The following is a 115,343-nucleotide window of genomic DNA, read 5'->3' as shown; positions in this document are numbered from 1 at the left end:
CGCCACCGGGCCGTCGAACCATTCGCGGATTTCCTGCACCAGGGCAAACGCGCTGGTCGTGCCCGCATGGCCACCGGCGCCCGCCGCCACCGCGATCAGGCCGTCGGCGCCCTTCTCGATGGCCTTGCGCGCGAACTTGTTGTTGATGATGTCGTGCATGACCACGCCACCGTAGCTATGCACGGTCTGGTTCACATCCTCACGCGCACCCAGCGAGGTGATGATCAACGGCACCTTGTACTTGACGCACATCTCCAGATCGTGGTCGAGGCGGTCGTTGCTCTTGTGCACGATCTGGTTGATGGCGAAGGGTGCTGCCGGGTTGTCCGGGTTGGCGCGGTTGTGGGCGTCCAGCGACTCGGTGATCTCGGCCAGCCACTCGTCGAGCTGGGCCGCGGGGCGGGCGTTCAGCGCGGGCATGGAGCCCACCACGCCGGCCTTGCACTGGGCGATCACCAGCTTGGGCGTGCTGATGATGAACATCGGCGAAGCGATGACGGGGAACGGGACGCGCTTGAGCACTTCGGGCAGGGCCATGGGGTCTCCTCGGTGGGGGTTCTCGGAACTCAAAAGAAAAAGGACACCCCCGCTGGCGCGCGCCAGCATGGGGTGTCCTTGCGGTCAGATGCCATCCTGACAGGTCAGGGCGTGGCGATCAGGTCCGGCTTCGCGGTCAAATGCCCGCGCTCAGAAAGCGTCCAGCGGCATGGCCGAGACGCTGTCGCCGCCGTCCAGGATGGTGTCGCGCAGCGAAGCGATGCGGGCCAGGATGTGGTCGCCGTAGAAGCGCGCGGTGGCGATCTTGGCGGCCATGAACTGGGCGTCTTCGCCGGCGGCCAGCTTGTCCTCGGCCACCATCAGGGCACGGGCCATCTGCCAGCCGGAGACCAGGTTGCCAGCCAGCATCAGGTAAGGCACCGAGCCGGCGAACACGGCGTTCGGGTTCGACTTGACGTTGTTGACGACGAAATCGACAACCTGCAGGAAGGACTCGCGTGCAGCCTTCAGTTGCAGCGCCAGCTTCTTGCCAGCGGCGCTCGGGCGAGCGGCCAGTTGGCCTTCCGTGTCGGCGATCTGAGCCGCGATGGCCTTGGCCAGGGCACCGCCGTCGCGCGAGGTCTTGCGGCCGACCAGGTCGTTGGCCTGGATGGCCGTCGTGCCTTCGTAGATCGGCAGGATGCGCGAATCGCGGTAGTACTGCGCCGCACCGGTTTCTTCGATGAAGCCCATGCCACCGTGCACCTGCACGCCCAGCGAGGTCACCTCCACCGAGTTCTCGGTGCTGAAACCCTTGATCAGCGGCACCAGGAATTCATAAAAAGCCTGGGCCTGCTTGGCCACGGCCGCGTCGGGGTGGTTGTGGGCGGTGTCGTAAGCGGCAGCGCCGACCAGGGCCATGGCGCGTTCACCTTCGATCAGGGCACGCATCGTCAGCAGCATGCGCTTGACGTCCGGGTGGTGGATGATCGCCACCGACTCCTTGGCCGAGCCGTCCACCGGGCGCGACTGCACGCGGTCGCGGGCATAGCCAACGGCGTGCTGATAGGCGCGCTCGGAGACGCCCAGGCCTTGCAGGCCCACGTCGTAGCGCGCGGCGTTCATCATGATGAACATGTACTCGAGGCCGCGGTTCTCTTCGCCGACCAGGTAGCCGATGGCGCCCGGGCCCACTTCGCCCTTGTCGTCACCGTAAACCAGCACGGCCGTCGGCGAGGCCTTGATGCCCAGCTTTTCCTCGATGGAGGCGCAGTACACGTCGTTGCGCTGGCCAAGCGAACCGTCGGCATTGACCAGGAACTTCGGCACCACGAACAGCGAGATGCCCTTGACGCCTTCGGGGGCGTCCGGGGTGCGCGCCAGCACGAGGTGAACGATGTTCTCCGTCATGTCGTGCTCACCGTAGGTGATGTAGATCTTCTGGCCCGACACGCGGTAGGTGCCATCGTCTTGCGGAACCGCCTTGGAGCGCACCAGGGCCAGGTCGGAGCCGGCTTGCGGCTCGGTCAGGTTCATGGTGCCGGTCCACTTGCCCGACACCATGTTCGGGATGTAGCGGGTCTTGAGCTCGTCGCTGCCTGCGGTCAGCAGGGCCTCGATGGCGCCACCGGTCAGGATGGAGCACAGCGAAAAGCTCAAGTTCGCGGCCATGGTCTGTTCGACGCAGGCCGCACCGATGATCTTGGGCAGGCCCTGACCACCGTACTCGGCGGGCTGACCCAGGCCTTGCCAACCGCCTTCGGCCAGCGCGGCATAGGCTTCCTTGAAACCCTTGGAGGCACGCACCACGCCGTTGTCCCACGAACCGTGGTCCTGGTCACCGGACCAGTTCAAAGGCGCGACCACGCCCTCGTTGAACTTGGCCGACTCTTCCAGCACGGCCTGCGCGGTTTCATAACCGGCGTCCTCGAAACCGGGGATCTGGGCGATCTTGTCGATACCTGCCAGCTCCTTCATGCAGAACAGCTGGTCCTTGACGGGTGCTTTGAATGCCATGGTGTCTCTCCAGGTGTCTCCGTTTTAAACGCCGGAGACTTCAAACGGAAAAAAGGGGCGCCTCGCAAGACGCCCCGTTCGAGGTGTTCAGTCAGACACGTTGATCTGCCTGCGCCACCGGATCGATGTGATCAAAGGGCCTTGACCAGCTCCGGCACAGCCGTGAACAGGTCGCCTTCCAGACCGAAGTCTGCCACCTGGAAGATCGGGGCTTCCGGATCCTTGTTGATGGCGACGATGACCTTGGAGTCCTTCATGCCGGCCAAGTGCTGGATGGCGCCCGAGATACCGACGGCCACGTACAGCTGGGGCGCGACGATCTTGCCCGTCTGGCCCACTTGCCAGTCGTTGGGGGCGTAACCAGCGTCCACCGCTGCGCGCGACGCGCCCATGGCGGCGCCGAGCTTGTCAGCCAGCGGCGACATGACTTCGTTGAACTTGTCAGCGGAGCCCAGGGCACGGCCACCGGACACGACGATCTTGGCGCCAGCCAGTTCCGGACGCTCAGACTTGGTCACTTCGCGACCCACGAACGCCGACTTGCCGGAATCGGTCACAGCGGCCAGGGTTTCGACCGAAGCCGAGCCACCGGTGGCAGCAGCGCCGTCGAAAGCGGTGCCGCGAACCGTCAACACCTTGGTGGCGTCGGCCGATTGCACGGTGGCGATGGCGTTGCCAGCGTAGATCGGGCGCTCGAACGTGTCAGGCGAGATCACCTTGGTGATTTCCGACACTTGGGCGACGTCCAGCTTGGCAGCGACGCGGGGGGCCACGTTTTTGCCGGAGGCTGTGGCAGGGAACAGCAGGTGGCTGTAGCCAGAGGCCACGGCGAGAACCTGAGCGGCCACGTTTTCGGCCAGGCTGTCGGCGAAAGCGGCCGAATCAGCGTGCAGCACTTTGGTCACGCCGGCGATTTGCGCGGCAGCAGCGGCGGCAGCGCCAGCATTGGCGCCAGCGACCAGCACGTGCACATCGCCACCGATGGCCTTGGCGGCCGTGACGACGTTCAGGGTCGCGCCCTTGATGCTGTGGTTGTCGTGTTCAGCAATGACGAGAACGGTCATGGGTTATCTCCTCAGATCACTTTGGCGACGTTCTTGAGCTTGTCCACCAGGGTGGCCACGTCGGCCACCTTGATGCCAGCCGAGCGCTTGGCAGGCTCGGCGACGCTCAGCGTCTTGATGCGCGGGGCCACATCCACACCCAGGTCGGCCGGCTTGACCGTGTCCAGGGGCTTCTTCTTGGCCTTCATGATGTTGGGCAGCGTGACATAGCGCGGCTCGTTGAGGCGCAGGTCGGTCGTGATCACGGCCGGCAGGCTCAGCGAGACGGTTTCCAGGCCGCCGTCCACTTCACGGGTCACGTGGACCTTGCCGTCAGCGACTTCGACTTTGGAGGCGAAGGTGCCCTGGGGCAGGTCGGCCAGGGCCGCCAGCATCTGGCCGGTCTGGTTGCTGTCGTCGTCGATGGCTTGCTTGCCCAGGATGATCAACTGGGGTTGTTCCTTGTCGATCAGCGCCTTCAGCACCTTGGCCACGGCCAGGGGCTGGATGTCGGCATCGGTCTCGACCAGGATGCCGCGGTCGGCACCGATGGCCATGGCCGTGCGCAGGGTTTCCTGGCATTGGGCCGGGCCAATGGAGACGGCGATGATCTCGGTGACAACGCCCTTTTCCTTCAGACGGGTGGCCTCCTCGACGGCGATTTCGTCGAAGGGGTTCATGGACATCTTGACGTTGGCGATGTCGACACCAGAGCCGTCGGACTTCACGCGAACTTTCACGTTGTAGTCCACAACCCGCTTGACCGGAACGAGAGCCTTCATGCGTTGTTCTCCTGCGTCATGAGGAAGGTGATAGAAAGGGCCGCGCCTTAAAAAGCACGATCGTTCGATTCTAACGCGAACTTCTGTGATTTTGGAACCTGCGGCGTGCGCGAACGCGGGACAATTGTGCGTCGGCGGGGCACACATTCCGCCAGCCGTCGGCCAGTCTTTCATCACACATCCGACCGATTCTTATCTTGCGCATGCCCGCCGCCTTCGAAACCGATCCCACCAGCGCCCTGGCATCCCTCCCGGGGGGCGCCACAGCCACGACCGGCACCACGGGAGAAGGCCTGCGCATCGGTGTGTTCGACTCCGGTCTCGGCGGGCTGTCCGTGTTGCGTGCCTTGCGCGCACAGATGCCTTCCGCCGCCCTGCTTTACGTGGCCGACTCCGGCCATGCGCCTTACGGCGAGCGCGACGACGCCTTCATCCAGGCGCGGTCCGAGCACATCAGCGACTTCCTCGTCCACCAGAGCGCAGACGCCATCGTCGTGGCCTGCAACACGGCCACGGCCGCGGCCATCCACAGGCTGCGCCTGCGTTGCGGCGACCTGCCCGTGATCGGTGTGGAGCCTGGCGTCAAACCGGCCGTCGCCCTGTCGGCATCCAAGCGGGTCGGCGTGCTGGCCACGCCGGGCACGCTGAGCAGCCTCAAATTCCGACGCTTGGTGGAGCAGCATGGCCAGGGCGCTCACCTGGTGCTGCAAGCCTGCCCGGGCCTGGCACGCGAGATCGAGGCCGGCGTGCTGGACACACCCGCGCTGCGGGACATGGTCGGACGCTTTTGCGCCCCCTTGCGCGAAGCGCAGGTGGACACGGTGGTGCTGGGATGCACCCACTACCCCTTCGTGACGCCGCTGATCCAGGCAGAACTGGGGCCCCACGTGCACATCGTGGACACAGCGCAGGCCGTGGCGCAGCACACGCAGCGGGTGTCAGCAAGGCACCCGGGCACGCCCCACACTGCGCTCGCATCGGCATCGGCATCGGCATCGGCATCGGCATCGGGCGAGACCCGCTTGTGGAGCAGCGCCGACCCGCAGCACCTGCAGCGCGTGGCCCTGGCCTGGCTGGGCCTGGAAGCGGTGGCATCCGCCCTGCCCTGAGCAGAAGCGGTTGGGGTCCATCGATGGTGGCCACGTTGGGCCTGCCATGATCGGTCAAGAAAAAAGCCCCTCGCGGTGACGCGAAGGGCTTTTTCTTGGAGGCGCGGTCCGGAGTCGAACCGGACTAACCGGATTTGCAATCCGGGGCATAACCGCTTTGCTACCGCGCCAATCGGTTGCCGCAGGCATTCGCCTGCTCGAAACAGGCCATGGCCTGCTTGAAAAAAGGGAAGCCTGGTCAACCGGGCTTCCCTTCTGCATCTGGAGCGGGATAAGAGACTCGAACTCTCGACCTATACCTTGGCAAGGTATCGCTCTACCAACTGAGCTAATCCCGCGTTTGCTAACGCATGTGTTGCCGCATTCAAAGAACACTCGAAAACAACTGCAACGATTCGCCTGACTTGCGTCTTGCTCCCGTCTGGTGTCGTGAACAGCGAAGACCAATAATGTACACCGATTTTGCGCACTTCGCAAGGTGTTGCGCATTTTCGTCACCTGCTGCGCCGTGACAACACCCGCCACGGCAGGTCGCTCGTCAGGCCATGGCAGCCGAGCACGCTCCAGAACACCAGACCTTGGCGCGCTTACACTCCCGCCAGGCCCCGATGGTGAAATCGGTAGACACAGCGGACTTAAAATCCGCCGCCACCAACATGGCGTGCCGGTTCAAGTCCGGCTCGGGGCACCAGCTCAACCGGCGCAGAGCCGACAACGAGATCACCAGGGGCGCGACACGACCGCCTGACCATGCGAGTGAGAATGCGAGTCACCATGCGGACCCACCATGCAAAAAGGGAAGCCTTTTCAGGCTTCCCTTTGCAATTTGGAGCGGGATAAGAGACTCGAACTCTCGACCTATACCTTGGCAAGGTATCGCTCTACCAACTGAGCTAATCCCGCATTGTCTTCACCGTTGTTTCGCACCGCTTGGTTCAGTGCTCAGCGAAGACTTGAACTGTACATCGTTTTTGAGCTTCAGGTCAAGTGACCGCCAATTTTTTTGGCGGTGTGGTCCGAACGCATCATGCTGGCAACGTCCGAACCACATCCCCCAACAGCCGAAGCTGCCTTGCCTCAGTGCTTGAGCAACTCCGCAGGGCCCGTGGCAGCCGCAGGTGTGGCCGCTGCGGCTTCTGGCTTGGCCTCGACTTTGGGCTCCTCATCGGGCAGAGCCTGTGGCTGACGCTCCAGCGCCACTTCGAGCACCTTGTCGATCCACTTGACCGGCACGATCTCGATCTGGCCCTTCACGTTCTCGGGGATCTCGGCGAGGTCCTTGACGTTCTCCTCCGGGATCAGCACCGTCTTGATGCCGCCACGGTGAGCCGCCAACAGCTTCTCCTTCAACCCCCCGATGGCCGTGACCTCGCCGCGCAGCGTGATCTCGCCCGTCATGGCCACGTCCGCACGCACCGGGATGCCCGTGAGCGCCGACACGAAGGCCGTCGTCATGGCCGCGCCCGCGCTCGGGCCGTCCTTGGGCGTGGCACCGTCGGGCACGTGGATGTGGATGTCGCGCTTCTCGAACATGTCATCGGTGATGCCCAGGCGGCGTGCGCGTGAACGCACCACCGAACGGGCGGCCTCGACCGACTCCTTCATCACGTCGCCCAGCTGGCCGGTGCGGATGATGTTGCCCTTGCCCGGCATGACCGCGGCTTCGATGGTCAGCAAATCGCCGCCCACTTCCGTCCACGCCAGACCCACGACCTGACCGACCTGGTTTTCCTTGGTGGCTTCGCCGTAGCTGTACTTGCGCACGCCCAGGAAGTCATTGAGGTTCTCGTCGGTCACCACGACCTTGTCGGTGAACTGCTTGAGCGCGATGCCCTTGATCGTCTTGCGGCAGATCTTGGAGACTTCGCGTTCCAGCGAGCGCACGCCGGCCTCGCGGGTGTAGTAACGGATGATGCCGCGGATGGCGCTTTCAGCGATTTCCAGCTCACCGTCCTTCACGCCGTTGTTCTTGATCTGCTTGGGCAGCAGGTAGGTTTGAACGATGTGCACCTTCTCGTCTTCGGTGTAGCCGGCCAGGCGGATCACTTCCATCCGGTCCAGCAGCGCCGGCGGGATGTTCAGCGAGTTCGACGTGGCCACGAACATCACATCGGACAGGTCGAAATCGACCTCGATGTAGTGGTCACCGAAGGTGTGGTTCTGCTCGGGGTCAAGCACCTCCAGCAGCGCCGAAGACGGGTCGCCGCGGAAGTCCATGCCGAGTTTGTCGATCTCGTCCAGCAGGAACAGCGGGTTGCGCACGCCGACCTTGGACAGGCTCTGCAGCACCTTGCCCGGCATGGAGCCGATGTAGGTGCGGCGGTGACCGCGGATCTCGGCTTCGTCGCGCACACCGCCCAAGGCCATGCGCACGAACTTGCGTCCGGTGGCACGGGCGATGGACTGGCCCAGCGAGGTCTTGCCGACGCCAGGGGGGCCGACCAGGCACAGGATGGGCGCCTTGACCTTGTCCACGCGTTGCTGGACAGCAAGGTACTCAAGGATGCGTTCCTTGACCTTGTCGAGGCCGTAGTGCTCTTCGTTGAGCACTTCCTCGGCCAGGGCCAGGTCGTGCTTGACCTTGGACTTCTTGCTCCAGGGCAGGTTGACCAGGGTCTCGATGTAGTTGCGCACCACCGTGGCTTCGGCCGACATCGGTGACATCAGCTTGAGCTTCTTGAACTCGGCATCGACCTTCTTGCGCGCCTCTTTGGGCATGCGGGCCGACTCGATCTTCTTGGCGATTTCTTCGAGGTCAGCGCCCTCCTCGCCTTCGCCGAGCTCCTTCTGGATGGCCTTGACCTGCTCGTTGAGGTAGTACTCGCGCTGGGACTTCTCCATCTGGCGCTTGACGCGGCCACGGATGCGCTTCTCGACCTGCAGGATGTCAACTTCGTGCTCCAGCAGTTCGAGCAGCTTTTCCAGGCGGGCCGAGACCGAGAACAGGTCCAGCACAGCCTGCTTGGCTTCGAGCTTGAGCGGCAGGTGGGCGGCGATGGTGTCGGCCAGGCGGCCCGCATCGTCGATGCCGGAGATCGAGGTGAGGATCTCGGGCGGGATCTTCTTGTTGAGCTTGACGTACTGGTCGAACTGCTGCGTCACGGCGCGGCGCAGGGCCTCGACCTCGGGCGTGACGTCGCCTTCAGGCTGGACGGGCACGGACACCGAGGTGAAGAACTCACCGCTGTCGTCGATGGATTGCGTGTTGGCGCGCTGCACGCCTTCGACCAGCACTTTCACGGTGCCGTCGGGCAGCTTCAGCATCTGCAGGATGCTGGAGACGCAGCCGATGTCGAACATGTCCTCCGCCTTGGGCTCGTCCTTGCCGGCGGCCTTCTGGGCCACGAGCATGATCTGGCGACCGGACTCCATGGCGGATTCCAGGGCCTTGATGGACTTGGGGCGCCCCACGAACAGCGGGATCACCATGTGCGGGAAGACCACGACATCACGCAGCGGCAGCAGCGGCAGGGTGATGGGATGGGAAGGAAGAATGGGGTGTCCAGACATTTTGGGCTCACTTTCTCTGAAGACCACGTGGGGCCTCAGGGGAGAAACACAAGGGCACCGTGATACCTCTCAGCGGTGCCCCACAGAGCGCGTCAACAGCGCTCAGGCACTGGCCTTGGCCTGTTCCCGGTACACCAGCAATGGCTTGGCGTTTTCTTCGATGGTGGATTCGTCCAGCACGACTTTCTGCACGCCCTCCTGAGTGGGAAGTTCAAACATGGTGTCCAGCAGCGATTGCTCCAGGATGGAGCGCAGGCCACGGGCACCGGTCTTGCGCGCCAGCGCCTTGCGGGCGATGGCACCCAGGGCGGCCGGCCGGATTTCCAGCTCGACGCCGTCCATGTTCAGCAGCTGACCGTATTGCTTGATCAGCGCGTTCTTGGGCTCGGTCAGGATGCGCACGAGGGCGTCTTCCGTCAGCTCGCCCAGCGTGGCCACGACCGGCAGGCGGCCCACCAGTTCGGGGATGAGGCCGAACTTGATGATGTCCTCGGGCTCGACCTCGCGGAAGACCTCGCCGACCTTGCGATCTTCCTTGCTCTGCACCTCGGCACCGAAGCCGATGCCGGATTTGACCGAGCGGTTCTGGATGACCTTTTCCAGGCCATCGAAAGCACCGCCGCAAATGAACAGGATGTTGGTCGTGTCGATCTGCAGGAAGTCCTGGTTCGGGTGCTTGCGGCCGCCTTGCGGGGGCACCGAGGCCATCGTGCCTTCGATGAGCTTGAGCAGGGCCTGCTGCACGCCCTCGCCCGACACGTCGCGCGTGATGGACGGGTTGTCGGACTTGCGCGAGATCTTGTCGATTTCGTCGATGTAGACGATGCCTCGCTGGGCCTTCTCGACCTCGTAATTGCAGTTCTGCAGCAGCTTCTGGATGATGTTTTCGACGTCTTCGCCCACGTAGCCGGCTTCGGTCAGCGTGGTGGCATCGGCGATCACGAAAGGCACGTTCAGCAGGCGGGCCAGGGTCTGCGCGAGCAGCGTCTTGCCGGAGCCCGTGGGGCCGATCAGCAGGATGTTGGACTTGGAGAGCTCGACTTCGCCCTTCTTGCCTTCGCCAGCGCCCATGTGCTTGAGGCGCTTGTAGTGGTTGTAGACCGCCACCGACAGCGTGCGCTTGGCCGTGTCCTGGCCGATGACGTACTGGTCCAGGCTGGACTTGATCTCAGCCGGGGTGGGCAGGTCGCCGCGCGAGGGCTTGGCCTGCTCCGACTCGGCCGCGACCTCGTCACGGATGATGTCGTTGCACAGCTCGATGCACTCGTCGCAAATGAAAACGGACGGGCCGGCGATGAGTTTCTTGACCTCATGCTGGCTCTTTCCACAGAAAGAGCAGTAGAGGATTTTTTCGCTGGAAGAGCCTTTTTTCTCGGGCATGGTGCGGCCTGTCAGGGTGTCGGCAAGGTGTGGAAAGATCATAGCGCCGGCGGCGCCACGCTCGCCGTCAGGCGCGCTTTTCCAGCACCTTGTCGATGAGTCCGTAGGTGGCGGCCTCTTCGGCCGTCATGTAGTAGTCGCGCTCGGTGTCGTTCTGGATCTTGTCCAGCGGCTGGCCAGAGCGTTCGGCCAGGATTTTGTTGAGCTGTTCGCGGGTTTTCAGGATCTCGCGGGCATGGATTTCGATGTCCGTGGCCTGGCCCTGTGTGCCGCCCAGCGGCTGGTGGATCATGATCTTGCTGTTGGGCAGCGCGAAACGCTTGCCCTTGGCACCGGCCGACAGCAGGAAGGCGCCCATGGAGGCGGCCATGCCCATGCACAGCGTGGAGACGTCGGGCTTGATGAAGTTCATCGTGTCGAAGATCGACATGCCCGCGCTGACGCTGCCGCCCGGCGAGTTGATGTAGAACGAGATGTCCTTGTCGGGGTTCTCGCTCTCCAGGAAGAGCATCTGGGCAACCACGAGGTTGGCCGTGGCGTCGTTCACCGGGCCGACCAGGAAGATCACGCGCTCGCGCAGCAGGCGGCTGTAGATGTCGTAGGCGCGCTCACCGCGACCCGATTGTTCGATGACCATGGGCACCATGCCCAGGTTTTGGATGTCCAGTGCGCTCATGTGCGTCCTTGTGGCGAAATCGAATGGATCAGGATGAATTCATTATGACGTGCGATCCGGCCACGTCGAAGGCTGGAAAAAGCGGCAGTCCACGGACGTCGTCTTTCCGTTGTTTGCGCGCACAGCGGTAGAACCCACCATGGCGCACGCTCTCAGCATCTGGGGACGGTTGCACAAAACAAAAGGCACCGGCATCCACTCGGGAATGCAGGTGCCTCGGGGCTGCCGTCGATTTTGCCGCCAGGCGCCGATCAAATCGGCGTCAAAGTGGAGGCAAGAAATCGAGACAAGCTCAGATCAAGCAGCGGCTTGTTGGCCCATCAGCTCTTCAAAACCCATCACCTTGTCGGTGACCTTGGCCTTGGACAGCACGAAATCGGCGACGTTGCCTTCGATGACCACGGCTTCGACTTCGGCCATGCGCTGGCGGTCGCTCATGTACCAGGCCACCACTTGGGCGGGCTGTTCGTAGCTCTGGGCCAGTTCCTGGATGTGGGCTTGCAGCTGCTCGGGCTTGGCCTGCAGGTTGTTGGCCTTGACCAGCTCGGCCACGGTCAGGCCCAGGCGCACGCGGCGCTCGGCCTGGGGCTTGAACATCTCGGCGGGGATCGGGGCCTTGTCGGCGTCGGGGATGCCACGGGCCTTCAGGTCGGCACGGGCGCCTTCCAGCAGGCGGTCGCCTTCGGCGGCCACGAGCGACTGGGGCAGGTCGAAATCGACCAGCTTCAGCAGGGCTTCCATGGCGGCAGCCTTGTTGCGGGCGGCCACGCGGAACTTGACCTCGCGCTCCAGGTTGCGCTTGACGTCGGCACGCAGGGATTCGACGGCGCCGTCGGCCAGACCCAGGGACTTGACGAAGTCCTCGGTCAGCTCGGGCAGGTTCTGCTGCTCGACCTTCTTGACGGTGACCAGGAAGTCGGCTTCCTTGCCGGCCACGTCCTTGCCGTGGTAGTCCTCGGGGAAGGCCAGCGGGAAGGTCTTGGAGTCGCCGGTCTTCATGCCGCGCACGGCCTTCTCGAAGGCTTCGAGCATCTGGCCTTCGCCGACCAGGAACTGGAAGCCTTCGGCCTTGCCGCCCTCGAAGGGCACGCCGTCGATCTTGCCTTCGAAGTCGATGGTGACGCGGTCGCCGTCGACAGCGCCTTCGGCAGCAGGACGCTGGGCGAAGGTGCGGCGCTGCTTGCGCAGGATGTCGATGGTGCGGTCGATGGCCGCGTCGTTGACTTCGGCGGTGACGCGCTCGATTTCGGCGCCCGACAGGTCAGCGATGCTGACTTCGGGATAGACCTCGAACACGGCGTCGAACTGCAGTTGGCCGTCGGTGGGCTCGCCTTCCTTTTCGGAAATGCGGGGCTGACCGGCAACGCGCAGTTGCGCTTGCTGGGCGGCTTCGGCAAATGCCTGGCCGACCTTGTCGTTGATGACTTCGTACTGGACGGAATAGCCGTAACGCTGGGCGACGACGTTCAAGGGCACCTTGCCGGGGCGGAAGCCGTCGGCCTTGGTGGTGCGGGCCAGCTTCTTGAGGCGGGCATCGACTTCGTTCTTGAGGACGTCAGCTGCCAGCGACAGCGTGATGCGGCGCTCCAGCTTGTCGAGGGTCTCCACGGTGATCGCCATGATGTGAACTCTCAGAAATGGTGATAACAAAAACGCGTCTGTGGTGCGCGGGGGGGGACTCGAACCCCCACACCATCGCTGGCGTCAGGACCTAAACCTGGTGCGTCTACCAATTTCGCCACCCGCGCAGCAGACTGAAAAAAGCCCGGCGACCTGATGGGCGGTGTTTGCCCGTCCATGGCCGCCGAACTGGCTGATTCGGTCGTAACCCGAGATTCTACCGCGGCAAAGTCGCCAAACCGCCGCGGCAGCGCCAACTCAGGGCCGGCGGACGCGGAACCAGGCCGCGTACATCGCCGGCAGCGCCAGCAGGGTCAGCGCCGTGGCGACGACCAGACCGCCCATGATGGCCACGGCCATCGGGCCCCAGAACACGCTGCGGCTCAGCGGGATCATGGCCAGCACGGCAGCGGCGGCTGTCAGCACGATGGGACGGAACCGCCGCACGGCCGCGCCGATGACGGCATCCCACGCGGGCACGCCGCGGGTGCGGTCCTGCTCGATCTGGTCGATCAGGATGACCGAATTGCGCATGATCATGCCCATCAGGGCGATCACGCCGAGCAGGGCCACGAAGCCGAAGGGGCGGTCCAGGGCCAGCAGCGCCATCGCCACGCCCGCGATGCCCATGGGACCGGTCAGGAAGACCAGCATGGCGCGCGAGAAGCTCTGCAGCTGCAACATCAGCAAGGTGAAGATGATGAAGAGCATCACCGGCACGTTGGCGAAAATGGAGCCCTGGCCTTTGGTGCTTTCCTCGGCGGTGCCCGCCAGCTGGATGCGGTAGCCCGACGGCAGCTTGGCCTGCAGCGCCTGCATCTGCGGCCACAGCGCCTGGCTGACGGTGGGACCTTGCACGCCTTCGCGCACATCGCCTTGCACAGTGACCGCAAAGTGGCGCCCCTCGCGCCACAGCACGCCCGGCTCCCAGACCAGCTTGGGCTTGGCCACCTGCAGCACCGGGATCATCTTGCCCGAGGCCGTGGGCACATAGGCGTTGTCCAGGGCCTCCAGGGTCTGGCGCTCGGACTGGGGCGTGCGGAAGTCGATGTCGATGAGGCGGTCGGCCTCGCGGTACTGCGCCACGGTCGCCCCGGAGGTCAGGATGCGGCTGGCCTGCGCGATGGACTGCGAGCTCACGCCCAGGGCGCGGGCCTTGTCCTGGTCCACCGACAGGCGGATGGCGCGGATGTACTCGTTCCAGTTGTCGTTGACGCCCAGCATGTCGGGGTTGGTGCGCATCAGCGCCTTGGCCTCGGACGCGATCTTGCGCAGCGTTTCGACGTCATCGCCCACGATGCGGAACTGCACCGGGTAGGGCACGGGCGGCCCGTTGGGCAGCAGCTTGACGCGGGCCCGCACTTCCGGGAACTCGGCGGCCATCAGCGCGGGCAAGGCCTTGCGCAGGCGCTCGCGGGCCTCGGTGCTGTCGGGCAGCAGCACGACCTGGCTGACGTTGCTCTGCGGGAAGATCTGGTCCATCGGCAGGTAGAAACGCGGCAGGCCGGTGCCCACCCAGGTGCTCACGGTCTTGACGCCGGGCTCCTTCATCATGCGGGCCTCGAAGCGCTTGGCCACGTCTTCCGTGGCGTAGAAGCTGGTGCCCTCGGGCTGCCAGAGGTCCACGATGATTTCAGGGCGGCTGGAGTCCGGGAAGAACTGCTGCTGCACCTTGCCCATGCCGACCACGCCGAGCACCAAGGCCAGCAGGGTCAGGCCGATGGTGGCCCAGCGGTGGGCCACGCACCAGCCCACCAGGGCCTTGAAGCGGTTGTAGAAGGGCGTGTCGTAGATGTCCGTCGCATGCGCTGCACCGCCATGAGGCGCGTCTTTGCTCACCTTGGGGCGCGTGCGCAACAGCAGCAAGCCAAGGTAAGGCACGAAATAGACGGACACCAGCCAGGAGATCAGCAAGGCCGCGGCCGTGACGGCGAAGATGGCGTAGGTGTACTCGCCGGTGGCCGAACGCGCCATGCCGATGGGCAGGAAGCCCGCCGCGGTGATGAGCGTACCCGTGAGCATGGGCATGGCCGTGAGGTCGTAGGCGGCGGTGGCCGCGCTGACCTTGTCGTAGCCCTCTTCCAGCTTGTGGACCATCATTTCGACGGCGATGATGGCGTCGTCCACCAGCAGGCCGAGCGCGATGATCAGCGCGCCGAGCGAGATTTTGTGCAGGCCCACATCGGCGTAGTACATGACCAGGAAGGTCACTGCCAGCACCAGCGGGATGGTGATGGCCACGACCAGGCCGGGCCACACGTCCAGGCGCAGCGGCTTGGTGTGCAGGCCCAGGCTGACGAAGCTCACGGCGAGCACCACGACCACGGCTTCGAGCAGCACTTTCACGAACTCACCCACCGAGCGAGACACCGCCTCGGGCTGGTTCTGGATCTGATCCAGTTCGATGCCCGCGGGCAGCTCGGCACGGATGGCGTCCGAAGCCTGGGTGAGGTTCTTGCCCAGCTGGATGATGTCGCCGCCCTTGGCCATGGAAATGCCCATCGCGATCACCTGCTTGCCCTGGTGGCGCACCTTGGTGGTGGGCGGGTCCTGGTAGGCGCGGCGGATGGTGGCGATGTCGCCCAGCTTGAGGCTGCGGGCCTGGCCATTGGCCGGGTTGACCGTGCGGATGGGCAGCGCGCGCAGTTGCTCGACCGCATTGAAGGCCCCGTTGACGCGCATCTGGACGGTGCTGCGTTCGTTGCTGAACACGCCGGCGCCCTCCACGGCGTTCTGCGCGTTCAGCTGCGCCACCACCTGCGGCATGTCGATGCCGAGCTGGGCCAGGCGACGCTGGGGGATCTCCACGTACACCTTCTCTGGCTGGACGCCGAAGAGCTCGACCTTGGCCACACCGGGCACGCGCAGCATGTCGGAGCGGGTCCTCTCGGCGAACTGGCGCAGTTCTTCTTCGCTGAAGCCATCGGCCGACAAGGCGTAGATGGAGCCATAGACATCGCCGAACTCGTCGTTGAAGAAAGGCCCGATCACGCCCTGGGGCAAGGTGGCGCGCATGTCACCGATCTTCTTGCGCACCTGGTACCAGAGGTTGGGGATCTCCTTGGGCGTGGAGTAGTCTTTCACCACCATCAGAGAGAAGGACTCGCCCGGCTTGGTGTAGGACTGGATGCGGTCGGCATTGGGCACCTCCTGCAAGGTGCGCTCGATCTTGTCGGTGACCTGCTCGGCCATCTCCTGCGCCGTGGTGCCGGGCCAGTAGGCACGCACCACCATCACGCGGAAGGCGAAGGGAGGGTCCTCGTCCTGCCCCAGCTGGAAATAAGAGGCCACGCCCAGCAGCATCAGCACCACCATCAGGTAGCGCGTCAGCGCGGGGTGCTCAAGGGCCCAGCGGGAGATGTTGAAGTGCTTCGCGCGAGGCGATGCGGCCTCATCGGATGGCGAATGGGGGTCGGGGTTGTGCACCGCCTGCTCCTGACGTGATCGGGTGGGGATCCGCGAACGGGATCAGGAACGGGGGGCGGACGCCGCAGCGGCGGCTTCCTGGAAGCGGCGGACTTTCTGTCCTGGCTGCAGCACGTGGGCCCCGGCCGTGACCACTTCCTGGCCGGCCTTCAGCCCGCGGGCGATCTGCACGACGTTGCCCAGCACATCGGTCGTGACAACCGGTTGCGGCTGAACGGTCATGCTGGCGGGGTCGAGCACCCAGACCACGGACTTGCCATCGCGCTCCACCACCGCGGGCAGCGGCAGCTGCAGGCCCACGGCCACGCGGGTGGGCACGCGCATCTGCACGGACGCCGTCTGGCCGAGCTCGAAAGTGGCGAAGGCCGTGCCGGACACATCGGCCTTGGCCAGGTAAGTGCGGGTGACCGGGTCGGTGGCCGCGGCGACTTCGCGCACGGCGGCGTTCAGCCAATCGGCAGCGCCCCAGCGGCGCACCTGCACAGCCCCCGGCTTGCCGGCCAGCGGTCGCACCACGGCGCCGAGGTCTTCGGGCACGGCAAACACAACGTCGCGGGCGCCATCGTGGGCCAGGGTGAGCACGGGCAGGCCCGCGGCCACGACCTGGCCAGGTTCGACATCGACCGAGGTGATGACGCCAGCGGCGGTGGCCGTCAGCACGGCATAGCTGGCCTGGTTGGCCTGCACGCCGGTTTGCGCGCGGGCCTGGCGCAGGGCGGCCTGGGCGGCGCGCTCGTTGGTGCTGTGACGCTCCAGTTCGGCCTCGCTGATGAAGCCCTGGGCGCGCAATTCCTTGAAACGGCGCAAGTCGGCCGCCGCCTGGGCGGCCTGCGCTTCGGCTGTGGCGAGACCGGCGCGGGCGACGTCTTCGCCGAGCTTGAGGTCTTGCGGGTCGAGCTGCACCAGGGCCTGGCCGGCCTGCACGTGCTGGCCCAGCTCCACCAGACGGCGCGTCACCTTGCCGCCGACGCGGAAACCGAGGCGGGACTCCGTGCGGGCACGCACCTCGGCGGCGAATTCGCGGCTGAGGGCGCCAGCGGATTCGGCCAGCACCAGCGTGCGCACCGAGCGCACCACAGGCGGAGCCTCGGCAGGCTTGCTGCAAGCCACCAGCATCGAGGCAGCGACCAAGGAGAAAATCAGGGCAACCGGGGGCCAGCGCAGTGTGTTCATTGTTGTCGGCGGATGGGTGAGGGCCTTGTTCACTGACCCGCGGGTCAGTAATGTAGGCAGGCTGTCGCCGATCTGTCAATTCGTCTGTTGAGACAATGTCGCCTTGGCGCCCTGCTCGCCGTCTCTTGCTCGCCTGTGAACCCAACGCCCGCCATGCCCACCTCGCCCCCGTCCGCGCCAACGTCAACCGGCGCCCCGTCTGGCGTCCCACCAGCAACTGCAGGCCAGCCCGATCACCCGGAACACCCTGCGAAAGCCCGGGGCCACGTCCCAGTGGCCGGCAGCAGCCTGGCCCTGGCCCTGGCCTTGGTGCCTGCGCCGCGCCGCCCTGCCCTCGCGCTGTGGCTGCGCTGGTGGCACGAAGTCAGCCGCATCCCCTTGAGCGTGCAAGACCCCGGCGTGGCCGAAACCAAGCTCGGCTGGTGGCGACAGGAACTGGCCGAAGTGGCCCAAGGCCGCGCTCGCCACCCGCTGATGCGCGAGTGGCTGGCCCTGCCCACCGACGACACGGCCACCCTGCCCTGGGCCTGGTGGCAGCAACAGCTGGACGGCCTGACGCAGTTGACGCAGCAAACGCGCTGGATGGACGAGGCCAGCCTGCAACGCCACGCGCTGCAGACCACCGGCAACGCCTGCTCCGTGGCGGCCCACCTGCTCGGCGCGCACAGCGATGCGGCGATCATAGCGGCGCGCACCCTGGGCCAGGGCCTGCGGCAGGCCCACATGCTGGCCCGGCTGGGTCAGGACGCCCGTGCGGGCTGGGTGATGGTGGGCATCGACTGGTTGCAGGCACACGACGTGCGCGCCCACCAGCTCAGCCGCCCCGAGAAGCCGATGCCGGCGGGTTGGGCCGCGCTGCTGGCCGCGCTGCACCAGCGTGCGCGCGCCACCCTGACCCAGGCGCTGGCAGAGGTCCACGCCCTGCCCTCGGCCGATCGCCGCGCCCTTCGGCCTCTGGTGTACCTGGCGCACGCGTCGCTGGCGCTGGCCGATGCCGTGCACGCATCGGGGGAGACGGTGCTGCACCAGCGCATCCTGCTGACGCCGCTGCGCAAGGGATGGATGGCGCAGCAGCTGCGCTGGGGCTGGCTGCGCTGAAACTCACTTCATCGACATGCCGCGCAGGATCTCGCTGCGCGCCAACTCGGCGGGCACATCTTTGGGGGGCTCTTTGAGCGGGTCTTTTGGCGCATCTTTGGCCGGCTCTTTCGGCACCTCGCGGGGCGCGTCGGCAGGCGGCTCTCGCACAGGCTCACGCGTCTCACGTGGATCACGGGCGAAAGGCGCCGCCAACGGCTCCCCCACGAACACGCCCTGGGCCGGCCACAGCACGCTCTTCCAGTAGGCCTCCAACGCGGTGGCGCCCTGGGCGTAGAACAACAGCAGCGCCTGCGGGTGGGGGAACTTCTGCCAATGCGCGCAGGGCTCGCTCACGGTGCCGTAACTGGCCGTCGCACCCGCGTGGATCCAGGCCAGGGCGGTCATCTGCCCATGCGGCTTGTCGAAGATGCCGCCGAACGAGGTCAGGTGATCGGCCAGGGCGCCTGGCACGAAATTCACCGTGTCCAGCCAGTCGATGTTGGCCTTGCCGGTCATGTAGAGCAGCACCCGGTCGACATTCTTGAGCGCGTCGGTGCGGTCGATCTGCACGTCCACGCCCAGGCGGGCGACCTGTGTGGGCGGCGGGTAGAAGAGTTGCCGCACGCTGCGCACGCTGTCTGAGGTGATGACGAAGTGGGCCGTGACGGGCAAGGCGCCGCGCAAACCCAGGCTGCCGTCGGACTTCACACCGCGGTCGATCAGGGCCTTGGCGGCTTCGAAATCCCGTGCGGCCAGCAACATGCCCAGGCGCATGCCGTGGTCCTTGAGCGGGCGCGACGAGGCGCTGCCAAAGTAGGTCGAAGGCCGCGCGGGGCCGCAATTGGCCGCGCACAACTTGGAGTCGTAACCCATGGCCAGCGCACCGGTGATGCTCTGGCAATCCACCCCGTACGGCATGCGCCAGGCCAAGGCCAGGCCTTGCACCCGGTCGCCATAGAAAGCCTGGATGCGCTTGTTGAAGTCCTCGAACTCCGAAGGGGTCAGCGCCGACTTGATGGGCAGGCTGACGCGCAGGATGTGCTGCTCGGGAATGCGGCGGGCACGCGCGTAGTACTCGCCCACCTGGACAGAATACGGGTCGTCCGTGTTGATGATCAGCCCCAAGTCTTGGGATGTGATGCGCCCGATCACCCGCGGCACCGCCACCCAACGGCGTGGCGCAGGCCCCGCCTGAGGTGTTGCGGGCGTGGCAGGTGCGGCCGCTGAGGCCCTCGGGCCTGCTGCCCCTGAGGCACCCGTCGTCGCCTGAGGCTGCTGACCGCCCCGATCCACCTCGGCCGCCTGAGAAACAGACCAGGGGCTGGCGGTCGCCAACACCAGCCAAACCACGGCCATGAGCGCTCGACCCAGGTCACGGCCGCCCGGCAAAGATTCAAAAATGTGCATTGCGGTATCAGATGCCAAAAAAGACACGGCCGAAGGGGGGATCAACGCTCAAGCGGCCGATTATTTCGCCGATTGCTCAGGAATCCCACTTTCCAAAACGTGATTCCGCGGAGAAAAACCCATGAGCGACCCCAAACCAGACAGCACCTCCATCCAGGTGATCGGCCGCATGTTCTCTCTGCTGGAGACACTCGCCCACGAAGGCGATGCCATCTCGCTGAAGTCCATCAGCGAGCAGACGGGCCTGCACCCCTCGACCGCGCACCGCATCCTCAACGACCTCGCCGTCGGTGGCCTGGTGGAGCGATCGGGCCCGGGCGCCTACCGCCTGGGCATCCGCCTGCTGACGCTGGGCAACCTCGTGAAATCGCGCCTGGACGTGCGCGAACTGGCCGTGCGCCCCATGCAGGAACTGCACCGCATGACCGGGCACCCGGTGTCGCTGTTCGTGCGGCACGAGGACGAGGCCCTGTGCGTGGAGCGCACCGTGACCGAGCGCTCTGGCGTCCAAGTGACCCGCGTGATGGGCCTGCGCCTGCCGCTGACCGGCTGTGCCGCGGGCAAGGTGCTGCTGCTCAATGAATCTGCCGTGGTGTTGCGCGCCCTGTGTGCGGCCCAGGGCACGCGCTACGAGCTGGTGCAGACCGAGCTGGGCCTGGTGCGCCAGAGCGGCCTCGCCATGGACAGCGAAAGCGCCGACCCGCAACTGCAGGTGATCGTCACCCCGGTGCACGACGACCTGGGCGGCGTGGTGGCCAGCCTGGCGCTGAACGTGTCCCACCTGAGCAGCGTGCCGCCCGAGTGGCAGGACGCCCTCAAGGCCAGCGCACAGCGCGTGTCTGCCCTGCTGGGCTGGCAACACGCGGCATCGGCCTGAAGTCCGGTCTGAAGCCAGAAACCCAGGCGTCGTTCAGGAGGTGATCTCGACGGCGTCTGGCACCACCGTTGTGGTGATCGAAGACGTCTTTTGCGGCGCACGCTCCAGCCAGCGACGCACGCGCTCGGCATCGGCCTGACGCGAGTACTTCCCGGTGGAATCCAGGAAGATCATGATGTACTTGCGACCCACCATGCTGGCCTGCATGACCAGGCAGCGGCCGGCTTCCACGATGTAGCCGGTCTTTTGCAAACCGATGTCCCAGGCCGGGCTGCGCACCAGGCTGTTGGTGTTGCGGAACTGGACCTGGCGGTTGCCCAGGCGCACAGCGTGCTCGGGCGAGGTGGACAACTCGCGGATGAGCGGCTGTTGGTACGCCGCCTTCACCAGCACGGCCAGGTCACGCGCGCTGGACTGGTTGTTGCTGTTCAGACCGGTGGGGTCCACGTAGCGGGTGTCCTGCATGCCCAGGGCCTTGGCCTTGGCGTTCATCACCGACACGAAAGCCTGCAAGCCACCGGGATAAGTGCGGCCCAGCGCATGGGCGGCGCGGTTCTCCGACGACATCAGCGCCAGGTGCAGCAATTCGCCGCGGGTCAGCGTGGCGCCCACGGCCAGGCGCGAGCTGCTGTTTTTCTCGGTGTCCACGTCGTCGCTGGTGACGGTGATGTCCTCGTCCATGGGCAGGCGCGCATCGACGATGACGGCAGCGGTCATCAGTTTGGTCAAGGAAGCAATCGGCAGCACCGCCTCGGAATTCTTGGCCAGCACGACCTCGTTGGTCTCCTGGTCCATGACGAGGGCCACGCTGGATTTCAGGTCCAGCGGGTCGGACGTGTGGTGCAGTCCATAGATCTGGCCAAACGAAGCGCCGGTGGCACCTGATGCCGCAGCCACGGTGGCCGACGGCTTCAGCGGCACGCCGGCCGGGGTCTTCACCGAAATTGGCATCAGGGGCGCCTGTGCCTGCGCAGGTGCTTCCGCCCTTGCCAGGGCCAACGGTCTGGCGACCGCACCCAACTGACGCACACGGCCTTTGCGATGAACGGCTGCGCTTGACAAAGCCCGGGCCGAGGAGGCCACGGCCTTGCCAGAAGGTTTGGCTGCGGCTCTGACCGATGTTTTGGCGGAGGATTTGGCGGAGGATTTGGTGATGCGGCCCGCAGGCGCCTTGGCAGCCTGGACCGTCTTGGACGTGGTCACTTTGGCCTGGCGCGTGGCCTTGGCCTGCACCGGCGCAGACCAACCGAGTGCCAGCAACAGTGCCATCACCCCTGCCAGAAGGCAGAGATCCTTGCGGAAATTCATCTTGCGCTTGTTGCCAACCACGATACAGCCCTTTCGTCCTCACCGAAGTGTAATGAAAAAACGCGCAAGATCAAAGACTTACGCGTCATTCATGAAGTGACCCGGCAAAAACCGGTCACCGAGGGGCTGGTCAACCCTGGGCGGCCACCCGCTCTGCCTTGCTGTGAAGCTTGTTCAACGCAGACAGATACGCCTTGGCCGACGCCACAACGATGTCCGGATCAGACCCGACCCCGTTGACGACCCGGCCACCGTGCTGCAGCCGAACCGTCACCTCTCCCTGGGATTCTGTGCTCCCCGAGGTGATGGCATTGACCGAGTACAGCACCATTTCCGCGCCACTTTTCACGACAGCCTCGATCGCCTTGACAGACGCATCGACCGGGCCATTGCCGTCGGACTCGCTGCGGTGCTCCACGCCACCGGCGCCGAACACCACACTGGCGTGCGGACGCTCGCCCATTTCGGAGCGCTGCGACAGGGCCACCAGGCGGTAGTGCTCCTGCTCGCTGGTGACGCTTTCGTCGCCGACCAGCGCGATGATGTCCTCGTCGAAGATCTCGCTCTTGCGGTCGGCCAGCTCCTTGAACTTGGCGAACGCGGCGTTGACCTCGGCTTCGGAGTCCAGGTCGATGCCCAGCTCCTGCAGGCGCTGCTTGAAGGCGTTGCGGCCCGACAGCTTGCCCAGCACGATCTTGTTGGCCGACAGACCAACGTCTTCGGCGCGCATGATTTCGTAGGTGTCACGCGCCTTGAGCACGCCATCCTGGTGGATGCCGGAAGCGTGGGCGAAGGCGTTGGCACCGACCACGGCCTTGTTGGGCTGCACCACGAAGCCGGTGGTCTGCGAGACCAGGCGCGAGGCGGACATGATCTGCTGGGTGTCGATGCCCACGTCCAGGCCGAAGTGGTCACGGCGCGTCTTCACGGCCATCACCACCTCTTCCAGCGCGCAATTGCCGGCGCGCTCGCCCAGGCCATTGATGGTGCATTCCACCTGGCGCGCCCCGCCGATCTTCACGCCGGCCAGGGAGTTCGCCACGGCCATGCCCAGGTCGTTGTGACAGTGCACCGACCAGATCGCCTTGTCCGAGTTCGGCACCTTCTGGCGCAGTTCGCGGATGAAGTTGCCATACAGCTCGGGGATGGCGTAGCCGACCGTGTCGGGGATGTTGATCGTGGTCGCGCCCTCGGCGATCACGGCTTCGCAGACGCGCGCCAGGAAGTCGAGGTCCGAGCGGTAGCCGTCTTCGGCCGAGAACTCGACATCGGCCGTCAGGTTGCGCGCAAATCGCACCGACTGCTTGGCCTGCTCCAGCACCTGCTCAGGGCTCATGCGCAGCTTCTTCTCCATGTGCAGGGCACTCGTGGCGATGAAGGTGTGGATGCGCCAGGCGTTCGCGCCCTTCAGGGCCTCGGCGGCGCGGGCGATGTCGCGGTCGTTGGCGCGGGCCAGCGAGCAGACGATGGAATCCTTGATGGCGTCGGCGATGCCCTTGATGGCTTCGAAATCGCCATTCGACGAGGCGGCAAAACCGGCTTCGATCACGTCCACCTTGAGGCGCTCGAGCTGGCGTGCGATGCGCAGCTTTTCTTCGCGGGTCATGGAGGCGCCAGGCGATTGCTCGCCGTCGCGCAGGGTGGTGTCGAAAATGATGAGCTTGTCGGTCATGGGGGTCTCAGCGGTGCAGGCCTTCTTCGTCGGGCTCGTCGGTGGAGGTGGAGATCACGCTCACAGGACGGCCGCGGCGCCATTTGACGATGAACACGCCGTAGCCCGACAGGCCATAGAACATGAAGATGGCGAACAGGACGATGGGCGGGTGGATGGTGATGACGGCGATGCCCAGGGCGATGGCCACGATCACGATGAAGGGCACCGTGCGCTTGAAGCTGACGTCCTTGAAGCTGTAGAACGGGATGTTCGTGACCATGGTCAGGCCCGCGTACAGCGTCAGCGCACAGGCCAGCCAGATCAACCAGGGCGTGGTCTGCGGGCTGTAGCCGGCGTCGGTTACCACCCAGATGAAGCCCACCACCAGGGCGGCAGCGGCCGGGCTGGGCAGGCCCTGAAAGAAGCGGCGGTCCACCACGGCGATGTTGGTGTTGAAGCGGGCCAAGCGCAGTGCGGCGCCCGAGCAGTACACGAAGGCAGCGATCCAGCCGAGCTTGCCCATGCCCTTGAGCGCCCACTCATAGACAATCAGCGCGGGTGCAGCACCGAACGAGACCATGTCGGAGAGGCTGTCCATCTGCTCGCCGAAGGCGCTCTGGGTGTTCGTCATGCGCGCGACGCGGCCATCCAGGCTGTCGAGCACCATGGCGCAGAAGATGCCGACCGCGGCCTGCTCGAACTGGCCGTTCATGGCCATGACGATGGCGTAGAAGCCGCCAAACAGCGCGGCCAGCGTGAACAGGTTGGGCAGGATGTAGATGCCCTTGCGGCGCGGGCGGTGCAGCTCGGGCGCGTCCTCGGGCAGGGGGGCTTGGGCGTCGGTTGAGCTCATGCGTGGTTCATGCATTCTTCATGCAGCCGCGAGGGTGGCCAGGATGGTCGTGGTGGCCGACACGCGCTCGCCGGGTGCCACCTTGGGCACGGCGTGGGGCGGCAGGTAGATGTCCACGCGCGAACCGAAACGGATCAGGCCGTAGCGCTGGCCGCGGGTCAGCGTGTCGCCGGGCTTGACGGTGCACAGGATGCGCCGTGCGATCAGGCCGGCCACCTGCACCAGCGTGACGAGTTCGCCGTTGGACTCGATGACCACGGCGTTGCGTTCGTGGCGGGTCGAGGCCGTGTCGAGGTCGGCGCTGATGGCCGCACCCGGGAAATACTGCACTTGGCGGATGACGCCATCGACGCTGGCACGGTTGGCGTGGGTGTCGAAGAAGTTCATGAACACGCTGATGCGCAGCGCGTCGCGGTTGGCATAGGGGTCACGTGCTTTCTCGATGCGCACCACGCGGCCATCGGCGGGCGACAGCACCGCGCCGCTCTGGGTGGGCACGGCACGGGGGGCATCGCGCCACAGCAGGGCGGCGAACGCGGCCATCAGACCGGCGAACAACAGGCCCCAGCCATCGCCCAACAGCCAGGCCAGGGCCAGCGTGAACAGCACGACGGCGGCCGTCAGGAGGCGGTGGCCGCGCGCAAACAGGTACAAAGATGACATCATGATGTCGTTGAGGATACCTCAACGGGCACGGACGGCGACACCTGCGGCGGCACCATGGGCGCAAGTTGGTGCACCACCCGCTGCGGGAAGGGGATGTCCACGCCCAGGCGGTTGAGGGTGTCGAGCAGCGCCAGGTTGACGGCCGAACGCGCACCGAGTTGGCCCGCTTCTGGGTCGGCGATCCAGAACGCAACGGTCAGCTCCAGGCCATCGGCGGCGAAATTCGACAGCAGCACCGAGGGCGCCGGGTCCTGCAGCACCCGCGCAACGGCCTGCACCGCGGTCTGCAAAGCGGGCATCACCACGTTCAGATCTGTGCCGTAGGCCACCTGCACCACGGTGGTCAGCAGCACGCGCCGGTCGGCCAACGACGCATTCTCCACACGCTGGGTGATGAGCACCTCGTTGGGCACGATGGACTCCCGCCCCGAGGAGGAGCGCAGCACCGTGAAACGCGTGTTGATGTCGGTGATGACGCCCTCGAAGTTGTCCACGCGCACCAGGTCGCCGATGCGCAAGGAGCGCTCGGCCAGGATGACGAAGCCGCTGACGTAATTCGCCGCGAGCTTTTGCAGGCCCATGCCGACGCCCACGCCGAGCGCCCCGCCGAACACCGACAGTGCGGTCAGGTCGATGCCCACGGCGGACAGCGCCAGCATCAAGCCGGTGACCAGCAACAGGGCCCGCAGGATGTTGGCCGCCATCTTGCGCATGGAGAGGTTGTCGGTGGCGCCTTTGAGCAGCTTGGATTCGATGGCCGACGACAGCGACAGCGACAGGATCATCACCAGGATGGCGCTCAGCGTGCCCTCGATGACCTTGCGCAGGCTGACTTCGCCAGAACCGATCTTCCAGGTGATTTGATCGAGCTCATCGAGCAACAAGGGCATCACGCCTGTGATCCACAGCACCGTGGCCAGCCAGGCCAGCCAGGACACGGTGCGCTCCACCACCCGCACCGCGTGCGAGCTGGGGAAGGCCGCCCCCAACACCTTGACCGTCAGGCGGATGACCGCCAGCGAGGACAGCACGGGAATGGCCAGCCGGAACACCGGCAACGGCATCACTTCCATCAGGGCGCGGCGCGCGGCCAGGGCCAGCATCAGGGCGACGATCGGGAACAGGATGCCGTCCACCACCTTGCGGCCGAACCAGATGGCCGTGGGCTCGGACTGCTGCCCCCGCCACAAACGCACCAGCAACCATGCCAGGCCCAGGCAGCCGGCCAGCGCGGCCACCTCGGCCAAGACGGAGGGTTGCTGCAACTGGGTCAGGAGCTGGCCGAGCTCTTCGGCGCTGATCGGGTGGGAGGCGTGCGGGGTGCTCACACTCATGGGCATCGACAACAGGGAGGCGAACAAGGACACAGAGGCTCGGGTGTTTGGCTGTGCGGAGAACGCTCAGTTTTCGATCAGGGTGCGCACGTGCGCGGCCACGCTGCGGGCCAGCGCGCTGAGGTTGTAGCCGCCTTCCAGGCAGGAGACGATGCGGCCCTGGGCATGGGTGTCGGCGACCTGCATGATTTTCGCGGTGATCCAGGCGTAGTCGGCCTCGACCAGCCCCAGGCCACCCAGGTCGTCTTCGCGGTGGCCGTCGAAGCCAGCGGAGATGAAGATCATTTCGGGCTTGAATTCTTCCAGGCGGTACATCCAGTAGCTGTCCACCACGTCGCGCACCAACCGGCCGTCGCTGCGCGCAGGCACCGGCACGTTGACCATGTTGCCAGCGCGGCTCTCGGCACCGCTGTAGGGGTAGAAGGGGTGCTGGAACAGGCCGACCATCAGCACGCGGTCGTCGTTGGCCAGGATGTCCTCGGTGCCATTGCCGTGGTGCACGTCGAAATCGACCACGGCCACGCGCTTCAAGCCGCGCACGTCCAACGCATGGCGCGCGGCCACGGCGACGTTGTTGAAGAAGCAAAAGCCCATGGTCTGGTCGTGCGTGGCGTGGTGGCCAGGCGGGCGCACCGCGCAAAAGGCGTTGCTCAACTTACCGTCGATGACCGCGTCTGTGGCCGCCACCGCTGCACCCGCCGCCCGCCAGGCCGCCGAGCGCGTGCCCGGACAGGCCCAGGTGTCGGGGTCGAGGGCGCGGGTCTCGCCGGTGGCTTCGAGCTGCTGCAGGAAGTCGTCCAGCGTCAGCACGTAGTTGAGGTCATGGGCGTACGCCAGGTCCTGGTTGGACGCCATGGGCACGTCCTGCGGCAGCATCAGCATGTCCAGCCCGACGGCCCGCAGGTGGTCTTCGATGGCGTGGATGCGCGCGGGGCACTCCGGGTGGCCTGCGCCCATGTCGTGCGACAGGCAGTCCGGGTGTGAAAAATAGCCGGTGGTCATGGGTCAGAAGTGCGCCGCACACCGTGCGGGATTGGGTTAAGGTGCTGCCATGCTCCGCAATGACATGAACCCGCCAGGCGCATCGGCCGGACCCGCCTCACCGAACGTCCGACAGCTCACCTCGCTCATTGATCAGGTTAGCACGATCATCGTGGGCAAACGCGAGCAGGTCACGCTCAGCGTCATCTGCCTGCTGGCGTCCGGCCACTTGTTGATCGAAGACATCCCGGGTGTCGGCAAGACCACGCTGTCGCAGGCGCTGGCCCGCTCGCTGGGCCTGAGCTTTTCGCGGGTGCAGTTCACCGCCGATTTGCTGCCCTCCGACCTGATCGGGGTGAGCGTCTATGAGCGCCAGAAGGAAGCTTTCGTCTTCCACCCGGGGCCGGTGTTTGCCCAGGTGCTGCTGGCCGATGAAATCAACCGGGCCGGCCCGCGCACGCAGAGCGCCTTGTTGGAGGCCATGGAAGAGCGCCAGGTCACGGCCGAGGGCGAAACCCGCCCCCTGCCCTCGCCATTTTTCGTCATCGCCACACAGAACCCGGTGGAGCAACTGGGCACGCACCCGCTGCCCGAATCGCAATTGGACCGCTTCGCCATGCGCCTGTCGCTGGGCTACCCCGATGCCGCCGCCGAGCGCGCCCTGCTGACGGGTGCCGACCGCCGACAGTCCCTGCACGACATCCGTCCCGTGATGGGCGCCAGCGAGTGGCAGCAATGGCAGGCCTGCCTCGCGCAAGTGCACGTCTCGGAGGCCCTGCTGGACTACCTGCAGGCCCTGCTGCAAGCCACACGCGATGGCCGCTGGTTCGCCCAAGGCCTGAGCCCGCGCGCGGGATTGTCGCTGCTGCGTCTGGCCCGGGCACGCGCCCTGGTGATGGGACGCGGGCACGTGTCGCCCGAAGATCTCCAGGTGCTGTGGGTGCCCGGTGTGGCCCACCGCCTGCAGGTGCTGAGCCAGTCCGGCCGCAGCGCCGCCGCCCAGGCGCGCGCGCTGCTGGAGGCCACCCCGGTGCCATGAAGGCGCGCCCACCGAACATGGTGAACGCCCTGCGCCAGCGCTGGACGGACTGGTGGGAGGCCCGGCTGCCCCGACAGGACCAGATCCGCCTGACGCAGCGCAACCTCTACATCCTGCCGTCGCGCGCGGGCCTGAGCTTCGCGGTGGTGGTGATGGTGCTGTTGCTGGCCTCCATCAACGAGCAGGTGAACCTGGGCTATGCGCTGGCCTTCCTGCTGGGCGGTGCCGGCATGGCAGCGCTCTACCAGACCCACGGCAACCTGCAGGGTGTGAGCCTGCGCCTGCAAAGCCTGCACAGCGTGCACGCAGGCCAGGTGCTGCGCCTGCCGCTGACCCTGAACAACCAGCACCGCCGGCTGGGCCGCTACGGCCTGCTGATCAGCGTGGACACGCGCAGCCTGCCACGCGAGCTGGCTGCCAGCAGCACGCCGCAGCACCTCGATCTGCCACCGGGCAGCGAGGGCAGCGTCGAGGTGGATGTGCCCACCCTGCACCGCGGTTGGCTGGAGCTGCCCCGACTGACCATCGAAACCCGCTACCCGCTGGGCCTGTTCCGGGCCTGGGCCTTCTGGCGGCCGCAGTCGCGGGTGCTGGTCTGGCCTGCGCTGGAGGCCCACGCCCCACCCCTGCCAGATCTGCCAGGCAGAGACAGCCGCGAGCCCCAGCCCACCGCCCAGGCACGCGATGCCGACATGCCCGAAGGCCTGCGCGACCACCGCCGCGGTGACCCGCTGCGCTGGGTGGCCTGGAAGAAATCCACCCGCGCTCTGGCAACCGGCGGCAACCTGGTCAGCCGAGAACCTGCCGGTGGCCGCACGCCCGACCTCTGGCTGGACTACGCGCAAAGCCCCGGCCTGCAGAGCCTGGCGGCAGAGGCGCGCCTGTCCCGGCTGGCCAGCTGGCTGTTGCAGGCCGAGCAAGATGCCACAGGCAACGGCCCGGCCTATGGCCTGCGCCTGCCCGGCGTGTCGTTGCCCTGCGCCAAAGGCCCGCATCACCTGCGCCAGTGCCTGGACACGCTGGCCACCTGGACACCCGCCGGCACGGCATCAGGCGCTGAACGGAAGCCAGCATGAGCGCCATCCTGAGGGCCCCTCACCTGAGCCGCGATGGCCGCGACACCCTGTGGCTGCTGGCGGTGCTCGCCCTGTGCATCGCCCCGCACCTGGAACGCCTGCCTCTGTGGTGCTCGCTGGGCACAGCCGCCGCCATCGCCTGGCGCGGCCGCCTGGCCTGGCGCGACGCCCCGCTGCCGCCCCGCTGGGTGCTGATGGTCAGCCTGATCGCCTGCGTGGGCCTGACGCTCATGAGCTACCAGTCCCTGTTCGGGCGGCAGGCGGGTGTCACCCTGGTCACCATCCTGGCGGCCTTGAAAACGCTGGAACTGCGCGCCCGGCGCGACGCTTTCGTCGTCACCTCGCTGGGCTTTTTCCTCATCCTCACGCAGTTCCTGTTCTCCCAGGCCATCGGCATGGCCCTGTTGATGCTGCTGGCGCTGCTCGGCCTGCTGAGCGCCCTGGTGCTGGCGCAGCGCACGGTGGGACGCCCCAGCCTGGGGGCCGCCATGGCCGCAGCCGGACGCTGCCTGGTGATGGGCGTGCCGGTGATGGTGGCGCTCTACATCTTCTTCCCGCGCTTCGGGCCGCTGTGGAGCGTGCCGGCCGATTCCGGCACACGCACCGGGCTGTCCGAGCAGATGCGCATGGGCGGTGTGGCCGAACTCGCCCAGGACGACAGCGTGGCCCTGCGCGTGCGCTTCCTCGACACACCACCCACCCCCAGCGACCTCTACTTCCGCGGCCCCGTGCTGGACCTCTTCGACGGCCAGAGCTGGACCTCCTCCCTGCCCGGCCTGCGCAAACACCCGCGCAAAAGCCCGAACGGTGATGTGTCGCTGCAGCCCAGGCAAGCCCCACACGCGGGCAGCGACGCCGCCACGACCGTGTCCGCCGAGGGGCGCGCCGTGCGCTACCAGATGACGCTGGAGCCCAACCAGCTCCGCTCGGTGCCCCTGCTGGATGGCACCCTGGAAGCCTCCCCCTCCCCGCCCCTGACCGAACCCGTGCTGCAGCGCGCTGGCCTGAGCTGGGTGGCCGAGCGACCCGTCACCGAGCGCAGCCAGATCGATGGCCTCGCACGGCTGATGGCCCGGGAGGCCCCGACACACCCCGACGCCCTGGCCCTGCGCCAATGGGTCCAGCTGCCGCGGGGCTACAACCCACGCACCCTGGCCTGGGCCGCCGACATGCGCAGCAGCCCAGCGCTCCGGGACGCCGATGGCAGCGCCCTGGCCATCGCGCTGATGCGCCACATCCGCCAAGCTGGCTTTCGCTACACCCTGAGCCCGGGCGATGACGCACCCGATGACCAGGGGCAACCGGTGCTCCACCAGGTGGACCGCTTCTGGCTCGACCGGCGCAGCGGTTTCTGCGAACACTTCGCCGCAGCCTTCGTCGTCGTCATGCGGGCGATGGACGTGCCAGCACGCGTCGTCACGGGCTTCCAGGGTGCCGAGCTCAACCCCGTCGATGGCCTCTACGTCGTGCGCAACAGCGATGCCCACGCCTGGGCCGAGTACTGGCAGCCAGAGCTGGGCTGGGTGCGCGTGGACCCGACGGCCGCGGTGGCGCCCGAGCGCATCGACCGGCCGCGCCCGCCTCTGCGCAACGCCCAGGGCCTGCCGGCCACCCTGTCCAAGCTGGACCCGGCGTTCTGGAGCGGTGTGCGCGCCTACACGGACGCGGCCAACCACCGCTGGAACATCTGGGTGCTGCAGTACTCGCGCAACCAGCAGATGTCGATGCTGTCGCGCTGGGGCGTGAGTTCGCCCGACTGGACCGACCTGATGCGCGTGTGCGCCGGGCTGCTCGTGCTGCTGTCGCTGGGCGGGCTGGCCTGGCTCTGGTGGCGACGCCCGCGCACGCCGCGCTCGGCCTGGCACCGCCCGATGGTGCGGCTGCACCAAGCGCTCCTGGCTGCGGGCTTTGACGCCCCGGACAACAGCCCCGCGCCAGCAGCCGCACTGGCCTGGTCACGCCAACTGAGCACCACCGCCATCGGCACGCTGGCGCCAGAGGGGCCGGCCGCCCATGCCGCCCTGCTGCAAGCCCTGACAACGCTCGATGCCCTGCGCTACGGCGCCGCACCCATGGCACACGCCCCAGGCTTCGGCGCCAGGCAGGCCATGCGCAAGGCGATCGATCAGGCCATCGCGCAAGCCATCGCACAAGCCAGAATCCTGGACAAATCTCGCCCACGCGGTCCGCACAAACTCAGCCCCATCGCCCCGACATGCCCTCCAAGCTCCCTGCCCCCATGACGCCCCCCCCGATGGTCCGAACCAGCTGGCTGCTGTGCACCACGCTGTGCCTCGCCTCGTGTGGCAGCACAGTCCGCCTTGATGCCCCGCCAGTGACCGTGCCGATGGCATCGCGCAGCACACCCGACACCCCACCGAGCGCCGCATCGAGCGCCATGCCGCAGCCGACCACCCTGGCGACGATGCCAGCCACAGACGCAGAAGCCACCCAGACCAGGGCCATCGCATCGGCTAACCTGCAAGAGCAACGCCTGCCCAGCCGAGAAGACGCTGACAGCTACGCCACGCGCGCAGACGCCGAGGCTCTCGCCACCGAACTGGCACAGAACCTGTCGCTGGACCCAGTCTGGGTGTGGTCTGTGCTGTCGCAAGCGAGGTTTCAGGCCAGCGTGCCCAAACTCATGATGCCGGCGCCCACCCCCACGGCCAAAAACTGGGGTGCTTACCGCGCGCGCTTCATCGAAACCAGGCGGGTGCAAGCCGGCGTGGATTTCTGGCAAACACACGCTGCCGATTTGAGCCGCGCCGAAGAGACCTATGGCGTGCCGGCCCACATCGTCATCGGCGTGCTCGGCGTTGAAACCTTGTACGGCCGCAACATGGGCCGCTACCGCGTGCTGGACGCGCTGACCACGCTCACGCTGGATTTCCCCCGCGGGCGCAGCGACCGAAGCGCGTATTTCAAAACCGAGCTCGGCGCATTCCTGCTCTTGTGCAAAGAACAAGGGCTCGACCCGACCCGCATGAGCGGCTCCTTCGCCGGCGCCATGGGCTGGCCGCAATTCATGCCCAGCTCGCAACGCAAACTCGCGGTGGACTTCGATGGCGATGGCCGCATCGACCTCGTCAACAGCCCCGTGGACGCCATCGGCAGCGTGGCCCGCTACCTGGCCGAGCATGGCTGGCAAAAAGGCCAGGCGACGTATTTCGCCGTGACCCCGCCGCCGCCCTCCGGTGACCTCGACACCCTGCTGACCCCCGACATCCTTCCGATTTTCACGCCCGCAGAAATGGCCAGCCACGGCGCCAGCCTGTCTGCAGCAGGCCAAAAGCACCCCGGATTGCTGGCACTGGTGCAGCTCCACAACGGCGGGCAGGCCCCCAGTTACGTGGCCGGCACCGTGAACTTTTACGCCATCACGCGCTACAACCAATCCAGTTATTACGCCCTCGCGGTGGCGCAACTGGGTGAGACGGTGTCAAAAGAAGTGCAGCGCCAGAATGGTCGCAAACTGTCGAGCAATTGACGAAGCATCACAGGGTATTCACTCAAATTCACACAATCTGACAAGATGCACGCTGCATGGACAATTGCGCGCACAAATATTTTGTGTATAGAATTGACCCTAGCCAGATGAGCCGAGCTGTTCGGCCGAACGGTGGAGGCTCGCCGCATTTGCCGATGATCCGGTGAGCGGGCGAACCATCCGCCCTGACAATAAATAAGTAGCCCAGCCCCCAGAGGGCATCAAGGACAGAACATGAGCAACTACCAAGAACTTCTCGCACAAAAAGCTGCACTGGAAAAACAAGCCATCGAACTTGAGAAGCAGCTGCAAGACGCACGCCGTGCCGAGCGTTCCGGCGTGATCGCCCAAATCAAAAACCTGCTGGCCGAGCACGGCCTGACCGTGGCCGACCTGGGCCTCAAGCCCGGCAAGCAAGCTGGCACGGGCGCTGCCCCGACCGCTGGCCGCAAGGTTGCGCCCAAATACCGCAACCAGGCCACCGGCGAAACCTGGACGGGCCGCGGCCTGCAACCCAAGTGGGTTCAAGCTGCCGTTGCAACCGGCAAGAAACTCGAAGATTTTGCCATTTGAAATGCCGTGAGTTGAATGGGGTCTGCACCTGGCCTGCAGCCCCCTTCAGCCAGCACCACGCAAACAGCCGGGCGACAAACCCGGCTGTTTTGTTTGGCGCCCGCTCACCGCACCCGGCGGTTCATTCACTCACTTGAAATCACCGGCAAAGCCAAACACAAACTGCGCAGGCTGAAGGTGACGACGCAAGGCCGCGTTCACCTGCGCCAAGGTCAAGGCTTCGAGCTGCGCATCCACGCGCGCTGACACGGCGAAATCCCGATCCAGATACAGGTTGCTGACCCAGCCCGCCGCCAGACGCGCATCCTGCGCACGCCCCAATCTGCGAAAACTCAACAAGCCACGTTTGCCGGATTCGAACTCCGCCTGCGTGAAACCCTGCTTGAGCGCACGTTCTATTTCCTCGCGGAAAGCTGTCTCGACTTTGTCTCGATTTTGCGGCGCGAAAATCGCCGTGGTCGCCCAGGCAGAGTGGGCCTCCTGTGGGTGCCACTGGATGCTGCTGTACACGCTGTAAGACAGCCCATCGCGTTCGCGGATGCGGTTCCACAAGCGAGAGTCGCCGCCGCCGCCCAGGAGGTGATTGGCCAGCATCAGGGCCGGGTAGTCGGCATCGCGGTCGCTCAAGGGCAAGGCCTGCTGGACCGACATCGTCGCGTTCTGCTTGTCTGGCGTGCTCAGCACCAGGCGCACAGCCGGCACGGGCACCAGCGGGTCCGGGATGCGCGCGAAAGGCTCGGCGGACGCCTCAGGCTTGCGCCAGGCGCCCAAGCCCTGCGTGAGGGCCGCGCGCACCGCTGCGGCATCGAAGTCGCCCACGGCCGAGAACTGCGCGTTCACCGCCGACACGAAGCGCTGGTGGAAATCTTTCACCCGCTCGGCCTTCACGGCCTGCCAGTCGGCCACGGTTTCGTCAAAGCTGCGGGCATGGCGCACATCGCCCAGCGGGTAAGGGTCGCCATGGCGGGACATGGCCTCGGCCAGCACGGCTTCGGGCTCTTTGCGCTGCGCCTCGATGCCGGCCAGCGCCTGGCTGCGGACCTCCTCCAGCACATCGGCTGGCAGGCTGGGCTGCTGCAGCAAGTCGGACACCAGCGCCATCAGCGCTGGCAGGTGCTCACGCCGGCTCGACAAGGCCACATTCAACTGACCCGGGCCGGCCGAGAAGGCCACGTCGGACTGCAAGGCGTCCAGGCGGTCCTGCACCTGCTGGCGACTCAGCTGGGCCGTGCCCTTGTCCAGCAAAGCGGCCAGCGCACTGGGCACCTCACCCCAACCCGCCAGGCTCTCGGCTGTACCAAAACGCAGCGTCAGCGTGGCCTTGACGGCCTGCCCGCGCGTGGTCTTGGGCAGCAAGGCCACCTTCATCCCCGAGGGCAAGGCGAAGCGCTGGGTGCGGGCGTCGATGTTGGCCGGCGTGGCCTCGAACACCTCGGCCTGCGCCTGCGCGGCCTGGCCCTCAAAGCCCTTGAGCTCGGCGGTCACGTCCACGCGCTGTGGCGCCGGGGCACGCACGGGTTGCGGCGTCGGCACGTACTGCGCCAAGGTGCGGTTGGCAGTGACGAAGTAGCGCTGCGCCACCCGCTGCACATCGGCCAGCTGGATGGCCTTGACGCGGTCGCGCATCAGGAAATACAGGCGCCAGTCACCCTGCGCCACCGATTCGGACAAGGCCACACCGACGTGCTGCGGGTCGGCGAAACCGGCATCCCAGTCCTTGAGCCATTTGGCGCGGGCGCGGGCCAGCTCTTCGGCCGTCACCGGTTGCTGCGCGAACGACTCGCCCGCGGCCAGCAAGGCCTTGGCAGCAGCATCGGCGTCTTGTTGAGCGCCCAGTTGCGCCCCCAGCAGGATGAAGCCCGGGTCGGCCAGGCCTTCCGAGAAGCTGAACACCGAGGCGGCCAGTTGCTTGTCCACCAACTGCTTGTGCAGGCGCCCCGAGGGGCTGTCGCCCAGGATGGTGGTCAGCAGGGACACCGCCGCGTAATCAGGGTGGGCGCCGGGCATGACGTGGTAGCCTGCGAACAAGAGGGGCGTGCCGCCCACGCGGCGCAGGGTCACGCTGCGCTCGCCGTCTTGCACCGGGTCCAGGGTGTAGAGCGGCGGCAGCGCGCGCTGGGGCTTGGGCACGGCCGCGAAAGCCTGCTGCACCCAGGCCAGGACCTTGGCCGCATCGAACTTGCCGGAGATGATCAGCGTGGCGTTGTCGGGCTGGTAATGGCGTTTGTAGAAGGCCTGCAGCCGGGAGATGTCCACGCCTTCCACGTCGGTGCGGGCGCCGATGGTGGACTTGCCATAGTTGTGCCACTGGTACATGGCCGACAGCGTCTTCTCCATCAGGACGCGGCCCGGGTCGTTCTCGCCCATCTCCATCTCGTTGCGCACCACGGTCATCTCGCTGTCGAGGTCCTTGCGGGCGATGAAGCTGTTGACCATGGCATCGGCCTGCCACCGCAGATACCACTGGAGGTTGTCCTCGTTGGCCGCGAAACTGGCGAAGTAATTGGTGCGGTCGTACCAGGTGCTGCCGTTGGCACTGAAGCCGCGCTTGTTGAACTCGGCCCACACCTGCGGGTGCCGCGGCGAGCCCTTGAACAACAGGTGCTCCAGCAGGTGCGCCATGCCGGTTTCGCCGTAGCTCTCGTGGCGTGAGCCGACGCGGTAGGTCATGTTGACCGTGGTCGTGGGCTTGGAGTCGTCGGGGTTGAGCAGCACCTGCAGGCCGTTGGGCAGGCGGTACTCGCGGATGCCCTCGACCATGCCGACCGGCTGCAAGGAGCCGCGCGGGGCCCTTGCCGAGGCCTCGGCAGCCACGGTAGGCGCCTTCGCTGGCCGAGCCGCATGGGCAGCGAAGGCCGAGGGCGACAGCGTCAACCCACAGGCCAGCGCACTGGCCAGGCTCACAACGCGCCAGGCGCTCAACGCAGACGGGGAAGGACGGTGTTCGGGGTGCAGCACGGCAGGCTCTCCTGGGGTCTGAAAGCCCTCAGGCGCGCGAAGCGGCCGGCCCTTGCGCCAGCCACTCGGGCCCCAAGGGATGCGGGATGGGTGGAACTGATGAGACGGCAGCGCCGCGTTCAGCGGGGTGCAGTGGTCGCGCTGGGGGCCACGGGTGCAGCCACGCGCGGTGCCAGCATCACGCGGGTCTTGCCACCGGTCGTCACCAGGATGACGGGGTCACCCGGGTTGAAGGTCTCCGAGCCCTTGGCCTGGACGATGGCGCGGCGCTCGCCGTTCGGCATTTGCAGCAGGATCTCCAGGGCGTCTTCGCGGGTGCCAAAGCGCTCCACGGTGTTGCCCACCACGCCCCCCACCACCGCACCCACCACGGCCGCGACCGCCGCGCTCTTGCTGTTGCTGCTGGCAGCGCTGCCGCTGATGCCACCGACGACGGCACCAGTGGCACCGCCCAGGCCGCTTTGCGAGCCCTCGACGGTGACGGTGCGCACGCTCAGCACGACGGCATCGGCCACCTGGGACAGGCGCTGGGCGTCTCCCGGCTTGATGACGTCGGGGCTGGTGGTGGAACACGCGCCCAGCAGGGTAGCGACCGCCACACAGGCGGCCGATGCGGCCAGGCGCAGGCCACGGCGAGCGGCCTGGGAAGGATGGGACGACGGATCAAAGGAATCAACGGTCATGGGGCACCTGGAACGGTCAGGACACGCACGGCGCGTGCAAGCGGCTCTGACTGTAGCGCAGGGCAGGCCCGCTCGGTTGACAGGGTCCGAGGCCTTGCCTCGAAAATGGCCACCGCATGGGCAGGTCAGGCGCCAGGCTGCGCCCTCGCCTGCCCCATGCCTCAGTCGTCCATGCCGAGTTCCTGGATCTTGCGCGTGATGGTGTTGCGGCCAATGCCGAGCTTCTGTGCGGCCTCGATGCGGCGGCCCCGCGTGAGGTCCAGCGCGGTGCGGATGAGGCAGGCCTCGAACTGGCGCGTCAGCGCGTCCCAGGCCTCAGGCTGTCCCGCCTCCAGGCGCGCACGGGCATCGCGTTCCAACGCTTGCAACCAGGCCGGCGCCGCGCCGCCCAACACCGCCGATGCGCTCGCAACCCCGATGGACACGGGCTCTGCGGCCGTCGGCAGTGGCGCATCGGACACCTCGCCCGATGCCATGGTGGCACCCGGCGCCACGGCTGGTGCGGCATTCGCCAGCCCTGCCGGTACCGCTGCGACATCCCCCAAGGGAGCGGTCACCGCGCCTGCGGGCAACCCGTGAGCGGCTGCCACGACGCCATGCGCCGAAGCACCCTGCCCCGACGAACCAGGCGAGCGAGACTCCAGCAACTCGGGCGGCAAATCCTTGATGTCAACGACCTGCGCAGGCGCCATCACCGTCAACCAATGGCAGACGTTTTCCAGCTGGCGCACGTTGCCAGGGAAGTCGAACAGGGTGAGCTGGGTCAGTGCCGCATCGGAGATCCGCTTGGCTTCGACGCCCAGATCCTTTGCACTTTTTTGCAAGAAAAACCGCGTCAACGTCGGGATGTCCTCGCGGCGTTCGCGCAGTGCCGGCAGGCGCAGGCGGATCACGTTGAGGCGGTGGAACAAGTCCTCGCGGAAACCGCCCAGGCGCACCCGCTCTTCCAGGTTCTGGTGGGTGGCCGCGATCACGCGCACATTGCTCTTGAGCGGCTGGTGGCCGCCCACGCGGTAGAACTGGCCGTCGCTGAGCACCCGCAGCAAGCGCGTCTGCAAATCGAACGGCATGTCGCCGATTTCATCGAGGAAGAGCGTGCCGCCATCGGCCTGTTCGAAGCGGCCGCGGCGCATGGTCTGGGCGCCCGTGAAGGCGCCACGCTCGTGGCCGAACAGCTCGGACTCCAACAGGTCTTTCGGGATGGCCGCCGTGTTGATGGCCACGAAGGGTCCGTTGCCACGCGGGCTGTGCTTGTGCAGCGCGCGCGCCACCAGCTCCTTGCCCGAGCCCGACTCGCCGGTGATCAACACCGTGACGTTGCTCTGGCTGAGCCGACCGATGGCGCGAAACACATCCTGCATCGCCGGCGCCTGGCCCATCATCTCGGGCATCTGCGTGACGCGCTCGTCGATGACTTCTTCGCGCAGGCTCTCGTCCACCGCGCGGCGGATGAGCTCCACCGCCTTGGGCAGATCGAAGGGCTTGGGCAGGTACTCGAAGGCGCCGCCCTGGAAGGCCGACACGGCGCTGTCGAGGTCAGAGTACGCCGTCATGATGATGACGGGCAGCCCCGGCAAGCGCTCCTTGACCTTGCTGAGCAAGTCGATGCCCGAGCCACCCGGCATGCGGATGTCAGACACCAGCACCTGCGGCTCGTCGTCGTCGAGCGCCGCCAGCACGTCCCGCGGGTTGGTGAAACTGCGGACCGGCAGCTCCTCGCGGGCCAGTGCCTTCTCAAGCACGAAGCGGATGGATTGGTCGTCGTCAACGATCCAGATGGGTTTCATGCTGACAGAAGGTTGCGCACGGGCCCATCGCCGACAACGCCGCCACGGATCACGGCATGGGGATCAGGATTCTGAACACCGTGCGGCCGGGCTCGCTGTCGCATTCGATGGTGCCTTGATGCTGTTGAACGAAGGTGTGTGCCAAGGTCAGCCCCAGTCCCGATCCGCCTTCACGCCCAGACACCAGGGGGTAGAAAACGCGGTCTCGGATGGCTGGGGGGATGCCAGGGCCGTTGTCCTCAATATGCAAGACCAGTGCCAGGCGGTGTAACTGTCGGTTGATGGTGACGCGGCGGGCCACGCGCGTGCGCAGGGTCAGCACGGCGTCACCGGCAGCGATGCGATCGCACAGCGCTTGCGCCGCGTTGTGCGCGATGTTCAGCACGGCCTGGATGAGCTGCTCGCGGTCGCCGCGGAAATCGGGCAGCGAGGTGTCGTAGTCGCGCTGCACGCGCAGGCCTTTGGGGAACTCGGCCAGGATCAGCGAACGCACGCGCTCGCAGACCTCGTGGATGTTGACGTCGCCCACCACGTGCGGGCGGCGGTGCGGCGCCAGCAGGCGGTCCACCAGGGCTTGCAGCCGGTCGGCTTCGTGGATGATGACCTGGGTGTACTCGGTCAGCGACTTGTTCTCCAGCTCCATCTCCAGGAGCTGCGCCGAGCCGCGGATGCCGCCCAGCGGGTTCTTGATCTCGTGGGCCAGGTTGCGGATCAGCTCTTTGTTGGCCTGGACCTGGTCCTGGGCGCGGTCTTCGCGCTCCTGGCGGGTCTGCTGCTCCACCTCGACCAGCTCGACCAGCAGGCGCTGCGCCTGCCCGATGCCGGGCCCCAGGCGCGTGACGATGACCTGCACAGGCAAGGGCTCGCCGGCGCCATGCGTGCCATGCAGATGGCGCCGAAGGTGGCCTTGCAGCCGGCTCGTGGCAAAGTCGTTGCGCGCCACCGCGGTCAACACCTCCTTGAACAGGCCAGGATCGACGAACCAGCCCATCACAGACTCGCCCAGCACGCTGCGCCGCGACAGACCGAGCAACTCCTCGAAAGCGGCATTGGCGAACAGGCAGCGGCCATCGGGCTCCACCACCAGCACCATGGTCGCCAGGAAGTCAAAGGCGTCCAGGCCCGCGGCCAGGTGGGTGTCTTCCGTCATGAACGTCGTGCGGGTTTCGTCAAAAAAGGCCTTCAACGGCTTGCGCCGAACTTGCCCAGCTCGCGCTTGAGGGCGGCCACATCGGACTCCTTGCGCGTGATGGCGGCCTTCATCTCGGTGACGCGGTCCAGGTACTTCTGGTAGTTGCGCTCGTCGCCACGGCGCTCGGGCTGGCCGTCGTTGAAGTCCTTGCGCAGCGATGCCAGGGCGTCTTCTTCCTTGCGCAACTCGGCCTCCAGAATGCGGCGGGCATCGCTGTCACGGGCCTTCTGGTCTTCGGTGCCGACGCGCTCGCCCTGGCCGGCAGGAGGTGCAGGACGGGGGCCGGCATTGGCCCTTGGCACAGGCGACTGGATGACGGTGATGGGCGCGCCGTCCAGCGTTTTGCAGCCCTTGTCACGCGCTTCGCGGGCGGTCATGGCATCGGTGTAGAGGTTGCCAGGGCAGCGGTAAACGGGCTTGTCCTCGGCATGGGCCACGGGGCCGCCCATCCAGAGCCCACCGGCCACGGCACATGTCACAGCGTTCAGCAGCACGCGCATCGGCATCTGGCGCCCATCCTTCATCTTGCCCATCCTCACTTCAGTATGCCTGCCAGTATGCCCCGACGCCAACGGACGTCGCTCGCAGGAAACAACACACAGACACCGCGCAAACGAAAAATGAGGGCGAAAAAAAGGGCGACTTGCGTCGCCCTTCCTGCTTGGACCGCGCGAGGCGGATCACAGCGAGTAGTACATGTCGAATTCGACAGGGTGCACGGCCTGGCGGAAGCGGGTGACTTCCTGCATCTTCAGGTCGATGTAGGCATCGATGTATTCGTTGGTGAACACACCGCCCTTGGTCAGGAAGGCACGATCGGCGTCCAGGTGCTCCAGGGCCTGGTCCAGGCTGTGGCACACGGTCGGGATCAGCTTGTCTTCTTCCGGCGGCAGGTGGTAGAGGTCCTTCGTGGCGGCTTCGCCCGGATGGATCTTGTTTTCCACGCCATCCAGACCGGCCATCATCAGCGCGGCGAAGGCCAGGTACGGGTTGGCCGAAGGATCGGGGAAGCGCGCTTCGATGCGGCGGCCCTTCGGGTTCGACACGTAGGGGATGCGGATCGAGGCCGAGCGGTTCTTGGCCGAGTAGGCCAGCTTCACCGGGGCTTCGAAACCAGGCACCAGGCGCTTGTACGAGTTCGTGCCGGGGTTGGTGATGGCGTTCAGGGCACGGGCGTGCTTGATGATGCCGCCGATGTAGTACAGCGCGAATTCGCTCAGGCCAGCATAGCCTTCGCCTGCGAACAGGTTCTTGCCGTCTTTCCAGATGGACTGGTGAACGTGCATGCCGGAACCGTTGTCGCCAACGATGGGCTTGGGCATGAAGGTGGCGGTCTTGCCATAGGCATGGGCCACGTTCACGATGATGTACTTCTGCAACTGCAGCCAGTCAGCGCGCTGGGTCAGCGTGCTGAAGCGCGTGCCGATTTCCATCTGGCCGGCGTTGGCCACTTCGTGGTGGTGCACTTCCACGGGGATGCCCATCGATTCGAGGATCAGGCACATCTCCGAGCGCATGTCGTGACCGGAGTCCACGGGGGGCACGGGGAAGTAGCCACCCTTGACGGTGGGACGGTAGCCGGTGTTGCCGTGGTCGTACTTGGTGCCGGTGTTCCAGGCGCCTTCTTCGGCTTGGATTTCGAAGAAGCTGCCGGACATCTCGTTGCCCCAGCGGATGCCGTCGAACACGAAGAATTCGGGTTCCGGGCCGAAGTAGGCGGTGTCGCCCAGGCCCGAGGCCTTCAGGTAGGCTTCGGCGCGCTTGGCCAGCGAACGGGGGTCGCGCTCGTAGGGCTTGCCGTCGTGCGGGTCGATGACGTCGCAGGTCAGCAGCAGGGTGGGCTCTTCGAAGAACCGATCGACGTTGGCTGTGTTCGGGTCCGGCATCAGCAGCATGTCGGAGGCTTCGATGCCCTTCCAACCGGCGATGGACGAACCGTCAAAGGCGTGGCCCGAAGTGAATTTGTCTTCGTCGAAGTGGGACACGGGCACCGTGGTGTGGTGCTCTTTGCCACGGGTATCGGTGAAGCGGAAATCAACGAACTTGACGTCGTTGTCCTTCACCAGTTTCATCACGTCGGCGACGGTCTTGTTGGCCATCAGGTGCTCCTAGCAACAGGCTTGTGAAAGCAAGAAGAAAAGGGAGACTGTCTCAATCTCGGAAACAGCGCGCAGTGTAATAGCAGAAAGCGTGCCTCAACCGTGTGTCAGCTTCGCGCAGGGGGCGCAGGGCACCGCAGATGGGTGTCTTGCGCAGCTTCGGTCGCACCGATTCGAACCAAAGCCCGCATGGTGAAAGGCCGTCGGCGCCTGGCGCACCGGTTCAATGCGCCATTTTGGTGCGCCAACAGTCATGCGGCAGATGCGCGCACCGTTTTGGGGCCCAGCGACGCACCAACATCGCTCAGGCCTTGCAGCAGGGCTTCGAAAGCCAGTGTCACCGCCTCGCCACGGCCTTTGACACCGAGCTCGATGTGGCGCCCATGCACCGGGTGGTCCACGCTGGGCAGGCTGAACACTTTGACGGGGGCAAAGCGCGCCTCGATGTCGATCATCAACGGCGTCAGGCGCGACTCGATGGCGCCGTACACGACCACGGCATGCTCGTCCATGCGGTGGCTGCCATGCAGGTCGGCGTGGAGGTGGTCGAGCGCCCAGGCCATCATCGGCCAGGCCATGACGGGAAAGCCCGGCACGAAGTGCACGCGGCCCCGCAGGCTGAAGCCCGGGATGCGGTTGTAGGGGTTGGGGATGATGCTGGCGCCCACGGGGAACCAACCCATCTCCAGGCGGCGCAGGGTGTCGGGCGAATCGGGCTCGAAGGGCACGCCTTCCTGGGCCGCCATCTCGCGGCAGCGTTCCAGGATGAGCTCGCGGGCCACAGGGTGCAGGGCCAACTCGGTGCCCAGGGCACGCGCGGCGCAGGCGCGGGTGTGGTCGTCGGGCGTGGCGCCGATGCCACCGAACGAGAACACCACGTCGCCGCTGTCGAGGGCGTGGCGGATGTCGGCGGTGATGCGCTCGGGTTCGTCGCCCACGTAACGCGCCCAGGAGACGGCCATGCCGCGCTCGCCGAGCAGTTCAATGGCCTTGGCGAGGTGTTTGTCCTGGCGGCGACCGCTGAGGATCTCGTCGCCGATGATGATGAGTCCGATCATGGTGTGGCAGGCTGCGTCAGGTTGGAAGATGTGGTGGGGGCGGCTCTCAAGGCTGCGAGCGCACCCAGCAGGTAATGCGCAAACCACAGGCTGGAGAAGACGAACACCAGGGTGTAGAGCCACACCGAGGCCACGAGCACCAGCGGCGCCAGCACCAGCGTCAAGGCGCTCAGGGCCCACAAGGCGGCCGGCGCGGCGCCCAGGTAGCCGCACACCACGCCCATCAGCAGCAAGGGCGTGCGGTGCAGGCGCAGCAGGGTCTGGCGCTCTTCGGGCGTGGCCAGGTCGGCCAGGGTGTCAAAGGCCATGACGCGGTAGGTGAGCCAGCCCCAGATGAGCGGCGGGCCCAGCAAGGCAAAAAAGGGCACGAACCACAGCGGCAGCGTCAGCACCAGCGCGGCCAGGGCGAGCAGCGTGGCGCCACCCGACCACCACAGCGACTGCCACCATGGCGCCGTGTGGCGCGACTGCAGCTGCGGCAGCCGGCGCGCGCGCACCAGGCCCACCACCGCGGGCGTCATCAGGCCGGCCACCAGCAGCAGGCACACGACGACGACGATGGGCACGGCCAGCAGGACCAGCAGCAAGGGCACGAGCATGGAACGCAAGCCGCCCCAGCCCATGGCGTCCAGCCAGGACAGCATCGTGTGGCTGACCGACCAGCCGTCCAGCGCCTGGCGCACGGCCACATTGGCATCGTCCCAGCCCCACCAGCCCAGGCCGCCCAGCGTCACGCCCGCCAGCACCAGCGGCAGCCAGGACAGGAAGATGACGCGCGGCAAAAAGCAATACAGGGCCGCCCGCCAGGCCGCGTCCAGCGCACCGGGCACACCCGGCAGGAAGGGTGCTGGGTGCAGCGGCTCAGCGCGGGAGGCATCAGACGGCATCGCGCCCCACCAGGCGACGCAAACCCAGCCACTGTTGGGCCCAGAAACCGCGGCCGTAGTCGCGCCCGCCCTGATCGGGCAGCTGGTCGCGGATGCCGGTGGGCTCGAAGCCGCCGTCGAAGCGGGCGGTGCCAAAGATGACGTCCCACACCGGGAAAAGCACGGCGAAATTGCAGCCACCCAGCGTGCCCGGGCCTTCGCTTTCGTGGCCGATGCCGATGGCGTGGTGCTGGCGGTGGAAACGCGGGCTGACCAGCAGGCGCTCGCCCAGCCAGCCGAAGCTCAGGCGCAGGTTGGCGTGCGAGAAGCTCTCCACCAGCTGGGTGACGGCCACCAGGGCCACGAACTGCCCCGGGGGCACGCCGATGGCGCGGGCGGTGAAGGCGATCAGCACGTCGCGCAGGAGGTCGTCGAGCAGGTGGTTGCGGTTGTCGCTCCACATGGTCATGTGGCGCTGGCTGTGGTGCACGGCGTGCAGCGCCCACCAGCGGTTGGCGTGGTGCTGGCCGCGGTGGATCCAGTAGTCGAGCAGGTCGAACACCAGCAAATAGACCAGGAAGCTGGCCCAGGCCGTGTCGCTCACGCCGGGCCACAGCGGCGCCAGCAAGCCATCGAGCTGGAAGCCATTGACGCCCCAGACACTGGCCTGGCCGAAGACCTCGTCGAGCAGCGGCTCCACCGAGAAGAACATGGCCACGCGGAACAGGCCCAGGCGGTGGATGACGGTGTAGAGCACGTCCACCCAGACGCCCGCCGAATCACGCACCCGATCGACCGGGCGCCAGCGCTGCAGCGGCCCGATCACGGCCAGCAGCACCAGCACCTGGATCAGGCCGACCAGCAACCAACCGGTGGCCGTGTAGGCGTCTTCCAGCAGGTTGCCCAGGCCAGCCTCGAACACCAGGGGCTGGACCACGGCCTCGAACAGCCATTGCTGGACCTGTCCGAAAGCGTCACTCAGGGGGGCGATGAAGGTGTCGTCGATCATGGGGTCACGTCAGCGAACATCGGCAGGACTCAGCGAGGCGCCGCGCCGATCCGGGCAAATTGAGGGTGCGTGCGCAAGGTGGCAAAACACAGGCCCTTGGCCTTCAGGCCCACGATGAGCGGCTCCAGCACGGCCGGCGCCCACGGGTCCTGGCGGCTCCAGATGCCCAGGTGCATGAGCAGGATATCGCCTTCGCGCACGTTCTTCAGGGCGCGCGCCAGCAAACGCGCGTTCGGGAAACGGTCACTGGCGAGCTCGTCGCCCAGGAAGCCGTTGGGCGTCCAGGGCACGTGGGTCCAGCCGCAGGATTGGGCGGCGGCCAGCAAGGCGGGCGAAGTCTTGCCGCCGGGCGCGCGGAAGATGGCGCGCATGGGCTGGCCGGTCATCTGCGCGAAGCGGCGCGCGGGCTGGGCGAGTTGCTCGCAGTAGTCGGCAGGCGCCATGTGCAGGCGTTGGCCGTTGCGCGGGCCCGCGGTGGGCTGCACGCGGAAGCCACCGGCCTCGTCGGCACGCCAGACCACGTGCTCCCAGGTGTGGGAGCCGAAATCATGGCCTTGGGCGGCCAGCTGCCGCCACCAAGGCGACCAGGCATCGTCCAGCGTGCTGCCTTCGGGGCGGGGGCCCACGGCCTGGGTGCGTTCGTTGGCCAGGAAGAACGTGGCCTTCACACCCTGGCGCGCCAGCACGTCAGCGACCAGCGGCGCCACGCCCATGTGGCCGGTGTCGATGGTCAGGTAAACGGGGCGGGCGCAGGCGGCATCGGCGGGCGGTGCGGCGGTTGCTGGCGCCGCACCTGTGGGCAGCGACAGCGCGAGCAGCACGGCGGCCGCGAGCGACCGCGCCGTGCTCAGGAGGGTGTCACTGGCGTGCCGCATGGTCCAGCGTCCAGACCCCGTGCGGCGAGCGGCCCACCGGGATCTGGCGCACCACCTTGCCTTGCACGGTGTCGATCACCGTGAGCTTGCGCGCCCAGCGCGAGGTCACCAGGATGGTCTTGCCATCGGCCAGCACGTCCATGCAGTCGGGGCCGCCCGGGGCCGGGTAGGTTGCCACGACGGTGAAGGTCTGCAGGTCGATGCGGCTGATGGTGTTGCCCGCGCGGTTGCTCAGCAGCACGTGGCGCTTGTCGCCCCAGGCGCGGAAGGCATGGGCACCATCGCCCGAGGGGATGCGCTTGACCAGCACCGGCTTGGCCCCCGTGACGTCGTACACCTCGGCGGCGCGGTCACCGGTCAGGCCGATCAGCAGGTGGCGGTCGTCGGGCGTGACGAACACGTCGGCCGGCATCTTGCCCGTGGGCGAGCGCCAGCGGATGGCCTGCGTGGCCAGGTCGATGGCAACCAGTTCGTCGCTGTCCTGCATGGTCACATAGGCCACGGTGCTTTTGCTGTCGGTGGCGATGTGGCTGGGCGTCTTGCCCGTGGGCACGCGCTTGGCCAGCGCCAGATCGACACCGCCACCGACGCGCGGCGTGGTGCGGTAGATGTCCACGTGGTTGAGGCGGTTGGCCGCCGTCAGGAACCACTTCATGTCGGGCGAAAACTTCAGCTGGTAGGGATCAGGGATGCCGGTGACCACCCGCTGGACCTCGCCCGTGCGCGGATCGAGCATGGTCAGCGAATCGGCCAGGGCGTTGGCGACCAGCAGCGACTTCTCGTCCGGCGACAGGTAGAGGTGATGCGGCTCCTTGCCCGTGGGCACGCGCCGGATTTCCTGGTAGGTGACCGGGTCGATGACGCTCACGTTGGCGTCCAACGAGTTCAGCACGAAGATCGGGGCCTTGCCGACGACAGGCGCCACAGCCGCAGCGGGCTTGGCAGGCTGAGCGCGGGCGGGCGATGCCGCCAGGCCGCTCAGAGTCACCGCGGCAACAACGGCCGCAATGGCCGCAACAGCACTGGCGGCACGCGCGGCCAGGGGGGAAATCAGGTCCAAACTCATCCGGGGGTCCGTTCAGGCGGTCAAGCCTTCCAGTGTAAGGCCCCGCACGAACGCCATCAGTCGTCGTTGCCGCCCAGCACCGAACCCAGCAAGCTGCCACCCGCCAAGCCGCCCAGCAGGGAGCTCTCCTCGCGGCCACCGCCACCGCTTTGCGGGGCTGCCGCAAAGATGCGCGAGGCCAGGCGCGAGAACGGCAGGCTCTGCAGCCAGACCTGGCCCGGGCCCGTGACCTTGGCCAGGAAGATGCCTTCGCCGCCGAACAGCGCCGTCTTGACCTTGCCCACGTACTGGATGTCGAAATCGACGCCAGAGGTGAAGGCCACCACGCAACCGGTGTCGATCAACAGCGACTCGCCCGCTTTCAGCTCACGGCGCACCACCGTGCCGCCCGCGTGCACGAAGGCCAGGCCATCGCCTTCGAGCTTCTGCATGATGAAGCCTTCGCCGCCGAAAAAGCCTGCGCCCAGGCGCTTCTGGAACGCGATGCCGAGCGACACCCCCCGCGCTGCGCACAGGAAAGCGTCCTTCTGGCACATCAGCGTGCCGCCCAGCTCCGCCAGGTTCATCGGCAGGATCTTGCCCGGGTAAGGCGCGGCGAAGGCCACGCGGCGCTTGCCCGTGCCCTGGTTCGTGTAGATGGTGGTGAAGAGGCTTTCGCCGGTGATCAGGCGCTTGCCTGCGCCCAGCAGCTTGCCGAACAGACCGCCTTGCTGCTTGGCGCCATCGCCGAAAACGGTGTCCATCTCGATGCCCGTGTCCATGAACATCATGCTGCCAGCCTCGCCGATGGCCGCCTCGCCCGGGTCGAGTTCCACCTCGACAAACTGCATCTCCGCCCCGCGGATGTCGTAGTCCACCACGTCCATGCTCATCTTTGATCTCCTGTTGTGAGGGTGCCGTCCTGGCCAAGCGTGCTTTTGCCGCCCGCGCTCAGCGATACTGTGCCCACAGATTGTGTCCGAAACACAGCCGACCGCCCGACACCGCCCATGCCCTTCCTGCCGACCCTGCACCTGCCCACCCTCACGCTGGTCGTGTGCGTGGTGCTGTTCACGGCCGCAGCCACCATGAGCCTGGTGGGCGCCACGCAGCGCACCTACCTGGGCTTCGGCTGGTGGACGGCCGCCCAGTGGGCCAACACGGCCGGAGCGCTGTGCTTGGTGCTGCAACACCACCACGCCTGGCTGCTGCCCATCTCCGCCCTGCTGACCTTGCAATGGCCCCTGACCATGCTGACCGGCATGCGGCAGTTCTACATCCGCAGCAGCTTCCGCTCACCGGCGTGGGTGGACTGGGCGCTCGCGCTCGCCGGTGGCAGCGCCTACGTGGCCGTGTGGCACGCCAGCCCGCAAGACCTGGGTGCGCGCGTGGCCTCGTTCAGCTTCGTCAACGTGCTGTTTTACCTCTATGCCGCCTGGCAGGTGCAAGCTGTGCGCCACGACAAGGACGGCCGCCACAGCCCCTACCTCAAGGCCATCCTGATTTTCCTGGTGGCGGCCGCCAGCGTGCAGGTGCCACGGCTGTTCTCGGCCATGGGCAGTTGGGGCGCACCGGTGGTGGATCCCAGCCAGATCCAGCAGCCCGTGGTGCTCGTTGCCCTGGTCGCCGGGGTGATGTTCTCGGTGTACATGTGCCTGCTGATGACCTACGAGCGCACCGAGCTGGACCTGCGCGAATCCCACCGGCAGTTGCGCCAGATGGCCAACTTCGACCTGCTCACACACGTGCCGCACCGCCGCCACTTTCAGGAACTGGCCACGCAAGCCCTGGCCTTGGGCGCACCCGGCAGCGCCACGTTGATGCGCTTCGACATCGACCGCTTCCGCCTGCTGACCATCGACCACGGCCACGCCGCCGGGGACGAAGCCCTGCGCCTGCTGGCCTCCACCGCCCGCTCCCTGCTGCGCAGCCGTGACCTGGTGGGCCGCCTCGGCGGCGAAGCCTTCGTGGCCCTCTTGCCAGACACCAGCGTCACCGACGCGCTGCACGTGGCCGAGCGCATGGTGCGCCGCGTCGATCAGGTCTGCCAACAACACGGGCGCCCCCCGCTCAGCCTGAGCCTCGGCGTGGTACAGCTGCAAAGCGGTGAATCGCTGGACACGGCCATCCACCGCGCCGACGAGGCCTTGCAGGAAGCGCGTCGCCAGGGCCACAACCAGCTGGTGCACGCCGACGGTCAAGCCGGTGAGGCGTTGTTCTCGGCCAGCCAGCCACTCGGCCTGGGGCCGCGCTGAAGAGGCCCTGCCACGGTGCCCCCGCTGCCGCAGAGCAGCGACAATGGCAGATTGCCCACGCCTGAGCGCCCGTTCCCCATGTCTCCCACGTCCTGTTTCGATGTCGTCGTCGTTGGCGCCGGTGCCGCCGGCCTGTTTTGCGCAGGGGTGGCCGGCCAGCGCGGCCTCAGCGTGCTGGTGCTCGACCACGCCGCGAAGGTGGCAGAGAAAATCCGCATCTCGGGCGGTGGGCGCTGCAACTTCACCAACCGCGATGTCGGCGTGGGCAACTTCCTGGGCGAGAACCCGGCCTTCTGCCGCTCGGCCCTGTCCGGCTACAGCCCGCAGGATTTCATCGCGCTGGTCGAGCGCCACCACATCGCCTGGCACGAAAAGCACCGCGGCCAGCTGTTCTGTGACCACCGCGCCGACGACATCGTCCAGATGCTGCTGCGCGAGTGCGAAGCCGGCGGCGTGCAACGCTGGCAGCCCTGTGGCGTGAAGGCCATCCGCCGCCGCGAGGACGCCACCGTGCGCTTTGAGCTCGACACCGACCAGGGCGTGGTGCAGGCCCACCAGGTCGTGATCGCCACGGGCGGGCCGTCCATCCCGAAAATCGGTGCCACCGATGCCGGCCAGCGCTGGGCGGCCAGCTTCGGCCACCGCATCGTGCCCCTGCGCCCTGCCCTCGTCCCGCTGACCTTCGACGCGGCCCACTGGGCGCCCTTCGTGCCGCTGGCCGGGGTCTCGCTGGAGGTCGTCATCGAGACCCCCTCGTGCGTGCCTGTGGCCGGCAAGGGCGGCAAGGGCAAGGGCAAGGGCCCGCAGATGGCGCACTTCACCGAAGACCTGCTTTTCACCCACCGCGGCCTCAGCGGCCCGGCGGTTTTGCAGATCTCCAGCCATTGGCAGCCCGGCCAGGCGCTCACCATCAACCTGAACCCGCAGCAGGATTTGGCGGCAGCCCTGAAGGAAGCCAAGAGCGGGTCGCGCAAGCAGCTGTCCACCGCCTGGGGTCTGGCCCTGGGCGAGGCCGCGCCCCAGCGCCTTGCGCAGGCCTGGCTTGCCGAGGTGGCCCGACAGCACCCTGCCCTGCAGCCGCAGGCCGCACTGGCCGAACTCAAAGACAGAGACCTCGACGCCCTGGGCCAGGCAGCCAACGCCTGGCAGCTCGTGCCCAGCGGCACCGAGGGCTACGCCAAGGCCGAAGTCACGGCCGGTGGCGTGGACACCCGCGAACTCCACCAGCAAAGCATGGAGAGCAAGCTCGTGCCGGGCCTGCATTTCATCGGCGAGGTGGTGGACATCACCGGCTGGCTCGGCGGCTACAACTTCCAGTGGGCCTGGGCCAGCGCCATGGCCTGTGCCCGCGCGCTCCAGAGCGCTCCGGCTGCAGCCCAGCCCGCCACCGTTTAAGATCACACCATGAGCAGCACGCACTTCGGTTTCCAGCAGGTTGACGAGTCCCAAAAAGCACAGCGCGTTCGCGGTGTGTTCGACTCCGTCGCCAACAAGTACGACGTCATGAACGACCTGATGTCGATGGGCCTGCACCGGCTGTGGAAGGCCTACACCATCGCGGCCAGTGGCGTGCGCGAAGGCCACAAGGTGCTCGACATTGCCGGCGGCACGGGAGACCTTTCCGAGGCCTTCGCAGCGCGCGTGGGCCCTTCGGGCATGGTGGTGCACACCGACATCAACGAAGCCATGCTGGGCACAGGCCGCGACCGCCTGCTCAACAAGGGCCTGGCCCTGCCGACCACCTTGTGCGACGCCGAAAAGCTGCCCTTCCCGGCCGAGACCTTCGACATCGTCACCGTGGCCTTTGGCCTGCGCAACATGACGCACAAAGAAGCCGCCCTGGCCGAGATGTGCCGCGTGCTCAAGCCGGGTGGCCGCTTGCTGGTGCTGGAGTTCTCCAAGGTGGCCAAGCCCCTGGAAAAAGTCTATGACTGGTACTCCTTCAAGGTGCTGCCCAAACTGGGCCAGATGGTCGCAGGCGATGCCGACAGTTACCAGTACCTGGCCGAATCCATCCGCATGCACCCCGACCAGGCCACGCTCAAGGCCATGATGAAAACCGCGGGCTTTGGCCACGTCGATGTCCACAACATGACGGGCGGCGTCGTCGCCCTGCACATGGGCATCAAGTGCTGATGCGCACGGAGCCCCTCTGAGCCACGGCACCCGAGGCTGATCCATGCCCGGCTCCATCACCCCGCCGCACCGGCGCTCGAAGGCCCGCACCGCAACTGCTAAGCCCGCACCCGCCGAGTCGCACGTGGCCAGCGCTGTGGGTGCGCCCGACATGACGGTGGACGCACTCGCCGCGCGCACCGGCGTGAGCGTGCGCAACATCCGCGCCTACCAGACGGCCGGCCTGATGCCGCCGCCGCGCCTGCAAGGCCGCGTGGCCTTCTACGACGCCGAACACCAAGGCAAGCTCGAACTCATCCGCGACCTGCGCCAGCAAGGGTTCCGCCTGGAGGCCATCCGCGCCATGCTGCTCGACACGCCCGACGGCGCCTGGTCGGAGTACGCGCTGATCAGCGGGCTGTTCTCCACCACCTTCTTCACGGTGGAAAAACCGCAGCGCAAGGCCATCTCCGAGATGGCGTCGCACTGGGCCACGCCCGCCACGCCCGAACAAAAAGCACGCCTCAGCCAGAACGGCTTGTACCGCCCCATCGGCCCCGACGAAGTCGAAATGCTCAGCCCGGCGCTGGAGCGCATCGGCATCCAGCTGGCCGAACTCGATGTGCCGCTGGACACGGTGCTGGACCTGCAAGACAAGCTCATCGACCACAGCCGGGCGATCGCCAAGGTCTATGTGGAGCAGCTGTTCCTCGCGCTGCTCAAAAACCTGGCGTCGTCGGCGCAAGACCAGCGTCCGTCGGGCAAAGCCCCCGATGTGCGCCTGGCGGAAACGATGAAGTCCCTGTTCGAGCGCCTGCGCCCGCTGGCCATTGGCTCGGTGAGCGCGGCGTTCCCGGTCATCCTACAGCAGGAGTTCGACCGCTCGGTTCAGAAGGCCATGAAAAAAGCGCCTCGCTGAGTTCGCTGAGGCGCTTTCAGTTCAGGCAAGGCCGGCCTTCAGGCGGCGGCACCGCTCATGCGGACCTGCGCGACCGCCACCCAGCCAGGCCCAGGCAAGCCACCAGCGCCATGAGAGCAGTGGACGGCTCAGGCACAGCCGCGGCGTAGTTCACGCCGGCATCGGACACGATGGCCGCACCCGTGGGCGCCGTGATGCCGAAATGGGCCGAGTTGAAGGCGCTGAGCGAGCCAAAGTCATTGGCCGAGGCGCCCAACACGCTGACCAGGTAGAACGGTCGGCCGTACGTGAACGTGACCTGACCTGCCAGCACGCGACCGAAGGCTGCTCCCGGCGTCAAGGCTTCCACATCGGTGGTGAAGCCAGGCGCAGGAACCTCTTGGGCCAGGGAGAGCACGGACGTGGCCAGCAAGGTGTCTGGACCAGACTCGTCGCGCAGGATGGCCGCCACGGCACGGGCGTCGGCTGCCGCATCGCCTGAGTCCACCACCATCAGGTCGTAAAAGCCGAAACCGCCAGGCTGCGCACCGAACTGGCCCGAGACAATGGCGCTCACCGACAACGTGCCCACGCCCGTGCCGCCTTGCACCACGAAACGGTCGGCCCAGACGGAGAAGGCATCGGCGAACGGGCCGCCGATGGAGGTCTGGCGCAGGAGCTCGTCGTCCACGGGCGCAAAGGAAGCCGCCTCCACACGGTTGACGCCGTAATCGGACTGCGCGCGGGCCGAACCGTTGATGGTGCTGGCCGCAGCCACGCCCGTGCCGTTCAGGAACTGGACCTGATCGTAGTATCCGGGCGTGAAGATGGTGCCGGTGTCGTACAGGTTTTGAGGCAGGCTGCTGTCGCGCACGCCGGCCAGGGACAAGGTCTGGGCGCTCGCGGGCGCAGCCGTCAGACCGATCAATGCCGAAAGCGCAACGCCTGCGGCCCAGTGGGTCGAATAACCCTGTAATTGTTTCAACATCGTGATCGCTCCGTGTCAGTTGACTTTCGATGCGCTGACTCTAGCTGGGGCACGGGCTGGTTGTGTGACAAATCACACAAGACGCAGGGCGATGGAAGGAGATTGCAGGAGCCATTGCCAAGCCAAAAGACAGAAAGCCCAGCAGATTGCTCTGCTGGGCTTGTGTCGTTCTTGGTCGGGGCGGCGGGATTCGAACTCGCGACCCCTTGCACCCCATGCAAGTGCGCTACCAGGCTGCGCTACGCCCCGACAAGACTTAGACTATAACACACTTTTCCAGCGCTCCGAAAGGACCATGTCACCTTCATCAAGCCAAGAGGTCGCGGATCGACAACAGTGCTTCGCGCAGAGGGCCAATGGCCTCGGGTGGCAGCTGCTGGAAAGCGCCAGCGTCCAGCTCTGGCACCAGCCAGGCGGCTTCGGCCATCGCGGGTGACGAGGCCTGCAGGGCGCGCGAGGCCATGGCGCCACCTGCAGGTGCAGCAGCCACCAGCAAGGCTGGCGGCACCGACACATCGATGTCGTCCGGCAAGGGCTCGCCTGACAGCGCTGCGTCACCCCGCGGCAGCGGCCCCATCTCGGTCAGGCGATTGCGTGCCCCGCTGATGGTGAAGCCTTTTTCGTACAGCAGTTCGCGGATGCGGCGCACCAGCAGCACCTCGTGGTGCTGGTAGTAGCGGCGATTGCCACGGCGCTTCATGGGGCGCAACTGGACGAATTCCTGCTCCCAGTAGCGCAGCACGTAGGGCTTGACCAGGCACAGCTCGCTGACCTCACCGATGGTGAAGTAGCGCTTGTCCGGAATCGGAGGCAAGTCGGGGCTGAGGCGGTCCATGGTCCCTGGGATGCTGTGTGCTCGGTGCTGTTTGCGGAGGCGTGCGGGGGCGCTTTCGGCAGGTTGCTTCGGCGGCATGTTGGCGCAATGTCAACAAAACCTCTGACCGAAAAACCGAGGTAAATCAATTGCCTTTGGCCGAAGCTTCAGACTTTACTCCAAGTCTTCACCCGCAGGGATGTCGCCTTGCACCATGCCTTTGAGTTTGGCGCTGGCGTGGAAGGTCACCACATTGCGCGCCTTGATGGGGATGGCCTCGCCCGTGCGCGGGTTGCGGCCCGGCCGCGGTGCCTTGCGGCGGATCTGGAAGTTGCCGAAGCCGGAGAGCTTCACGTCCGTGCCATCCACCAGGCTGCCGTGGACCAGCTCGAAAAAGGCTTCGACCATGTCCTTGGACTCGCGCTTGTTCAAGCCCAGGCGCTCGAACAGCAGCTCGGACAGGTCGGCCTTGGTCAGCGTCGGCGTCTCGATGGTCGGCAACAGCACCACCAGGTCGCTGATCTTGTCGTTCATTCGGCTTGTCTCCCCGTCTCGGCCTCAGGCGCGCACGCGCGCACCGACCTTGTCGTTCAGCGTCTGCAACACCGCTTGCACCGCTGCGTCGATGCGCTCGTCGGTCAAGGTCTGCTCATCATCGCGCAATTCGATGCGCACAGCCAAACTGCGTTCGTCTTCGTTGATGCCGGTCACGGGCGACTTGGGCTTGTAGATGTCGAACAGTCGGGCACCCCGCACCAGGCCGTCGCTTGGCGCCGCCAGGATGGCGCCGATCAAGGCGTCATGCGGCGTGCGGTCGTTGACCACCAGGGCCAGGTCGCGGAACACAGACTGCATGCGCGGCACGCTCGTGAGACGGGGCACCTCGCGCTCGGTCAGCGCGGTGGCGTCCAGCTCGAACAGCACGGGGGCCTGGGGCAGATCGTAGGCCTGACGCCACTTCGGGTGCAGCTCGCCCACGAAACCCACGATGCGGCCCTCCACCTGCACCTGGGCACAGCGGCCTGGGTGGAAGGCGGGGTGCTCGGCGGCCACGAAAGCGGCCTGGCGCGGTGCCAGCAAGGACTCGACGTCGCCTTTCACATCGAAGAAATCGACGTTGCGCGAGGCCTGGCCCCACTGCAGCACATCGGCCGGGCCATAGGCGAGGCCCGCCACGCGCACGGGCTGATCAAAGCCTGCCACGCTCTGCGGGCCATCGGCCACCGACGCATCGCGCCGGAACACGCGGCCCACCTCGAACAGGCGCACGCGTTCGGCCTTGCGCGCCAGGTTGGTCTTGAGCACCTCGACCAGGCTGCCGACCAGCGTCGAGCGCATCACCGACAACTGGCTGGTGATCGGGTTGAGCAGCTGGATGGGCTGGGTGTTGCCGGCGAAGTCAGCCTCCCAACGGGCCTCGACGAAGCTGAAGGTGATGGCTTCCTGGTAGCCACGCGCGGCCACGGCGCGGCGCACGGCGTACAGACCGCGGCGGGCTTCCGGGCGCACCTGCGCCTGCACGGGGGCCTTGGGTGCGCGGCGCGGCAGCTTGTCGAAGCCGATCACGCGCACCACCTCTTCGATGAGGTCTTCCTCGATCTGCAGGTCAAAGCGCCAGCTCGGCGGGGTGACGATCAGGTGGGTGTCCTCACCCTGGGCCTGGGTGCTGAAGGGCAGGTCCAGGCGCTGGAACACCGTCTGCACCTCGGCCAGGCTGACCGGCATGCCAATGACACGCTGGGCGCGCGACAGGCGCAGCGTCACGGGCTGGCGGCTGGGCAGGTTGACGGTCTGGTCATCCAACGGTCCGGCCTGGCCACCACAGATGTCCAAGATGAGCTGGGTGATGTACTCGATGCACTGGGCCGTGGGCGCCGGGTCCACGCCGCGCTCGTAGCGGTGGGAGGCGTCGGTGGAGAAGTTGTAGCGGCGGGCGCGGCCGGCAATCGCCTTGGGCCACCAGAACGCGGCTTCCAGGTACACGTTTTTCGTGTCGTCGCCCACCGAGGTCGCGTCGCCGCCCATGATGCCCGCGAGGGACTCGACCTGGTTCGCGTCGGCGATCACACCCACCTGCGCGTCCAGCGTGACGGTGTTGCCGTTGAGCAGCTTGAGCGTCTCGCCCGCCTGTCCCCAGCGCACCGTCAGTTCGCCGTGGATCTTGTCCAGGTCGAAGACGTGCGAGGGTTGGCCCAGTTCGAACATCACGTAGTTGGAGATGTCCACCAGCGCCGAGACGGAACGCTGGCCGCAACGAGCCAGGCGCTCGACCATCCATGCGGGCGTCTTGGCTTGCGGGTTCACGCCCTGGATGACACGACCACCGAAACGGCCACACAACTCGGACGCCTGCACATTCACCTTCAGGCGCGCGTCGCTGGCCGGCTGGACCGGCGCAGTGGCTGGCAGCGTCAACGGCGCACCCGTCAAGGCAGACACCTCCCGCGCGATGCCCGCCACGCTCAGGCAATGCGCCAGGTTGGGCGTGAGCTTGAGCGTGAACAGGGTGTCGTCGAGCTTCAGGTGCTCGCGGATGTCCTGCCCCACCGAGGCGTCGTCGGCCAGGATGTGCAGGCCGTTGGATTCTTCTGCCACACCAAGCTCTTTGGCGGAGCACAGCATGCCGTGGCTTTCCACGCCGCGCAGCTTGCCTTTCTTGATGAGAAAGGGCTTGCCATCGGTCCCCGGTGGCAGTTCGGCCCCCACGGTGGCGCAAGGCACCTTGATGCCCGGACGCACATTCGGCGCGCCACACACGATCTGCAGCACCTCGCCCGTGCCGACATCGACCTTGCACACGTTCAGGCGGTCGGCATCGGGGTGCTTGGCGACTTCCAGCACCTGAGCCACCACCACACCCGTGAACGGCGGTGCCACGGGCTGCAGCTCTTCGACTTCCAGACCGGCCATGGTCAACAGGTCGGCGAGTTGCTGCGTGTTCAGGTCAGGGTTGCAAAAGCTGCGCAGCCAGGACTCGGGGAATTGCATGGAAGGGATCCTCGGATTTTCAGTTCATCAAGCCGCTGGGCCAACGCCATCGGCGCTGTCGGCGTCCAGCACCACGCGGTAGCGGGCCTTGCCGGCGCGCAGGTGGTCCAGGGCCTCGTTGATGCGGCTCATGGGGTAGTGTTCGGTCTGCGGCTCGATGCCGTGGCGTGCGGCGAAGGCCAGCATGGTGTCGATGTCCTGGCGCGAACCTGTGGGCGAGCCCGAGACGCTGCGCTGGCCGCCGATCAGCGGGAAAGCCTCGACCTCCATGGGCTGCGGCAGGATGCCCACCAGGTGCAGGCGGCCATTGGGCGCCAGCGTGCCCATCAGGGCTTTCCAGTTCAGCATGACGTTGACGGTGACGAGCACCATGTCGAGCTGCCCCGCGATCGACTTCATCGACTTCGGGTCGGTGCTGGAGACCACGCGGTGCGCGCCCAGGGCCAGGGCCTCGTCGCGCTTGGATTCGCTCGATGTGAAGGCCGTGACCTCGCAGCCCCAGGCCCGTGCGAATTTCAGCGCCAGGTGCCCCAACCCCCCGATGCCGACCACGCCCACGCGGTGCACCGGCTTGATGTCGAAGTTCAGGAAAGGCGAGAACACCGTGATGCCGCCGCACAGCAGCGGGCCGGCCTTGGCCGGGTTCAGGCCCTCGGGCAGCGGGCAGGTCCACAGCCAGTGAGCGCGCACGCGGTCGGCAAAACCGCCGTGGTGGCCCACGATGGTCGGCACACCGGCGCGGCACAGCTGGGGCTCGCCGCCCAGGCAGCTCTTGCAGCTCATGCAGCTGGCCGACATCCAGCCCAGGCCCACGCGCTGCCCCAGCTTCAGGCCCTTGGTGCCCTCGCCCAACGCCACCACCGTGCCAATGACCTCGTGGCCACCGACGATGGGATAGGCCGAGAAGCCCCACTCGTTGTCGATGAGGGACAGGTCAGAGTGGCACAGCCCGCAGTGCTCGACGCGGATCTCCACCTCTTCCGAGCCAAGCGGGCCCGGATCGTAGTCAAAGCGCGCCAGCGGCTTGGCCGCTTCCTGGGCGGCCCAGGCACGAACCGACGTCGAGGGGGAAGTCGAGGCAGAAGACAGCGAGCTCATTCGGACATCCTTCATCAAACGGGTTGGGCGTCAAGCAACGCCAAAAACATCGTGCGGAAAACCTGAGGCAAAAAGGGGGCGAAGGCCCCAGGCCCGAGCCCCCTGCCCTCACTGGAACTGCTGCAAAAAGCGCAAGTCGCCCTCGTAGAACAGGCGCAGGTCGTTGACACCATAGCGCAGCATGGTCAGGCGGTCCGGACCCAGGCCAAAGGCGAAACCAATGTACTGCTCCGGGTCGAGCCCGAAGTTGCGCACGACGTTCGGGTGCACCTGACCGGCACCACCGACCTCCAGCCAGCGGCCCTTGAGCGGCCCGGACGAAAACGCGATGTCCACCTCGGCCGAGGGCTCGGTGAAGGGGAAGAAGGACGGGCGGAAGCGGATGTCCAGCTCGTTCGTCTCGAAGAAGGTGCTGAAGAAATCGCCCAGCACGGCCTTCAGGTCGGTGAAGCTGACGCTCTCGCCGATCCACAGGCCTTCGCACTGGTGGAACATGGGCGAGTGGGTGGCGTCGCTGTCCACGCGGTAGGTGCGGCCCGGCGCGATGACGCGGATCTCGGGCATGCGCTCACCGCGCGCGATGGCCTCGGCATGCGCCTTGACGTGCTGCACGGCATAGCGCACCTGCATCGGGCTGGTGTGCGTGCGCAACAAGTGACCGCCTTCGACGTAGAAGGTGTCGTGCATGGAACGCGCGGGGTGATCTTCCGGCGTGTTCAAGGCGGTGAAATTGAACCAATCGGCCTCGATCTCGGGGCCATCGGCGACGTCAAAGCCCATGGAGCCGAAAATGCCCTCGATGCGCTCGATGCTCAGCGACACCGGGTGCAGACCGCCCTCGCCTCGGCGACGGCCTGGCAGGCTCACGTCCAGCGACTCGGCACGCAGCTGCTGCGCCAACTCGGCATCGGCCAGCGCCTGGCGCCGCGCATTCAGCAGCGCCTCGACCTGCTGCTTGGCCTGGTTGATGGCCGCACCGCGGGTCTTCTTGTCTTCGGGGCTGAGGGCGCCCATGCCCTTGAGCAGCTCGGTCACGCTACCCGACTTGCCCAGGAATCGGGCCTTGGCGTTTTCAAGGTCGGCCGGGGTGGTGGCCACATCGAAGGCCGCCTGGGCGGATTGCACCAGGGCCTGGAGGTCGCTGGACGAGTCGTTCATCGGATGCATTCGAAAAAAAAGGCCAACACGGGGTTGGCCTTTGGTTCAGATGTGGCACCAGCTTTCACAAGAAAACCGGCTTGCCATCAGGCTGAGGAGATTGTGCTTTGGAATCAAGCTGTCGGTCAGGCCGCCAGATGAGCCTTGGCCTTTTCCACGATGCTGGCGAAAGCGGCCGGGTCGTTCACAGCCATGTCGGCCAGAACCTTGCGGTCGATGTCGATCGAGGCCTTCTTGATGCCAGCAATGAACTTGCTGTAGGTCAGGCCCAGGGCGCGGCTGCCGGCGTTGATGCGGGCAATCCAGAGGCGGCGGAACACGCGCTTCTTGTTGCGGCGGTCACGGTAGGCGTATTGGCCTGCCTTCATCACCGCCTGTTTGGCGATGCGGAAGACGTTCTTGCGGCGACCGCGGAAGCCCTTGGCCAGGGCGAGGATTTTCTTGTGACGGGCACGGGCGGTAACGCCACGTTTGACGCGGGGCATGGATGGCTCCTTCTGCGTTGACTAGAGGACGATCGAGACGACAGCTGCGTTTGCGGGTCTTACAGACCGGCGAAAGGCAGCATCTGGGCGATGTGGCCCATGTTGGTCTCGTGCACGTTGACGGCGCCGCGGAGCTGGCGCTTGTTCTTCGTGGTCTTCTTGGTCAGGATGTGGCGCTTGAAGGCTTGGCCGCGCTTGACGGTGCCACCGGGACGGACGCGAAAACGCTTCTTCGCGCTGCTTTTGGTCTTCATTTTGGGCATGACTGCTCCTTTTGACTTGTTCCTGTCAGGCGCCACGGCGTCCATGTCCGTGTCTTGATGGCCTGCAGGCACTTGGTGACCCAAACCCGGTGACCAGACCAGGCTCAGGTTGTTGGGCTCAGGTTGTTTGGCCCGGGTTGTTCGGCCCAGATCTTTCGACCTTGCAACCTTGTCGTTGATGCATCCGAGCAGCGAAATGCCAGTCGAATCCACCAAAGCCCAAGATTGTAGCCGATTATTTCTTCTTCTTGGGGCCCAGCACCATGATCATCTGGCGCCCTTCGAGTTTCGGCATGTTCTCGACCAGCGAGCAATCGGTCAGGTCGTCGCGCACACGCTCCAGCAGGCGCATGCCGAGTTCCTGGTGGGTGATCTCGCGGCCGCGGAAGCGCAGCGTGACCTTGCCCTTGTCGCCGTCTTCCAGGAAGCGGCGCAGGTTGCGCAGCTTGATCTGGTAGTCGGCCTCGTCGGTGCCGGGTCGGAATTTGACTTCCTTGACCTCGATGACCTTCTGCTTGAGCTTGGCGTCGTGGGCCTTCTTCTGCTCCTGGTACTTGAACTTGCCGTAGTCCATCAGGCGGCAGACAGGCGGCTCGGCCGTGGCAGAGATTTCCACCAGGTCCACGTCCGCCTCACCCGCGAGGCGCAAGGCCTCTTGGATGCTGACGATGCCGATGGGCTCGTTCTCCGGGCCGTTCAGGCGGACTTCCAGGGCAGTGATTTCACGGTTCAGCCGATGCTTGCGCTCATCGTTGCGCGTGCGGCGGTCAAAGAAGTTAGCGATGTCGAATTCCTTCAGGCCCGGAGCCATGCCCCTTCAGCCAATGATCGATGGTCACGCACCCGGCTTTGCCAGGGACTGAAACGCACCTGCCCCGAACCACCAGGACAGACACGCTCCCGCCTCAGGCCTTGCTGGCGATGTCTTGAGAGATCTTCTGGGAGAAGTCATCGAGCGACATCACGCCGAGGTTCTGGTTGCCCCGGGCGCGCACGGCGACGGTGCCATCCAACTTCTCCTTGTCTCCGACAACGAGGAAGTAGGGCACCTTCTGCAACGAATGCTCGCGGATTTTATACGTGATCTTTTCGTTGCGCAAATCCAACTGCACCTTCAAGCCTTGCTTCTGCAGAGATTTCGCAATTTCAGAGGCGCAATCGGCCTGTCCGTCGGTGATGTTCATCACCACGACCTGCGTTGGCGCCAACCAGACGGGCAAGGCGCCCGCGTGCTGCTCGATCAGGATGCCGATGAAACGCTCCAGGCTGCCCAGGATGGCGCGGTGCAGCATCACAGGGTGTTTGCGGCCGCTGGTCTCGGTCACGTACTCGGCGCCCAGGCGCTCGGGCATGGAGAAGTCCACCTGGATCGTGCCGCACTGCCAATGGCGACCCAGGGCGTCTTTCAGCGTGTACTCGATCTTGGGGCCGTAGAAGGCGCCGTCTCCCACCGCGATGGTGAACTCGCTGCCCGTGGCGCGCAGGCTCTCCATCAGGGCCTGCTCGGCCTTGTCCCAGACCTCGTCGGCACCGATGCGCTTTTCGGGGCGCGTGGCCACCTTGTAGATGATGTCGGTGAAGCCGAAGTCGGCATAGACCTTTTGCAACAGCGCGGTGAAGTCCACGCACTCCTGCAGGATCTGGTCTTCGGTGCAGAAGACGTGGCCGTCGTCCTGCGTGAAACCGCGCACGCGCATGATGCCGTGCAGGCCACCTGAGGGCTCGTTGCGGTGGCACTGGCCGAACTCACCGAAGCGCAGCGGCAGGTCGCGGTAGCTCTTGAGGCCCTGGTTGAAGATCAGGATGTGGCCGGGGCAGTTCATCGGCTTGAGCGCGTAGTCGCGCTTCTCCGACTCGGTGGTGAACATGTTCTCGCGGTACTTGTCCCAGTGGCCGGTTTTTTCCCACAGCGTCTTGTCGATGATCTGCGGGCCCTTGACTTCCTGGTAGCCGTTGTCTCGATAAACCTGGCGCATGTACTGCTCCACGGCCTGCCACACGGCCCAGCCCTTGGGGTGCCAGAAGACGACGCCCGGTGCGTGGTCGTCGATGTGGAACAAATCGAGCTCGCGACCCAGCTTGCGGTGGTCGCGCTTCTCGGCTTCTTCCAGGCGGGTCAGGTAGGCGGCCAGGTCGTCTTTGGTGGTCCAGGCGGTGCCATAGACGCGCTGCAGCTGCTCGTTGCGGTGGTCGCCACGCCAGTAGGCACCGGCCACTTTCATCAGCTTGAAGTGCTTGAGCTTGCCGGTGCTGGGCACGTGCGGGCCGCGGCACAGGTCGGTGAAAGCGCCTTCGCTGTAGAGCGACACGTCCTGATCGGCCGGGATGCTTTCGATGATCTCGGCCTTGTAGTGCTCGCCCAGGCCCTTGAAGTAGGCCACGGCCTCGTCGCGCGGCAGCACGCGGCGCTCGACCTTCTCGTCCTTCTTGGCCAGCTCGGTCATCTTCTTTTCGATGGCAGCCAGGTCTTCGGGGGTGAAGGGGCGTTTGTAGGCGAAGTCGTAATAGAAGCCGTCTTCGATGGTCGGGCCGATGGTGACCTGCGCCTCGGGGAAGAGCTCCTTGACCGCGTAGGCCAGCAAGTGGGCGGTGGAGTGGCGGATGACATCCAGGCCGTCGGCGTCCTTCTCCGTGACGATGGCGAGTTGCGCATCGGCCTCGATGCGGTAAGCGGTATCGACCAGGCGAGCGGCATCGCCCTGCCCCACACGGCCAGCGAGTGCGGCCTTGGCCAGGCCCGTGCCGATGGAGGCGGCGACTTCGGCCACCGTCACGGGGCCAGGGAATTCACGTTTGGAGCCGTCGGGCAACTGGATGGAGATCATGTTTTCTGCCTGTGTGTTCGGGTCTGTGAAAGCCATCTGCAAGGGGACGCCAGCTGTGCAGACAACAAAAAAGCGCGGGGGGCGCCGCGCTTTCTGGTGAGTCAAGGTCAGGAATGCGAAGCAGCGTGCGGCCGGCTACACCTCGGTCGAGGTGCGGGTGGTGGTCGGAGTTCGCGGTGTCATAACCGTGCGTGCCTTTCTCAGTTCTTACCTTGCCTGAGTGGAATCACTTTGAGCCAATTTGCACTTCTCTACTATTCTATCCCGCAGCCCACAGCCTGCGGTCGGTGCTCAGCGACACCGGGTTGCGGGGTCGAGACAACGACCGCGAGCCTGGTAACTTCGATCCTCATTTTTCACCGCCCCGACATGGTTCGCATCGTTGATCGCCTTCGCCAACGCAGCCAGGCCTGCTTTTTCGGCCGCGAAGGCGAACTGCAGCGTTTTCAGCGAAGCCTGGCAGATGAGGTGCCCCAGGCGAGCGTTTTCCTGGTGCATGGGCCGGGGGGCATCGGCAAAACCGCCCTGGTGGAGCAGATGCAAGAGATGGCGCATCAAGCGGGGTTGTCGGTGTTGCGGCTCGATGGTCGCAGCATCGAGCCCTCGATCTATGGCGTGTTGCAAGGGCTGGCTTCGCACCTGGGGCTGGGCGCCGAGCAGGCGCAGCTTGAGCTCATCTTGCAAGGCTGGCGACGCCAACCCAGGCGTCTGCTCGTCATCGACACCTTCGAGCACCTCCACCACCTGAGTCTGTGGCTGCGGGATCGGGTGCTCGCAGAGTTGCCGCAGCAAAGCTTGGCCATCCTGGCCGGACGCGATGCCCCCAACGACCTCTGGCTCACCGACCCCATCTGGCGACACGGCAGCCACGTGATCGGCCTTCGCAACCTGCCTGTGCCCGCGTGCGAGCAGGCCCTCATCGCCAGAGAACTGCCCCCGGCTCAAAGGCAAGCCATCATCAAACTCAGCCATGGGCACCCCCTGGCCATGATGCTCCTGGCCGATCTGGTCAAGGTCAAGGGCGAGGTGCCTGATGCGCTGGACACCGACCTCATCCGCAAGCTGACAGACTGCTTCGCCTCCCAGACCCCCTCCGCGCTGCACCGTGAGGCCCTGGAGCTGTCTGCACTGGCCCGCGTCACCACCGAGGGCCTGCTGGCCGACGTGGTGGACCCCGTTCTTGCGGCCGACTTGTTCGAGTGGCTCACCTCACTCAGTTTCATGGAGACAGCGCCCGACGGGCTCTTTCCGCACGACCTCGTGCGCGATGCAATCACTGCAGAGATGCGCTGGCGCAACCCACAGAAGCTGTTGCAAATCAGTGAGCGATTGCTCAAGCACCATGTGCAACATGTGCACAGCGGCGGCCCGGCTCTGCGTCAAAGGGCGGCGCTGGACATCGTTTACCTGAACCGCGGCCACCCCGTCATGCAAGCCTTCATCGACTTCCCTGCGCTGGGCTCGGTGCATTGCGATCGGGCGCACCCCCAAGACATGCCGGTGATTGCCGAGCTGGTCCTGCAGGAGTTGGGAAGCGAGCACGAAGCGCTGATGCGACGCTGGCACGATCACCCCGCTGCAAGCTGGTGGGTTGTGCGCGACCCCAGCGGACGCACCATGACCGCGATGCTGCTGCTGGAGCTCAACGCCATGTCTGCGCAAGACGTTTGCGGCGACCCGATGCTGACCCAATTGCTCGACTGGGTCACACGGCAACCCGCGCTTCGCACGGGCGAACGGGTGCTGTGCTCCCGAATGGCCGTGACCCGCAACGGCGTGGCCAACGACGGGATCTACATCAACGCACTGCAGACCCGCACCTTCCTGATGTGGATGACCGAGCCCGCGCTGGCTTTGTTCGCCCTGTGCAACAAGGACCCTGACCACTGGGCGCCGATGATGAGTCACATCGACTTCCACCTGATCGAGCCCAAGGGCATCGACATGGACGGTCAACACCACGGCACCTTCGCACACGACTGGCGGGCGGTGCCCATGAACTTGTGGCTCAACATGCTGGGTGCCAGCCAGATGCCGGTGGGTCAATCCAGGCCCACCACCGAGACCGGCCTGACGGTGCAGGTGCTGAGCGAGCAGCGCTTCAAAGAGGCCGTCCAAGAAGCGCTGAAGCGGTGGCGAGACCCAGTCGAGCTGGGTCGCAACCCGTTGCTACAGAGCGGTCTGGTTCAAGCGGCCAGGCTGCCAGCCGAGGAGGTCGTCACCACCTTGCGCAGACTGATCACTGCCGCAGGCGACCATCTGGCGAATCACCCGCGCCACGCCAAGTTCCTCAAAACCATCGAGCTGACCTACTGGCGCCCCGCAGGCTCGCAAGAACTCGCTGCCGAGCGGCTAGGACTGCCCTTCGGGACCTACCGCTACCAACTCCGCATGGCCACCGATCGCCTGTCTCAAGCCTTGTGGCACCAAGAAACCAGGGGGCCTGGCGCGGCAGACGGTTGAACGGCTTTTGGACTGGTGATTCGACAGCCCGATCGGAGATCCTCGGTGAACACAGCACAGAGGAGATCCACATGTCCACCACCCCGATGCACCACCAGCTGATGCACGCCACGCTGGCCGTTTTGCTCGCCCTGGCGAGCTCCGTGACGCAAGCCAGCCCCATCGTCACCACCCGGGACGGCACCGTTCAAGGCAACACGGAAAACGGCGTCAACCAGTTCCTGGGCCTGCCATTTGCCGCACCGCCAGTGGGCGAGTTGCGCTGGCGACCGCCCCAACCTCCGATCGCCTGGCAGGGCGTGCGAGGCGCAACCACCTTGGGGCACGCCTGCCCACAGTTGCCGGGGGCTTACTCTCAAAGGACCACCGACGAGGACTGCCTGACACTCAATGTTTACGCGCCCGAAGCGCCGCAAAGTACACCTCGCCCCGTCCTGATCTGGGTCCACCCGGGTTCACTGACCATGGGCTCCGGAGGCGACTACGACGGCAAGGCCCTCGCGCGCCAGGCCAACGTGGTGGTGGTGACGATCAACTACCGCCTGGGCGCACTGGGCTTCCTGAGCACGCCCGAGATGCGGCAGGAGGGCAGCACCCCCAACCAGGGCCTGCAAGATCAACAGCAGGCCTTGCGCTGGGTTAAAGACAACATCGCGGCCTTCGGGGGCGACGCCCGCAACGTCACTCTGGCGGGCAACTCGTCCGGGTCGGCCAGCATCTGCGGGCACCTGGCGTCCCCAGCATCGGGCGGCCTGTTCCACCGGGCGATCCTGCAAAGCGGCCCCTGCGTGCTGCTGCGAACCCGCACGCTTGACCAGGCTTACCACCAGGGCAACGCCTTCGCGGAAAAACTGAACTGCCCCAGTGGCGCGACTCAAATGAGCTGCCTGCGCAGTCGCAGCACACAGGAGTTGATCACTGCCGCAGGCGACGGACTCGACATCCTGCAGACCGCCAACCCCTGGAGCGCCGTGATCGATGGCGCGACCATCCCGCGCAACCTCACCGACATGATCCGCGACGGGGCCTTCCACAAGGTGCCGGTGCTGCTGGGCACGACAGCCGACGAAGGTCGCTTCTTTGTGTCGTACACCTTCCACCAGAAGCTGGGCAGGGCCATGACCCCGATCGACCACAAATCGGCCTCTGACGTACTGACGGGCAGCGCCTTCGCGGGCAGCACGGCTCGCTTGCTGTACCCCGCATCCGGCTACCCCAACATCGACCTGGCGATGTCCGCGCTGATGACCGACTCGGGCTTTGCCTGCCCTGCTTTGTCAGATGCGCGCCGCCTGTCGCGCCACACGCCGGTCTATACGTACGAGTTCGCGGACACGCAAGCGCCAGCACCGACCGACCCGTTCTTCAAGCTGGGGGCGTACCACACGGCAGAGTTGCAATACCTGTTCGGCCAGCCGGTGTTCGCCACCCAGATCAACGGCGCACCCAGCGCAGAACAGAAGCGGCTGGCGGACCAGATGGTGGCCTACTGGTCTGCCTTCGCGAAACACGGCGACCCGAACCAAAGCGGGTTGCCCAAGTGGGTGAAGTTCAACGAGTTGACCAGCCCCATCATGAACCTCGCACCCGGCAAAGTGGGCATGCAGCCATGGGGGGAATTCAGCAAAACACACCGCTGCGTGACCTGGCTCCTGCTGTTCAGCCTGAGCGGCCAGAACTGACGAAAGCCACACGGGCCTGTTTCGAAAACGGCCTTCTGGATGTCAAAAAAAACGGCACCCGAGGGTGCCGCTTTCGCATTCAAACCGATCAGGCAACGGGCCTTTCGGCCCGCCCAGATCAGTGGAACTGTTCTTCTTCGGTCGAGCCGGTCAGGGCCTTCACGGAGGACGAACCGCCCTGGATCACGGTGGTCACGTCGTCGAAGTAGCCAGCGCCGACTTCCTGTTGGTGCGACACGAAGGTGTAACCCTTTTCGCGGGCTGCGAATTCGGGCTCTTGCACCATTTCGGTGTAGTGCTTCATGCCTTCGCCGCGGGCGTAAGCGTGGGCGAACTGGAAGGTGTTGAACCAGTTGATGTGGATGCCGGCCAGCGTGATGAACTGGTACTTGTAGCCCAGGTCCGACAGGTCTTCCTGGAACTTGGCGATCTGCGAGTCGTTGAGGTTCTTCTTCCAGTTGAAGGAAGGCGAGCAGTTGTACGACAGCAGCTTGCCGGGGCACTTGGCGTGCACAGCTTGGGCGAATTCGCGGGCGAAGCCAATGTCAGGCACGCCGGTTTCGCACCACACCAGGTCGGCGTAAGGAGCGTAGGCCACGCCACGGCTGATGGATTGCTCCAGGCCGTTCTTGACGCGGTAGAAGCCTTCTTGGGTGCGCTCACCGGTCAGGAAAGGCTTGTCGTTGGCATCGTGATCGGAGGTGATCAGGTTGGCAGCTTCGGCGTCGGTACGTGCCAGAACGATGGTGGACACGCCCATCACGTCGGCAGCGAAACGGGCAGCGATCAGCTTCTCGATGGCTTCTTGCGTCGGAACCAGCACCTTGCCACCCATGTGACCGCACTTCTTGACAGCGGCGAGCTGGTCTTCGAAGTGAACGCCAGCGGCGCCCGAAGCGATCATGTTCTTCATCAGCTCGAACGCGTTCAGGACGCCGCCGAAACCGGCTTCAGCGTCAGCAACGATGGGCAGGAAGTAGTCCACGAAGCCTTCGTCACCGGGGTTGATGCCACGGCCCCACTGAATTTCGTCAGCGCGCTTGAAGGTGTTGTTGATGCGGCGAACCATCGTGGGCACCGAGTCGTACGCATACAGCGACTGGTCGGGGTACATGGTTTCCGAGGTGTTGCCGTCGGCGGCAACTTGCCAGCCCGACAGGTACACGGCTTCCAGGCCAGCCTTGGCTTGCTGCATGGCTTGACCGGCGGTGATGGCGCCGAAAGCGTTCACGTAGCCCTTCTTGGCACCGCCGTTGACCTTGGCCCACAGCTTTTCAGCGCCGTTCTTGGCCAGCGTGTACTCAGGCTGCAGGCTGCCGCGCAGACGCACGACGTCAGCAGCGGAGTAGCCGCGCTTGACGAGCTTCCAACGGGGGTTTTCGGCCCAATCCTTTTCCAGGGCAGCGATTTGCTGTTCGCGGGTGAGTTGCGTCATGAAGATCTCCGGGGTTGAGAGGCGGTGCTAGAAAACCCGCACTTTAGCAGCAATTCCCAGCACCGGTAAACACTTATGTCTTATATAAGACCACTCGTTTGAGGGGGCGCAACAACAGCCAAACGCACTTTTTCGCACGGTCGTGCGAAATGTCATGATGTGACTTCGCGGCCTCACCTGGGACAGATGCCGCTGCTGCGCAGGAGTCCGCATGGATCTGAACCTCGACGCCCTCTGGATGCCGTTCACGGCCAACCGCGACTTCAAGCAAGCCCCCCGGCTGGTGTCCAGGGCCGAAGGCATGCACTACTGGACCCCCGACGGGCGCCAGATCCTCGACGGCACCGCCGGCCTGTGGTGCGTGAACGCCGGCCACGCCCGCCCGCGCATCGTGGCGGCCATCGCGCGCCAGGCCGCAGAGATGGACTTCGCCCCGCCCTTCCAGATGGGTCACCCCCTCGCGTTCGAGCTGGCCCACCGCCTGCAGCGGTACGCGCCCGCCGGACTCAACCGCGTGTTCTTCACCAACTCGGGCTCCGAGTCGGTCGAGACCGCCTTGAAGATCGCACTGTCTTACCACCGCGTGCGCGGCGAGTCGCACCGCACCCGGCTGGTCGGGCGCGAGCGTGGCTACCACGGCGTCAACTTTGGCGGCACCGCGGTCGGGGGCATCGGCGGCAACCGCAAAGCCTTCGGCAGCAGCCTCAGCGGCATCGACCACCTGCGCCACACGCACGACCTGACGCGCAACGCCTTCACCCGCGGTCAGCCCGCACATGGCGCAGAACTGGCCGACGATCTGGAACGTCTGGTCGCCCTGCACGATGCCACGACCATCGCGGCCGTCATCGTCGAACCGATGGCGGGCTCCACGGGCGCGCTCATGCCACCGAAAGGCTACCTGGAGCGGCTGCGCGAGATCTGCACCCGGCACGGCATCCTCTTGATCTTTGACGAGGTCATCACCGGCTTTGGCCGGCTGGGCGCACCGTTTGCGGCGCAGCACTACGGCGTCACGCCGGACATCCTCACCACCGCCAAGGGCCTGACCAACGGCTGCGTGCCGATGGGCGCGGTGTTCGTCCAGCAAGGCATCCACGACGCCTTCATGCAAGGGCCACCCACGGCCATCGAACTGCCGCACGGCTACACCTACTCCGGCCACCCGCTGGCCTGTGCCGCCGCCCTGGCCACGCTGGACACCTTCGACGACGAAGGCCTGCTGACCCGCGGTGCGCAGCTGCAATCCGTCCTGGAAGACGCCCTGCACAGCTTGCGCGGCTTGCCGCACGTCATCGACATCCGCAACACTGGGCTGGTGGGCGCCATCGAGTTCGAACCGCGCCCTGGCGCACCGGGCCGACGCGCCTTCGAGGTGTTCCAGTCCTGCTGGGACGCGGGCCTGCTGGTGCGCGCCACGGGCGACAACATCGCCATCTCGCCGCCACTCATCGTCGGGGCTTCGCACATCGACCAGATCGCAGCCACCTTGCGCGCAGCGATCCTCACCTTGACTTGAGCTTGCCGCATGTGAAAAGCCGCCCCTCCTTGCGGAGGCAGCGGCTCATCGTCAATGTCGATGTCGAGGGATGAGGGCCGGCACCACCGTCAGGCGGTGCCCAACCGCCCGGCCATCAGTGTTGCTTCTTGAAAGCTTCCAGGCCTTCGACCACTTCGGCCTTGGCGGCATCGATGCCTTCCCAGCCGGTGACCTTCACCCACTTGCCAGGCTCCAGGTCCTTGTAGTGCTCGAAGAAGTGCTTGATCTGCGAGATCAGCAGCGCCGGCAGGTCTTCCAGTTTCTGGATGTCCTTGTACATGGCGCAGATCTTCTCGGTCGGCACGGCCACCAGCTTGGAGTCACCGCCGGCCTCGTCTTCCATCTTCAGGATGCCCAGCGGACGGCAAGGGATGACCACGCCAGGCAGCAGGGGGAAGGGCGTGACGACCAGCACATCGACCGGGTCGCCGTCGGCAGCGACGGTCTGCGGCACGTAACCGTAGTTGCAGGGGTAGTGCATCGCCGTGCCCATGAAGCGATCGACGAAGACGGCACCGGTTTCGTGGTCGATTTCGTACTTGATCGGATCGGCGTTGGCCGGGATTTCGATGATGACGTTGAAGGCATCAGGCGCTTTGGCGCCAGCGGGGACATTGAGCAGGCTCATGGTGAAGGCTCGTCAAGGGTTGGAATGCGAGACAGCCACCAGTGTAGGCGATGCCGGCACCCGCCCTCACCAGACCGGCGCCCTACCCCATGTTCACGCGCCCCTGTCAAATTTGCGACATTTTTTACAGCGTGGTTGCTGCAGCGCACAAAAAGCACTTGCATTTGCCGCGCGCCTGCCTATACTGAGCATCATGTTGCATCGCAGCAAAGACAACGAAGTCGCTGCAGTTGCAATCATCCCACCATCCAAACGGAGATTGACATGCTGACTGCTGAACAAATCCTGGCCACCCAGAAGGCCCAAATCGCTTCCCTGTTCGACCTGGGCCAAAAGGCCTTCGAAGGCGTCGAAAAAGTGCTGGAGCTGAACCTGCAAGTGGCCAAGACCACCCTGGAAGAAGCTTCCGAGCACGCCAAGGCTGTGCTGGCCGTCAAGGACGCCCAAGAACTGCTGGCCCTGCAGACCGCCCTGCTGCAACCCTCCGCCGAGAAGGCTGCTGCCTACGGTCGTCACCTGTACGACATCGCTTCCAGCACCGGCGCTGAAGTGAGCAAGCTGGCCGAGTCGCAAGTCTCCGACGCCCAGAAGAAGTTCGCCGCTGTCGTGGACAACGCCGTGAAGAACGCACCCGCTGGCACCGAAAACGCCGTGGTCCTGGTGAAGTCGGCTGTCGCTGCCGCCAACAACGCTTTCGACTCCGTGCACAAGGCTGCCAAGCAAGCCGCCGACGTCGCCGAAGCCAACTTCCAGGCCATGACCAACACCGCCGTGAAGGCCACCCAGACCGCCACCGCCGCTGCCAAGCGCAAGGCTGCCTGAGACCTGTTTGAGAGATCGGGGCGCGCTTGACACAACTTTGCGCAGCACCTGGCCTGATCGGCTTGAACTTTCAACCGCCAGCCCGATCTCTGAGGATGCCGCTCTGGACAAGCGGTACTCCCTGAAAGGTTGTCTCCTCGGTACCCCATGAACCTTTTCTAAGGTACCTTTCAGCCCGATGGCTTGCCATCGGGCTTTTTTCTTTGTCTGCTTCCGCCCATGATCCCCTGGCTGCACCCGGACACCCCCTTCCCCGACACCGCACAGGCACTGGGGCCGGACTCCGATGCACCCGGCTTGCTGGCTGCCGGGGACGATCTCAGCACGGAGCGCCTGCAGGCCGCCTACCAGCGCGGCATCTTCCCGTGGTTCAGCGAAGGCCAACCTGTGCTGTGGTGGAGCACCGACCCGCGCATGGTCCTGCCTGTCGCCGAGTTCAAGCTGTCGCGCTCGCTGCGCAAGACCCTGCAGCGCTTCCTGATCACCCCTGGCTGTGAACTGCGCATCGACAGCGCCTTCGAGGCTGTCTCGCAGGCCTGCGCCTCCACGCCCCGAGATGGCCAGGCAGGCACCTGGATCCTGCCCGAGATGCGCGCGGTCTATGCGCAATGGCACCGCATGGGACGCGTGCACTCTTTCGAGACCTGGATCGATGGCACCCTGGTGGGTGGGCTGTACGGTGTCAGCATCGGGCGGATGTTCTACGGCGAGTCCATGTTCTCGCACCGCACGGACGCCTCCAAGATCGCGCTCGCCGGACTGGTGGCGTTTTGCCGTCGCCACGGCATCGAGGTCATCGACTGCCAACAGGAAACGGCGCACCTGGCCTCCCTGGGCGCCAGGCCCTGGCCACGCGCGCGCTTCGAAGACCACCTCAATCGGGTGACAGCGCTGCCGCCCCCCGACAATTGGGCCTATGATGAATCGATCTGGTCTGAACTGACCGGAACGGAACACCAACACCCCGGACCGTGACCCATCCCAAAGACCTGCCCCTGGCGTCGTTGCAGTTTTATGCTACAGCCCCCTACCCGTGCAGCTACCTGGATGGCCGCACAGCACGCTCGCAGGTCGCGACACCCAGCCACGTCATCAATGCCGATGTGTATTCCGGCCTGGTGGCCAATGGCTTTCGCCGCAGCGGCATGTTCACCTACCGACCGCATTGCGATGGCTGCCGCGCCTGCGTGCCCCTGCGCCTGCCGGTGGACCGATTCGAGCCGACGCGCAGCCAGGCACGCGCCTGGAAGGCCCACGAGCACCTCGAAGCCCAGGTGCTGCGCCTGTGCTTCAGCCAGGAGCACTACCAGCTCTACCTGCGCTACCAGGCTGGCCGCCACCGGGGCGGCGGCATGGACCACGACTCGGTGGACCAGTACACGCAGTTCCTGCTGCACAGCCGCGTGAATTCGCGCCTGGTAGAGTTCCGTGAGCCCGCCAAGGAGGGCGAAGCCCAGGGCGTCTTGAAGATGGTGTCGGTGCTGGACGTGCTCAACGACGGGCTGTCTGCGGTCTATACCTTCTACGAACCCGAGCCCCACACCAGCTACGGCACCTACAACGTGCAGTGGCAGGTGCGACAGGCCCGGGAGCTGGGCCTGCCCTATCTTTACCTGGGCTACTGGATCGGCGAGAGCCCGAAGATGGCCTACAAGACCAAGTTCTCGCCGCACCAGTGCTACATCGGTGGGCAGTGGCGAGAGGGCTGAGCGCTCAGGGCGTCAGCACGACCTCACCCGACACCGTCACCGACAGCACGCCCTTGCCCGGCGCCACCGGCAGCGGTGCGTCGGCCGACATGGCTTCGGCCTTGGCGCGCATGGCCATCATGACCGGACGGGGCTCGAAGCCTGGCTCGGTGGACGATACCGACATCGCGCCGAGGGTGTAGCCCTTCATGCCGAAGTCGCGCGCGATCTGGGCCGCACGCAGCTTGAAGCGGCCGATCGCCTCGGTGGTGAGTTGGCTCTCGTGCTGCTCGCGCACGCTGCGCGACAGGCCATAGCTGACATTGACCACATTGAGCTGGTTGAGCTTGCCGGCTGCCTGCGACACCTTGCCCGCATCGTTGCCAGACAGCACCAGTTGGGCCGAGCCCTGCCAGCCATTGGCTTTGCCGGTGTTGTTGTAGCGCGGGTAGAGGTTGAAGCTGCCAGTGCGCACGCTGAGCGCTTCGGGCGTGGTGGCCTGGGCCTGCTTGCGGGCCTCGGTCAAAGCGGCGTCCAGCAGGCGCTTGAGTTCGGCCTGCACGTCGGCGGCCTGGCTGCCCTCCTTGACGGCCTCCAGCGTGACGGTGAGCTGGTCTTGCGTCAATTCTTCCGTCGCCGTGGCCGAAAACTGCACGACGTTGCGACGATCTGGCTCACCTGCATGGGCGGCCACCAGCGGCAAACTCAAGGCCAGGGCAGGCAGAACGCGGCGGGCAGCAGACGTGACAAAACGGGGCATGGGCAGGCTCTTTCGGGAGTGAAGACCCCGTTTTAACGCACGCAGCGCCCTTTTCGCCGACGGCTTGAACCTTCTTTGCAAGTGCTTGACGCGGACACGCGATGGCGGCAAGATTTGTAACAAGCGGTCAGAACCCTCGTTTTGCCACTCGCAACCTGCGCACAATCCGCGCTTGTTACAAATGCCGAGGACCCCTGCATGACCCCCACCAACGCCAACCAGCGCCCGGACCGAGTCCTGGTGGTCGATGACGACGCCCGCATCCGCGACCTGCTGCGCCGCTACCTCAGCCAGGAGGGTTTCGAGGTGCTGCTGGCCGAAGATGCCAAGGCGCTGAACCGCCTGCTGACGCGCGAAACCGTGGACCTGATCGTGCTGGACCTGATGCTGCCCGGCGAGGACGGCCTGTCCATCTGCCGCCGCCTGCGCGCCGCCAACGACAGCACGCCCATCATCATGCTGACGGCCAAGGTCGAGGACGTGGACCGCATCGTCGGCCTGGAAGTGGGTGCGGACGACTACCTGCCCAAACCCTTCAACCCGCGCGAGTTGCTGGCCCGCATCCACGCCGTGCTGCGTCGCCGTCCGGCCCAGGAAGCGCCTGGTGCACCGGCCAAGGAAGCTCAGACCGTCACTTTCGGCCCCTTCGAGTTCGACCTCGCCCTGCGCCGCTTGAGCAAAGAAGGCGAGCCGATCGCGCTGACCACCGGCGAGTTCTCCATGCTCAAGGCCCTGGTGCGCCACCCACGCCAGCCGCTCAGCCGTGACAAGCTGGCCCAACTGGCGCGTGGCCGCGAGTTCGAGCCCTTCGACCGCAGCCTGGACGTGCAGATCTCGCGCCTGCGCAAGATGATCGAGCCCGACCCGGCCCAGCCGCGCTACATCCAGACCGTCTGGGGCGTGGGCTATGTGTTCGTGCCGGACGGTGGGGCCTGATCGATGCCCCGCAAGCGTTTCGCACTCAGTCTCTTCTGGCGAACCTTCATCCTCCTGGCGCTGCTGCTGGCGGCAGGCATCTTTGCCTGGCTGCAGACCTTCCGCGCGCTGGAGTTCGAGCCGCGCGCGGTGCAATCCGCCCAGCAGATCGCCAGCCTGGTGAACCTGTCGCGGGCGGGGCTGCGCTACGCCGATGCCATCAACCGCGTCACGCTGATCAAGACGCTGTCGGACCAGGAATCCATCCGCCTCAAACCGCGTGAACCGTCGGACCGCTTCGAGCCTTTCGAGGTCAGCGGCCTGACGCGCACGATCAGCCAGGAGCTGCGCTCGCGCCTGGGGCCCGCCACCATCGTGGCCAGTGCCGTCAATGGCACGCCCGGGCTGTGGGTGGGCTTCCAGATCGAGCGTGACAACTACTGGCTGCAGGCCGATCCCAACCGGGTGGGGCCGCTCACGGGGCGCACCTGGTTCGTGTGGGTGGGCATCGCGCTGATCGCCACGCTGCTGGGCTCGGCCGTCATCGCGCGGCTCATCAACCAGCCGCTCAAGGAGCTGTCGTTCGCGGCCAGCCGCATCCGCGAGGGCGAGTTCGACTCGGTGCTGGACGAGTCCATGATCACCCGAGAGATCCGCGAAGTGAACCAGGGCTTCAACCGGATGGCCCGCGAGCTGGCCAAGGTCGATGAGGACCGCGCCGTGATGCTGGCCGGCATCAGCCACGACCTGCGCACCCCGCTGGCACGGCTGCGCCTGGAGGCCGAAATGAGCGTGGTGGACGAGGAGGCCAAGCGCAACATCGCGGCCGACATCGACCAGCTCGACGCCATCATCGACAAGTTCATGGACTACGCCCGGCCCGGTGAGGTGGAGCTGGTGCCTGTGCATGTGTCGAGCGTGGTGGACAAAGCCATCAGCCAGTTCCGCGACACCAAGCGCATCCGCATCACGGCCAAGCTGCCCATCGACACGCGGGTCATGGCCGACGAGACCGAACTGGGCCGCGTGCTGACCAACCTGTTCGAGAACGCGCGCCGCTATGGCCGCAACACCTACACGGGCATCACCAACGTGGACGTGAGCTACACGCGGGCAGGCTCGTGGGTGATCCTGAGCGTGCGCGACCATGGCCCGGGCGTGGCGCCAGAGAAGCTGCCACAGCTGACCACGCCCTTTTTCCGCGGCGACGCGGCGCGCACGGCAGCCACGGGCGCAGGCCTGGGCCTGGCCATCGTGGACAAGGCCCTGCAGCGCATGAGCGGTGACTTCGAACTGGCCAACGCGCCCGGTGGCGGGCTGGTGGCGCACATCAAGCTCAAGCGGGCGCCCTGATCAACCCGCCTTGAAGAGCAGGCAGACGGCACGGGCCTCGATGGCCCTGCCCTCGCCCACCGGCCCCATCTTCTCGGCCGTCTTGGCCTTCACATTGACCGCATCGACCGACAGCCCCAGGGCCTGGGCGATGCGTTCGCGCATGGCCGGGATGTGCGGCGCCATCTTGGGCGCCTGGGCCACGATGGTGGTGTCGATGTTGCCGATGGCCCAGCCTTCAGCGGCCACACGCCGCGCAGCCTCTTGCAACAGCAGCACGGAATCGGCGCCCCGAAAGGCCGGATCGGTGTCGGGGAAGAGCTTGCCGATGTCGCCCAGGGCGGCTGCGCCCAGCAAGGCATCGGTGATGGCATGGAGCAAAGCGTCGGCGTCGGAGTGACCGAGCAAGCCATGGCTGTGGGGGATGGTGACGCCGCCCAGGATCAGCGGACGGCCTTGCACCAGGGCGTGGGTGTCCCAGCCTTCCCCGATGCGCATGGTGGGTGCGTTCATGGTGGGTGCGTTCATGGCGTGCATTGTCGCGCAAGCCAGGGCGGCGTCAGACGGCTGCCAGGCACCTGGCGATGCGGGCATGCGCTGGCGACCAGAGCGCCCCATCATGCACAATCATGGTGCAAATTGGCGCATGTTGCGTAAAACGCACCAACACAGATCTTTCAACGTCCATGCGGCGCATGCCCGTGGTGCGAGCAACCCATGCCCGGACACGGCAGCCCCAGAACGCCCCAAACACAGGCATGAGAATTGCATAAGTTGGTGCAAAACCCGCTTCAGGATGCCACTCGCCTCATGTCGGTGCATCCGCGTTCTTGGATTTTCTGGACGATCGCACATGGAACAACTCAAACAAGGCGCCGACGCGCTGTTCATCCTGCTGGGCGCCATGATGGTGCTGGCCATGCACGCTGGTTTCGCGTTCCTGGAACTGGGGACGGTGCGCGGCAAGAACCAGGTCAATGCCTTGGTCAAAATCCTGGTGGATTTCTGTGTTTCGACCATCGCATATTTTTTCGTGGGCTACACGATCGCCTATGGCGTGGACTTCTTCGCTGGCGCCGGCACCCTGGCCCAGAACAATGGCTACGCGCTGGTCAAGTTCTTCTTCCTGCTGACGTTCGCGGCGGCCATCCCGGCCATCATCTCGGGCGGCATCGCCGAGCGCGCCAAGTTCGGTCCGCAACTGGTGGCCACGGCCATCATCGTCGGGGTGTTCTACCCGCTGTGCGAAGGTGCAGTCTGGAACAACAGGGGTGGCTTCCAAGACTGGCTGCAGGCCGTGACGGGCGCCCAACTGCATGACTTTGCCGGCTCGGTGGTGGTGCATGCCTTCGGTGGCTGGGTCGCGCTGCCGGCGGTGCTCATCCTGGGTGCGCGGCGCAACCGCTACCGCAAGGACGGCGCCGTGTCGGCCCACCCGCCCTCGAGCATCCCTTTCCTGGCCCTGGGCTCGTGGATCCTGGTCGTCGGCTGGTTTGGCTTCAACGTGATGAGCGCCCAGACCCTCGACAAGATGTCAGGCCTGGTGGCGGTGAACTCGCTGATGGCCCTGGTGGGCGGCACCCTGGTGGCCGTGCTGATGGGCAAGAACGACCCTGGCTTCGCTTACAACGGCCCGCTGGCCGGCCTGGTGGCCGTGTGCGCGGGTTCGGACATCATGCACCCCGCAGGCGCCCTGGTGGTGGGCGCGGTCGCTGGTGCCTTGTTCGTGGTCATGTTCACCCTGGTGCAGAACAAGCTGAAGATCGACGATGTGCTGGGCGTGTGGCCGCTGCACGGCCTGTGTGGCGCCTGGGGCGGCATCGCGGCGGGCATTTTTGGCCAGACCTCCTTGGGCGGGGTGGGCGGCGTGAGTCTGGGCACCCAGGTGCTGGGCACGCTGATCGTGGTGGGCTTCGCCCTGCTGAGTGGCGGCCTGGTCTATGGTGTGTTGAACAAGTTCATGGGGCTGCGCCTGAGCCACGAGGAAGAGTTCGAGGGCGCAGACCTGTCCATCCACCGCATCAAGGCATCGCCGGAGCAAGAAGTTTCCTGGTGACTCTCCCAAGCCCGGCACCGACCGGGCTTTTTTCATGGGGCAGGCCCAGACACCGTGGACAAAATGGCCAAAATGTCTAAAATGGCCAACAACACCCACTCCCAGGCCGACACCATGACAGCCCTCCACCTGCGCAACCCCCTGGGTGACAACGTGGACGTTCCCGAGTTCTCGGCCACGGAGGCCAAAAACAGCTTCGGGCGCGTGCTGGACGCCGCGTCCAGCCAGGGCATGGTGGCCATCACCAAACGCGACCGAACCACCGCCGTGGTGCTGTCGCTGGACGCTTACCAGGCCCTGCTCGACGCCCGCGACCAGGCCCTGGGCAGCCTGAGCCACGAGTTCGACGCCCTGCTTCAGCAGATGCAGACTCCTGCCTCCCGCCAGGGCATGATGGCCGCGTTCAACGCCAGCCCCGAGGCCTTGGGCCAGGCCGCGCTGGCAGCGGCACAAGCGCCGCGCTGAGTTCACGCGCACCTGCGTGCGCCACACCCCAAACACAACAGAGAGACTGCCCGTGGACCAGACTGCCCACGCCCCCCGCCTGTTCGTGCTCGCAGGCACCAACGGTGCTGGCAAAAGCAGCATCGGTGGCGCGATGATCCGCGCCTGCGGTGCCCAATACTTCAATCCGGACGAGGCTGCCGCACGCATCCGTCAGGCGCAGCCGCACCTCAGCGTCACGCAGGCCAACAGCGCCGCCTGGCACGAGGGCAAGCGCCTGCTGCAACACGCCATCGCCCAGCGCCTGAACCACAACTTCGAGACCACCCTGGGCGGCCAGAGCTTTGCCCGGCTGCTGAAGCAGGCCGCAGAAGCGGGCTACGAGTTGCGCATCTGGTACGTGGGCCTGGCCAGCCCGGAGCACCACCTGGCCCGCGTCAAGGCGCGGGTGCGCAAGGGCGGGCACGACATCCCTGAAGCCGACATCCGCCGGCGCTTCGATCAGAGCCGCTTGCAACTCATCCAGTTGCTGCCGCACCTGACAGAGCTGCGCGTGTACGACAACACCGACGAGGCCGATCCGCACCTGGGCATGCCCCCCCAACCGCGCCTGGTGCTGCATTGGCAGGCCGGACAGGTGCTCGCCCCGGCAGATGCCACGGCCATGGCGCAGACGCCGGCATGGGTCAAACCGGTGGTGATGGCGGCACTGAAAGGGGCATTGAAGGGGGCAATGAAGGCGAGCTTGAAAGCGGACGGGGCTGCCCGCGACAAGCCAGCAGCCCTCAAGCCCGTGTCCGCAGCAGGCGTTCGGCCAAAGCAAAGTCGCCCGGCCAAGTCACCTTGATGTTCTCCCAGTCGCCTGGCACGAGGCGCGGCATGTGGCCCAAGGCCTCGATGGCACTGGCCTCGTCGGTGATGGCCGCAGCGCTCACCGGATCAGACAAAGCCGATGCCAGGGCGGGACGCAGCAGCCCGAGGCGGAACATCTGTGGGGTCTGAGCGGCCCACTTGGCCGTGCGGTCCACCGTGGCCTGCGCGCGGGCCTCGCCGTCCGCACCTCGCACGGCGGCCTTGAGCGTGTCGGCCAGGGGCAAGGCCAGCAGGCCACCGACCTCGTCGGCCTCGCAGTCGGCGATCAACCTCGCCACCCACTCGGGCCGCAGCAGGCAACGTGCGGCATCGTGCACCAGCACCCAGTCGTGCGGCTGGGCGCCGCGGGCCAGCAACTCGGCGAGGCCGTTGACCACGCTCTCGGCGCGGGTGGCACCGCCCACGCGGGCGACCCAGGCGCGCTCGCCCGTGAAGGCGGGCGCGTGGCGCTCGAATTGATCATCTGCTGGCGAGAGCACCACCAGCGTGGCCACCAGCCGGGGCACGGCTTGCAAGGCGGCCAGGGTGTGGGCCACGACGGCCTGCCCCGCCACCGGGTGGTACTGCTTGGGACCGCCCACGCCGGCGCGCTCGCCCACGCCGGCACACGGCACGAGGGCGTAGCAACGGGGCAAGAAATCGGGTGACGTCAAGGTGAATGGCATGGCATCGGACATGGCGGGATTGTCCCCCACCTAAAATGCCTGGCTCAGCGATGACACCTGCGCGCCACCACCTGGGCCGCAGACCTGAGACGCCCGGCCACCGTCGTGACCGGGCGCTTTGCCATTGCCGACCGCCAAGCCACGACCGCCAGCCCGCTCCTCCGCCCCACCGATCCGACACGCGCCATGCTGCCTGCCCTGCCCCTGCCCTCGATCGCCGCCGGCAAACGCCACGCCGTGCCCCGCCCCACCGGCTCGGGCGATGCCTTGCTGCTGGCCCGCTTCGCACAGGCGCGCAAGGCCCAGGGACAACTGACCGCGCTGCTCACCGCCGACCCGGCCGATGCCCAGCGCCTGCTCGATGAGATCGCCTTCTTCGCGCCCGAGCTGCGCTGCGCCATCTTCCCGGACTGGGAGACGCTGCCCTACGACACCTTCTCGCCGCACCAGGACCTGATTTCCGAGCGACTGGCCACGCTGTGGCGCATGCAAAACGGCGTGGCGGGCGAGGCCGACAAGGGCGTGGACCTGGTGCTGCTGCCCGCCACCACGGCGCTGACCCGGCTGGCGCCGCCGTCTTTCCTGGCGGCCTACACCTTCCACTTCAAGCAAAAGCAAAAGCTCAACGAAGCGGCACTGAAGTCGCAGCTCACGCTGGCGGGCTACAACCACGTCAGCCAGGTGGTGTCGCCGGGCGAATACGCCGTGCGCGGCGGCCTCATCGACCTCTACCCCATGGGCTCGCTGGTGCCCTACCGGGTCGATCTGTTCGGTGACGAGGTGGACTCCATCCGCACCTTCGACCCCGACAGCCAGCGCAGCCTCTACCCCGTGCCCGAAGTGCGTCTGCTGCCCGGCCGCGAGTTCCCGATGGACGAGGCCGCGCGCGGCGCGTTCCGCAACCGCTGGCGCGAACGCATTGAAGGTGACCCGACCAAATCCCGCATCTACAAAGACATCGGCACGGGCGTGGCCACGGCGGGCATCGAGTACTACCTGCCGCTGTTCTTCGACGAGACCTCGACCTTCTTCCAGCACCTCGGTGACCCTGCCCAAGGGGGCGCCGCCGTCGTGCTGCACGGCGACATCGACGAGGCCCTGCGCCGCTTCTGGACCGAAACCCGCGAGCGCCACCGCTTCCTGCAGCACGACCCCGAACGGCCGCTGCTCCCGCCCGAAGACCTCTTCCTCAAGCCGGAAGACTTCTTCGCCCTGGCCAATGCCCATGCGGTGCTGGTGGTGCGCAGCACCGAGCCCACAGAGCCCACGGCATGGGCCCGCCCCCTGCCCAACCTGAGCGTGGAGCGCGGTGGCCAGGACCCGCTGCGCAAGCTGGAACAGCACATGGCCAGCACCGAGGCCCGCGTGCTGGTGGTCGCCGAAAGCGCCGGCCGCCGCGAGAGCCTGATGGAGCTGCTGCGCGACCACAAAATCGACCTGCCCAGCGTGGACTCGCTGCAGGCCTTCGTGGACAGCGGCCACCGCCACGCGATCACGGCCGCACCCCTGGCGGCAGGCTTCGTCTGGCAGTCCACGGACGCCGCGGGTGCCTCGCACAGCCTGCACATCGTCACCGAGACCGAGCTGTTCGACGCCAGCCCAACCACACGGCGCCGCCGCAAGAAAAACGAGCAGACCACCGACGTGGACTCGCTCATCAAGGACTTGTCCGAGCTGAACGTCGGCGACCCGGTGGTGCACAGCAACCACGGCATCGGCCGCTACCAGGGCCTCATCAACCTCGATTTGGGCGATGGGCCTTCCGAGTTCCTGCACCTGGAGTACGCCGACAAGGCCACGCTGTACGTGCCCGTGTCGCAGTTGCACCTCATCAGCCGCTACACGGGGGTGAGCGCCGACGAAGCCCCGCTGCACCGCCTGGGCTCGCCACAGTGGGACAAAGCCAAGCGCAAGGCCGCCGAGCAGGTGCGCGACACCGCCGCCGAGCTGCTCAACCTCTACGCCCGCCGTGCTGCGCGCGAAGGTCACGCCTTCCGCTTCAGCGCGCAAGACTACGAGGCCTTCGCCACCAGCTTCGGCTTCGAAGAAACGCCCGACCAGCGCGCCGCCATCCACGCTGTCATCCAGGACATGATCAGCCCGCGCCCGATGGACCGCCTGGTCTGCGGCGACGTGGGCTTCGGCAAGACCGAAGTGGCCCTGCGCGCCATGTTCGTGGCCGTGACCAGCGGCAAGCAGGTCGCCCTGCTGGCGCCCACCACCTTGCTGGCCGAACAGCACTACAACAACATCTCCGACCGCTTTGCGCAATGGCCCGTCAAAGTGGCCGAGATGTCGCGCTTCCGCTCCGCCAAGGAAATCAAGGGCGCCATGCAGGGCCTGGAAGACGGCACCATCGACATCGTCGTGGGCACGCACAAGCTGCTCAGCGAGTCGGTCAAGTTCAAGCGCTTAGGCCTGCTCATCATCGACGAAGAGCACCGCTTTGGCGTGCGCCACAAAGAGGCCATCAAGGCCATGCGCGCCGACATCGACGTGCTCACCCTCACCGCCACGCCCATCCCCCGCACCCTGGGCATGGCCATGGAAGGCCTGCGCGACCTGTCGGTCATCGCCACCGCGCCGCAGCGCCGCCTGGCCATCAAGACCTTCGTGCGCTCCGAAAACAGCAGCATCATCCGCGAGGCCGTGCTGCGCGAGCTCAAGCGCGGCGGCCAGATCTACTTCCTGCACAACGAGGTCGAGACCATCGAGAACCGGCGCGACAAGCTCCAGGAGCTGCTGCCCGAGGCCCGCATCGCCGTGGCCCACGGACAGATGCCCGAGCGCGAGCTGGAGCGCGTCATGCGCGACTTCGTGGCCCAGCGCCACAACGTGCTGCTGTGCTCGACCATCATCGAAACCGGCATCGACGTGCCGAGTGCCAACACCATCGTCATCAGCCGCGCCGACAAGTTCGGCCTGGCGCAGCTGCACCAGCTGCGCGGCCGCGTGGGCCGCTCGCACCACCAGGCCTACGCCTACCTGCTCGTGCCGGATGTGGAGGGACTGACCAAGCAAGCCGCCCAACGCCTGGACGCCATCCAGAACATGGAAGAGCTGGGCTCGGGCTTCTACCTGGCCATGCACGACCTGGAAATCCGCGGAGCTGGCGAGGTGCTGGGCGACAACCAGAGCGGCAACATGATGGAAGTGGGCTTCCAGCTCTACAACGAGATGCTGGCCGAAGCCGTGCGTTCACTCAAGGCAGGCAAGGAGCCCGACCTGCTCTCGCCGCTGGGCATGTTCGGCGCCAACACCGACATCAACCTGCACGCCCCCGCCCTGCTGCCCGACGCCTACTGTGGCGATGTGCACGTGCGCCTGAGCCTGTACAAGCGCCTGGCCACCACCGACTCGCTCGACAAGATCGAAACGATGCTCGAAGAACTGGTGGACCGCTTCGGCAAGCTGCCGCCCCAAGCTCAGGCCCTGTTCGACACCCACAAGCTGCGCGTGCTGGCCAAGCCTTATGGCGTCATGAAGATCGACGCGGCGCCCGGCATCATCAACGTCACCTTCCGCCCCAACCCGCCGATCGACCCCATGCGCATCATCGAGCTGGTGCAAAAGAACAAGCACATCAAGCTGGCGGGCAACGACAAGCTGCGCATCGAAAAAGCCCTGTCCGACCCGAAAGACCGCGCCCAGTACGTGCGCGACCTGCTCAAGGCCCTGGGGCAGCCGCTGAACGCGTGACGTCGCGCAGCACCAGAGGGCTCAGCGCCGATGGCTTTGCGCGTCTTCGAGCGCCATCAGCAAACTGAGCCTGTCCTGCTCGGCCACCTGCCGCCAAGACCGGCCACTGAGCGCCCCCTCCAGCGCCCACAACAGGTTCAGCGAGGCCGACGGGCACTGCGCCTGGGTGCGCTGCACCCACACCCAAACGGGCCCAACGCACCGCCACATCCGGCTGGTCCAAGGCTTCGAGGGGCGCCTCGTGGTACATCAAAGCCACCCGCCGCCCCTTCGCCTCGAACACAAAAGGCAGACACCGCTCGGCCTCGAACACAGGCAGCGTCTCTGCATCCACCTTGATGAAGCAACGGCCATCGGCCAGCAGCGCGAACATCACGCCATCCAGGTACAGGCCGTGCCCGCCGAACATGGGCTTGGCGCGCACCGCCCCCATCCCGCGCAGGAGATCGACCACATGGTCAGCAAACGCGCGCCGGGCTGATGACGGGTTCGTGGCCATGTCCAAGTGCCACGCCGTCGTCAGAGCTGAGAGGCTTTCGACGCCTTGCGCGCATCCACAGGCGGTACACCCAGAACGGCCGCGCCCAGCGCCTCGGCCACCTCGATGCCATCCACCCCTGCCGACATGATCCCACCGGCGTAGCCCGCCCCCTCACCGGCCGGGTACAGGCCCTGGACGTTGAGGCTCTGAAAGTCTCGGCCGCGGGTGATGCGCAACGGTGACGACGTGCGCGTCTCCACCCCCGTCAACACCGCATCCGGCATGGAGAAGCCCTTGATCTGGCGCTCGAACGCGGGCAAGGCCTCGCGGATGGCGTCCAGGCAGTAATCAGGCAGGCTGCCTCGGCCCTTCTGGGCCAGGTCGGTGAGGTGCACGCCCGGCTTGTAAGACGGCTCGACACTGCCCAGCGCACTGCTGCGCTGACGCTTGATGAAATCGCCCACCAGCGCGCCTGGCGCCATGTAGCCGCCCTCGCCCAACTCGTAAGCGCGGGACTCCCACAAACGCTGGAATGCCATGCCGTCCAGCGGACTCACAGGGCCATCCGCCTTGCCATCCTGGCGATAGTCTTGCGGCGTGATGCCCACGACGATGCCCGCGTTGGCGTTGCGCTCGTTGCGCGAATACTGGCTCATTCCGTTGGTGACGACCCGGTTGGGCTCCGAGGTCGCGGCCACCACCGTGCCGCCCGGGCACATGCAAAAGCTGTACACAGCGCGGCCGTTGCTGGCGTGGTGCACCAGCTTGTAGTCGGCGGCACCCAGGATGGGGTTGCCGGCATGCGGGCCGAAACGCGCACGGTCGATCACGCCCTGCGGGTGCTCGATGCGGTAGCCGATCGAGAACGGCTTGGCCTCCATGAACACACCGCGCTCGTGCAGCATGGTGAAGGTGTCGCGGGCGCTGTGGCCCAGCGCCAGCACCACATGGTCGGCGCGGATCTGCTCGCCCGACGCCAGGGTCACACCGCGGATGTGGCGTGCGCCCTCCGGGCCCTCGATGCGCACATCGCTGACGTGTTGCTCGAAGCGGATCTCACCGCCCAGCGCCTCGATGTCCGCGCGCATCTTCTCGACCATGCCGACCAGGCGGAAGGTGCCGATGTGGGGCTTGGCCACATAGAGGATTTCCTCCGGCGCACCGGCCTTGACGAACTCGGTCAGCACCTTGCGCGTCAGGTGGCGCGGGTCGGAGATCTGGCTCCAGAGCTTGCCGTCCGAGAACGTGCCCGCACCGCCTTCACCGAACTGGACATTCGACTCGGGGTTGAGCACGCCCTGGCGCCACAGGCCCCAGGTGTCTTTCGTTCGCTGGCGCACTTCCTTGCCCCGCTCCAGCACGATGGGACGCAGGCCCATCTGGGCCAGAATCAGCGCCGCGAAAATGCCGCAAGGACCGAAGCCCACCACCAGAGGACGCAAGCGCCCTTCTGCATGGAAATCGACAGGCGCATGCCCCACGAAGTGGTAACCCGTGTCGGGCGTTGGGCGCACATGGGGGTCGGCTGCGAAACGTTGCAGCACATCGACTTGCAGGGCCTCGGCGGCCAGTTCGCAGTCAACGGTGTAGATCAGGACGATGGCCGTTTTCTTGCGCGCGTCATGGCTGCGCTTGAAAACGGTGAACGCATGCAGGTCGGTGTCTTGCAGCCCCAGACGGGACACGATCGCCGCGCGCACAGCGCCCTCGGCATGGTCCAAGGGCAACCGCAACTCGGTGATTCTCAACATATCGACGCTGTGATTCTGCGACGCAACCAGCTCAGGGCTCAGCCGCATCGCAAGGCCAGCCGGCCCAAGGAGGGCCTGGCCAGCTCAGCCAGCCATCAGCCACCCTTGTGGCAACGCTTGCCGGGGTTCTTCTTGCTGCGGGTGTGCGAACCACGCTCCAGGCTGCGCTTTTGGCCATTGCCGCGCACCAGGGTCACGCCAGCGGGCGCAACGGGACGGGGGGTGGCTTGACGGTCGGCTTCGGTGATGATTTTGTTGCCCATGGCTGGCTCCAGTGGATGGAATGATCAAACCCAGTATTAGGCCACAAAGATGAGGCACCCCCAACCGCACGGCCCGATGCCCAGACACAAAGGCGAACCCTCGCCCCATGACCGCCGATCACGGGCCTTCTGCCGACAGCGCCACCACAGTGCCACCGACAAGCCGCGATACACTGGAAACAAGGGATTGCGTGCGTTTGTCACGCCATTTAACCTCACACGCATTCCATGGGCTTCCTCGCTGAAGCCCGGCCGTTGATTCCTCTGCCATCCAAGGGAAGAACATGTTCACGAAAAATTCCATTGCTGCAGCCCTGTCGATGGCCGTGCTGTCCGTTGCACAAGCCGGCACCATCGTCAGCGCCGTGGACGCCACTGTCGTGTCCGGCGGCCCCGGCATTGGCGACATCGCCGACACCTACAACCTGTTCGGCCTGTTCAACGACTACGTCAGCGGTGTGACCGACTTTGACAGCTACGCCCTCAGCGCGCTGCACAGCTTCGAGTACGACGGGCAAGAGTGGTTCTCAAACCAAGGCACCACCGCTTCGGTCGTCTCCTATGACCTCGGCAAAGTTCAAAACGTCCAGGGCATGGCCTTTTGGAACGAGGACGGCACCGGCGCCGGCAAACTCAACTTGCTGGGCTCGACCGACGGCACCAACTGGTTCAGCTTGCTGAGCAACCTCAGCCCCACAGACAACACCTACGAAGCCAATTACAAGGCCGACATCTACAACTGGCAGTCCGTCGCGCTGCGCTACGTGAAGCTGGAGATGAGCGGCTGCCCGCAAACTCAACCAGCCAGCAACATCCTGACCGCTTGCGGCATTGGCGAAGTGGCATTCAACGCGTCCCCCGCCACCGCCGTGCCTGAACTCAACCCCATCGGCATGGGCGCACTGGGCTTGGGACTGATGACCCTCGCACTGCGCCGCCGCCGCCAGGGCTGATGGCACCCTGAACGGAGCGCAGCCATCTGGCTGCCACACCCCGAAAGCCCTGCATGAGGCTGGACGACCAGAGATAATCCGGTCGTCCAGCTTTTTTCATGGGGTCGCGTCACAAGCCCCCCCAACCCGCCATGTCCGACAACGCATCCCCCCGTGCATTTGCCCCAGGCCTCCTGATCCGAGGTTTCGAGCCGCCCCTGCAACTGTCCTCGTTCAGGGCCATCGCCTTCGACATGGACTCCACCCTCATCAACATCGAGTGCATCGACGAGATCGCCGACGCGGTGGGCAAGAAAGCCGAAGTGGCGGCCATCACCGAAGCGGCCATGCGCGGTGAAATCACGGATTTCAAGGACAGCCTGCGACGCCGTGTCGCCCTGCTGCAAGGCGTGCCCGCCGAAGCCCTGCAGGACGTTTATGACACGCGCCTGCAGCTCAACCCCGGCGCAACCGAACTGATGGCGGCAGCGCGATCGGCAGGCCTGCGCACCCTGCTGGTGTCTGGCGGCTTCACCTTCTTTGCCGATCGCGTCCGCGAGCGCCTGGGCATGCACGAGGCCCACGCCAACACGCTGGAAATCGAGGGTGGCTTGCTCACTGGCCGGGTCCTGGGCGACATCGTCGATGGCGAAGCCAAGAAGCAGCACCTGCTGGCCCTGTGCATGCGCCTGGGCTGTGACCCGCGCCACAGCATCGCCGTGGGCGATGGCGCCAACGACCTCCCCATGATGGGGGCGGCCGGCCTGAGTGTGGCGTTCCATGCCAAACCCAAGGTGCGCGAGCAGGCCATGGTGGCCATCAGCGAGGGTGGATTGGACCGACTCCTTGACGTCTTGGCCTGACGCATCCGCCGCGCGAGCCGCCAGCCCAGCCGCCTGTCCGGTCGCGCAACGCCGGGCCCTCAGGCCCCATCAACCTCTTGCCAAGCACGTGTCCTGGCGGTTCATGCAGAGCCGCTCAACGCGAGAACCGGATGAACATGGAGACGAGCATCAAGGTGAACACCACGGCCTTCGCGGATGGCATTCTCCAAACCAGGACAGAAAGTAACCCGCCACAACAACGGGCGGTCCTTGAGCATCGACTCCCGTCGCTCCAGGTTTTGATGCGCCTGCTCGCCGAGCACTTCTTACCAAAGGGGCCCAACTCAGCACGGACCACCAAACCCAGCATGAAGATCGCGACCACACCCGCGGACAGCGACACACATGCGCTCTCGCCAAGGGAAGTCTGCACGAATGAGCGCTGACCATGGCTGGGTGTGCTGACATGACCTGAATGGCGGCTGAACGCTCTTGCGTCAGGCGTTTTGGGCGCATTTCGCGCCCATTTCCCATTCGCCGGGCGCACTCATGCCAGCCCCCCCCGTCAAACGCTTGCGCACCATGCACAGATTGGCCAGCGCAAACAGCGTGTGCAACTGCGCCGTGTTCTTGGCCAGGCCGCGGTAGCGCACGTTCACATGACTGAACCGGCGCTTGATGACACGGAACGGGTGCTCCACCTCGGCTCGGATGCTGGCCTTGATGCGCTCGACCTGTTCGGTCAGTGCATCCATGGTCTCGGGCCAATCGGAGCCGTGCCAAGCACGCGTTCGAGCGATGGATGCCGCCCCTCCCTGACCTTCGGCTCGAGAGGCAGGGACGGTCGCACGAACCAAGGCGCTGAGGCAGAAAACCGCAAGAATATCCATGGCACCACCACGATGGTGGTTTGGCAAAATCGCTGTGCCATTGAGAAACCCACACCGCTCAAACGCCAAACCAAAATGCCAGACATATCCTCCGTCGAAATGGCTGGGCGCCACCTGGATCGGGTCATATTTTCCGACGCCAATTGGCAATGAGAGATTCATCGACATTCACGCACGTGAGCGCCCACAACAGGACGCGGTGCCGATGACACCCAAAGCCACCACCACATTCCCCAGTCGGGAACTTGCTCGGACCGACATGCGCACCGCCTGCGACAGGCTCGCGAGACTGCCGAAATGCAGGCGACGGTTGGCCCCCCATCTCAGGGCCCTCGCACCCCACACCCACTCCGAAACAATCACGACCCAAAGCACGAGGATCGGGCGATAAGCCGCGAGATCGGACGCCAATAACCCAATGGATCGGACAAACGCCGAGAACACCGAGGCCAGCTGCCAGCGAAACCCGGCACTTCTCGCCCCTGCCTCCGCAAAGAACCGTGGTTCAACTGTAACAAAATCCAAAGTCTCACCACCGCAACCCCAGTTGCAACGGCTTCCCCTTGTGCGCCACTCCGTGAAACCCATCACAGGTGACCGGCGCAAAATCGACTGATTCGTGACCTGATGAACGAATCAACCGATCCGCGACAGAGCGCCACCAAAACCCATGCACAGCAGGAACAACACGATTTGTTACTGCCCCGCAGGCCCGCTCCCCGAAACTGCCATCAACCCAGCGGAGAATCCACGCCAAGACGACGTGTTCCGCTTGGGGCATGTCACAGCACCGCTCAAAGGATAGCGCAATGACCGATCCCCGATTCACCGTTCCGACTGACGCCGCCCGAGCTCCAGGCAGCGCCATGCGCCGTCGCGATGCTCGCCGCCACGCGCAAATCGCTGCCCTGTCCCTCTTGAGCTCCCTCGTTCTGACCGCTTGCGGCGGCGGCGGCGGCAGCGGCGACTCGGGAGATGCCGCGGCCGAAGCGGAGCGTCTGCGTCGCAAGACGACGACCAGCACGTCAACCCCCCCGACGACAACCACAACGACCACGACCACGACAACCACGTCGACACCCCCAACGAGCACGAGCACCACCAGCACGAGCACCACCAGCGACAGCGCTGCACCACCGATGGACGACGGAAGCGTTTGGCCCCCGGCCTTCCGGACTTTGAGTTCCAGCGCTTGCTCGGGTAGGTTGATTGGCTCGAACAAAACTTACGATGTCGGCCCCGGGAAAACCTACACCGAACTCAATCAAGTTCCGTGGCTTTCCTTGCAGGCTGGCGACGTGGTCAACATCCACTACCGCAGCACGCCCTACAGAACGGTGATCGGCCTGCGTGCACAGGGCACCGCGGCCAAACCCGTCTACATCAACGGCGTGACGGATGCCAACTGCAACCTTCCTGTTCTGGATGCAGCGGGAGCCACCATGGCGGATGATGCCAAGGCCGCTCATTTTGGCAGCTACGGTCAACTGTCCGACGGCACCTGGTCCGATGGCATCCAGGGACTGGGCATTTTCCTGATCTACTGGCAGGGCAATGAGGTCATGCCCACGGGACAGACGCCTCGCTACGATTACCTCCCGCAGTTCATCACCATCCAGAACCTGAAGATGATGAACGCCAACCACAATGCCACTTTCACGAATGGCAACAACGTCGCGAAGGCCTACCAGGGCGGCGCCTCGGCCATCTACGCTGTGCGTGTGCGGCACCTGACCGTCGAGAACTGCGAAATCACAGCGAACGACAACGGCATCTTCACGAACAGCCGTGGCACGAGCGTCAACGACTACACGTCGAACGTGATTGTGCGTCGCAGCAAAATCCACCTCAACGGCAACCCCGTACAAAGCACTGAGCACAACCTCTACCTGCAAGGGCGTCGTTCCCTGGTTGAAGGCAACTTCCTGGGGCAGGCCTATGGTGGATCCACATACAAGGACCGAGGCAGTGCCACGGTGGTCCGCTACAACTACATCCAGGCCAGCGCCCGTGCCCTCGACTTGGTGGAGACCGAAGAAGAGTACGTGACCTCTGTGCGCGACGACCCACTCTACGACTACGCCTGGGTTTACGGCAACATCATCCTCAACGACATCAACCTGCCACTGAGCAACACCAACGACCGCCTTTCTGGCCGCCCCATCCATTTCGGACACGACAAGAACAGCGCCAAGACGCGCAAAGGCGTGTTGTTCTTCTACGGCAACACGTATGTTCACCGCTCTTCTTGCCTGCCCGGTGGCAATTGCTACTACCAGTCCTCGGTGTTCCAAGTGGGCGGCAACGATGACCAGTACCCGGACATCAACGCCAGAGTTGAAGCCGGTGGCAACATCTTCTGGGCCGACGATGGCACCACAGGTTGGGCCTTCCTTGCCAGCTCTCGCGTAGGTCGCGTGGTTCTCCGGGGAGCGAACTACGTGCCTGAAAACCGGAATCTGCCCGACTCATACTCCAACACGCAGGTCAGCAACGGCACCGGTTGGACAGCCACGAACATCCCCATGGTGGACACTTCTGCGGCCACCCTGTTCATCGGCGACACACGGAAGAATCCGCCCAAGCTCGACGCCACCACCATGGCACCCCTGACCGGATCACCCGCACTCGACGCAGGCATCACTGGTCCCAGCTTCACCCCCAACGGTGCAGCGGCCGACAACCTGACGTTGATTGGGGAGTACACATACCCGAGGGGCGTCAAGAATCGCATTCTGAAGGGTTCGGCCTTTGACCTCGGCGCCATCGAGCAACCCTGACATCCAGTCTCGGCTTCTCTCCATCCACAATGCAGGCCTTCGGGCCTGCTTTTTGTTTCCCAGCGCGGTCCGCCCCTTCTGCAAAGCTTCCCACCGATGAGCGTATCGATAACGCGTCTTGGCGCCCTCAAAGCCGCAGCCGTCATGACACTGTCAACCTACGTGACAGTGGCACTGGGCCTGATCGTGAGTGCGCTGTTGGCTCGCCAGTTGGGTCCGGACGAGTACGGGCGCTATGCCTATGTGCTGTGGATGGTGGGCCTGCTCGTGACATTCGGGAACCACGGCATTCCCCTGACCGCCTCTCGCTTCATCTCTGAAGCGTTGGGGGCCGGCCGGACATCTGATGCCAGCTCGCTCTATGGATGGTTGCAACGCGCTCAGTGGTTGAGCTTGGCCGTGGTGTGCGCTTTGTTCCTTGCCCTGTTCCCGCTCTTTGAAGCTGCTGGATGGGAGGGGGACACCCGGACATTCCTCGCCGTCACGTTGGCATGTTTCCTGCCGAAATCCGTCTATCAATTTCACACTTCAGCGGCCAAAGGACACTGGAAATTTTGGGTCGAGGCTTGGGGCAACATGGCCACCAGCATCTTGTACACAGCAGGCGTTTTGGTCCTCACCTGGGCTGACGCCAGCTTGAAGCACAACCTGTACTGGTATGTCATCGTCTGTGCCTCGCATGTGGGTGTTGTGTGGTGGCTTCGGCGCAAAGCCGGCATCGTGATCACTCGGGAGAAACTGACAGAAGAGGCCCGCCGCCCTTTGATGACGAACATGTGGTGGACATCGCTGCAGGTGCTCATCGTGTCGTTGGGTGGTCGAACAGTGGACGTCTACCTCTTGAGCCGACTCATTGGCGCAGCCGAGGTCGGGTACTACACACTGGCCTCCAACCTCGCCCGTGGTGCGATTGAGATGTTGTCGTCCAGCCTCTCTACCCTCCTCATGCCAACCATGGCGCACGCACGCGGACAGGGTGGTTTTGACCACGTGAAGCCCATACTCTCCGACGCAAACCGGTACTTCCTGTTCCTGGGTCTGACGCTGGCGGGCGCCGGCATCATGTGGGCGCGGCCTGCCGTGATTGGCATTTACGGGGTTCGCTATGAAGCCATGGTGCCTGCTTTGCAATGGATGGTGCTGCTGAGCAGCTTGGCGCTGCTGGACAACCCTGTGTCATCTCTGCTTTTGGTGATCGACAACCAGCGGATCCGAACCGGCCGCGCGGTCGCCGTCATGGTGGTGAGCACCACGGCCTCCTTGATCTTGATCCCGCCTTACGGTCTGGTGGGTGCCGTGGCCGCCAGCGGCGTGAACGCGGTCATCATCATCGGCGGCTACTCCATGTACTGCTACCGCATGATCGGATTCCGGCTGCCGTGGCGACCCATGCTGTCACTGCTGTTGGCCGCGTGTTTTTCTGGCGGCCTTGCATGGCTGTTGTTGCAGGTTTCAGATGCCAACTGGATGCATTGGCTGGGTGGCGTTGTTTATGTGCTGGTGTTTTGGTGCTTGACGGTCATGCTCAACACCTGGAGCCCCAAGGACTTGTCTTTGCTGATTTTGCTCATGCAAAGGAAACCGAATCTGTTTCCCAAGGTCCTGCCTTGGCTGATCAAGCGACGAGAGATGCTCTGATCAGCAGGCGACTCAAGTGTGTGGCTCAGGCGAGCAGTTTCAGGATCTGTTGCGCGTAACGGTCCACTGTCAAGGACATCGAGAATTGCGCTTGCATGCGGCTTCGCGCTGACTGGCCCATGCGCATGCGGCGCTCCGGATCCCCCATCAACTCGACCAGCAAGGCTGTCAGCAAATCCGCACGACCTCGCGGAACCACAAGGCCGCCCTCCCCGGCACGCCCCACGATCTCTGGCATGCCCCCAGCGTCCGAGGTGATCACACAAGCGCCGCACGCAGCACCCTCGGCCACGACAAAACCAAAGGCTTCCTCCCACTCGGAGGGCACCACAAGAATGTCCACCTGCTGGTAGAACCCCACGGTGTCACTGATTTGCCCAAGGAAACTCACACGGTCCTGCAGGTGCCGCTTCTGAACCTCTCGAACATACGCATCGGCATCAGGTCCCTCGCCGGCAATGAGAAGCCGGAAGTCGTGTCCCTGGTCGCGCAGAGCGACCGCGGACTTCAGCAACACGCCAATGCCTTTTTGAGGGATCAAGTGCCCGATGAATCCAATGGTGGGTGGATTGCCAGCACGGGGCAAGAGAGGAGGCACGAAATGGTGCACGTCAACGCCGTTGTGAATGCACATCACCTGCGCAGCAGGCATGTGGACCCCCAGAACATCGCGTCTGCACACAAAGTCAGAAACGCCAATCACCTGATCCACGTAGCTTGAGGCCCATCTGCCACGCAACTTGGCAAGAACCTCCATGGGCAGGGACTTGCGTGACACCAAGCCACTTGAATGGTCTGTCACAACCAGGCGCCTGGCCCCGCTGCGCCGCTTCAATGTGCGCAAGACAGGGTTGAAGATCGACAGGAAATGCGTCTGGATGAGCGCAGGCTCGTAGGGGCGCAACTGCTCTGCAAGCCGGAGTGCATCGTCACGACCGATGGGGTAGTTGACCACCAGGTACGGGCTGTTCATGTGCTGCAGCGCTTGTCGCATGCGCTCTCCGGGCTCACCGGTGAACACATGCACGGTGCGCCAGCCCTCGTCCTGCATGCGGGTGCCCAAACCCACCAACAACTGCTCCATGCTGCGCCAACTGTTGGGAACGAAATCCATCAACTGGACGATGGTCTGTTGCTTCATAAGTGCCTGTTAACCCCGCAACGACCATCCAAGCCGCTGCTTTGCCTCAAATTTTAGACATGCTCTTTGTGTCCGAGCCCAAGGCCCATCTCACTGAGTCGGGACGCGCGACGTCCCCAGCTTCAACCAAAACCATGCTTCGCGAAAAAGCAAAGTGCTCACCAAAAAAATGGGCGCAACGAAAAAACGCTGAAGGTAGAGGGGAAAGAGAAGCATGTGGAGCAGCACGTAACACAAGCTCACCAGCACCACAGCGTGGTGCAGCCGGCCCATGCAGCGACCGGCAAACAACAACAGCACGGCCAGAGGCCATAGCAAGAAATCTGGCTGCCCGATGGCATGCATCACGCCTCGCGCATAAGCGGCCGCATAAACGTGCCAGTCGGTGGCCACAGGTTGCGATGCTGGCCACGGATGCTTCTGAATCAAGGTGAAGTTGAAGATCACGAGGTGCCCAGGGTTCTGGCACAGGTGGTTGATCGCTGCGCACACCATCAGGGACAGGACGGCAGCCAGCAGTGGCTGCCAGCGCATGGATGTCATCCACACAACTGCCATGGCAACCATGAGCGACCAGAGCACAGCATCTGTGCGCGCCAAGGGCAGCAACGATGCGCATACCAGTGCAAGGCGCCATCGTTGGTGCGCCAGTGCGAGCATGCTGGACAACGCAAGCCAGCACGCAAGAACATCGGGCGTCGAGAGCTTCGCCACATCCCGCACGCCTGCCCACCATAAAAGAACAGGCAACAACCACACTGGCACGGAAAACGCGCGCAGCAAGCCGAAGCACGCGAAAACAGCAAGGGCTCCGGCAACGCCATTGAGCCAGGCCAGGGCCCTGGATGGCGAACACCCTGCAAGCTTGCTGATCACACGCATTGCCGAAACGTGCAGGACCCGGATGGCATAAAAATGCACATTCTGCTCCAGCGCCGCGGGGGACGCGTACACCGCCGCTCGGTATGGATCAGAGGGGTCCACCAGCCTGGCGAACTGTCGCTCGCCCACGTCATGCCGCACGCTGTCGTAGGTGTGCCGATGCAAGTCAACGCCGCGAAGACCATCGGCATGAAGGGCCGCGGCAACGTAGCCGATCACATCCCAGTCGTGGTCTGGTCGCTTGGCGCCTGACCACAGGACGAACAAAGCCAAAAGGCATGCCAAAGCCCATTCGGCAAACCGCTGATGCACTGAGGGCATGGGACTGAGTTTTCCACGGAACATGCTACCCCTCACATCAAGCTACATGGTTGCCGTGCGGATGAAGACCGATACAAGCACCAGAGTCACGGCTACCGCCTGCAGCGTCGTCCACCACCACAGCACCGGCTCATGGAGTCTGACCAGGGTTGGGGAGGGATGAGGGGTCAACGGATGGGCTTTGCGGGTTGTGTACAAAAGACAAACCGCCATGGCCAACAACAGGTAGAGCGTCGGTACAAACGTCCTCGACAGGAACCAAGCGCACACCAAGAAACCCACGATGGAAGCACGCAACAAACCCGCGTAGTGCGATGACACCGACCCGGGCTCCGAACACGCAATGACGCGATTGAGTGATTTGATAGCGATGATGATCATGCCCAGCCAAAGGGAATAACCTGCCAGACCTGTCTCGGCGAAACACAAGACGAAAGAGTTGTGCGCGGTGCGGTGATGGTGCTCGGTGAAATTACCGTAACCCACGCCCAGCAACGGATTGCCCTTGAGCATCATCAAGCCGTCGTTCCACGCGTCAATGCGTTCACTGGCTGACTGCTCCTTCGAAGACATCGCACGGTCACCGCCCAAGCCACCCATTGACAAAGCGGCAGCGAGCCCACCAACGAGAAGCAAACGGACAAAATTGGAAGGGCTGACGTACATCTTGACCACAAACAGGCCCGCAGCAGCCGTGCCCAGGATGCCTCCGCGAGAGTGCGTCAACATGAGCGTGTAGCCAGCGCAAACCAGCAAGGGAAGAACCATCAGGATTCGTTGTACCGCACGCCTGTTTGAGTAACCCAGCATCAGCAGCCAGGGCGACACCACGATGATGCTCTGCGCAAAGTCGTTGGGGTCTGACAGGAAACCCACACTGCGAATGCGCCAGATCAACGCCCCCGACGTGTCGTCTGCGGGAGCGGCAGGTAAGTCCTTTGGAACGATGACGTTTTCGCGGGCCATCTGGGGTATGACCAGCTTGTCAGCCTGCCACCCGGTGTGATATCCGTAAAGACTCTCGAGGCACAGCACCAGGATGCAAAACAAGAACAGCATCGCCGTCTTGCGATAGCGCTCCGTGGTGGTCACATTCATGCACGTCAGCGCAAACAGCATGGCCGGGGTCGAGTACTCCCCAAGACCATCTCCCAACGATGAAAATCCGCCATTGAAAAACGTCGAGGCCAGGACAATCAGCGCCAGCCCTCCAAGCAGCCAATAGTGCTGTGACTCCGCAGCACCCCACTGCACTTTGGAAGCATCACGCAATGTGAGCACAAAGGTCAGGACCCACAGAATCAGCACTGGCCGCAGTTCCATCAGTTCGGGCACAAATTGCTCGAATGGTCTGATGAACAGGACGAGGACATACAGCATGTACGCGCGAAAGCCCACAACCCCCCCCGCCGCGGCATCTGCCGCGAATTCATTCAAAACAAGGCTTTGAGGCCAGGTGCTCCTGCCAGCCCTCGCGTGAGCATCAACCGTCAGCCCGCATCACTGCCCTGAGCCGCTGCGTCAAGCTCTGCCGGATCATGCTCCGATCGTAGCGGTCCGCCGCTAATCTCCGTACCGCTTGACCCAACTGCCGATTGAGGTCCGGGATCATGAGCAATTGCACGCAAGCGTGTGCGAAGCCCTCCGCGTCATCGCGCAGCAAAGCGTGACAACCGTCGATGAAAGCCAAACCTTCAGCACCCACTGTGGTGGAAACAATCGCTTTTTCGCGCACCGCTGCTTCGACCAGCTTGATGCGGGTCCCGCCTCCAGTGAGGATGGGGCAGATGACAACACTGGCAGCAGCATAGGCTGACTCGATGTCGTCAACGAAGCCCAACAACTTCACGCCTTCAGGGACGCGTTCAGCATCGCCGATGGACTGGGGCGATGCACCCACGAACCACACCTCGGCCGTCGGGACGGCACGCCTGATCATTGGCCATGCCTGCTCAATGAAAAATCGTGCGCCTTCCGCGTTGGGCTCATAACTGTAGATGCCCACCATCAGCAGGACTGGGGGGGCCGACAAATCGGGTGCTCCAGGCTCAACCACGGTCACGCCATTGGGCACCACAGCGATGCGGGCATCGGAGACTCCTGCCAGACCCTGCATCAGCTTCGCGTCATCGCCAGCGCACACCAAGGTCAGGGCCGCCCGTCTGACTGCAGCACGCTCCAGCCGCTTCAACGCCGGCAAAGCGATCCGAGCTAACAACCGCTCCCTGACGTTACCTCCCAAGTCCATGCGGCGCATGTGCACCACATGCTCGACATCGTCCATGTCAAACACACAAGGCAGAGTGGAGGTGCAGTCCAGCAAGATGGCCATGCTGCCAAGGCGATGGGCAAGCAGCAGGCGGTGCCGAGGGGCGATCACTTCATTGAGCTGCGCCATTTGACCACCCGCCCTGGCCGCCCTGTGAAACGGGGACCAGGTGTGGGAAACACAGCCAGCCAGTTGCTGAATCAAGTAAGGGATACGGCTGTCCTCCACGAGACGCGCTATCGACATCACCTTGCATGTCAGCCCCCAGTGCTGGAGGATTCCGGCTTCCAACTGCGCGCAGGCACCAGGCGCCGCTGCCTTGACAAGCTCGCCCTCCGCGCACACCAACTCAAGCGACAGTCCAGTGTCAGCAGCAGCCTCCATCAGCATGCGAAAGCGCTGGTAGATGCCGTGGCGCGACATGCCGAGGTTGTCCAGCGAGAGCCCTGTCACGATGAGGCAGCTGCCGCGCTCGGGCGCAATGGAGATTGACTTACTTGACATCTCGTTCAGTCGATGTAGTCAACCAACGTGCGACCGCTAACCACGACGGGGGGACGTGCACGCGAAGGAGGAGGGCTAGGGCAGCGCCAGTGAAGTCTTTTCGCATGGAGGCAAGGGCCTGCTGCATGGCCTCGCTGCGGCGATCGGCACGAAACAGGGCTCGACCAAGCCGGAGGTGAAGGTCGCTCAAGGTTTGCCGCACCAAGCGAGGACTCTCTTGGGCGAAAGACTCGTGCTCAGCGAGAAACCGCTGATACACATCGAGCAGTTGGACGTATCCCGCGATGCTGTCGCTGCTCAAACTGCCATCAACTGTTCTGATGTGAACCGCAGGGTACATCAACCGAACATACCCAGGGCTATTATAGAGCAACCGCAAAAACAAGTCCACATCTTCAGCCCTGCGCAAGTTTTCATTGAACCCACCCAACGCGAGAAACCTGTCGCGCTCGACGATGACGCTGGACATACCCAAGTAAGGAAACCGAAAAACCTCGCGAAAATCGGAAAGGAATCGGAATGGCAAAGCACCATCGATGCGCTGGATTGGGGAACTCAAATCACGCCGATCTTGCAATGACGTGCTGCCGGACAAACCCATGGCGGCGGTCGGGTGCTGAAGCATCAGCTCCAGCATGGAAGCCAACATCTGAGGGTGCCACAGATCATCTGCGTCAACGAATGATATCCACCGTGCACGTGCCTGCCGGGCTCCAACGTTGCGGGCACTTGACACCCCCCCGTTGACTTTCCGGATGTATCGCACGCTGGGGTAAAGGGCAACCACGTCAGCTGTCTGGTCTGAGGAACCGTCGTCAACGACGATCACCTCGATGTCAGGCAGTGTCTGCCCGAGAACGTGCTCGATGGTCTCGCCAATGTAGGGTGCCGCGTTGTACGCGGGAATGATCACGGTCACCGCCGGCACGCCCGACCCGGTCATGTGAGTGAGCCTAGAAAATCACGAAGGGCGGCTCCGTGGCGCTCCGCGGCAAATCGGGGTCGAGCGTCCCATGCCGCCTTTCGCAACGCCTCGACATGCGCGCGATCTCTGAGGACGCGCATCAATCCAGGGGGCGAAGCAAACTCAATCAGGGCCTCGTGGCCTGCCAAATATTGCTTGAGGCCGGTATAACCCGAGCGCGGCACGGCAATGGGCACGCCCGCAGCAACACTGGACAACAGACGGTCTGGGACGGTCAAATCGAACCGAGTATCGTTATCGCACGCCGCGAGGTTGTACGCGATCAGGCTGACGTCATGGCAAGCCATGTTCTCGATCAGCTGAGACTGGCAGACCGGCGCAAACGGCCGACGCAATGGATGGCCATCCTCTGTCTCGCGGGATTGACCATGGTGCAACAAAATACCAGCGTCAAGGCATTCGCGCATCAACGGCCGCAGGTCGTCTGCCTTGTGAACGGTGGAAGATGAGAGGTCAGTCCGCCCAATGAAAATCATGTTGGGCTCAGACAGGCCGGCAGGCTGTGAGCCGTGGGCCTGCAGCGCACCAGCCCAGCAAGGCGGCAGGACCATGTTGGCGCGCTGTCGGGGCATGAGCCCTTCGTCGATGAAGTGATCACGCATCGCCTCGTTGGGGAACAGCAGACCGTCAAGCAGGTCAGCCGTGCGCCGCATCATCCAGTTTTGCCTCCTGATGCCCGCGATGTTCAGCGCCACCGGGAAGCACAGAACCATCAGCAACAGCTTCAGATCAGGACGCAACCGGCGCAAGGCCATCAGGTCGGCAAGTGGCTCGGTGCCCCAATAGGCCACCACGACACTGCTTTGATTGGCCTGCAAGGCTTGGCTCACCAATTCCAAGTAATCGGCACTGCGGGTGCCAAACACCCTCTCCGCCTTGTGATGGAGGCGGCCAAGCCATCCTGATTGCCGTCCTGAAAGGAATGAATTCGAATCGGGAACCCAGTTCACTCGACACTCGCCGCCGAGCATGACTTCCAGGCTGCGCCGGTGGTCAATGTCCGGCCCCAGGAGCGTGACACCCAAAGACATGCCGCGCTCAGGCCTGCTGCGGCATGACAACCATGCCATCCGCGTCGGCATACAACATGTCGCCCGGCCGGATGAGCACACCTTGGACCTGCACCGGCACATCTGTCTGCCCTTGCTGTCGCTTCTCGGTGGGCATGGGCATGGCAGCCAGTGCGCGGATGCCCACGTCACAGGCACTCAGCTCGGCCACATCGCGCACGCAACCGTCGATCACGACGCCCGCCCAACCATTGCGCGCAGCAGCCGCGCCGAGGTTGCCGCCCAGCAAGGCCTTGCGCAGTGAGCCACCGCCATCGACCACCAGCACGCGACCCAGGCCTGGCGCATCGACCATGGCTTTGACGGAGGTGTTGTCTTCGTGACACTTCACCGTGACAACGACACCACTGAACACGGTGCGTGCGCCGAAGTCCTTGAACACGGGCGGCAGCACTCGGAAGGTGCCATCGGTGGAGGCTTTGTGCTCATCGCACAGGTCACAGGTCGAAAAACTCACGCTCATGTCGGTATCTCGCTCATCAAATCGATCACGCCGACGCATTATGGCCGCATTAACCCGCGCAAAATAGGCGCCGACGCCCCCAGGCCAAAGGGGCCCCATCCACGATGAAGCCCACATGACCCGCATCGCCCTCGTCACCCCCATGCTGCCCGTGTCCCACGACATGACGCGCGGCCGCTACATCCACGAAACAGCCCGAGCACTGTCCTCGCTGGCCACTGTGAAGGTTTTCTTTCAGCAGGCCAGCTACCCGCGCCTGCCCTTTGTGGCGCCGCGCAGTTTCCTGGATGGCACCGTGGGCGAGGACTACACCATCGACGGCCTGGACGTGGAGACCTTCACCTACCCCGTGCTGCCCGTGGTGTCACGCGCCATCAACGGCCACGTGAGCAGTGCGGCGCTTTTGCCGCGTGTGCGCAGCTTCCAGCCCGACATTGTCCTGGCCTACTGGGTGTACCCGGACGGCTACGGCGCCCTGCGCACCGCGCGCCGCCTGGGCGTGCCTTGCGTGGTCGGCGCGCTGGGCTCGGACATCCACGTCCGCAGCGGCTTCAACGCCTTCATGACGCGGCAGACCATCGCTGGCGCCGATGCCCTGCTCACCGTCAGTGAAGCGATGCGGCAGACCGCCATCGGCACCTTTGGCGCCAAGCCAGAGAAGGTGCACACCATCGTCAACGGCTTCAACACCTCGGTGTTCCACCCGCGGGACCGCCTTCAGATGCGCCAGAAGCTCGGCATGCAGGCCGATGAGCAATCGGTCATTTACGTGGGCCGCTTCGTCGAGGCCAAGGGCATGCGTGAACTCGTGACCGCCTTCACGCGGCTGCGCGCAGAACGCCCTCGCTGCCGATTGAACCTCGTGGGCGACGGCGTGATGAAGGACGAGCTCGCCGCGTTGCTCCAACGCGAGGGCCTGGGCGACTCTGTGCGCATGCCTGGCGGGCTGCCGCCGGAGCAAGTGGCCGAGTGGATCTCAGCCAGCGATGTGCTGACCTTGCCGAGTTGGTCGGAGGGCTACCCGAATGTGGTGGTCGAGGGCGCTGCCTGCGGCCGGCCGGTCGTGGCCACGGACGTGGGTGGCACGCGTGAAATCCTGGACGCATCCAACGGCATCCTCATCCCGCCCAAAGATCCGCAAGCCCTGCAAACCGCGCTGGCCCGGGCGCTCGATGCGTCCTGGGACCATGCCGCCATCGCGGCCCGCATGAGCCGCACCTGGCAGGATGTGGCCCGCGAGACCTTGCAGGTGTGCGAACAGGTGTGCGCGGGAGCGCTGCGCCCGGTGAGCCGCTGAAGGAAGCCCGCGTCAGCGGGTGGTGGCAGCCCGCCCCTTGTCGGTGAGGCTGACCAGGAAGTCGGTCAGCTGCACGATGTTGTGACGCCACTGGCGATGCTCGGCGATGTAGCCACGTGCCGCCTGACCCACACTGGCCAGCGCAGCCTTGTCCTGGCTTCTGGCAATGACCTGTGCCACCGCTTCGTCGAGCTGGCCGGCCGGGAACATCCAGCCCGTCACACCGGGTTTGAGCACTTCGCGGATCGGCGCGAAATCAGGGGCAATCGGCGGCACGCCGCAAGCCATGAACTCGAACAGCTTCACCGGAGAGGTGTAATCGCCCGCACTGGGCAGGATGGCCATGTCCATGGCAGCCAGCAAGCCGGGCACGCGGTCATGGGGCACGCGCCCCACCATCACGATCTGGCTGGACAGGCCTTTGTCCTGCACGAACTGCTTGACCTCGTCGAACTTGGCCCCGTCGCCCACCAGCAAGAGCTTGAGGTGAGGATTGACCTTGAGCGCCTCGGCAATGCGGTACACGAACTGGTCAATGGCATGCCACGGCACGAAAGCACCCAGGTAGCCGCACACCACATGGCCTTCCAGACCCCAGTGCTGTCGGGCCTCGTCGCGCTGGGCCTGCGTGAACGTGAACTGGGCGATGTTGGCTGCGTTCGGCGTGATGATGGTGGGCGCGATGTGGCCGTGCACCTGCACCGCACGGTCGCGAAACACGGACGACACGAACACCAGACCATCGGCCTTGCGGAAAACCCAGCGCTCAATGGCCATGGCCAGGCGCTTGAAAAACAAGGGCCTCACGCGCTCCACGGCCGCAGAGTCGTTGACTTCCAGGATGATGGGCAGGCCGCGCAGGCGGCATAGCAGCACCGTCACGAACATGAACAGGGAGTAGCGCTCATAGACGAAGGTGAGGCCCGGGTTGCGGCGGAAGAACTGCATCAGGCGCCAGCCGGCCATCAGGTTGTAGCCCAACTCCGCCAACTCGAACAAGGGTTCGGGAAACTGGGACACCAGCTTCATCAACCAGGTGGCCTGGCTGGTAGGCGACATGGCCTTGGGCGTCGAGTAGGGGTCGGCGCCGGGCAGCGAGATGATGTCCACCTTCACGCCCTCGGCACGCATGGCGTCGGTGATGCCCCGGATGTGCACGCCCTCGACGGCTTTGCCCTGTGTTCGGTGGTGGTACAGCATGTGCTGTACGCGGCTTGTGATCGGAGTGTGCGATGCCATTGCGCAATGAGACGAGGACACGATCGGGGGGCCGCAGCCCCTTGGCAGGGTGGCGCCTCACGTCAAGCCTACGCCAAGTCACCTGTGAAACTCAGTGTAGCATTTGGCCATGACGCCCCCTGCGCCCGACGCCGCCCCTCGCCCCCTGCGCATCGTTCACGTGGTGGACTCCCTGGAGGTCGGAGGCCTGGAGCGCGTGACAGTCGATCTGGCCCAGGCACAAGCAGCACTGGGACACAGCGTGCGCGTCTTCAGCATCGCGGCCACCGAAGGCCTCAAACAGGAACTCCTGGACGCGGGCATCCCCGTCACCGAGGGGCACAAGCGGCGCTCCCTCGACTGGCACACCCTGTCGCTGTTGCGCGCCTGCGTGCGCGATGCCCGGGCCGATGTGGTGCACGCCCACAACTTCGTCCCCAACTACCATGCGGCGCTGGCCACCATCGGTCTGGGGGTGGCACAGGTCTGCACCCTGCATGACATGGGCGCACGCTTGCAGAACCGCCGGCTGAAGACACTGTTTCAGCTCTCTTTGACCCGCACGCGGTGCGTGGCCATGGTCGGCGCGCAGGTGCACCAACGCCACCTTGCAACGGGCCTGGTCCCGGCCGACAAGGCGCACACGGTGCTCAATGGCATCCCGGTTGCGCGCTTTGCAAGCGATGGCACCAACAGACCAGCCGCACGCCAGCAACTGGGCCTGAACGACACGGCCCTCGTCATTGGCTGCGTCGGCCGGCTCGTCCCACTCAAGAACCACCACCGCATGGTGGATGTCATGCCGGCGCTGCTGCAACAGCACCCTCACCTGCGCCTGGTGATCGTGGGCGATGGCGTTCAGGCAGAGGCTCTGCGCCAGCAGGTGGCGGCCAAGGGGCTTCAGGAACACGTCGTCCTGGCGGGTCAACGCAGCCATGTGAGCGCACTGCTGGGCGCCTTCGATGTGTTCGCGCTGCCCTCGCAAACCGAAGGGCTGTCGATCGCACTGCTGGAAGCCTGCGCCACAGGCTTGGCCGTGGTGGCCACGCGGGTGGGCGGCAACCCGGAAATCATCGTGGACGACCAGACGGGCTTGCTGGTTGCACCCGATGACAACGACGCCCTCGCAGGCGCGCTGTCGCGCCTGCTGGCGGACTCAGCCCTGCGCGCGCGCTTGGGCGCCGCGGCCGCACAATGGGTGCGCGCCCACGCCTCCTCCGAAGCCTTGGCGCAAGCTTATGGCCGGGTTTACGACGCCGCCCTGATCAAGCGCTGACGCCTCACCGGCAGGACCCCAGGCCTTGCAGCGCCCCTCGCGCGACTGTCATCGCTTGCGCTGCAGTTCTTCGCGGAAGTGGGCGAACGCGCGCTTCAAGCCCTCCGAGGTGGGAACGCGCGGCGCCCAACCGATGCCACGCAGCGCCTGGTTGCTGTAACGCAGCGGCTTGTACATCGAGGCCACCACATAAGGCGTGAACAAGGCCGGCAACTGACCCTTGGAGCGCCTGTGGTACCACACCAGCATGCGCGAGGCCAGCATGAACAACGGATAAGGCAAAGGGATGCAGCGCAGCGGCTCCACCTGCTTGCGGTAGGCCTGGAGGTAAGCGCTGCAGGTCGGCAGGTCGTCATCGACCAGACTGAACACGCTGCCCGCGGGCGCTTTCAAAGCCGCTGTGGCAACCGCATCCGCGCAGTTGTCAACGTAGGTCAAGGGCAGGGTCGCGCTGCCACCCAGGGACACGAACAAGCCCATGGCTTTGATGCCGACGCGCGAAGACATCGCCCCACCGCCCGGGCCGTAGATGACACCGGGGCGCAGGATGACCGACTCGAAGCCGCTCTCGCGCTGGAACTCGTTGAACAAGTGCTCCTGGCGGGTTTTCGCATAACCGTAAGGCCCGCGCTCCACACCCACTTTTTCGATCGGCGTGCGCTCGTCCAGCACACTGCCCTTGGGCAAGGGGGCCGCATCGAACACCGAGAAAGAACTCACCAGCACGATGCGCCTGACATGCGCCGCCGTGGCCGCTTCCAGCAGGTTGCGGGTGGTCAGCACCGTGTTGGCGAACATGTCGGCAGCTGCACCCTTCATGCCTGCGGCAGCGTGAACGATGCAATCGACGCCTTCGACCACATGCGCCAGCTTGCCGCGGGAAAGGAGGTTGGCCAGCACCACGCTCACCTCGGCGCCCGGGTACGCCTGACGCCATCCTTGCAGCAGCTCTTCCGGCACGGCACGGCGCGCATGCACACGCACCGATGTCACGCCCTGCCTCAGCAGGCTGTCCACGATCCGGCGCCCGAGGAAGCCGCCTGCACCCGTCACCAACACCGTCATGCCCTAGCCTCCATGCCATCCACCAGTAGATCAATCACACGGCACACCCGCAGGATGTGCTGGGCAGGAATCGGGTCCGCGCCTTGGTTCTCTACAGCGTCGTAGAAGCGGTTGAGCAGCACACGCATGCACTGGAAATAGTGGTATTCGTGGCGCCGAAACAAGCCCACGTTGCGCCAGCCGTTGCGCCAGAACTGCCGGGCCTGCACAAAGGCCGGGAACAAGCGCCCCACCGACGCTGGCTGGGCCCAGTTGGCGCTGTGCACCAGCGTGCGGGCCGTGTAATCGAGCTCCACCGAGTCGCGCGAGCCCACCACCTTCAGGGTGTGGGCACTGGGTTTGCCGTGCGCGCTGACGGTGCCCGAAACAGTCACGTTCTGGCTGCGCAGCATGAAGCGCAACTCATCGTGCAAGGCGTCGAGCACCGGATCTCCTGAGGCGGCACGGCGCCGGAACGACATCACCTGCACCTCGCAATCGTCTTCGATGTGCATCATCACTTTGGCGAGGACATGGTCCAGCACATTGTGGAACAGCTTGCCGGGCAAACGGTGCACCCAATGGTCCGGGTCCGACATGACCGCCAGGCCATAGTCACCGGCCAGGTTGTAGCCGTACTGGGTGTCCAGGTGAACGACTTCGCCCAGTGCGCGAACGGCCATCAGGCGCTCAAGTTCCAGCGCCGGAGGCTCGTAGTTGTAAAGGTAGTTCACGCACACCCTGCGCCCGACTTCTGCCGCGCAATCGGTGATCTTGCGGGCCTCGGTTTCCGTCAGGGCAAACGGCTTCTCCACGAAAACGTGGCAACCCGCGCGCAGGGCCGTGGTGGCAAGGAACACATGCGAGTCCGGCGGCGTGGCGATGTGCACCACATCTGGCTTCACCTCGGCCAGCATCTTGTGGATGTCGGTGTAGCGACCCGCGACGCCCATGCGCACGGCGAGTTGCTCGACCATCAAGGGCTCCAGGTCACAAACGGCGACGACATCCCCCCGCCCTGTGGCTCGCACTTGTTCCACGTGCCCGTCAGCGATTTTCCCGCACCCCACCACCGCAATCTTCAGCACATTTTCCCCTGGTGAAAAACAACAGCCGGCAGCCCCATGGGCCGGCATCATCGCGAACCATCATTCATGGGCATCGCGGGAAACCGCGCAAGCATACAGGCCACAGGCTGAAAGCCGACCACCCCATGCAAGGGAATGCAAACTGGCAGAGCAAGGCATTATTCTTCCTCAGGCAAACCGTTGCGGGCATACCATAGCGCTCGAATGTGTCCGGTAAAACAAGCCCCGATATGAGCACACCCGATCAGATTTTCCTCGCAGCGGCGTCATTCATTGCTTATACCTATGCGGCCTACCCGGCAGGGATCTGGGCACTGAGCCGCACCCAACCGGACGAATGCGCCCCGCCTTTGCCCGACGATGCCTGCCCGGAGGTCACGGTCGTGATTTCGGCGCACAACGAAGCGGCAAGGGTTCAACGCCGCATCGACAACCTGCGCTGCCTGGATTACCCCCAGGACAAACTGCACCTGTTGTTCGTCTCCGATGGCTCCAGTGACCGCACCGCAGAGTTGCTGCGCCAGTTCCCGGGCGTGCAGGTCATCGAACACGCCGAGCGGGGCGGCAAGGCACACGCGCTGAACGCGGCCATGGCGCGGGCCAAGACCCCAGTGGTGTTGTTTTGCGACATGCGCCAGACCGCTGAGCGGCAATCGCTGCGCCTGCTGGTGTCCACCTTGGTGCAGCCCGGCGTGGGCGCGGTCAGTGGAGAGTTGACCCATGTCGATCCAGGCACCCAGGTGGCGGCCAACATCGGCCTGTACTGGCGCTACGAAAAGTGGATCCGCAAATCCGAGAGCCGCTGGCGCTCGGTGGTGGGTGCCACGGGGGCGTTTTACGCGATCAAGACGCCCTACTTCGTGCCCTTGGCGCCCGGCACGCTGCTGGACGACTTCGAGATCCCCATGCAGATCGCACGACAAGGCCAGCGGGTGCTGCTCGACGGACGGTCGCTGGTCTTCGATGAGCTCCAGAACGACATGGCAGGTGAGCGCAAACGCAAACTGCGCACACTGGGCGGCAACTTTCAGAGCTTTGCCCGCCACCCCTGGCTGTTCTCGCCGCGCGGCAACCCCATCTGGCTGCAGTTCCTGTCGCACAAGGTGTTCCGCTTGGCCGTGCCCTACGCGATGGTCTGCGCCCTGATCAGCAGCTTGCTGTCGAGCACCGGCTGGGTGCAGTGCCTGGCCGCAGCACAGGTGGCCTTCTACACCGCCGCCTTGATAGGCATGCGGTCGCAGACCTGGCGCAAAAGCAGGTTGATTGCGTTCGCCACCGTCTTCGTCGAACTCAACTGGACTGCCATGCAGGCAGGTCTGCAATTCGCATCAGGCCGCCTCGACCTTCAATGGGAAAAGACCTGAACGCCGCTCAGATCAAACTGCAGCCTGGGGGCTGACGCCGTAGCGCGGACGGGGGATCACATGGTCGCGGTAGTCTCCTGGATCACCCTGCTCGCCGGCTTCGGCGGCTTTGACGATGTTGTACATCTCGCGCGCGCTCACGTAGTGGAGTTTCCACTCGCGCCCATCGTTGTAGCGGCGCTGCATGTACTCAAAGGCCTCCCGCATCGGCTGCCCCAGCAGGGTGTCGGTGTCACGCTCCTGGGTGCCATGCGTGTGGACCTTCACAAACACCCATTCCGGGCGTCCTTCGACCTGGATGCCCATGTTCACCCAGGCATCCACGCGGTCTGGTGAGGGCGGGCAGCTGGTGCGGACATCGGCGTTCTCGATGCGAGGGATCAAACCGAATTTGCGCGACGCCATGTTGAAGCCCAGAGGGCCCTGGATCAGCATGAGGTCGCCCCATGGCGATCCGCCCACGCTCACACGGCGCCCACGATCGTGCGAACGGGGCGCATCGGGATCGTCCTTGGCGTAGTAGATCTGATTGATCGTGGGCGGCTGACAAGGGTCCGGCGCAGCGGGGAAAGTGAAGTCGGCGTAGCAGCCCTCTTCCCTGAGGATGATCAATTCGTTGTTGACCCCGCAGCAATACCCGTCGCCACGGGGATGCGCATTGTCCAGTGCCCAGTTGCCATGGATGAACGCCCAACGGAGCTGACCGGTCTCGGGGTCCCTGGGCAGCGCGTCATGCTGATCCGCCAGGATGCCGGTGAAGCGGCGCAGCTTTTCACGCAAACCCGCGTCCGTGTCGTGATGGTGGTGCAGGTGCACCTCGATTTCACCAAGGCCCATTCGGCACAACTCGACCAGCGGATTGATGTGCTCAGGGCGGTATTCCTCTTCCGGGTAGAAAAAAGAATGGATGGGTTGCCGCCCGTCAGCGTCTCGCAGGCCCTCGCACAAGGCCGGGTATTCCTGGCGCCAACGCGCCACGCGGGCGCATTCGATTTCATAGCTGGGCTGCTGGTATTGCGGCTCGAAATGATCGACAAAACAGAACATGAGATGGCGCGTTTGCCCAGCAGGCGCCTTGCCGTGCGCCCAGTCGCGCCTGAGATAGGACCACAGCCACGTCTGGATGTGCTTCTGGCGAATTTCGCGCAAAAGCACCGCTCCAGCCGCCAAAGCCGCAGCCCCCACCCCCACTACCACCAGGTTCATCGCTATTCCAAATTGTTGCGCAGACATGACATCCGTCGCTCATGAAGCAGGCCGCACAAGCCTGCCTCACGCAGCACCGGATAAGCTGTCTCGGACTCTAACACCGCGTGGGGCGAGTTCGGTATGCTGGAGGCGGGAGGCGCCCCCCTGGCGTTCACGCGCCACGCTTGTTTCTCCCGAATCAGATCACGTCATGAAACTGGCGCATGATGTCAGACCAGTTTTCCCATCGAAATGGCTGCACCGGCTCAGCCGATTGCGCCAAGGCCACCGAACTTCGGAAATCCGCAGAACTGCCGAAAGAAGACCCTATGACTTTCACCACTCGCAAAATCATCGGCCGTGCTGGCGTTTTGCTGGCCCTGTGCGCAACCTTGCTGGCCACCGGGTGCGGCAGCACCTTCAATCTGCCGCCCGCGCCGCAGCGTGTCGCAGCAGATGACAAAACCCAGGGCTACCAGATCGGTGCGCTCGACGAACTCTCCGTGGTGGTCTGGCGCAACCCCGACCTGTCGGCCACCGTCACTGTCCGCCCTGATGGCAAGATTTCCTTGCCACTGGTGGAAAATCTGCCAGCAGCGGGCCGTCGCCCTGACGACCTCTCGCGCCAGATCGAAGCGGCATTGGGCAAATACATCCGCGAGCCCGTGGTCACCGTGGTGGTCAACCGCGCCCTCGGCGAGACCTCTGCTCAGGTCCGCATCGTGGGTGAGGCAGCCAAACCCCAGGCTGTGGCGTTCCGCCAGAACATGACGCTGCTGGACGTGATGATCCAGGTCGGTGGGCTCACTGATTTTGCCGACGGCAACAATGCCGTGCTGGTGCGCGGTTCAGAGAACAGCAAGCAGTACAGCGTGCGGATCAAAGACTTGCTGCGTCGCGGCGACATTTCGGCCAACGTGGACATGAAGCCCGGTGACATCCTCATCATCCCGCAGAGCTGGTTCTGATGTCCGATGGCCCTGTGCCTGCTGTGCGCCAGGGCTGACTCCCCCACTCTGAATCAAGCTGTATGGACGATCTCCTCCGACAAGTCTCCGGCGTGCTCGTGGCCATGTGGCAGCGACGCTGGATCGGCATGGCCGCCGCCTGGGTTGTCGCCGTGATGGCCATGGCAGCCGTGACCTTGGTCATCCGCGACCGCTACGAGGCTTCGGCCAAGGTGTTCGTGGACACCCAGACGGTGCTCAAGCCGCTGATGAGTGGCCTCGCCTTCCAACCCGATGTGGACCAACAGGTGCGCATGCTGGCGCGCACGCTGATCAGCCGCCCCAACGTGGAGCAGCTCATCAAATCACCCCGCGCCGGCCTGAACAACCTCAGTGAAGTGGACCGAGACCGCACCATCGACAGGCTGACGAAGGAAATCAAGGTGGCGCCCAGCGGCGACGCCAACCTGTTTTCCATCACTTACCGGGACATCAACCCCCAGCGCGCGCAGATCATCGTGGGCGAACTGGTGTCGCTGTTCGTGTCGTCCGGTGTGACCGACAAGCAGCGCGACTCGGAGCAGGCCCGCCGCTTCCTGGACGAGCAGATCAGGTCCTACGAGGAAAAGCTGAGCGCATCGGAAAACCGGGTCAAGGAATTCAAGCTGCGCAATTTCGGCCTGACCGGCACGTCAAACACCGACTTCTTCGGCCGCATCTCCAGTGGAACCGACGAGGTCAACCGCCTGCGCGTGGAGTTGCAGGCTGCAGAGCGCTCGCGCGACGCCTTGCGCCGGGAACTCTCCACCGAAGACCCCACCATCCCGCCAGAGGCCATGATGGCAGGCGCAGGCGCACAGCAGACCGAGACGGAGTCGCGACTGGATGCACAGCGCCGCCTGTTGGACGACCTGCTGCGCCGCTACACCGACCAACACCCTGACGTGGTGGCGGCCCGACGCACCATTGCGCAGTTGGAGCAGCAGCGTCGCACCGAGCAGGAATCCCGCAAGGCCAGTGGCAGAGCACCAGCCCCGACCAGCCCGGTGTTCCAGCGCATCCGCGTGGCGCTGGCCGAAGCAGAGGCCAAGGTGGCATCCCTGCGCGGACAGCTTGGCGCGCAGCAAGGTCAGCTGGACCAGGCCCGTGCCATGGCCGGCAAAATGCCGCAGGTCGAAGCGGAATTGGCCCAACTCAACCGCGACTACGACATCGTTCGCAAGAACTATGAGCAATTGGTGGCACGCCGCGAATCAGCGTCACTCGGCGAAAAAATCGACCTGACCACCAAAGTGGCCGAGTTTCGCGTGGTGGAGCCTCCGCGGGTGTCGCCAACACCCGCCAAACCCAGCCGCATGATGGTTGCCGTGCTGGGCGTGCTGGCAGCACTGGGCGCAGGCTTGGGTGTGGCTTTCGCCATGACGCAAGTTTTTCCGACCGTCCAGGATGCGCGCCAGTTGCGCGAGATCGGCGGACGGCCGGTGCTGGGCAGCGTGTCCATGGTGCTGAGCCCGGAGATGACCGTCGATGTCGGCCGGGATCGCCGGAATTTCCTGATCGCTTGCGGCTTGTTCGCCCTGGTCAACATGACCTGGCTGCTCGTCGTCAAACAACAGTGGCTGTCCTGAGGTGCGCATGAACACGATCGAACAAGCCGCCAAAAGGCTCGAACAATTGCGCCGCGCTGGCGTCGACGTGCAGTCGGACATCCAGACAGCGTCCAGTGCGCTTGGCACGCAAGCCACACCGGCGACGAACGCAGCAGAGTCGCGGGCGACGCCCCTTCCCTTGCCGACGCAAGCCCACGCACTGGGACAGCCCGATGACCGCCGCAGCAGGGACATCACGGTCGATCTGGCGCGCATGCGCCGCGCTGGCTTGCTGGTCCCCGGGCAACCGCGGTCGCAGCTCGAGGAAGAGTTCCGCATCGTCAAACGGCCTTTGCTGGAAAACTTGCGCGGACAGGCTGGGATGCGCCCTGACCGCGCCAACCTCATCATGGTGACCAGTGCGATGCCCAGCGAGGGCAAAACCCAAACAGCATTGAACCTGGCTGTCAGCATCGCCATGGAACTGGACCACACCGTGCTGCTGGTCGAAGCCGATGTGCTGCGCCCCTCGGCGCTGGAGCGCCTGGGTGTGACTGCAGCCAAAGGCCTTCTGGACTTGCTGGACTCATCCCAGACTCAACTCACCGACGTCCTGCTGCGCACCAACATTCCCAAGCTCACCTTGCTGCCCGCGGGCACGGCGAGTTCGCGCTCCACAGAGCTGCTGGCCAGCGACAACATGGACAAACTCTTGCAAGAGTTGGCCAGCAAGTACTCGGACCGGGTGGTGATTTTTGACACGCCGCCCTTGCTGTCCACGACCGAATCGCGGGTGCTGGCATCACACATGGGGCAGGTCGTCATGGTCGTTGAAGCCAACCAGACTCCGATCAACACCATCAAGCAGGCCTTTGCCACAGTGGAAAGCCACCCAGTCGTGCTGTCCATGCTCAACAAATACCGGGGCCCCAAAGGGAGCAATGCATATGGCTACTACGCTCCGTGACGCCAGATGCACAGCCGCCAGGCTGGCCTGCGGCGTGATCGTGCTGGCCTACAGCGCGCACGCACAGGGACAAACCCAGGCACAAACACCTGCGGTAGCCGCCGCGCAGCCCCCCCAGGGAGCAGCCCCCATCTTCACCCCCACCCTGGGGGCGCAGATCAGCCATTCTGACAACGCGACGCAAACAACATCTTCCCGTCGCCAGAGCGACACCATCGTGTCGATCTCCCCGGGGGTGTCCCTGGCATACCGCGGCGCCAACAGCACGGTGACGGGCCAGATGCAGCTCTCGTCGGTCAACTACCTTGGCAACACGCAGACGGACAGGCTGCTGCCCAATGGGCGTCTGGCATTGCACACCGAGGTGGCCCGTCAGGGCTGGGGACTGGACGCCAGCGTTGCCGCTGATCAGGTCAAGTCTCAATTCACCTCGGCACAGTCCGCGTCCATCAGCACGGCAGACACCTACACCAACACCCGCGTGCAGGTCAGTCCCTTCCTGGAACGCGCGCTGGATCCACAAACGCTGTTGCGCGCAAGGCTGGAACGCACCCAACTGCACTCCACCGCCAACAGCGATGGGCTGAGCAACCGCCCCAACACCAACACCAACGGTGCCAGCCTGAACATCTCGCGCCGCCCCAGTCGCGCAGGCTACGTCCTGAGCGCACGTTATCAGGACACCCAGGCCGATGGCCAGGCGCAATCCATCTACGTGCAACGCTTGGTCAAGGGCACGGCCCTCTACGCCTTGAGTCCCGAACTGGAAGTCGGTCTGGTGCTGGGTCGGGAGTCCAACCAGGCACTGCTGCAGCAATTCCGCGACACGGTCAAAGGCGCACAATTTGAATGGCGCCCGTCCCAACGCACTCAGGTCAAGGCACTGGTCGAAGAGCGCTTCTTCGGGCGGAGTTGGGAAGCGGAAGCGTCGCACCGCACGCCGATGCTGTCTCTCGGGTTGAGCAGCAACCGCCAGATCAGCACTTACACCAGCCCGGTGGGCAACGGTCTGGTCACCGGGGGCTCAACCCAGGCCCTGCTGGACGCTTTGCTGACTTCGCGCATCCCCAACGAGGCAGAGCGCAGCAAAGCTGTCAACGACATGATCACGCAGCGCAACCTGCCTCGGCAATTGGGCTCAACGCGCGACCTCTACGACCTCAATGCACAGGTGCGACAGGCCACCGTTGCTCGTGCGGCCCTCATGGGCACGCGAAGCGTGCTGCTGGTCTCCGCAGGACAAACCATGTCGCGCCCTTTGGCAGGGGACGCCTTCTCCAGCCTGCTTGGCCCCGGCAATGAAACCCGAGAGCGGTATGCGGACACGCAAATCAACCACCGCATGACGCCCTCGACCACACTCACCATGGGCCTGCGCATCAGCCGCGCCCGCATCCTGAACACCCTCTTGGGCACAACAACCTCCTCGCGCGAGACGGGCATGCGCTTGAGCCTGAGCTCGATGCTGTCACCACGCACACAGCTTGTCGGCGGCCTGCGTCGCCAGCGCACTGTCATCAGCACTTCTGGCGAAGCCATCACGGAGAACGTCGTGTTCGCCGGCCTGGAACACCGCTTCTGAGGATCCGGCCCCATGTACGAGTCGTATTTCGGCCTCACCGGCGCACCCTTCCTGCTCAACCCGGACCCCAGCTTCTTCTTTGACAGCCGGGGGCACAGCAGCGCCCTCTCCTACCTGAAATTCGGTCTGTACCAGGCCGAAGGCTTCATCGTGGTCACGGGTGACATCGGCGCGGGCAAGACCACGCTGGTGCGCACCTTGTTGAGCGACATCGACAACGAGAAAGTGGTAGCAGCCCAGTTGGTCAGCACCCAGCTGGAAGCAGGCGATCTGCTGCGCTCGGCCATCACGGCCTTTGGCGTGCCACTCAAGGGCCAGAGCAAGGCCGAGCTGATAGCCACCCTGGAGGCCTACCTCACGCTGCTGGCCACGCAGAACAAGCGCGCCGTGCTCATCGTGGACGAGGCGCAGAATCTGAGCCGCGACGCCATCGAAGAGCTGCGCATGCTGTCGAACTTCCAGTTCGGCAACCAGGCGCTGCTGCAAAGCTTCCTGATCGGTCAGCCCGAGTTGCGCGACATGCTGCTGTCGCGCAGCCTGGAACAGTTGCGCCAGCGCGTCATCGCGTCCTACCACCT

Annotated in this window: 94 protein-coding genes, 6 tRNA genes and 1 pseudogene (2 of these 101 cut by a window edge); 37 read left to right on the top strand and 64 right to left on the bottom strand. The window is 65.2% G+C overall.

Annotated features, from left to right (window positions below; genetic code table 11):
• The 4 genes from EV672_RS11680 to EV672_RS11665 all read right to left on the bottom strand — a co-directional run.
• Positions 1-537, bottom strand: partial view of an NAD(P)H-dependent flavin oxidoreductase gene (locus EV672_RS11680; protein ID WP_133609386.1) — the 5' portion only. The gene continues 426 nt to the left of window position 1, outside the view; the window shows 537 of its 963 coding nt (coding positions 1-537); its start codon is at positions 535-537; its stop codon lies beyond the left edge, outside the window.
• A gap of 150 nt (positions 538-687) precedes the next feature.
• The gene (locus EV672_RS11675) at positions 688-2,493 is read right to left on the bottom strand and encodes an acyl-CoA dehydrogenase (RefSeq protein ID WP_133609384.1); all 1,806 of its coding nucleotides are present in this window, start codon (positions 2,491-2,493) and stop codon (positions 688-690) included.
• Between the two features lie 131 nt (positions 2,494-2,624).
• Positions 2,625-3,557, bottom strand: a complete 933-nt coding sequence (locus EV672_RS11670) for an electron transfer flavoprotein subunit alpha/FixB family protein (protein WP_133609382.1) — start codon at positions 3,555-3,557, stop codon at positions 2,625-2,627.
• A gap of 11 nt (positions 3,558-3,568) precedes the next feature.
• Positions 3,569-4,318, bottom strand: coding sequence for an electron transfer flavoprotein subunit beta/FixA family protein (locus tag EV672_RS11665; protein WP_133609381.1), 750 nt, complete (start codon positions 4,316-4,318; stop codon positions 3,569-3,571).
• A 203-nt stretch (positions 4,319-4,521) separates the two neighbouring features.
• Between EV672_RS11665 and murI the strand changes: the two genes are divergently transcribed.
• Complete coding sequence (murI, locus tag EV672_RS11660) at positions 4,522-5,427, top strand: glutamate racemase (RefSeq protein ID WP_133609379.1); 906 nt, start codon at positions 4,522-4,524, stop codon at positions 5,425-5,427.
• A gap of 96 nt (positions 5,428-5,523) precedes the next feature.
• On the opposite strand, the gene EV672_RS11655 is transcribed toward murI, so the two are convergent.
• Positions 5,524-5,597: transfer RNA gene (locus EV672_RS11655), tRNA-Cys, on the bottom strand.
• Between the two features lie 92 nt (positions 5,598-5,689).
• A tRNA-Gly gene (locus tag EV672_RS11650) sits at positions 5,690-5,765 on the bottom strand.
• A gap of 264 nt (positions 5,766-6,029) precedes the next feature.
• Between EV672_RS11650 and EV672_RS11645 the strand changes: the two genes are divergently transcribed.
• Positions 6,030-6,118, top strand: a tRNA-Leu gene (locus EV672_RS11645).
• A 136-nt stretch (positions 6,119-6,254) separates the two neighbouring features.
• Here EV672_RS11645 and EV672_RS11640 read toward each other — a convergent pair.
• The 8 genes from EV672_RS11640 to EV672_RS11605 all read right to left on the bottom strand — a co-directional run bounded on the left by EV672_RS11640 (position 6,255) and on the right by EV672_RS11605 (position 17,170).
• Positions 6,255-6,330 (bottom strand) — tRNA-Gly (locus EV672_RS11640).
• Between the two features lie 174 nt (positions 6,331-6,504).
• Positions 6,505-8,937, bottom strand: coding sequence for an endopeptidase La (lon, locus tag EV672_RS11635; RefSeq protein ID WP_133609377.1), 2,433 nt, complete (start codon positions 8,935-8,937; stop codon positions 6,505-6,507).
• Positions 8,938-9,039: 102 nt separating this feature from the next.
• Entirely contained in the window at positions 9,040-10,317 is a 1,278-nt protein-coding gene (gene clpX, locus EV672_RS11630) for an ATP-dependent Clp protease ATP-binding subunit ClpX (RefSeq protein WP_133609375.1), read from the bottom strand.
• Positions 10,318-10,384: 67 nt separating this feature from the next.
• Positions 10,385-10,993, bottom strand: a complete 609-nt coding sequence (gene clpP, locus EV672_RS11625; RefSeq protein WP_133609373.1) for an ATP-dependent Clp endopeptidase proteolytic subunit ClpP — start codon at positions 10,991-10,993, stop codon at positions 10,385-10,387.
• Between the two features lie 297 nt (positions 10,994-11,290).
• Positions 11,291-12,613: a trigger factor gene (tig, locus tag EV672_RS11620; RefSeq protein WP_133609371.1), complete on the bottom strand. Its 1,323-nt coding sequence runs from the start codon at positions 12,611-12,613 to the stop codon at positions 11,291-11,293.
• Positions 12,614-12,654: 41 nt separating this feature from the next.
• Positions 12,655-12,741, bottom strand: a tRNA-Leu gene (locus EV672_RS11615).
• A gap of 130 nt (positions 12,742-12,871) precedes the next feature.
• On the bottom strand, positions 12,872-16,039 hold the full coding sequence (locus tag EV672_RS11610; protein WP_243738649.1) for an efflux RND transporter permease subunit: 3,168 nt from the start codon (positions 16,037-16,039) through the stop codon (positions 12,872-12,874).
• A gap of 42 nt (positions 16,040-16,081) precedes the next feature.
• Positions 16,082-17,170 (bottom strand): efflux RND transporter periplasmic adaptor subunit, encoded by a 1,089-nt coding sequence (locus EV672_RS11605; RefSeq protein WP_243738648.1) that lies wholly within the window; start codon positions 17,168-17,170, stop codon positions 16,082-16,084.
• A 195-nt stretch (positions 17,171-17,365) separates the two neighbouring features.
• On the opposite strand from EV672_RS11605, the gene EV672_RS11600 reads away from it, so the two are divergent.
• Positions 17,366-18,310: a squalene/phytoene synthase family protein gene (locus EV672_RS11600; protein WP_133609367.1), complete on the top strand. Its 945-nt coding sequence runs from the start codon at positions 17,366-17,368 to the stop codon at positions 18,308-18,310.
• A gap of 3 nt (positions 18,311-18,313) precedes the next feature.
• Here the strand turns inward: EV672_RS11600 and EV672_RS11595 are convergent, their stop codons facing one another.
• Positions 18,314-19,444, bottom strand: coding sequence for a TIGR03790 family protein (locus tag EV672_RS11595; RefSeq protein ID WP_243738647.1), 1,131 nt, complete (start codon positions 19,442-19,444; stop codon positions 18,314-18,316).
• Positions 19,445-19,820: 376 nt separating this feature from the next.
• Between EV672_RS11595 and EV672_RS11590 the strand changes: the two genes are divergently transcribed.
• Complete coding sequence (locus EV672_RS11590) at positions 19,821-20,576, top strand: IclR family transcriptional regulator (protein WP_133609363.1); 756 nt, start codon at positions 19,821-19,823, stop codon at positions 20,574-20,576.
• Positions 20,577-20,609: 33 nt separating this feature from the next.
• Here EV672_RS11590 and pbpG read toward each other — a convergent pair whose 3' ends face one another.
• The 6 genes from pbpG to EV672_RS11560 form a co-directional block, all read right to left on the bottom strand.
• Complete coding sequence (gene pbpG, locus EV672_RS11585; RefSeq protein ID WP_133609361.1) at positions 20,610-21,845, bottom strand: D-alanyl-D-alanine endopeptidase; 1,236 nt, start codon at positions 21,843-21,845, stop codon at positions 20,610-20,612.
• 169 nt (positions 21,846-22,014) lie between these two features.
• Positions 22,015-23,556 (bottom strand): 2-isopropylmalate synthase, encoded by a 1,542-nt coding sequence (locus EV672_RS11580; RefSeq protein WP_133609359.1) that lies wholly within the window; start codon positions 23,554-23,556, stop codon positions 22,015-22,017.
• 7 nt (positions 23,557-23,563) lie between these two features.
• Positions 23,564-24,391, bottom strand: coding sequence for a CDP-diacylglycerol--serine O-phosphatidyltransferase (gene pssA / locus EV672_RS11575; RefSeq protein ID WP_133609357.1), 828 nt, complete (start codon positions 24,389-24,391; stop codon positions 23,564-23,566).
• An 18-nt stretch (positions 24,392-24,409) separates the two neighbouring features.
• Positions 24,410-25,057: a phosphatidylserine decarboxylase gene (locus EV672_RS11570; protein ID WP_243738646.1), complete on the bottom strand. Its 648-nt coding sequence runs from the start codon at positions 25,055-25,057 to the stop codon at positions 24,410-24,412.
• Positions 25,054-26,391: a mechanosensitive ion channel family protein gene (locus EV672_RS11565; RefSeq protein ID WP_133609355.1), complete on the bottom strand. Its 1,338-nt coding sequence runs from the start codon at positions 26,389-26,391 to the stop codon at positions 25,054-25,056. The genes EV672_RS11570 and EV672_RS11565 overlap by 4 nt, the downstream gene beginning before the upstream one ends.
• A 66-nt stretch (positions 26,392-26,457) precedes the next feature.
• Positions 26,458-27,393, bottom strand: a complete 936-nt coding sequence (locus tag EV672_RS11560; protein WP_133609353.1) for a histone deacetylase family protein — start codon at positions 27,391-27,393, stop codon at positions 26,458-26,460.
• A 64-nt stretch (positions 27,394-27,457) separates the two neighbouring features.
• Here EV672_RS11560 and EV672_RS11555 point away from each other — a divergent pair, with 64 nt between their 5' ends.
• The 5 genes from EV672_RS11555 (at position 27,458) to EV672_RS11535 (ending at position 33,550) form a co-directional block, all read left to right on the top strand.
• On the top strand, positions 27,458-28,411 hold the full coding sequence (locus EV672_RS11555) for an AAA family ATPase (protein ID WP_133609597.1): 954 nt from the start codon (positions 27,458-27,460) through the stop codon (positions 28,409-28,411).
• Positions 28,408-29,487 (top strand): DUF58 domain-containing protein, encoded by a 1,080-nt coding sequence (locus EV672_RS11550; protein ID WP_133609351.1) that lies wholly within the window; start codon positions 28,408-28,410, stop codon positions 29,485-29,487. Before EV672_RS11555 ends, EV672_RS11550 begins: the two co-directional genes overlap by 4 nt.
• Positions 29,484-31,730: a transglutaminase TgpA family protein gene (locus tag EV672_RS11545; RefSeq protein ID WP_133609349.1), complete on the top strand. Its 2,247-nt coding sequence runs from the start codon at positions 29,484-29,486 to the stop codon at positions 31,728-31,730. Before EV672_RS11550 ends, EV672_RS11545 begins: the two co-directional genes overlap by 4 nt.
• Positions 31,727-32,977: a lytic murein transglycosylase B gene (mltB, locus tag EV672_RS11540; RefSeq protein ID WP_243738645.1), complete on the top strand. Its 1,251-nt coding sequence runs from the start codon at positions 31,727-31,729 to the stop codon at positions 32,975-32,977. Before EV672_RS11545 ends, mltB begins: the two co-directional genes overlap by 4 nt.
• Positions 32,978-33,211: 234 nt before the next feature.
• Positions 33,212-33,550, top strand: coding sequence for an H-NS histone family protein (locus EV672_RS11535; protein WP_133609347.1), 339 nt, complete (start codon positions 33,212-33,214; stop codon positions 33,548-33,550).
• Between the two features lie 129 nt (positions 33,551-33,679).
• Here EV672_RS11535 and EV672_RS11530 read toward each other — a convergent pair whose 3' ends face one another.
• The 12 genes from EV672_RS11530 to EV672_RS11475 all read right to left on the bottom strand — a co-directional run bounded on the left by EV672_RS11530 (position 33,680) and on the right by EV672_RS11475 (position 48,015).
• Complete coding sequence (locus tag EV672_RS11530; protein WP_424923152.1) at positions 33,680-36,418, bottom strand: M16 family metallopeptidase; 2,739 nt, start codon at positions 36,416-36,418, stop codon at positions 33,680-33,682.
• 209 nt (positions 36,419-36,627) lie between these two features.
• A complete protein-coding gene (locus EV672_RS11525; protein WP_133609345.1) occupies positions 36,628-37,191 on the bottom strand; it encodes a glycine zipper 2TM domain-containing protein in 564 nt (187 codons plus the stop codon).
• 161 nt (positions 37,192-37,352) lie between these two features.
• On the bottom strand, positions 37,353-38,978 hold the full coding sequence (ntrC, locus tag EV672_RS11520; RefSeq protein ID WP_133609343.1) for a nitrogen regulation protein NR(I): 1,626 nt from the start codon (positions 38,976-38,978) through the stop codon (positions 37,353-37,355).
• Positions 38,979-39,027: 49 nt separating this feature from the next.
• Positions 39,028-40,128, bottom strand: coding sequence for a nitrogen regulation protein NR(II) (gene glnL / locus EV672_RS11515; RefSeq protein WP_133609341.1), 1,101 nt, complete (start codon positions 40,126-40,128; stop codon positions 39,028-39,030).
• A 32-nt stretch (positions 40,129-40,160) separates the two neighbouring features.
• Positions 40,161-40,703 (bottom strand): hypothetical protein, encoded by a 543-nt coding sequence (locus EV672_RS11510; protein WP_341770484.1) that lies wholly within the window; start codon positions 40,701-40,703, stop codon positions 40,161-40,163.
• Between the two features lie 147 nt (positions 40,704-40,850).
• Complete coding sequence (gene glnA / locus EV672_RS11505; protein ID WP_133609339.1) at positions 40,851-42,269, bottom strand: type I glutamate--ammonia ligase; 1,419 nt, start codon at positions 42,267-42,269, stop codon at positions 40,851-40,853.
• A gap of 251 nt (positions 42,270-42,520) precedes the next feature.
• Positions 42,521-43,327 carry a competence/damage-inducible protein A gene (locus EV672_RS11500; RefSeq protein ID WP_133609337.1) on the bottom strand — a complete coding sequence of 269 codons (807 nt, stop codon included), beginning with the start codon at positions 43,325-43,327 and terminating at the stop codon, positions 42,521-42,523.
• A complete protein-coding gene (locus EV672_RS11495; protein WP_243738643.1) occupies positions 43,324-44,214 on the bottom strand; it encodes an EI24 domain-containing protein in 891 nt (296 codons plus the stop codon). Before EV672_RS11495 ends, EV672_RS11500 begins: the two co-directional genes overlap by 4 nt.
• Positions 44,204-45,184 carry a sterol desaturase family protein gene (locus tag EV672_RS11490; RefSeq protein WP_133609588.1) on the bottom strand — a complete coding sequence of 327 codons (981 nt, stop codon included), beginning with the start codon at positions 45,182-45,184 and terminating at the stop codon, positions 44,204-44,206. Before EV672_RS11490 ends, EV672_RS11495 begins: the two co-directional genes overlap by 11 nt.
• Positions 45,185-45,231: 47 nt before the next feature.
• Entirely contained in the window at positions 45,232-46,011 is a 780-nt protein-coding gene (locus EV672_RS11485; protein WP_243738667.1) for a polysaccharide deacetylase family protein, read from the bottom strand.
• Positions 46,012-46,060: 49 nt separating this feature from the next.
• Complete coding sequence (locus tag EV672_RS11480; protein WP_133609333.1) at positions 46,061-47,143, bottom strand: YncE family protein; 1,083 nt, start codon at positions 47,141-47,143, stop codon at positions 46,061-46,063.
• A gap of 56 nt (positions 47,144-47,199) precedes the next feature.
• Positions 47,200-48,015 carry a TIGR00266 family protein gene (locus EV672_RS11475; RefSeq protein WP_133609331.1) on the bottom strand — a complete coding sequence of 272 codons (816 nt, stop codon included), beginning with the start codon at positions 48,013-48,015 and terminating at the stop codon, positions 47,200-47,202.
• 117 nt (positions 48,016-48,132) lie between these two features.
• On the opposite strand from EV672_RS11475, the gene EV672_RS11470 reads away from it, so the two are divergent.
• The 4 genes from EV672_RS11470 (at position 48,133) to EV672_RS11455 (ending at position 52,411) form a co-directional block, all read left to right on the top strand.
• Entirely contained in the window at positions 48,133-49,377 is a 1,245-nt protein-coding gene (locus EV672_RS11470; RefSeq protein ID WP_133609329.1) for a GGDEF domain-containing protein, read from the top strand.
• A gap of 78 nt (positions 49,378-49,455) precedes the next feature.
• Positions 49,456-50,772, top strand: coding sequence for a BaiN/RdsA family NAD(P)/FAD-dependent oxidoreductase (locus EV672_RS11465; RefSeq protein WP_133609327.1), 1,317 nt, complete (start codon positions 49,456-49,458; stop codon positions 50,770-50,772).
• 9 nt (positions 50,773-50,781) lie between these two features.
• Positions 50,782-51,513 carry a bifunctional demethylmenaquinone methyltransferase/2-methoxy-6-polyprenyl-1,4-benzoquinol methylase UbiE gene (ubiE, locus tag EV672_RS11460; protein ID WP_133609325.1) on the top strand — a complete coding sequence of 244 codons (732 nt, stop codon included), beginning with the start codon at positions 50,782-50,784 and terminating at the stop codon, positions 51,511-51,513.
• A 43-nt stretch (positions 51,514-51,556) separates the two neighbouring features.
• Positions 51,557-52,411: a MerR family transcriptional regulator gene (locus EV672_RS11455; RefSeq protein ID WP_133609323.1), complete on the top strand. Its 855-nt coding sequence runs from the start codon at positions 51,557-51,559 to the stop codon at positions 52,409-52,411.
• 55 nt (positions 52,412-52,466) lie between these two features.
• On the opposite strand, the gene EV672_RS11450 is transcribed toward EV672_RS11455, so the two are convergent.
• The 11 genes from EV672_RS11450 to thrS form a co-directional block, all read right to left on the bottom strand.
• Positions 52,467-53,378 carry a hypothetical protein gene (locus tag EV672_RS11450; protein WP_133609321.1) on the bottom strand — a complete coding sequence of 304 codons (912 nt, stop codon included), beginning with the start codon at positions 53,376-53,378 and terminating at the stop codon, positions 52,467-52,469.
• Positions 53,379-53,550: 172 nt separating this feature from the next.
• Positions 53,551-53,627: transfer RNA gene (locus EV672_RS11445), tRNA-Pro, on the bottom strand.
• 58 nt (positions 53,628-53,685) lie between these two features.
• Positions 53,686-54,213 (bottom strand): MerR family transcriptional regulator, encoded by a 528-nt coding sequence (locus EV672_RS11440; protein WP_133609319.1) that lies wholly within the window; start codon positions 54,211-54,213, stop codon positions 53,686-53,688.
• 153 nt (positions 54,214-54,366) lie between these two features.
• Positions 54,367-54,726 (bottom strand): integration host factor subunit alpha, encoded by a 360-nt coding sequence (locus EV672_RS11435; protein ID WP_133609317.1) that lies wholly within the window; start codon positions 54,724-54,726, stop codon positions 54,367-54,369.
• A gap of 24 nt (positions 54,727-54,750) precedes the next feature.
• Positions 54,751-57,180 (bottom strand): phenylalanine--tRNA ligase subunit beta, encoded by a 2,430-nt coding sequence (gene pheT / locus EV672_RS11430; RefSeq protein ID WP_133609315.1) that lies wholly within the window; start codon positions 57,178-57,180, stop codon positions 54,751-54,753.
• A 27-nt stretch (positions 57,181-57,207) separates the two neighbouring features.
• The gene (gene ahr, locus EV672_RS11425) at positions 57,208-58,278 is read right to left on the bottom strand and encodes an NADPH-dependent aldehyde reductase Ahr (RefSeq protein ID WP_133609313.1); all 1,071 of its coding nucleotides are present in this window, start codon (positions 58,276-58,278) and stop codon (positions 57,208-57,210) included.
• A 108-nt stretch (positions 58,279-58,386) separates the two neighbouring features.
• A complete protein-coding gene (pheS, locus tag EV672_RS11420; protein ID WP_133609311.1) occupies positions 58,387-59,436 on the bottom strand; it encodes a phenylalanine--tRNA ligase subunit alpha in 1,050 nt (349 codons plus the stop codon).
• A gap of 125 nt (positions 59,437-59,561) precedes the next feature.
• Positions 59,562-59,921, bottom strand: coding sequence for a 50S ribosomal protein L20 (gene rplT, locus EV672_RS11415; RefSeq protein ID WP_133609309.1), 360 nt, complete (start codon positions 59,919-59,921; stop codon positions 59,562-59,564).
• Positions 59,922-59,980: 59 nt separating this feature from the next.
• Positions 59,981-60,184: a 50S ribosomal protein L35 gene (gene rpmI, locus EV672_RS11410; RefSeq protein ID WP_119042821.1), complete on the bottom strand. Its 204-nt coding sequence runs from the start codon at positions 60,182-60,184 to the stop codon at positions 59,981-59,983.
• A gap of 235 nt (positions 60,185-60,419) precedes the next feature.
• A complete protein-coding gene (gene infC, locus EV672_RS11405) occupies positions 60,420-60,995 on the bottom strand; it encodes a translation initiation factor IF-3 (RefSeq protein ID WP_133609307.1) in 576 nt (191 codons plus the stop codon).
• A gap of 94 nt (positions 60,996-61,089) precedes the next feature.
• Positions 61,090-62,952, bottom strand: a complete 1,863-nt coding sequence (gene thrS / locus EV672_RS11400) for a threonine--tRNA ligase (protein ID WP_243738642.1) — start codon at positions 62,950-62,952, stop codon at positions 61,090-61,092.
• Between thrS and EV672_RS11395 the strand changes: the two genes are divergently transcribed.
• Together EV672_RS11395 and EV672_RS11390 are read left to right on the top strand one after the other, a co-directional pair.
• Entirely contained in the window at positions 62,836-65,472 is a 2,637-nt protein-coding gene (locus EV672_RS11395) for an ATP-binding protein (protein ID WP_243738666.1), read from the top strand. The two genes, thrS and EV672_RS11395, sit on opposite strands and share 117 nt — an antisense overlap.
• A 71-nt stretch (positions 65,473-65,543) precedes the next feature.
• Entirely contained in the window at positions 65,544-67,154 is a 1,611-nt protein-coding gene (locus EV672_RS11390) for a carboxylesterase/lipase family protein (RefSeq protein WP_133609301.1), read from the top strand.
• A 118-nt stretch (positions 67,155-67,272) separates the two neighbouring features.
• Here the strand turns inward: EV672_RS11390 and aceA are convergent, their stop codons facing one another.
• On the bottom strand, positions 67,273-68,589 hold the full coding sequence (gene aceA / locus EV672_RS11385) for an isocitrate lyase (protein WP_133609299.1): 1,317 nt from the start codon (positions 68,587-68,589) through the stop codon (positions 67,273-67,275).
• A 211-nt stretch (positions 68,590-68,800) separates the two neighbouring features.
• Here aceA and aptA point away from each other — a divergent pair, with 211 nt between their 5' ends.
• Entirely contained in the window at positions 68,801-70,108 is a 1,308-nt protein-coding gene (gene aptA, locus EV672_RS11380; RefSeq protein WP_133609297.1) for an omega-aminotransferase AptA, read from the top strand.
• 115 nt (positions 70,109-70,223) lie between these two features.
• On the opposite strand, the gene ppa is transcribed toward aptA, so the two are convergent.
• Positions 70,224-70,757, bottom strand: coding sequence for an inorganic diphosphatase (gene ppa, locus EV672_RS11375; RefSeq protein WP_133609295.1), 534 nt, complete (start codon positions 70,755-70,757; stop codon positions 70,224-70,226).
• 264 nt (positions 70,758-71,021) lie between these two features.
• Between ppa and phaP the strand changes: the two genes are divergently transcribed.
• The 3 genes from phaP (at position 71,022) to EV672_RS11360 (ending at position 73,288) form a co-directional block, all read left to right on the top strand.
• A complete protein-coding gene (phaP, locus tag EV672_RS11370; protein WP_133609293.1) occupies positions 71,022-71,579 on the top strand; it encodes a TIGR01841 family phasin in 558 nt (185 codons plus the stop codon).
• Positions 71,580-71,798: 219 nt separating this feature from the next.
• Positions 71,799-72,554 (top strand): leucyl/phenylalanyl-tRNA--protein transferase, encoded by a 756-nt coding sequence (gene aat / locus EV672_RS11365; RefSeq protein WP_133609291.1) that lies wholly within the window; start codon positions 71,799-71,801, stop codon positions 72,552-72,554.
• Positions 72,551-73,288: an arginyltransferase gene (locus EV672_RS11360; protein ID WP_133609288.1), complete on the top strand. Its 738-nt coding sequence runs from the start codon at positions 72,551-72,553 to the stop codon at positions 73,286-73,288. Before aat ends, EV672_RS11360 begins: the two co-directional genes overlap by 4 nt.
• 4 nt (positions 73,289-73,292) lie before the next feature.
• Here the strand turns inward: EV672_RS11360 and EV672_RS11355 are convergent, their stop codons facing one another.
• Complete coding sequence (locus EV672_RS11355; protein ID WP_133609286.1) at positions 73,293-74,027, bottom strand: SIMPL domain-containing protein; 735 nt, start codon at positions 74,025-74,027, stop codon at positions 73,293-73,295.
• A gap of 198 nt (positions 74,028-74,225) precedes the next feature.
• Here EV672_RS11355 and ompR point away from each other — a divergent pair, with 198 nt between their 5' ends.
• Together ompR and EV672_RS11345 are read left to right on the top strand one after the other, a co-directional pair.
• The gene (gene ompR, locus EV672_RS11350) at positions 74,226-74,963 is read left to right on the top strand and encodes an osmolarity response regulator transcription factor OmpR (RefSeq protein WP_133609284.1); all 738 of its coding nucleotides are present in this window, start codon (positions 74,226-74,228) and stop codon (positions 74,961-74,963) included.
• Positions 74,964-74,966: 3 nt separating this feature from the next.
• Positions 74,967-76,295, top strand: a complete 1,329-nt coding sequence (locus tag EV672_RS11345; RefSeq protein ID WP_133609282.1) for a sensor histidine kinase family protein — start codon at positions 74,967-74,969, stop codon at positions 76,293-76,295.
• On the opposite strand, the gene ispF is transcribed toward EV672_RS11345, so the two are convergent.
• Complete coding sequence (ispF, locus tag EV672_RS11340) at positions 76,296-76,787, bottom strand: 2-C-methyl-D-erythritol 2,4-cyclodiphosphate synthase (protein WP_243738641.1); 492 nt, start codon at positions 76,785-76,787, stop codon at positions 76,296-76,298. It lies immediately after the preceding gene.
• Positions 76,788-77,127: 340 nt separating this feature from the next.
• Here ispF and EV672_RS11335 point away from each other — a divergent pair, with 340 nt between their 5' ends.
• From EV672_RS11335 to EV672_RS11325, 3 genes are all read left to right on the top strand, one after another.
• Positions 77,128-78,330, top strand: coding sequence for an ammonium transporter (locus tag EV672_RS11335; protein WP_133609280.1), 1,203 nt, complete (start codon positions 77,128-77,130; stop codon positions 78,328-78,330).
• A gap of 114 nt (positions 78,331-78,444) precedes the next feature.
• Positions 78,445-78,795, top strand: coding sequence for a type II toxin-antitoxin system Phd/YefM family antitoxin (locus tag EV672_RS11330; protein ID WP_133609278.1), 351 nt, complete (start codon positions 78,445-78,447; stop codon positions 78,793-78,795).
• A 52-nt stretch (positions 78,796-78,847) separates the two neighbouring features.
• Positions 78,848-79,621, top strand: coding sequence for an ATPase (locus tag EV672_RS11325; RefSeq protein ID WP_133609277.1), 774 nt, complete (start codon positions 78,848-78,850; stop codon positions 79,619-79,621).
• On the opposite strand, the gene ispD is transcribed toward EV672_RS11325, so the two are convergent.
• A complete protein-coding gene (ispD, locus tag EV672_RS11320) occupies positions 79,560-80,312 on the bottom strand; it encodes a 2-C-methyl-D-erythritol 4-phosphate cytidylyltransferase (protein WP_133609275.1) in 753 nt (250 codons plus the stop codon). The two genes, EV672_RS11325 and ispD, sit on opposite strands and share 62 nt — an antisense overlap.
• Before the next feature lie 186 nt (positions 80,313-80,498).
• Between ispD and mfd the strand changes: the two genes are divergently transcribed.
• The gene (gene mfd, locus EV672_RS11315) at positions 80,499-84,011 is read left to right on the top strand and encodes a transcription-repair coupling factor (RefSeq protein ID WP_166643552.1); all 3,513 of its coding nucleotides are present in this window, start codon (positions 80,499-80,501) and stop codon (positions 84,009-84,011) included.
• Here the strand turns inward: mfd and EV672_RS11310 are convergent.
• The 3 genes from EV672_RS11310 to EV672_RS18720 form a co-directional block, all read right to left on the bottom strand.
• On the bottom strand, positions 83,980-84,510 hold the full coding sequence (locus EV672_RS11310) for a TfoX/Sxy family protein (protein WP_133609582.1): 531 nt from the start codon (positions 84,508-84,510) through the stop codon (positions 83,980-83,982). The genes mfd and EV672_RS11310 overlap by 32 nt on opposite strands.
• A 20-nt stretch (positions 84,511-84,530) precedes the next feature.
• Positions 84,531-86,243, bottom strand: coding sequence for an NAD(P)/FAD-dependent oxidoreductase (locus EV672_RS11305; RefSeq protein WP_133609273.1), 1,713 nt, complete (start codon positions 86,241-86,243; stop codon positions 84,531-84,533).
• A gap of 95 nt (positions 86,244-86,338) precedes the next feature.
• Entirely contained in the window at positions 86,339-86,506 is a 168-nt protein-coding gene (locus EV672_RS18720; protein ID WP_166643551.1) for a hypothetical protein, read from the bottom strand.
• Between the two features lie 284 nt (positions 86,507-86,790).
• Here EV672_RS18720 and EV672_RS11300 point away from each other — a divergent pair, with 284 nt between their 5' ends.
• Together EV672_RS11300 and serB are read left to right on the top strand one after the other, a co-directional pair.
• On the top strand, positions 86,791-87,459 hold the full coding sequence (locus EV672_RS11300) for a discoidin domain-containing protein (RefSeq protein ID WP_133609271.1): 669 nt from the start codon (positions 86,791-86,793) through the stop codon (positions 87,457-87,459).
• Positions 87,460-87,590: 131 nt separating this feature from the next.
• The gene (gene serB, locus EV672_RS11295) at positions 87,591-88,301 is read left to right on the top strand and encodes a phosphoserine phosphatase SerB (RefSeq protein ID WP_133609269.1); all 711 of its coding nucleotides are present in this window, start codon (positions 87,591-87,593) and stop codon (positions 88,299-88,301) included.
• A 458-nt stretch (positions 88,302-88,759) separates the two neighbouring features.
• On the opposite strand, the pseudogene EV672_RS11290 reads toward serB, so the two are convergent.
• A pseudogene (locus EV672_RS11290) lies at positions 88,760-89,014 on the bottom strand (transposase); the annotation flags it as partial.
• Positions 89,015-89,961: 947 nt separating this feature from the next.
• Between EV672_RS11290 and EV672_RS11285 the strand changes: the two are divergent.
• Entirely contained in the window at positions 89,962-91,932 is a 1,971-nt protein-coding gene (locus tag EV672_RS11285) for a right-handed parallel beta-helix repeat-containing protein (protein WP_133609267.1), read from the top strand.
• A 96-nt stretch (positions 91,933-92,028) separates the two neighbouring features.
• Entirely contained in the window at positions 92,029-93,570 is a 1,542-nt protein-coding gene (locus EV672_RS11280; protein ID WP_133609265.1) for a lipopolysaccharide biosynthesis protein, read from the top strand.
• Positions 93,571-93,595: 25 nt separating this feature from the next.
• Here the strand turns inward: EV672_RS11280 and EV672_RS11275 are convergent, their stop codons facing one another.
• From EV672_RS11275 to rraA, 7 genes are all read right to left on the bottom strand, one after another.
• On the bottom strand, positions 93,596-94,711 hold the full coding sequence (locus EV672_RS11275) for a glycosyltransferase family 4 protein (protein WP_133609263.1): 1,116 nt from the start codon (positions 94,709-94,711) through the stop codon (positions 93,596-93,598).
• A 90-nt stretch (positions 94,712-94,801) separates the two neighbouring features.
• Positions 94,802-95,938, bottom strand: a complete 1,137-nt coding sequence (locus EV672_RS11270; protein WP_133609261.1) for a hypothetical protein — start codon at positions 95,936-95,938, stop codon at positions 94,802-94,804.
• A gap of 18 nt (positions 95,939-95,956) precedes the next feature.
• Entirely contained in the window at positions 95,957-97,294 is a 1,338-nt protein-coding gene (locus EV672_RS11265) for an O-antigen ligase family protein (protein ID WP_133609259.1), read from the bottom strand.
• A 103-nt stretch (positions 97,295-97,397) separates the two neighbouring features.
• On the bottom strand, positions 97,398-98,687 hold the full coding sequence (locus EV672_RS11260; RefSeq protein ID WP_133609257.1) for a glycosyltransferase: 1,290 nt from the start codon (positions 98,685-98,687) through the stop codon (positions 97,398-97,400).
• Positions 98,677-99,630 carry a glycosyltransferase family 2 protein gene (locus EV672_RS11255; protein ID WP_133609255.1) on the bottom strand — a complete coding sequence of 318 codons (954 nt, stop codon included), beginning with the start codon at positions 99,628-99,630 and terminating at the stop codon, positions 98,677-98,679. Before EV672_RS11255 ends, EV672_RS11260 begins: the two co-directional genes overlap by 11 nt.
• Positions 99,627-100,703, bottom strand: coding sequence for a hypothetical protein (locus EV672_RS11250; RefSeq protein WP_133609253.1), 1,077 nt, complete (start codon positions 100,701-100,703; stop codon positions 99,627-99,629). Before EV672_RS11250 ends, EV672_RS11255 begins: the two co-directional genes overlap by 4 nt.
• 7 nt (positions 100,704-100,710) lie before the next feature.
• Positions 100,711-101,205, bottom strand: a complete 495-nt coding sequence (rraA, locus tag EV672_RS11245) for a ribonuclease E activity regulator RraA (RefSeq protein WP_133609251.1) — start codon at positions 101,203-101,205, stop codon at positions 100,711-100,713.
• Between the two features lie 115 nt (positions 101,206-101,320).
• On the opposite strand from rraA, the gene EV672_RS11240 reads away from it, so the two are divergent.
• Entirely contained in the window at positions 101,321-102,502 is a 1,182-nt protein-coding gene (locus EV672_RS11240) for a glycosyltransferase (RefSeq protein ID WP_133609248.1), read from the top strand.
• A gap of 12 nt (positions 102,503-102,514) precedes the next feature.
• On the opposite strand, the gene EV672_RS11235 is transcribed toward EV672_RS11240, so the two are convergent.
• Positions 102,515-103,702 (bottom strand): glycosyltransferase family 4 protein, encoded by a 1,188-nt coding sequence (locus tag EV672_RS11235; RefSeq protein WP_166643549.1) that lies wholly within the window; start codon positions 103,700-103,702, stop codon positions 102,515-102,517.
• Between the two features lie 148 nt (positions 103,703-103,850).
• Between EV672_RS11235 and EV672_RS11230 the strand changes: the two genes are divergently transcribed.
• Positions 103,851-104,996, top strand: coding sequence for a glycosyltransferase (locus EV672_RS11230; protein ID WP_133609244.1), 1,146 nt, complete (start codon positions 103,851-103,853; stop codon positions 104,994-104,996).
• A gap of 48 nt (positions 104,997-105,044) precedes the next feature.
• Here the strand turns inward: EV672_RS11230 and EV672_RS11225 are convergent, their stop codons facing one another.
• Positions 105,045-106,061 (bottom strand): NAD-dependent epimerase/dehydratase family protein, encoded by a 1,017-nt coding sequence (locus tag EV672_RS11225; protein WP_133609242.1) that lies wholly within the window; start codon positions 106,059-106,061, stop codon positions 105,045-105,047.
• Positions 106,058-107,176 carry a Gfo/Idh/MocA family protein gene (locus EV672_RS11220; RefSeq protein ID WP_243738665.1) on the bottom strand — a complete coding sequence of 373 codons (1,119 nt, stop codon included), beginning with the start codon at positions 107,174-107,176 and terminating at the stop codon, positions 106,058-106,060. Before EV672_RS11220 ends, EV672_RS11225 begins: the two co-directional genes overlap by 4 nt.
• Before the next feature lie 182 nt (positions 107,177-107,358).
• On the opposite strand from EV672_RS11220, the gene EV672_RS11215 reads away from it, so the two are divergent.
• Positions 107,359-108,492: a glycosyltransferase family 2 protein gene (locus EV672_RS11215; protein ID WP_133609238.1), complete on the top strand. Its 1,134-nt coding sequence runs from the start codon at positions 107,359-107,361 to the stop codon at positions 108,490-108,492.
• 12 nt (positions 108,493-108,504) lie between these two features.
• On the opposite strand, the gene EV672_RS11210 is transcribed toward EV672_RS11215, so the two are convergent.
• The gene (locus tag EV672_RS11210; RefSeq protein ID WP_208110762.1) at positions 108,505-109,698 is read right to left on the bottom strand and encodes a hypothetical protein; all 1,194 of its coding nucleotides are present in this window, start codon (positions 109,696-109,698) and stop codon (positions 108,505-108,507) included.
• Between the two features lie 311 nt (positions 109,699-110,009).
• On the opposite strand from EV672_RS11210, the gene EV672_RS11205 reads away from it, so the two are divergent.
• From EV672_RS11205 to EV672_RS11185, 5 genes are all read left to right on the top strand, one after another.
• Positions 110,010-110,648, top strand: a complete 639-nt coding sequence (locus EV672_RS11205) for an XrtA/PEP-CTERM system exopolysaccharide export protein (RefSeq protein ID WP_133609236.1) — start codon at positions 110,010-110,012, stop codon at positions 110,646-110,648.
• Between the two features lie 62 nt (positions 110,649-110,710).
• On the top strand, positions 110,711-112,255 hold the full coding sequence (locus tag EV672_RS11200) for an XrtA system polysaccharide chain length determinant (RefSeq protein ID WP_133609234.1): 1,545 nt from the start codon (positions 110,711-110,713) through the stop codon (positions 112,253-112,255).
• Positions 112,256-112,262: 7 nt separating this feature from the next.
• Positions 112,263-113,183 (top strand): XrtA-associated tyrosine autokinase, encoded by a 921-nt coding sequence (locus EV672_RS11195; RefSeq protein WP_133609232.1) that lies wholly within the window; start codon positions 112,263-112,265, stop codon positions 113,181-113,183.
• On the top strand, positions 113,164-114,765 hold the full coding sequence (locus EV672_RS11190) for a TIGR03016 family PEP-CTERM system-associated outer membrane protein (protein ID WP_166643547.1): 1,602 nt from the start codon (positions 113,164-113,166) through the stop codon (positions 114,763-114,765). Before EV672_RS11195 ends, EV672_RS11190 begins: the two co-directional genes overlap by 20 nt.
• A gap of 12 nt (positions 114,766-114,777) precedes the next feature.
• Positions 114,778-115,343 carry the 5' end (the start) of an XrtA/PEP-CTERM system-associated ATPase gene (locus EV672_RS11185; protein WP_133609228.1) on the top strand. It continues 1,609 nt past the right edge of the window, so 566 of the gene's 2,175 nt are visible here — the first part of the coding sequence; the start codon lies at positions 114,778-114,780; its stop codon lies beyond the right edge, outside the window.

This window comes from Aquabacterium commune, from assembly GCF_004362855.1.
GTDB lineage: Bacteria > Pseudomonadota > Gammaproteobacteria > Burkholderiales > Burkholderiaceae_C > Aquabacterium > Aquabacterium commune.
The sequence above is the reverse complement of the archived record's forward strand: the minus strand, read 5'-3'. Positions and strand labels throughout refer to the sequence as shown.

Coding starts and splice junctions, on each gene's coding strand:
- EV672_RS11260 (WP_133609257.1), bottom strand. CDS start 98,687: ATGTCAAGTAAGTCAATCTCCATTGCGCCCGAGCGCGGCAGCTGCCTC.
- mltB (WP_243738645.1), top strand. CDS start 31,727: ATGACGCCCCCCCCGATGGTCCGAACCAGCTGGCTGCTGTGCACCACG.
- EV672_RS11570 (WP_243738646.1), bottom strand. CDS start 25,057: ATGATGTCATCTTTGTACCTGTTTGCGCGCGGCCACCGCCTCCTGACG.
- lon (WP_133609377.1), bottom strand. CDS start 8,937: ATGTCTGGACACCCCATTCTTCCTTCCCATCCCATCACCCTGCCGCTG.
- mfd (WP_166643552.1), top strand. CDS start 80,499: ATGCTGCCTGCCCTGCCCCTGCCCTCGATCGCCGCCGGCAAACGCCAC.
- EV672_RS18720 (WP_166643551.1), bottom strand. CDS start 86,506: ATGGGCAACAAAATCATCACCGAAGCCGACCGTCAAGCCACCCCCCGT.
- EV672_RS11675 (WP_133609384.1), bottom strand. CDS start 2,493: ATGGCATTCAAAGCACCCGTCAAGGACCAGCTGTTCTGCATGAAGGAG.
- EV672_RS11450 (WP_133609321.1), bottom strand. CDS start 53,378: ATGTTGAAACAATTACAGGGTTATTCGACCCACTGGGCCGCAGGCGTT.
- EV672_RS11330 (WP_133609278.1), top strand. CDS start 78,445: ATGACAGCCCTCCACCTGCGCAACCCCCTGGGTGACAACGTGGACGTT.
- rplT (WP_133609309.1), bottom strand. CDS start 59,921: ATGCCCCGCGTCAAACGTGGCGTTACCGCCCGTGCCCGTCACAAGAAA.
- EV672_RS11200 (WP_133609234.1), top strand. CDS start 110,711: ATGGACGATCTCCTCCGACAAGTCTCCGGCGTGCTCGTGGCCATGTGG.
- EV672_RS11475 (WP_133609331.1), bottom strand. CDS start 48,015: ATGAGCATGGACGTGGTGGACTACGACATCCGCGGGGCGGAGATGCAG.
- EV672_RS11580 (WP_133609359.1), bottom strand. CDS start 23,556: ATGACCGACAAGCTCATCATTTTCGACACCACCCTGCGCGACGGCGAG.
- EV672_RS11300 (WP_133609271.1), top strand. CDS start 86,791: ATGTTCACGAAAAATTCCATTGCTGCAGCCCTGTCGATGGCCGTGCTG.
- EV672_RS11220 (WP_243738665.1), bottom strand. CDS start 107,176: ATGCCGGCCCATGGGGCTGCCGGCTGTTGTTTTTCACCAGGGGAAAAT.
- rpmI (WP_119042821.1), bottom strand. CDS start 60,184: ATGCCCAAAATGAAGACCAAAAGCAGCGCGAAGAAGCGTTTTCGCGTC.
- EV672_RS11255 (WP_133609255.1), bottom strand. CDS start 99,630: ATGACCGGGTCGGGCGTGCCGGCGGTGACCGTGATCATTCCCGCGTAC.
- aptA (WP_133609297.1), top strand. CDS start 68,801: ATGGATCTGAACCTCGACGCCCTCTGGATGCCGTTCACGGCCAACCGC.
- EV672_RS11565 (WP_133609355.1), bottom strand. CDS start 26,391: ATGAGTGTGAGCACCCCGCACGCCTCCCACCCGATCAGCGCCGAAGAG.
- phaP (WP_133609293.1), top strand. CDS start 71,022: ATGCTGACTGCTGAACAAATCCTGGCCACCCAGAAGGCCCAAATCGCT.
- EV672_RS11195 (WP_133609232.1), top strand. CDS start 112,263: ATGAACACGATCGAACAAGCCGCCAAAAGGCTCGAACAATTGCGCCGC.
- glnL (WP_133609341.1), bottom strand. CDS start 40,128: ATGACGGAAGACACCCACCTGGCCGCGGGCCTGGACGCCTTTGACTTC.
- EV672_RS11310 (WP_133609582.1), bottom strand. CDS start 84,510: ATGGCCACGAACCCGTCATCAGCCCGGCGCGCGTTTGCTGACCATGTG.
- ahr (WP_133609313.1), bottom strand. CDS start 58,278: ATGAGCTCGCTGTCTTCTGCCTCGACTTCCCCCTCGACGTCGGTTCGT.
- EV672_RS11275 (WP_133609263.1), bottom strand. CDS start 94,711: ATGAAGCAACAGACCATCGTCCAGTTGATGGATTTCGTTCCCAACAGT.
- EV672_RS11270 (WP_133609261.1), bottom strand. CDS start 95,938: ATGTTCCGTGGAAAACTCAGTCCCATGCCCTCAGTGCATCAGCGGTTT.
- EV672_RS11205 (WP_133609236.1), top strand. CDS start 110,010: ATGACTTTCACCACTCGCAAAATCATCGGCCGTGCTGGCGTTTTGCTG.
- EV672_RS11665 (WP_133609381.1), bottom strand. CDS start 4,318: ATGAAGGCTCTCGTTCCGGTCAAGCGGGTTGTGGACTACAACGTGAAA.
- EV672_RS11465 (WP_133609327.1), top strand. CDS start 49,456: ATGTCTCCCACGTCCTGTTTCGATGTCGTCGTCGTTGGCGCCGGTGCC.
- EV672_RS11250 (WP_133609253.1), bottom strand. CDS start 100,703: ATGTCTTTGGGTGTCACGCTCCTGGGGCCGGACATTGACCACCGGCGC.
- EV672_RS11545 (WP_133609349.1), top strand. CDS start 29,484: ATGAGCGCCATCCTGAGGGCCCCTCACCTGAGCCGCGATGGCCGCGAC.
- clpP (WP_133609373.1), bottom strand. CDS start 10,993: ATGAGCGCACTGGACATCCAAAACCTGGGCATGGTGCCCATGGTCATC.
- EV672_RS11550 (WP_133609351.1), top strand. CDS start 28,408: ATGAAGGCGCGCCCACCGAACATGGTGAACGCCCTGCGCCAGCGCTGG.
- clpX (WP_133609375.1), bottom strand. CDS start 10,317: ATGCCCGAGAAAAAAGGCTCTTCCAGCGAAAAAATCCTCTACTGCTCT.
- EV672_RS11555 (WP_133609597.1), top strand. CDS start 27,458: ATGAACCCGCCAGGCGCATCGGCCGGACCCGCCTCACCGAACGTCCGA.
- pbpG (WP_133609361.1), bottom strand. CDS start 21,845: ATGGCACTGTTGCTGGCACTCGGTTGGTCTGCGCCGGTGCAGGCCAAG.
- EV672_RS11285 (WP_133609267.1), top strand. CDS start 89,962: ATGACCGATCCCCGATTCACCGTTCCGACTGACGCCGCCCGAGCTCCA.
- murI (WP_133609379.1), top strand. CDS start 4,522: ATGCCCGCCGCCTTCGAAACCGATCCCACCAGCGCCCTGGCATCCCTC.
- EV672_RS11190 (WP_166643547.1), top strand. CDS start 113,164: ATGGCTACTACGCTCCGTGACGCCAGATGCACAGCCGCCAGGCTGGCC.
- EV672_RS11235 (WP_166643549.1), bottom strand. CDS start 103,702: ATGCTGTACCACCACCGAACACAGGGCAAAGCCGTCGAGGGCGTGCAC.
- tig (WP_133609371.1), bottom strand. CDS start 12,613: ATGGCGATCACCGTGGAGACCCTCGACAAGCTGGAGCGCCGCATCACG.
- EV672_RS11455 (WP_133609323.1), top strand. CDS start 51,557: ATGCCCGGCTCCATCACCCCGCCGCACCGGCGCTCGAAGGCCCGCACC.
- EV672_RS11390 (WP_133609301.1), top strand. CDS start 65,544: ATGTCCACCACCCCGATGCACCACCAGCTGATGCACGCCACGCTGGCC.
- EV672_RS11335 (WP_133609280.1), top strand. CDS start 77,128: ATGGAACAACTCAAACAAGGCGCCGACGCGCTGTTCATCCTGCTGGGC.
- EV672_RS11280 (WP_133609265.1), top strand. CDS start 92,029: ATGAGCGTATCGATAACGCGTCTTGGCGCCCTCAAAGCCGCAGCCGTC.
- EV672_RS11305 (WP_133609273.1), bottom strand. CDS start 86,243: ATGTTGAGAATCACCGAGTTGCGGTTGCCCTTGGACCATGCCGAGGGC.
- EV672_RS11435 (WP_133609317.1), bottom strand. CDS start 54,726: ATGAACGACAAGATCAGCGACCTGGTGGTGCTGTTGCCGACCATCGAG.
- EV672_RS11230 (WP_133609244.1), top strand. CDS start 103,851: ATGACGCCCCCTGCGCCCGACGCCGCCCCTCGCCCCCTGCGCATCGTT.
- EV672_RS11560 (WP_133609353.1), bottom strand. CDS start 27,393: ATGACCACCGGCTATTTTTCACACCCGGACTGCCTGTCGCACGACATG.
- EV672_RS11525 (WP_133609345.1), bottom strand. CDS start 37,191: ATGACCGTTGATTCCTTTGATCCGTCGTCCCATCCTTCCCAGGCCGCT.
- ispF (WP_243738641.1), bottom strand. CDS start 76,787: ATGAACGCACCCACCATGCGCATCGGGGAAGGCTGGGACACCCACGCC.
- pheS (WP_133609311.1), bottom strand. CDS start 59,436: ATGAACGACTCGTCCAGCGACCTCCAGGCCCTGGTGCAATCCGCCCAG.
- EV672_RS11215 (WP_133609238.1), top strand. CDS start 107,359: ATGAGCACACCCGATCAGATTTTCCTCGCAGCGGCGTCATTCATTGCT.
- serB (WP_133609269.1), top strand. CDS start 87,591: ATGTCCGACAACGCATCCCCCCGTGCATTTGCCCCAGGCCTCCTGATC.
- aceA (WP_133609299.1), bottom strand. CDS start 68,589: ATGACGCAACTCACCCGCGAACAGCAAATCGCTGCCCTGGAAAAGGAT.
- ppa (WP_133609295.1), bottom strand. CDS start 70,757: ATGAGCCTGCTCAATGTCCCCGCTGGCGCCAAAGCGCCTGATGCCTTC.
- ntrC (WP_133609343.1), bottom strand. CDS start 38,978: ATGAAACCCATCTGGATCGTTGACGACGACCAATCCATCCGCTTCGTG.
- EV672_RS11500 (WP_133609337.1), bottom strand. CDS start 43,327: ATGATCGGACTCATCATCATCGGCGACGAGATCCTCAGCGGTCGCCGC.
- EV672_RS11240 (WP_133609248.1), top strand. CDS start 101,321: ATGACCCGCATCGCCCTCGTCACCCCCATGCTGCCCGTGTCCCACGAC.
- EV672_RS11470 (WP_133609329.1), top strand. CDS start 48,133: ATGCCCTTCCTGCCGACCCTGCACCTGCCCACCCTCACGCTGGTCGTG.
- EV672_RS11210 (WP_208110762.1), bottom strand. CDS start 109,698: ATGAACCTGGTGGTAGTGGGGGTGGGGGCTGCGGCTTTGGCGGCTGGA.
- EV672_RS11355 (WP_133609286.1), bottom strand. CDS start 74,027: ATGCCCCGTTTTGTCACGTCTGCTGCCCGCCGCGTTCTGCCTGCCCTG.
- infC (WP_133609307.1), bottom strand. CDS start 60,995: ATGGCTCCGGGCCTGAAGGAATTCGACATCGCTAACTTCTTTGACCGC.
- EV672_RS11510 (WP_341770484.1), bottom strand. CDS start 40,703: ATGGGCAAGATGAAGGATGGGCGCCAGATGCCGATGCGCGTGCTGCTG.
- EV672_RS11590 (WP_133609363.1), top strand. CDS start 19,821: ATGAGCGACCCCAAACCAGACAGCACCTCCATCCAGGTGATCGGCCGC.
- EV672_RS11440 (WP_133609319.1), bottom strand. CDS start 54,213: ATGGACCGCCTCAGCCCCGACTTGCCTCCGATTCCGGACAAGCGCTAC.
- EV672_RS11345 (WP_133609282.1), top strand. CDS start 74,967: ATGCCCCGCAAGCGTTTCGCACTCAGTCTCTTCTGGCGAACCTTCATC.
- EV672_RS11600 (WP_133609367.1), top strand. CDS start 17,366: ATGCCCACCTCGCCCCCGTCCGCGCCAACGTCAACCGGCGCCCCGTCT.
- rraA (WP_133609251.1), bottom strand. CDS start 101,205: ATGAGCGTGAGTTTTTCGACCTGTGACCTGTGCGATGAGCACAAAGCC.
- pssA (WP_133609357.1), bottom strand. CDS start 24,391: ATGAGCTCAACCGACGCCCAAGCCCCCCTGCCCGAGGACGCGCCCGAG.
- EV672_RS11495 (WP_243738643.1), bottom strand. CDS start 44,214: ATGCCGTCTGATGCCTCCCGCGCTGAGCCGCTGCACCCAGCACCCTTC.
- pheT (WP_133609315.1), bottom strand. CDS start 57,180: ATGCAATTCCCCGAGTCCTGGCTGCGCAGCTTTTGCAACCCTGACCTG.
- EV672_RS11480 (WP_133609333.1), bottom strand. CDS start 47,143: ATGAGTTTGGACCTGATTTCCCCCCTGGCCGCGCGTGCCGCCAGTGCT.
- glnA (WP_133609339.1), bottom strand. CDS start 42,269: ATGGCCAACAAGACCGTCGCCGACGTGATGAAACTGGTGAAGGACAAC.
- EV672_RS11670 (WP_133609382.1), bottom strand. CDS start 3,557: ATGACCGTTCTCGTCATTGCTGAACACGACAACCACAGCATCAAGGGC.
- EV672_RS11535 (WP_133609347.1), top strand. CDS start 33,212: ATGAGCAACTACCAAGAACTTCTCGCACAAAAAGCTGCACTGGAAAAA.
- ispD (WP_133609275.1), bottom strand. CDS start 80,312: ATGCCATTCACCTTGACGTCACCCGATTTCTTGCCCCGTTGCTACGCC.
- ubiE (WP_133609325.1), top strand. CDS start 50,782: ATGAGCAGCACGCACTTCGGTTTCCAGCAGGTTGACGAGTCCCAAAAA.
- ompR (WP_133609284.1), top strand. CDS start 74,226: ATGACCCCCACCAACGCCAACCAGCGCCCGGACCGAGTCCTGGTGGTC.
- EV672_RS11225 (WP_133609242.1), bottom strand. CDS start 106,061: ATGACGGTGTTGGTGACGGGTGCAGGCGGCTTCCTCGGGCGCCGGATC.
- aat (WP_133609291.1), top strand. CDS start 71,799: ATGATCCCCTGGCTGCACCCGGACACCCCCTTCCCCGACACCGCACAG.
- EV672_RS11265 (WP_133609259.1), bottom strand. CDS start 97,294: ATGCTGTATGTCCTCGTCCTGTTCATCAGACCATTCGAGCAATTTGTG.